Source organism: Legionella bononiensis (assembly GCF_016786215.1).
In the GTDB taxonomy this organism is placed as follows: Bacteria; Pseudomonadota; Gammaproteobacteria; order Legionellales; family Legionellaceae; genus Legionella; species Legionella bononiensis.
This window is the reverse complement of sequence record NZ_JADOBG010000007.1, coordinates 57,672-149,075: the sequence shown is the minus strand read 5'-3', so window position 1 is coordinate 149,075 and position 91,404 is coordinate 57,672. Positions and strand designations below refer to the sequence as shown.

The following is a 91,404-nucleotide window of genomic DNA, read 5'->3' as shown; positions in this document are numbered from 1 at the left end:
GTAGTTTTACCAAACTCTAAGGCGTCATCCTGAATGAAAGGAAGGATCTCCATTAAAGTGGTGTTGTACTCGTTTTCCTGCCACATTCAGGAGATCCCTCCTTTCACTTGGGATGACGGTAGTTTTACCAAACTCTAAAGCGTTATCCTGAATGAAAGGAAGGATCTCCATTAAAGTGCTGTTGTACTCGTTTTCCTGCCCCATTCAGGAGATCCCTCCTTTCACTCGGGATGACGGTAGTTTTACCAAACTCTAAAGCGTCATCCTGAATGAAAGGAAGGATCTCCATTAAAGTGCTGTTGTACTTGTTTTTCTGCCACATTCAGGAGATCCCTCGTTTTCACTGGGGATGATGGTATTTTACCAAACTCTAAGGCGTCATCCTGAATGAAATGAAGGATCTCCATTAAAGTGGCGTTGTACTCGCTTTTCTGCCCCATTCAGGAGAGCCCTCGTTTTCACTAGGGATGATGGTTATTTATATTGAATTGTTGGCTGATCTACTGGTACTTCGGGTATTGAATCGGTATTATTTCTAAAAGGAAATATGATACTGAAATTATTTCGATCAGCTTCTTGCTGTTGCTCAGATAAATCAGGTTTTTTTGCCACTTTAGTAAAGTTATCTTTTCTCTTTAACAACTCGTGAGCATAATCTAAATCTTCATCCAAATATAAATCATAGATCACCTCGTCCCGATCAAATTCCAAATTATATCGGTCATCTATGTGGCTATTACGATTGGCATGCATGTACAAACCACAAGCTGTCAGAGCAATGACGGCAGCGCCTGCGCAAGCAGCTGGTACAAGCACTGCGATTAGTGGTGATGCAAAAAGAACTGCTGGAAGGAACATACTTACACCACTAAGAGTCACTACAGTGGCAAGAGCTCCCAGACCAATTAATGGAACTTTAGTGAAACCAAACAGATTCCGATCACTGTTTGCCCACCATGCGCCTCTCTCTTTGGGTGTTGGTGACATAAAGTCCAATCCTTCCTTTTGATACAAGTTAGAACCAGCACAGTGGCGCTCATTTGTGTTACTGCGCGCATAAAAATCAGCCCAAACCGCGATTAAAGGTATGGCTATCATAAACACTGGCATCACAAATGTCGCCAATGGAACAAAAATCGCGGTTATAGTTGCTGCAACAGTAAATAAGACGCTTGCAATAACTACAGGGCCAAAAGTTGCTGCAACCCCCCACGCAATACCCTGGGCAAACTTATCATTAGTCTGGAGTAAACTCTTCTGTTGCGGTTGATGACCTAAAAGAAAATAAGGTAAGTTGGCATGAGTAGCAAAAATATCATTGACCACACCATACAGAAGGCCGCTCAAATACACTGATGAACCGACAAATAATCCGCTGGAAATTGCGACAACCCAAAGAGGGGCGCCAATCAACATGACGGTAACGAAGGCTGCAATCAATACAGCTGAAACACCAACACCAATAAAGCCACTACGAAGAAGGGTATTAAGTATATTATTATCTGGTAGTTGTTGACCCAATGTCTTAGGGTAGCGATACATCATGCGGTATAAGCCATTTTTTCTCAAAAAATCGAGTGTAGGCGCAGCTTTATCCTGATTCTCTATTTGAGCTATTAACCGATTAGTCAATTTAACTATTTCGCTCATGGTAGTGATTTTATCTTCTTGCAACTGATGTTGGGTAGCTGCAATTAATATTTGAATTTCAGGAGTAGAAGAACTTTTAGCGTCTTCAAGCATTCTTAGGATAATTAACTTCTGATCCATCGGATCGAATTGTACCGAGTTTTGGGTAGGATTAGTGTCAGCCATTTGTACTCCATAGATATAGTACAATAAATGCGGTAATCATCCGTTGTTACCTTATTAAATCCTTGCAGTACACACTTATTGAGGACGGATTGGAAAAATTGCGCAATTTTAAATCATGTTGTGGGTGGATGTCAATTCAATATTCAATCTGGGTGACAGTTCACTTGCTCTAATTCTGGATTAAGGATGATTTACTGAGATAAGCTAATGAGATCATAGTATTGTTATGATTCAGAGTTGAGTCATTAAGAGTATGGGGTACTCATTTAAAAATAAACCCAGCGACTACCTTTCGATATTCACTCAATAAAACATTGTACGTCCGACATGCTGCGCCTATTGACATCGCTTCGATACCAATTCCAAGCCGTGATAATTCGCTAATTATTGAAAGAGGAGGAAATTTACCCGTATTTTCATGGCCGATAATGATAATTTCAGGGCTGAATTTAGTCAAAATATTTAAATATTGTGCGTTAATTTCCTGAATGTTTTTTATTGTAATATCAGTAATGATTTCTTCTCGTGAAACAATTAAACTATTTTCATAAATGATGGAATTGATCTGAATCGTATTATCTCCGTATGCCTGAATAGCATGTTGTTCTGCTGCTTCTAGATTGATATTCATGGTTTTAGAAATTTCATTAGGTTATAGTGTCTACAGTATATCACAGAGGTTTAAATTATGAGTCAATTTCCACGTATCAAACGTTTGCCCCCTTATGTGTTTAATACTTTGAATCAATTAAAAACAGAGGCGCGAGCGCGTGGAGAGGACATTATCGATTTTGGCATGGGGAATCCTGATCAGCCAACTCCGCCTCATATAGTAAACAAACTGATTGAAGCTGCACAACGACCCGATACCCATAGGTACTCCATGTCTAAGGGGATACCCCGTTTAAGACGCGCTATGGCGCAATGGTATCTTCGAAATTATGATGTTCATTTAAACAGTGAAACACAAATTCTTGCCACTATAGGCTCAAAAGAAGGGTTAGCCCATTTGGCCTTGGCAATCAGTGGTCCCGGCGATACTGTATTAGTACCTGATCCTGCTTATCCTATTCATACTTATGGATTTATTATTGCTGGTGCCAATGTCAAACAAATTCCTTTAATTGATGAAACGCAGTTTCTTGAAGCGGTTGAAGATGCAATTAATCAAAGCTGGCCAAAACCAAAGGCCCTGGTAATTAATTTTCCAGCCAATCCAAGTACTCATTGTGTTGAGTATTCATTTTTTGAACGAGTGGTTGATCTGGCTAAACGAAATAATATATGGATTATTCACGATCTGGCTTATGCGGATATTGTATTTGATGGTTATAAAGCACCATCAATCCTGCAAGTCCCTGGAGCTATAGACATAGCTATTGAAACCTATTCACTGTCCAAATCATACAATATGCCAGGTTGGCGTGTTGGGTTTGCTTGCGGAAATGAGGAGCTGGTTGCCGCTTTGACTCGAATTAAATCGTACCTGGATTACGGTACGTTTACGCCAATACAAGTTGCGGCGATTACGGCGTTGGAAGGCTCGGATGATTGTGTTAAAGAAATCAGGGACCGATACGAGCAACGCAGGAACCTGCTTTGTGATGGTCTCAATGAAATCGGATGGGATGTAACCAGACCCAAGGCAACAATGTTCGTTTGGGCGCCTATTCCCCTTCATTATCTGTCTATGGGATCGTTAGAATTCAGTAAATATTTATTAAAAGAAGCCCATGTTGCTGTATCGCCAGGAATAGGTTTTGGTCAACAGGGCGATGGTTTTGTACGATTTGGATTAATAGAAAATAAAGATAGAACCCGCCAGGCTTTACGGAATCTGAAAGCGTTATTCAAGCGAGATGGTTTACTTAAGGCTGTATAAATATGGATATCATTATTAACGCAGACTGTACTTCAGTTCCCATGGACGTTAAACCCTTAACGTCCATGCAACAGGCATCACTTAATTTCTTGGCCAGTCTTGGGTATGATCCGCTAAATTTACCTTTGGCTGATCTCCTTCGAAAAACGCATCATCTTGAAGGAAACTGGGTGGTTCTGAGTCCAATTCATTGGCAGGCATCTCATAATGATGCCATGATCATTGCAGCGGGAAGTGACTTGCAGTTGAGTGAACAGGAGTCACTCTCCTGGTTTAAATTGCTATCCGATTATCTCCATGCTGATGGTCTGACTCTGTATTATCATGATGCGAATACCTGGTTGCTGAATACAGCAGATAAACCTCCTTTAAATGCAAAGCCTGTTTATTGCCTGTTCAGTCATTCTTTAATGCCTGAATTAGAGCGACTGGACTCCACAATGTATTGGCAAAAATTTTTTACAGAATGCCAAATGTTCTTTGCCTCAAAACCTAACTCAACTTTATTGAATGGTGTCTGGGCTTGGCACGGAGGTACTCTATCCGCCAAAAAATCTATACCAGTTTGTGCTGATGAAACATTCCTACCTATGGCCCAAGCCTGTTCAAATAATGTTACTCCATACAGCCCATCAATACGACTTCGGGATTTTAAGGTTATTCTTCTTAATGATATTGAACTACTTGACTCTCTGCATCAACAGGAACTGAATAAAATTCCAGCACATTGGTATTGGCTTAATTCCGCATATGTCCATAAAAATTACAATTGGTTTACTCGAATCTGGAGAAGTCTGACTCATGCTCATTAAACAGCGCCTTATACCTACGCATACCTTAAATCTACCTGATGTTCCGGATGTATTAAAACGTATCTATGCGAGTCGAGGTATTAGTGATGAATCTCAACTGGACAAACAATTACAAACGCTGCTTCCTTTTAACACACTAAAAGGTATCAATGAGGCATGTACGCGTCTGGAACAAGCCCTTAGAGAACAACAGCGAATACTTATCATCGGTGATTTTGACGCGGATGGCGCGACATCTACAGCTTTGGCAATTACAGCATTAAAGGCTATGGGGGCTCAATACGTCGAATATCTGGTTCCCAATCGGTTTGAATTTGGTTATGGCTTAACACCCGCTATAGTTGATGTGGCAAATAAATGGAAACCCCACCTGATTATTACCGTGGATAACGGGATTGCTAGTTTTGATGGAGTGGAACGGGCAAATAATCTGGGTATTGATGTATTAATTACTGATCACCATCTTCCTGCTGAATCAGTACCCAATGCTTTTGCCATAGTAAATCCTAATCAGGAAGGATGTGCATTTCCCAGCAAATCAATTGCGGGAGTTGGGGTAATATTTTATGTCATGCTCGCTTTGAGACGCCATTTAAAAAACGCGAATTGGTTTACTGAAGCGAATATTCAAGAACCTAATATGGCCTGTTTTCTGGATTTAGTCGCCTTGGGAACTGTAGCTGATGTGGTTGGGCTGGATCAAAATAATCGAATCATGGTTAACCAGGGCATGGCCAGAATACGTCAGGGACTATGCAGGGAAGGTATCAAGGCTTTAATTGAGATTTCAGGAAGAGAGTGTTCAAGGCTAAGGGAATCGGATTTGGGTTTTGCCATAGCACCACGATTGAATGCAGCCGGTAGACTGGATGATATGGCTTTAGGTATCGAGTGTTTAATTACACCCGATCCTGATCAGGCGAAAAACTTTTGCAGACAATTGGATGAATTGAATCAGGAACGCAAGCACATAGAGACTGAAATGAAAGAGCAGGCAATGCTTGCTTTAGATAAATTGTCTATTAATCCTGATAAGGATAATCATTTGCCAATTGCATTGTGCCTTTTTGATAAAACCTGGCATCAGGGAGTCATTGGTATTTTAGCCGGGCGTATGAAAGAGCGATATCATCGTCCAGTAATAGCCTTTGCCTCAGTAAGTGACGCTGAATTGAAAGGTTCTGCTCGATCAGTGCCTGATTTAAATATCAGGGATGTGCTGGCAGCTGTCGATAAAGATCATCCCGGTTTGATAACCAAATTTGGTGGGCATGCCATGGCCGCCGGTCTTAGTATCAGACCTGAGTGCCTCGACGCATTTCGTGAGGCGCTAGTAACTGAAGTGAACAAGCATCTGGACTTGTCTCAATGTGAAGGTGTGTTGTTAACTGATGGACCATTACAACCAGAAGAATTTAATTTGGAAACAGCCCAGTTAATTCAACAGGCAGGGCCATGGGGGCAACAGTTTGCCGAGCCTGTTTTTGATAATGTGTTTGAAATTCTGGATCAGCGCCTTGTTGGCAAAAATCATTTAAAAATGACGCTCGCGGTTTCAAAAGACGGGGTTCAGGTGGATGCAATTGCTTTTAATGTCGATTTGAAATCCTGGCCTAATCATCGTGTCAAATACGTACACGCAGCTTATAAACTGGATATTAATTTTTTTATGGGAAGATCCCGATTGCAATTATTAATTCAAGCCATGAATATTATTAACCAGGAATAACATTATTTGAGTTTAATTTTTGCTCAGATGTTATGTATTGAGATATAATTCTAATGTTTTTCTCACTAACTTTAATTTTATGGTGATTGACCTTGCACTCTAAATTATCTATTGCTCCCATGATAGATTGGACCTATACCCATTTTCGAGTATTGATGCGTTTACTGGCTCCTCATGCGCTGTTATATACCGAGATGCAGACAACTGGCGCAGTGGTGAATAATCCCGAAAGAGCTTTGTTTTTTTCTGCAATGGAACATCCAATAGCCCTTCAACTGGGTGGTTCTGACAAGCATGCTCTTGCTGCATGTGCCGCAGTTGCTGAGCAGAAGGGGTATGATGAAATAAACCTGAATCTTGGTTGCCCTAGTGATAAAGTTCAGGCAGGGCGTTTTGGTGCCTGTTTAATGAACGAACCCGTTCAGGTTGCTGAGTGTATTCGTGCAATAAAAAAGGCAGTTACCATTCCAGTTACAGCGAAAACCAGGATAGGCATAGACAATCAGGACAGCTATGCTTTTTTTAGTGATTTTGCTCATGGTTTAGTTGAAGCTGGGAGTGATAAATTAATCGTTCACGCTCGTAAAGCCTGGCTGAATGGATTAAATCCAAAACAAAATAGAACTATTCCACCCGTCAATTATGAGTATGTTTATCGATTAAAACGGGAAATTCCACATATTCCGGTAGTCATTAATGGGAATATTATGTCGGCAATGGAAATCAGCGATCATTTACATCATGTTGATGGTGTGATGCTAGGTCGTCTTGCTTGTGATAATCCTTATCGTATAGCCGAAATACATCATGCTTTATATCCAGATTCCTTGCCATTAAAACGTAGCCAATTATTGATTCACTATCTGGATTATCTATCTGTTGAACGAAGTAAAGGTGTTCCATTAAGTTTATTAGTTAAACCTATTTTTAATTTAGCTCATGGATTGCCCGGAGCAAGTCAATGGAAAAAAAAATTAATGCAGGTTTTGCAATCTAAAAATACTGATCTGTTTGCGGAGTTAATAGACTACTTACTTGATTTGGAACTTATAAGGGACTATGAGGCATTATGAATAGTTCATTACTCACTATCGTGTTATTGATTTTTTCGAATACCTTTATGACTTTTGCCTGGTATGGACATCTGAAATCATTTACTAACAAACCCATTATGTGGGTTGTAATGATCAGCTGGTCAATCGCTTTTTTTGAATATTTGTTACAAATACCGGCTAACAGAATTGGATATACTGAAGCTAATTTTAATCTGTCTCAGCTTAAATTGATGCAAGAGGTCATTTCCTTATCAGTTTTTGTCCCTTTTGCCATGCTTTATATGGATCAAAAAATTACATTGAATTATCTTTGGGCAGGTTTTTGTTTGCTAGGTGCTGTATATTTTATCTTTAAACCCAGCTGACTGATTCTATACACATGAAGCTTGTATGTTATGTTGGCTTTGAATAATCGAGTCACTGTATTGTTTCATTTCGATATTCAGTATCCGATTCATGCACTAGGTAGTAATTGCTGATTCAATCCTTATCGCTAGTGCTATTTGAGACCACTGGACGTATAAATTATTGTTCATCGGCTTTATGTTCATTAAATTCAAGTCATTCTGCAATTAATCATTCAAATCTCATGTATTCGTGGCATTTTATCCGGTTTTCTAGTACATTAATGAGTTTGTTATTTAGAACATCCAGAGGATTATCCAGGCCATGCTGAATACGTTGATTAAGAAAATGTTTGGAAGCCGAAATGAACGTACATTACGGCGTATGGAAAAGGCAGTATTGGCCGTTAATGCATTTGAGTCACAAATGCAGGCATTAACTGATGCGGAGTTAGCAGCCAAGACGCAACAGTTTAAGGCTCGATATAATGAAGGGGAAAGCCTGGACGAATTACTTGCTGAAGCCTTCGCTACGGTTAGAGAGGTGTCTGTTCGAACTTTAGGACTTCGTCATTTTGATGTACAGCTTATCGGTGGAATGGTACTGCATGAAGGTAATATTGCAGAAATGCGTACTGGGGAAGGTAAAACTTTGGTTGCAACCTTGCCTGCCTATTTGAATGCCATCAGCGGTCGTGGAGTGCACGTAGTTACAGTCAACGATTATCTTGCTAAGCGTGACAGTCAATGGATGAAACCCATATTTGAGTTTTTAGGTTTGACTGTGGGCGTTATTTATCCTGATATGTCGCATACGAATAAACAGGCTGCATATAAAGCAGATATTGTTTATGGTACTAACAATGAATACGGTTTTGATTATTTGCGCGATAACATGGCGTTTAGCCTTGCAGATAAAGTTCAGAGAGAATTGAATTTTGCTATTGTCGACGAAGTCGATTCGATATTAATTGATGAGGCTCGAACTCCACTCATTATCTCTGGAGCAGCAGAAGACAGCTCTGAACTGTATATTAAAATTAATAAGCTTATCCCTCAATTAAAGAAACAGGAAGAAGAGGGTGATCAGGGTGATTATACTATAGATGAAAAACAGAAACAGGCTCATCTAACTGATGCAGGTCATTTGCATATAGAAGAGCTACTTACCAAGGCAAATCTGCTGGATCCCGGTGAAAGTCTGTATCACGCCAGTAATATTATGCTGATGCATCATGTCAATGCTGCATTAAAGGCCCATGCAATGTTTCATCGTGATATTGATTATATAGTAAAAGACAATCAGGTCGTGATAGTCGATGAGCATACGGGCCGTACAATGCCTGGCAGACGTTGGTCTGAAGGCTTGCATCAGGCTGTAGAGGCAAAAGAAGGTGTGTCAATACAAAATGAAAATCAGACTCTGGCCTCGATTACATTCCAGAATTTTTTCCGTATGTACAATAAATTATCCGGTATGACTGGAACAGCCGATACTGAAGCTTATGAGTTCCAACAAATTTATAATCTTGAAGTGGTTGTAATACCAACCAACAAACCCATGATGCGTAAGGATGAAGCTGATTTGGTTTATTTAAACCAATCAGATAAATATCAGGCAATTATTGAAGACATCAGGGAATGCAGTACTCGTAAGCAACCTGTTCTGGTGGGAACTGCGTCCATTGAAGCATCAGAATATTTAAGCCAGCTTTTAAAGAAAGCCAATATTAAGCATCAGGTATTGAATGCCAAGTTTCATGAAAAGGAAGCACAGATTATCGCTGAGGCGGGTCGTCCTGGAGCAGTCACCATAGCAACCAATATGGCTGGACGCGGTACGGATATCGTTTTGGGTGGTAGCTTGTCTGCTGATTTGGCTCAATTGCCTGATACGGCAACTGATGCAGATAAAAATGCATTAAAAATTGAATGGCAAAATCGTCATGATGAAGTTCTGGCTTCTGGTGGTTTAAGAATTATAGGTTCAGAACGTCATGAGTCTCGACGTATTGACAATCAATTAAGAGGCCGTGCTGGTCGGCAGGGTGATGCTGGAAGTAGCCGATTTTATTTGTCCCTTGAAGACAATTTAATGCGTATCTTTGCATCGGAACGAGTAGCATCCATGATGCGTCGATTAGGAATGAAGCCAGGTGAGCCTATTGAGCATAGTTTGGTAACTAAAGCTATTGAAAATGCGCAACGTAAACTGGAAGGACATCATTTTGATGTCAGAAAGCAACTGCTGGATTATGATAATGTTGCAAACGATCAGCGACAAGTCATTTATACTCAACGTGCTTCAATTATGGAGATGACCGATACAGAAGAAGTTGTCGCCATGATGAGGGATGAAGTAATCAACAGTCTCGTAGACACTTATATTCCTCCTCAAAGTTTGGAAGATCAGTGGGATCCTAAAGCCTTGGCTGATGTTCTTTTGGATGAGTTTAAAATAAAAGCACCGGTTCACGAGTGGATAGACGCGGATCACAGCATCCAGCCCGAGCAAATTAAAGATAAAATTCTTGCTTTGGCAATAGAACATTATGATGAAAAGGTACGTAAAACTGGCAGACCCGTTATATCTCAATTTGAGAAATCAGTCATATTGCAAACCCTGGATAATCATTGGCGTGAACATTTAGCTTCAATGGATCAATTGCGTCAGGGCATACATTTGCGTGGATACGCACAAAAAGATCCGAAACAGGAATATAAAAAAGAAGCCTTCAGTCTCTTCACCATGATGCTGGATAATTTAAAGTATGATGTTATCAAGTTGCTTTTATCTGTCGAAATTCAAACAGAAGAAGATGCCAATGCTGTAGAAGAGCAGCGACGTGCAGAGCAGATTCGTAAAATGAATCTGCAGCATGAGAATCCAAATGGTGACGAGGAAGATGCAGATCATACGTTCAGACGTCATGAAAAGAAAATTGGCAGAAATGATCCTTGTCCTTGTGGTTCAGGTAAAAAATATAAAGCATGTCATGGCAGTTTAGCGTGAAAGTTGCAGTAGCAATAATTACTGATGAACAGCAACGCATATTAATCACCCAGCGTCCATTCCATGTTCCACATGGAGGATGTTGGGAATTTCCAGGCGGTAAACTGGAGCAAGATGAGTCTCCTGAGACGGCCTTAGTCCGAGAAATTAAGGAAGAAGTTGGTTTAACCGTACTAAACTCCCGTTATCTTGGTGAGATTAAACATCAATATTCAGATAAAACGGTTCAATTAATTCTTTTTCATGTAACTCATTATATTGGTAATCCCTGCTGCAATGAGGGGCAATTGGATATGAAATGGGTTCATAAAGATAATCTTGATCCTAAAGATTTTCCTCAAGCGAATATAGGTATCATCAATCTGATTCAACTTTCGGAATCTATTGTATGATCGATACTGTGGTATTTGATTTATTTATATAAAATCAAGCATCAGCGGAGCATGATCTGATACTTCATCATCCATCACAATGAATTGATTAATAATAATTTCAGGTGATGTTAGAATGTAATCTGCAAATTTCTCTTCTTTAGTATAAAAACGGGTTCTGGTTGAGCGAATATTATACGTTTTAATTAAATTATTCATTCCTTGTTCCAGGATATGAATACTTTCTGTATCGGGTCTTAGATTAAAGTCACCACACAATATTTTAGGGGTATTTAGGGTATCCATAAATTGGCGAATACGATGGGATTGATTTAAACGTTCAGGAGTATCTTTTTTCCCTTTTCCATTCCATAACCCATGGACGTTGACTATTGAGTAGAGCTTGTTGTTGATTTCACATTCAATCCATTGCAAATTTCTATCATGATTTAATCCAATACCCGGATAGTGTTGCTTTTGATGAATATTGATTTCACCTTCACTAATAATATCAATTGTGTTTTTAATCAATATTGCAATTCCATATACATTTTCAACTGCAGGTTTAAAAATAGCATAATGATTGGGAAGTAATCTTTGTAAATCAGAAAATATATTAAGACTGATTTCACGTTCTTTATCTGTAAGAGTACGATGTGCGTTAAAATAGACTTCCTGGAGACAAAATATGTCAGTATCCCGATTATTATGAATAAATTTCAGTAGAGGATTTCTTAGATGGCCGCCCCAAATATTTAAAGTGATTAATTTCATTTATACTTAGTTCTCTGATAGAAATTGAAGTTATTATATTTGGCAGAAGGCGATTTCCATGTCCACTGATTTATCTCTAACTTCATGTGCTGTAGTTAATTCATATAATCTAATGGTTAAACTGTGATGTCCTAACTGCAGTTTGGGCGTAATTCTCATAGATTTATCCATTTTTAATAAAATTAAATGGTTAACGGATTTGGGAGATATATTATGTTGATAAAAGCCATTATATGCGGTTATAGGAATGTATTGGGTTGCTTCACGTAGTAACGATAAATAAATTCGCACGGTGTCTTCTAAATCTTTTAAAGAATGTACCCATTGGCTAATTGTTTTTTGTCGAAGGTAAGCATCCGATTCAAACCAAAGAACCAGATGTGGTGAATTAAACTCACATTCTTTGGTATTCGGATGATGAATCTGTCTTAACGTTTTAAGAAACTCATCATCGTCTGCTGGGTTGCTAAAGCGTCCAGGTACGTGATTCAAAATATGAATCTGAGTAGCTAAATCATCAAACAGCATCATGTTATTCAATAAGTTGGGTTTTTTTAACACATGCTCAATTCGAATCAGTTCTTTGATAAAACGGCTTTTTAACTCAGGTTTTTCAACAATATCGATGATTTCGATGATATTTTTCAAAGCAAATCGATGAATTACCTCATGTGATTCATTGCACGCTTGATTAATGGTTTTAAATAAGAATTCTAAACGTAGCGCTATCCGTGATAAAAAATGCGTTGCAAGTTGAAAAGTGATTGTGTTGTTATACATATAATAAGGCCATCCTTAGCATAATCCGACCTTCTGTATTTAGTATGTTTATTAATCTAATTGAGTATTTATTCAAAATTACCTTGCAACTCTGGTATAACAGTTTACCCATTGATTTTATAATATATTCAATATACTAAAGTACTAAAGGCTGGTTTTTGTGATTAGACTAACATAAATGATCTTGAAAATAAAAGAGTTCTTATCATTGTCCTCTATACAGGATAAATAATGGAAGAAAAATACCAGATCGTAGATACTGTCTTTAAAAGCAAGCTAAGTTTTCATTAAAAGCTTATTTTAAAGATAGTATCTACTTTTAATACAAAAATTTATTAGCCTGATGGCTATGAGTTGCGAACCAACCTACTTGCTTTTTGCTTTATCAAGTAACCTCATGCATTTTGTCCATTGTTAGTTGGCTAAGTATTTTAATTATAATGTTCATGTTTTTAGATCCCCTCATCCGCCTGTCGGCACCTTCTCCCTGATGGAGAAGGCAATTCTAGTAAGATCTCAATAACGTTTGAAATGGAACATTGCGTTAAAAAAGCTTTAAGCTGCTTGCTTCTATTGGAGTGTTACCTGTTTACCCGGTTTGTACCAACCGCTCCCTTCTCCCTTTTAAGGGAGAAGGGTTGGGGATGAAGGGTACTGATCAACGAGCGTAAGTTAGGTCGAAACTCATAGCCATCAGGCTAAGGAGAAAATCAAAAGTGGTCTATATTCGACGAAGTCGTAATACAGGGGTTCGAAGTCACATCATTCCCGTATTACGGCTGCGCCTAATACGGGCTACTAACTTGGGGATTTCTGTCTGCTGTTGATAATCACGAGGAACTTTAGCAAACTGATTTTAAGTATTTGGAGTGTAATTCGATTACAGCTTCTTTTAATTGCTCATATCCAGAATCATTGATAATGACATCATCTGCAATTTTTAATCGTTCGTTTAATTCGGGTTGTGTCGATAAAATAGCCAATGCCTGCTGTTGGGTACAGTGGTCACGTTCCATGACTCTGGCAATCTGGAGTTCTAAAGGTGCGGTGACTACTAAAATCCGATTAAGATAAGGATAGTGTTTCTTATCGAGTAAGAGGGGGATTTCTACTACACAATATGGCGAAGTACACATTTTAATTTTTTGTTCCAGTTGCTGCCTGATGAGCGGATGTAACAAGTTTTCTAGCCAGAGTCTCTCTTCAGGATGAGTAAAAATGAGTTCTCTCAAGTGTCTTCTATCAAGATCATCATTTTCCAAAAGAGTCTTGGGGCCAAAGTGTTTTACTATCTCATAATACGCAACAGTGTTTTTTGCTGTTAATTCTCTGGATATTTGATCCGCACTTAAAACTTCAATTCCCAGATCAGAAAAAATCTGCGCAACCGTTGTTTTACCGCTGGCTATATTACCTGTTAATCCAATACTATACATCATGGATAGTTCAATCCTTCATTAAAGTTTCTACAGGTCACCATATTAATATAACAAGTATCAGGAAGGCTGCTGTTTTCTTTGCAATAAGCTTCAGCTGCGAGAGCAGCATCATCTCGCTGAGAATAAAAATTACTGTTCCATGGAGCAGCAGTATGATCTACAGCAGTACAGCGCCATAAGGGTTTTGTACTCATGCCCATATAGAATCCTTCACAGTTGGATTTGGAAGCTTTGCAAGTGGTAGGAAACTCACTTTCTTTTTTGCACATGGCAAAGGCGATGTTCAGCGCAACTTTTTGATAACCGTTTCTAGCGGTCCATTGTTTGTTGGCTTTATCCTGGGTGATGCATTGCCAATAACTGGAGTTTTCATTAACAGGAGCTGAAATTCCTAAACCAGGCAAACAAATCAAAACAAGCAAACAACCAATATAATAGTTCATTCTTTTTCTCCCTTTAAAAGAGTTACTAATTTGTCAATGGGCAATGCCTTTGAAAAATACCAACCCTGCAGAAATCGTACTCCATTGTTTGACAAATAATCGACTTGCTCTTCTGTCTCCACACCTTCAGCGATAATAATTAAATTTAACCCTTTAGCCATTTGTATTATGGCATCATTTAAAGATTCTGTAATGGCTTTGGTACCTATAGCCTGCACAAACAGTTTATCGATCTTTAAATAGTTAAATGGAAAATGTTGCAAATAACTGATGCTTGCATGTCCCGTGCCATAATCATCAACAGCCAGTGAATAACCGACTTTTCTTAATCTGTTCATCGTTCCAATAAATGCACTGTTATTTTTATCTAACAATTCACGTTCAGTGATCTCAAAGATGATTTGGCTGGGTAATATAGCGAATTGTCGGGCGAGTAGTTCGAACTCGGTAAAAAAGGAAGGATCTGTAAAATGAAGTGCTGAAAGATTATATGCAAGATGAAATTCGCTGTTTTCTTGCAGTATGGATTGTGTTTCTCTCAATGAAATTTCGATAATTTGGAGCGTTAAAGGTACAATGAGCCCGGTAGTTTCTGCCTCAGCAATAAAAAAATCGGGCATAATCAACTGATCTTCGCTATCACGCCATCTCACCAGGACCTCTACTCCTGTAAATGAACCCTTCTCGCAGTTATACAGTGGTTGGTACTCAGGATAAAACTCATTGTTTTTAATCGCAAGCTTAATGGCTCCCTGCAAAGAGTAGCGCTTTGTAATCGCATTTTTTAATAAGTGATATATCAGGACAGAGCTTACTAATATAATCAGAGTTACCAGTAGTTCACTATACAGGAGGTTGCTAATTAATGTTTGATGATTTTCAAAAACAACTACGACCACTCCGTCAATACTTTGTGTTTTATCAATGACATACAATTCTTTGGTATTCATTGGTGTTTGTTCATTGATGTACTGACTCAATTTCCAGCTTCTATTGTCGTCAGTGCGTTCAACTCGAATGATATTTCTTTTTTCGAAGTTATTATATAAGGCCACAGAATTCGTATCTTTATCTGATATTTTGAGTATGTTTTGCAAAATAGACGATACTACAAGTATTCCAATATGATAGTTTCCCATTTTTTGCTGGACCAGATATACCGGTTGATCAAACAGGGGCAATTTAAAAGGTCCTGATAGAGTCCGAGCATGCGTAGTTGATAAGATGATTGACTCGTTATTTGGCAATGAGGAGCAGATTAGCTGTTGACGGTTATCACTTATCGAAATGCCCGCAATATTTTCATTATTTAAAGTAATATGTTCTAAATAGGGATACAAGCCAGATTTACAATCAGTAAAGGTTTTTCCATATACTGGCAAGGTATACACTTCCTGAAACAAATCCTCTATAAATCCATCAACACGGTTACTTATCAATGTCGCTACATAGGAGATTTTTTCATAAGTCCTGTTTATACTTAAGTGCCAATTGGTGTACAGGGAAAATACAAGTGCAATAATAGTGATTAAAATCCAAAAATAATTGAACTGTTTTATAATAAGCTGTGATATTTCTTTTAATACCTTACTCATATTTTTGAGCTTTAAAATAGGCCGCCTCTATAGAGTTTAGTGTTATTTCAGCTAATTTCCCAATAGTTTCTGGTTCAGTATTTAACGGAGGCATCCAGTATAAAGTATTTCCTATGGGTCTTATTAATGCGCCAAAGTTTAATGCTTGTTGATAAACTTCATTGCCAATACGGTAATCACCCGCACTGATTAAATCGGCAGCAACTAAAGCGCCCAGTCCACGTATATTATTAAGCTTACCAGAACGTTCAGCTACCTGATGAATTTTCTGGAGCATAATATCACCTAATACCTTGGTTTTATTGATGATCTGCTCATTATGAAAGGTTTTTATTGTGGCCAGAGCGGCACATACTGCCAGAGGATTACCACTATAGGTGTGGGAATGCAGGAATGATTTACCTGAATTATAATCAGCGTAAAAAAGATCAAATATCGAGCTGTCAATCATAACACAGCTCAAGGGCAGGGTTCCTGAGGTTAATCCTTTGGATAAACAGATCAGATCGGGTTCTATTCCTGCATGATGACACGCCAACCATTCACCAGTTCGTCCCATTCCAGTCATGATCTCATCAGCGATCAGATAAATGCCCTTGGATTGAGTCCAGCTTGACAGTTTTTTTAAAAAATCAGGGCTATAACACAGCATGCCGCCCGCACCTTGAATGATTGGCTCGAGAATAACAGCACAGACATTATCACTGATGTGTTCCAGTTGATTGATCACAGCAGACCAATGATCATCACAATTACTCCATAACGGATCATTTTGAGAAGATACATAAGGAATAGTGTCTATGAAATGACAGGTCACCCCAAAAGTTTCATAAGGAGCTTTATAGAGTCTCAAATCACTGACACTCATGGTTCCCAGCGTTTCTCCATGATATCCATTTTTAAGTGCAATAAATTCATTTTTATTTTTAAATCCTTTAATTTGCGTTCCATGAATTGCCAGTTTCATCGCAATTTCTACGGCGCTTGCGCCATCACTGGCAAAAAACACATGTTGCTTACCCGTCATTTCAGTTAATAATTCAGCCAACTCTACAATCAATGGATGTGTGGTATTGGCACCTATCACATGCTCAAAATAATTCATTTGATTTTTAATAGCGGACAATACAGCAGGATGGCCATGTCCTAGGGATTTACACCACCAGCTTGATATTGCATCGATCATTGGCCCTTGGTTCGTATAGAGATAGCTCCCCTGAGCTCGTTCGATAATCACTGGTGGACAGGTTTCAAAGTCCTTCATTTGGGAACAGGGATGCCAGATGTGTTTTAAATCTCTAGAAATGAGTTTGTTTATGTTGACCATTTTTTCAAATTTAGGTTGACAAGTGTTGGCGTGACTTTATCATGTTCGTTATTATGAATTAAAGGGGGTAGTGGTGACTGAGGCTAAGAAAAACTGGACAATATCTGAGATTGCAGCAATTTATCAACAATCATTCAATGATTTGTTGCATCAGGCACATACCGTGCACAGAGCGCACCATGATTCAAATTCGTTACAATTTGCAACCTTACTCAGTATTAAAACAGGAGCATGTCCAGAAGATTGTGGGTATTGTTCTCAAAGTGGACATGTTAAAACTCATGTTGAGAAAGAAAAACTCATGTCTGTAGCTGATGTTTTAAAAAGCGCTCAGGAAGCAAAAGAAGGTGGTGCCAAACGATTTTGTATGGGAGCTGCATGGCGTTGCCCGCCTGATAAAGTCATGCCTGAACTAAAGGAAATGATTGAAGGCGTTAAAGCACTCGGATTGGAAACCTGTATGACCCTGGGTATGTTGAATCAGGAACAGGCGAAGTGCTTAAAAGAAGCAGGGCTTGATTATTATAATCATAATATTGATACATCACCTTCTTATTATGAAAAAGTAGTTACAACCCGTAAATTCAGTGATCGCCTGGATACACTAGAGCATGTTAGGGCTGCTGGAATTAATGTATGTTGTGGCGGCATTCTTGGCTTGGGAGAAACACGAGAAGATCGAATTGAGTTTTTATTCACTTTGGCCAATATGGAAACTCCTCCAGAGAGTGTACCGATTAATCGCCTGATTCCAGTTGAGGGAACTCGGCTTGCCAAGGCAGAGCCGGTTGAAGGCATCGAATTGGTTCGTACTATAGCGACTGCACGAATTTTAATGCCGGAAAGTGCCATCCGTTTAACGGCGGGAAGAACTGAAATGAGTGATGAATTACAGGCCCTATGCTACTTTGCCGGCGCCAATTCTGTCTTCATCGGCGATAAATTATTAACTGAAGAAAATCCTCAGAGAGTTAAAGATAAGGCACTGTTTAATAAACTGGGTTTAACCGAGATGGTTTAATGGCTCTAAATCATAAAATTAGAGAATATACGGAGAGCTTGAGTCAACAGGGATTATTGAGAACGCGTCGAGTAACAGATTCGGCGCATGCTGATTTGATACAGTTTGATAGCAACGATTATTTATCCTTAATTACTGATAACCGTATTGCTAAAGCCTATCAAGAAGGCTACACCAGGCATCCAACTGGCAGTGGCGGATCAATGGTACTGAGCGGATATCATCCGAATCATCAGGCAGTTGAACGTTCTTTTGCAGAGTTATTGGCTGTTGATGACTGTATTTTATTTTCTTCAGGTTATGCAGCAAATCTGGCTGTGGCTTCTTTAATGGGAAAAATTAAAGTCCATTGTCTTATAGATAAAGGGATACATGCTTCAATTTATGATGGTTTAATTTTATCTCAAGTTCAATTCACCCGATACCTTCATAATGATATGGTCGATCTTGTTCGTAAGCTAAAGAACAGAGATGATGAGAATGTCATCATGACTGAAGGCATATTCAGCATGAGCGGACAACTTGCGCCACTATCCAGCTTATCTGATCTATGTGATGGCGAGCGCTCGGTGCTTTTAGTCGATGAAGCTCATTCATTTGGTATTTTAGGTGAACAGGGCCGGGGAGCCGTTGCGCACCATGGCTTGTCTCAGAATGAAGTGCCCTTAAGAGTTATTCCATTTGGTAAATCTTTTGCATCTCAAGGCGCCTTAGTTGCTGGAAAAAAAGAATGGATTAATGCGCTATTGCAAGCAGCACGATCGCTTATCTATTCAACGGCTATAAGTCCTGCCTTTAGCTATGGCTTACTCAAAACTCTGGATGTGGTTGTGCTTGCAGATGATAGAAGACGAAGATTATCTCAATTGATTGATTATTTTAGACGGCAGATAAACAGCTCTCCTTTACACTGGAGCGATTCAAGCTCCCCAATTCAGCAACTTCAATTAGGATGCCCTCATTTAGCATTACATTATGTTCGTGAGCTTAAAAAAGCTGGAATCAGTTGTTCTCCTATACGGTCTCCAACCGTCAATATCAAACAGACAGGACTACGTATCATTCTGAATTTCAATCATCAGGAAAAGCATATCAATAAACTGTTTACAACATTAGATAATATTTATGACAATACACATCACTAGTTATGGAACTGGAATACCCTTGGTATTTTTTCATGGATGGGGTTTTGACAGTCAGGTCTGGAAACCCCTTGTCCCTTATTTTGAAGCGTCTTATCAATTGATATTGGTTGATTTGCCGGGATTTGGATTAAGTCCAATACAGGATTGGAATAGTTTTAAGTCGAACTTAGTCTCCAGACTACCACCCAAATTCATTGTGGCAGGATGGTCTTTGGGGGGATTATTTGCTACCCGGCTGGCAATAGAGGAGCAAGATCGGATAATAAAATTGGTGAATATAACCAGTTCGCCACGATTTATTTCTGACGTCGAATGGCCAGGTGTTTCGAGAGAGGTATTCGCTCATTTTTATAATAATCTTTCACAGGATATTAATAAAACACTGCAAGAATTTGTTAATCTTCAATTAAATAAGCATCAATTTCAATTTACTTCGGGTGTCCTTCCTTCTAAAAGTGGATTGGAATCAGGACTTAAAATTCTGGATGAATGGGATCTTAGACTCGGGTTAAACTCACTGAACACACCAACGTGCTTTATGTTTGGACGTTTGGATCCGATCACTCCGGTCAGGACCATGAATTCCATGCAAGCAATTTACCCGGATTTTAAATACGTTCTGTTTCCTAAAGCGGCGCATATGCCGTTTTTATCCCATACAGAGGCATTTGTTGAACAGTTTTCAGGATTTATACAATGAAACGATATTTTATTACAGGCACTGATACTGATTGTGGAAAAACATTTGTCACAGGCAAATTAGTTGAGTATTTTTCAAATGCGGTAGCTATAAAACCAATAGCCAGCGGTTGTTCCGTTGTAATGGATCAATTAATAAATTCTGATGCTCAGCACTTGATGCAAAACAGTCCTCTATCTATGGATCAAATTAATCCATGGCGATTTCCACTACCTGTCTCACCTCATCTGGCAGCACAAGATGTTGGAGTGGTTTTGGATATTCATGAGTTGTCTGATTATTGTCTGAGTTTGGAAGTAAAGGAAGCGGATATTATGTTTATAGAAGGGGCTGGTGGGCTTATGGTCCCTTTAAATCATAGTGAGACATGGATCGAGTTCCTGAAGGCCAGTGAGATTCCTGTTATTTTTGTTGTTGGTATGCAATTAGGGTGTATTAATCATGCTTTGCTTACTGGACTGGCTCTAAAGACACATCATATTGAGTGCGCAGGTTGGATAGCTAATTGCCTCGATCCGGATATGTTGCTCCTGGATGAAAATATTGAAACCCTTAAAAACCTGTTGGAGTACCCCTTATTGGCGACTCTCCCATTTGGCAGTGAATTAATTGATGTAAATTTATCCAAAATTAAGCCTTGACCCGTTGTTTCAGGCTAAAAATTTAAATTAAAGACATACTATTTCCCTCATCTTGTAAATTCAGGCATTTCTTGCTTATTCTTCAGCGCCTATCTCATTTAAAAGGTTGTCCATCTATCCGTACTTGGTTATAATACAAGGTTAAATCAGAGTTATTTGAAGTTAACGGAGCCATTTGCGATGCCAATTTATGAATATCAATGCACAAGTTGTCATCATCATTTTGATTTGATGCAAAAATACACAGATAAACCAGTCACACAGTGCCCTAAATGCTTTGAAAACACAGTAGTCAAATTAATTTCGGCTGCAGGATTTCAACTAAAAGGCACAGGTTGGTATGCAACGGATTTCAAAGATAAAGGCTCAACGCCAAAGGCCTCTTCCGAATCAAAGAAAGACGCAGCTTCTCCGACTGCTGACGCTGCAAGCAAGGATACTTCTCCAAAAACTTCTGACTCATCAAAATCAACTAAAGGTGATTCTGAGTGAAGTCTGTATCGATACGACGATATCTGCTGGCAGGTCTGGTAGTTTGGTTACCTATATTGGTAACAATTGGAGTCCTTCGTTTTATTATTGATTTGCTCGATAATACAATGGCATTAGTTCCTAAAGCATATCAGCCGGAACAATTACTGGGAATTCATATACCCGGTATAGGCGTCGTTATATCGTTGTTGTTGCTCATTGCTACAGGGATATTCGCGACCAATTTTTTTGGTCAAAGGCTAATGAGTTGGGGCGAGTCAATACTCGCAAGAATTCCATTGGTGCGATCGATTTACAATGCGGTCAAGCAGATACTCAATACCGTATTGTCTTCTAATAGTGAAGCGTTTCGTAAAGTATTACTTATTGAATACCCTCGACAGGGGGTCTGGAGTGTAGGATTCCAAACAGGATCTGGTCATTCAGAAATTAATGCAAAAACAAATGAAGACTTGGTCTCTATATTTATCCCTACAACACCTAATCCTACATCAGGTTTTTTGATGATGGTTCCAAAAAAGGATGCGATAGAACTCAATATGAGTGTAGACGAAGCGTTAAAATTTATAATATCTCTCGGCGTAATGCAGTCCAACGCAGTTGGCAGCATTGGCAAAAACACAATAAAAATATAAAGGTGGTTTTATGCGTACACACTACTGTTCAACTGTGAATGAATCATGTTTAAATCAAGAAGTCACTGTATGTGGGTGGGTACATCATAGACGTGATCATGGCGGAGTTGTGTTCCTTGATGTTCGTGATCGCTCCGGTTTGCTCCAGGTGGTTTATGAGCCTGAGAACCAGGATACATTTTCTATTGCCGAAAAATTGAGATCTGAATTTGTTGTTCGTGTTACAGGTATCGTTCGTAATCGACCCGAAGGGATGGTGAACGATAAAATGGCTACAGGAAAGGTTGAGGTAATCGGAACCAGGCTGGAGATCCTGAATCAGTCACCAACACCACCATTTTTACCCGATGATCATCAAATTGTTAATGAAGATTTACGATATAAATATCGATACATCGATTTACGCCGTACTTCAATGCAGAATAAACTTATGTTGCGACATCAGTTAACCAGTTGCATTCGTAACTATCTGAATCAACAGGATTTTCTTGATATTGAAACGCCCATGCTAACTAAAGCGACCCCTGAGGGTGCCCGTGATTATCTGGTTCCATCGCGTGTTCATCCTGGACAGTTTTATGCATTGCCTCAATCCCCTCAATTATTCAAACAGTTATTGATGATGTCCGGCTTTGATAAATATTATCAAATAGTCCGTTGTTTCCGAGATGAAGATTTACGTGCTGACCGACAGCCTGAATTTACTCAGCTTGATATTGAGATGGCATTTATCGATGAAGAAGATATTTTGAAGTTGATCGAAGGTCTATTAAAAGTGGTATTTAAAAACATTCTAAATATAGAATTACCACAGAAATTACCCAGAATGTCTTATGCTGAGGCAATGAAACGATTCGGTAGTGATAAACCTGACCTGCGTAACCCTCTGGAATTGATTGATGTAGCTGACTTAGTTAAAGATTGCGATTTTAACGTATTTTCAAACGCTGCAAATTCCAGTGATGGACGAGTTGTTGCTCTAAAACTTCCAAATGGCTGTGATCTGAGTCGTAAGGATCTGGATGGCTATGGACAATTTGTAGGCATATATGGAGCTAAAGGTCTTGCCTATATTAAAGTGAACAATCTGGATGATGGAATGGCTGGACTTCAGTCACCCATATTAAAGTTCCTCTCTGAAGAAGCCGTTGGATCTATTCTTAAAAGAGTAGGTGCTCAGACTGGTGATGTTATCTTCTTTGGCGCTGATAAGACCCATATAGTAAATGAATCAATGGGGGCTTTACGAGTGAAGCTTGGACATGATCGAAATCTGTTGAGTGCTGATTGGAAGTTATTGTGGGTAGTTGACTGGCCTATGTTTGAGATGGATCATCAGAACAATCGGTTACAATCCATGCATCATCCTTTTACTTCACCTCAGGATTTATCACCAGAAGAGCTTCGTGCGAACCCAACAAACACTTTAGCCAAAGCTTATGATATCGTAATCAATGGTTATGAGATTGGTGGGGGATCTATTCGTATTCATCAGCCCTTATTACAACAGACAGTATTTGATCTGCTGGGTATTGATGAACATGAGGCTCAAGAGAAATTTGGTTTCTTGTTAGATGCGTTGCAATATGGTGCTCCGCCACATGGTGGAATTGCTTTAGGAATTGACAGACTTGCTATGTTGCTAACTGACTCTGCTTCCATCAGGGATGTCATTGCATTTCCTAAAACGCAAACAGCATCCTGTCTTTTAACTAGTGCGCCATCTCCTACAGGTACTGCGCAATTGAATGAACTGGGAATCCGACTTGCACCTACAACTACGACAAAATAAAGAGTTTCGAAACACCACCAGCTTAAAGAGCTGGTGGTGTATGCCTTTAATTTTTTTCATGCTGTGCCTAGGTCTGAGTGGGCAAATAAGCTCTGCGCCGTCGTCAAAACCCGTTACCTTACCCGATAAACAAATAAATGCTACTCTAGTGGAGTATTTAGCTCAGGAAAAAACGCATTTAACCATATCCATAAATGATGCGAAACAACAAACGGCACCTCAGGATGAGCAGCAGTACAACACTAAAATGCAGCAGACATCTGCTTTGCTGTCCATGACCAATGCGAAAATCCAAAGCCTTGAAGGATTTCTTGAAAATCAGAACAAACAACAGATTTATCTAAATCAACGGTTAAAACATTTACAACAGTTACCCATCGCTAATGGAGAAGTCACTGTTCAGGAACGGGTTGGTAAAGTGGAAACTCTACTGACAGTAAATAAAAAAACGATAGAATTGATCAATGAGAATCTCGATTTGGCAAAACAGTTTCAAGTCGTGCTGTCTGATGAAATTAAGAAATTAAAGCTGTGGAAATCTAATTTTGAACTTGAACAAAAACTAGTACACTTCAAGACCTTGAAAACAGAGTTGAATCAGAAGCTTGGTTTATTATACCAAAATAATGTCTTTAAACAGCGAGGTATGGAACCGGAACGCAATGCTGATGAACAGATCGATCATGAAGCACGTTTATTTATTAATAACCAACATATTGCCATAATTCATCAATATCTCGATGCATTAACAGTTCAAAAAAAAGTAGTTAAAGCCAGAATATTATTATTGAATAGTTCGGATACCAAAACGCTACAGTATGTGACAGATACTTATAGAGAATCCATTAATCAATACGCAACTATAGAAAAATCGTTACAACAGATATTAGAAACGCTTAATACAGAAACGAACCTGTCAATAAAACCGGAACTGAAGAAATCACTTAATTCATTGCAACTTGATATTAAAGAGCAAATTAAGGATGCTGAAGCTCAAAAAATCCAATTGATTAAAAGTCTCGATGACTATCAAAATCAACTTAAAAAACAGATTTCAACACGCCAATCCCTTGCTGAATACAATATTAATAGCTGGCCAATAATACTGCATAAGCTGATTGATATGCCTAATTTGTTTTATAAATACCTAAAAACCTTAACATTGAAGGTTTATGATAGCTATACCTGGTTGGATTCTTTACCGCTTGCCATTTTATGGACAGCCTTGGGTTTGATTATAGGTATTTTTTATATATTAAACCGATTTTTGAAAACACTGAGAAGTGATAAAGAGCGATCTCGATTAACAGGTTATCTGTATGACGGTGCGTTAACTCTGGTACAAAGAAATGTTCCATACCTCTGTGTCTTTACTATGTTGTGGATTGTACTTTATATCACCAATATTTCGTTCTCAAATTATCAACTGTTATTTAATCTGATTACCGTCTGGTTTACATTTCGGATGCTCATTTTAATTGCACGATTAGTCTTATTAGAGCGAATATCTGATTCCTCTGGAAAGGATGTAAAACTGTATTATCGGCTCAAATGGTTATTACTGTTTGGTGGATGGACTACTGCATTGATGGTATTCAGCCACATACTTCCATTGACGTTATTGCTTCAGGATATTTTTAATCGATTATTCATGTTGTTTATCCTTGCGGTCTCTCTGGTAGCCTGGAAAAGCAAGGATGTGATTCCCTATTTGTTAAGACCTTTGATAAAAGGTAAAAAAAGATATGTTAAAAATGCAATTTCACTATTGGTTATTTTGGTTCCCATCACATTATTTACAACGGCGATAATTGGTTTATTGGGATTTGTAAATTTAGCATGGACTATGAGTCGTTACCAGGCCTACATTCTTACTGTGCTAGTGGGGTACATTCTTGCCAGAGGATTAGTATTTGATGCATTGGAACTATTATCCGAATGGATGATTTCATCACTAAAAAATGGTTGGTTATGGATAGAGGTCTTTCTCAAACCGCTTGATGGAATACTGCGAATAGTATTATTTTTAACGAGTGTATTTATTTTATTTCAGTTATTTGGCTGGCATTCAGATTCACTGGTCATTATTAGCATTGAAAAATTGGCACAGTACAGTATCGTCAATTTCACTGGAATACATATCACTGTATTTAGTGTTATTGAGTTTTTTATATTACTGGCTATTTTTGTCTGGGCTGCCAAGTGGACACGTGAGTTTTGCTATCGCTGGCTTTTTAAAAACGCTAAGGATGTTGGGATTCGAAATAGTTTATCTGTTTTTACTCAATACGCAGTAATCTTGTTAGGCAGCTTTATTACCTTGCATGTTCTGGGACTGGATTTCAGTGGTATGTCCATGATTTTGGGTGGTTTGGCTGTAGGTATGGGATTTGGATTACGTGATTTCGCCTCAAACATAGTGGGTGGGATTATGCTACTTATTGAGCGTCCTGTTAGAGAAGGCGATTTGATTACGATAGGTGAATACGAAGGTCAGGTTGCTCACATTGGTATCCGTTCAATGCGCGTGTCATCCTGGGATAATACACAAGTATTAATACCTAATGCAGAAACATTTAATAAACCCTTTACTAACTGGACTCACCAGGATGGTATTGTCAGAACAGTAATTCCAATTAAAGTGAGTAGAGCCGATGATCCGGTCATGATTCAACAACTGATTCTTGATGTTCTTGCCATAATTCCTGAAATAGTTGGTGATCCTCCAGCACAGGTATTTTTAAAGAAAATTGATACGGCATTAATTGAGTTTGAGGCACGCTATTTCATCAATGTTCAGGCACATAATCGTGTCGAAATACGTTCCAAGGTTTTGTTTGCCATTACAGCTCAGTTTAAAGCTGCAGGGATCAAGCCACCGATCGAACCGATTACTGTGGAGTTTAAAGAAGGACATGCAGATTTCTACCCCAAAAATCAATCCACCCAAGACTGAGGTAGAGTTACTCGATCGAAGTAACCGGCTTCAAGGATTAAGTTTTGCTCAGTTAAGTATGGTATTAAAATTAGCGATACCCTTTAATCCAGTTCACAGAAAAGGGTGGGTTGGTATGGCTCTTGAACTTGCTTTGGGAACTGATGCAGACAATAAATCAGAACCTGATTTCCAAGAGCTGGGTATTGAGCTTAAGACACTCCCCATATCTAAATCAGGGAAGCCGGCAGAATCAACTTTTGTCACGTCCATCCCATTGCTTATGATTAATCACCAAAACTGGAAGTCATCACAATGTTATGCCAAGCTCAAGCGAGTTTTATGGATCCCGATTGAAGGGGACAAAGACATTCCTTTTGAACAGCGACGAATAGGAAAAGGATTTTTATGGTCTCCTAGTGAGCAGGAGGAGGCTGTTTTGTCAGCAGACTGGGATTATTTGACCTTACAAATCAGTACTGGAAATCTTGAACACATTAATGCAGAAGTTGGAACTTATTTGCAAGTCCGACCAAAAGCAGCAAATGGCAAGTCTTTATGTTTTTGTTATGATGCTGAAGGCAATAAAGTAAAGACTTTACCTCGCGGATTTTATTTACGTAGCAGCTTTACCTCTCAAATCCTACTTAATTACAGTTGTTAAGAAGTACTTAATAATTTTTTGATACACCCCATGGATTGTTTTATATTTAATCTTAATGAGGAACTATTTATACAATAAAATTCTCCCTTATTACTATCTTCCCTGTCCGTAAGCATGTTTATGCAATTTATTAGCGCGCATAAAAACATCTATATCTTGGTGGGTGAATATTAATCTATCTGTAATAATTTGAGCTTCCGCATTATTTAAAAATTACACACAATATAATGGAATATGATGATTATGTACTAATGGATGGCGTTATGATTTGAGTGAAATAACAAGTACAAACGCAAGGTAAGACACCTATGGATGTAGTCTGTTAAGTTTAATTTATGCTAATCACTCCATCGCGAAAAACACTCTTCGAGGTGTTTTTTCATGTATATCAAATTTGCTATTCGTAATCAGAGGAAGCGCCAGGCTTAATAAAGCGTTAATTTAAATTTCTTATAATTATAATCAGTATGTTTTTTGGGGATTTGTTATGGGGATTGAGCTAAATTCAGACACAACCACCTCTGATAATGAACTATTTCAATTTTTATTACAAAAAGAACAGATAGAGCACCCTGGTTTTTCAGCAGAACAGCAGAACGAAAATGCAAGGGTCCATGCTCATAAATTAGCAGTATTATTTGGAAATTTAGATTCTATCAAAGGTTATTTGGACCGTTTTCAAAAGCTTCATAAAAACACTCGACAACCCGTTCATGATGCTTGTTTGTTTAACATACCTACAGGAGATAATTGGAGCCCGGAGCGTTGGCGTAGACTGATAGCTGATGCGCAACCAAGCAGTCCTCAAGACACCATTTTACGTTTAGCCCCTTTTTTTGCAAAAATAGAAGCCTATATAGCGAATAAAGAGAATAAAAGTAGAATACTAACTGTTTTAACAGAGATAATATCAAAAAATTATGAGCGAGAATTAAAAGAAGAATTCCACAACATTCAGGATTTTGACCTATTTTTTAATAAAAGATATTCAAAAAAAATCAGAAAAGAAGTCGATAAGATTTTAGAAAATGAAGCACGTAGGTTTTTAGCTCAAAACGATAGAGGAAAATTAAATGCTGAGTCCCATAAAAAAATAAAACAGTTTAAACAAGAAAACATCAAGCAAATAACGGATACAGTAACTGAACAATATAAGGGAATTGCTCAAGAAGAAATACAGAATTTATGGTCCAAAGCCCAAACGGAAGACCAATATATCGATGAGAAATTGAAGAAAAATAAACACATGATAAACAGAAAATCGGAGGATGCTTACAAAAAATTTTTATCGTTGAAAACCCCCTTGCCAGTAATAGCGCTGATTGCTAATCAAATCGTTTATGATCGAGCGTCTGAAAACCCAGAAGCCGCTGCATTATTTTTCAAATACAGTATTCCCGAAGCCAAGTTTGATGAATACTTAAGTCTTAAACCTCAGGATGATGAAAAAGCAATCCCTAATGTGACCTTATTGGGTGCTGATATTAACCCTGGCTATGCAGATTATCGCTTACAAAAACTTTCACCTTCAGATCCACAGGCAGCCATTTTAGGTAAATTGACCAGCTGTTGCCAATTTATGGGAGGTCAAGGGGAATCCTGTGCTGTTGATGGTATAACTAATCCTAATGGAGGTTTTTATACGGTAACGGATAAGAATCAGAATATTGTGGCTCAATGTTGGGCTTTCCGCGCTAAGGATGGCTCTATGGTATTGGACTCCATTGAGAGTCCCCTTGATTTTAGAAATAAACCGCAAAATTCCCAATTGTTGGCTGACTTATTCATGTCTTTCGCTAAACAGCTCTGCAAAGTACACCAAGTGCCTAGGGTATTAGTAGGAACAGGAGGGCAAACCCAAACAGTTTTTAACAATGGGCTGCTTAAAGCCATGCGTCCTGGCCAGCTTCCAGGGTATGGTAATTACCGAGATTCCGTGGAGCAATACGTATTAGCTATGCCAAATTTCCCTTTGCTTGAATGGATATATCATAAAGCAAATCCTCAATCCAAATTAGATTTTTTACCCCAAACCGCTAAAACCAAGGTACTCCTTGATGAGCAACAAATAATGAGCTGGTGCGAGTTAGCTTATAAAAATGGCAAAGAATGGGACATTAGAGACAAATATCCTGTAGATTTTGCTCTTAGTAATCAAGCAATCACACAGATATATTGCTCTATAGAACATAATGTTCAACTGTCCGAGGAATGGAAAAGCAATATGCTGTACATTGACACAGATTACATTTGGGAGCGTTGTAAAGTTCTCATTCCTCAAGTTGATGCTGCTTATACTAAAGGACATTTAGGGACGATGATGACCTGTGCAGCAAAATTGACACAATGGGATAAAGTAAAGTATTTGATTGAGCATCAGGTTGAAATTGTCGAAGCAGGTCCTCTGTTAGATCAACTTTTTCTGCACGGACAATATGAGCTAATACAGATAGTATTCTCAACGTTAATCAAACAAGGAGTAGCCTTACAAAACATCCAATTGAAACAACACCCTTCTATGATGTTTGCCTTAATAGGTTGTCCTGTTCCATTAATCACTTTTGGTTTAGAACATGGTGTAGACATTAATTCCCGACATCCTGGTACATCTAAGAAAATAACGTTATTGCATTATGCTACGCAACAAGGGGGGGTTGACCAGGTACAATTTTTTCTTGAACGATTTGATATTAACAGCGTGGACACCGATCAATCTACTCCTCTCCATTACGCAATTATGAATAGTAATTGGGATGTAGTTAAGTTTTTAATTTTAAAAGGTGCCGATGTTTTTGCCTTAAATACTAAGGGAAAAACACCCTTTTTGATGCTTATTAATGAGCATCAATGGGAATTGATTGAGCTTGTCATTGAGAACTATCCGTTAGCTACAGAGAACTTACCTTCAGAGTTTGTTGATTTTCAATTAAGAAAAACTAGGATGAGCGCTCATAACGTTGACAGCCTACCTGACGTTGAGGGCGCAGAAAAGTCGCACGAAGAAAAAGGAGAGGATACTGCATTGGTGAATGTTGTTAATCCTGTGCCTGAAGAGAACAGTGAGTGTGTTATCAATCTTTCACAACTTATCGTTGATTCTAATTTACCAAATCCAAATTCAACATCGATACCTCAAGAAGAAATAGAGGACAATACACGTGTGGTTTTTGTTGTATCGGAGAATGACAGTAATGGTGGGGGTATGGACAATCTCTCTTTAATCCATCCACCGATTGATGTTTCCGACTCACTATTAAATCAAGAGCCCCAAGAGATGGATAAAGTTGTGGACAATAGAAGCAATTTGAGGGCTTCATCTCTATCACAACCTCCTTCACTGGGCGATACCTCATCCAAGAGTTCTGGATATAATTCTGTTCCTCGCTTTTTTAAACCCGAAGAACCACCTGCTGAGAAAAATCATTATCCAATTTGGCTCATTCTATTGTTCTTAACTCCAGTTATTGGTCAGCTAGCATTTCTTTTTTATAAGATTTTTGAGAGCTTTACTTCTAATGACACTGATTGTGACAATTTGGATAGACCTATGGCTGTAGTTTAATCACAAACCTTATCTTGGGTTGTTTTATCAGCAGATTAGGATTATTTGACCTTACAAATCAGTACTGGAACTCTTGAATAGATTAATGCCGCAGTTGGAACTTATTTGCAAGTCCGACCAAAAGCAGCAAATGGTAAGTCTTTATGTTTTTGTTATGATTGCGACGGTAATAACGTGAAGACTTTACCTCTCGGATTTTATTTTCGCAGCTGATTTACCTTTCAAATCCTACTTAATTACAGTTGTTAAGAAAAACTTAATAATATTTTGATATAATCTCACAATTCGTTTGTTTGTTGTTCAAGGTGTTGAAATATTAATATGATAAAATTCTCCCTGAGTGCTGTAAATGATGTGTTTTGTAAATTAATCATTAATGATCAATTTGTAAAATATATTAAGAAAAAAGATGTACCCAATTTAACTTCAGATCTAAAACAATGGTTGTTAGATAATAAAGTGTCTGTACCCGAACTTGATTTAACATCCAATCAAACGTATGAATTAAAATTTGATTCTTTGTCCCTTGAAAACAGTTTTTATCATGTATTAACTGTTGGCATCAGTAAAAAAGCAGTGGTACTGCCAACGGATCTGCAGTGCTCACCTATAGATAAAAAATTACCCGTACTATTTTCCTATGGGAGCCTTGAACGATTCCACAGGTACTGGGAGTCTCCCAGAGATTTAGGATTTTCCCTTTATGAGCAATTATCTCAAGATCTTATTGAAATTCCCTATGTAGACGAACCTGATGAATTTTTACAATTTTTTGATCGTGTAGCCTTTCATCAGAATCATGGAACAACTCATGCTATCAGGCAAATGGAATTAGCGACTAATTTCCTCACCTGTATTCAGTTAAATGGAAATAAGAAGTATCGTTTCATTGCTCAATCGTTTTCTGCTGAAGAGAATGCCTGTTTGCAGTTAGCAGCATTTTTATTTCGGTCGGGTAGAACAAATGAATTACCATGGCATGGCGATGGAACTTATGGACCACGTTCCGCGGCCATATTCAAACAAATAGCTTTAGAGTTAGAATTTAATCCTGTATTAGTTGATCTTATGGCAAACTGTTTTGATTATCATGCAGAAATTCAAGTTAAAAACCAATTAAACCAACATAGTATTGAAGAAACCAGAGAGAAAGCCCATTTATTCACTAAGCTATTGAAGTTAAGTCATGAAAGCGATTTGGTTCGATGTTTCGATAATTATCAAGAGATAAAAAGACCTATCGAAGAAGAATTAAGCAAGTTGCTTGATCCTAGTGTTAAAGTCAGTGCCGTCTCTGATCACTTTCTAGCATATGCGGTAACTCTTTGTCATCTGACAGGAGCCACGGTTACTGGAGCAAAATCCAAAGAACTCAATACTACATGGAATAGAAGACTGGCAGTAGAATCAGCCAATTCCCCTAAATTAGTGCTTTTTAAGCTGATATGCGTGAAGCCAGAATGTAATCCTAGTTTTATGCCACCAACACAATTATGGATTGAGGATGAGCATCATACTGAATTTGATAAGAAATCAGGTTCCTTTCTTCTTAAAGCGCATGACAAAAAAGGCCAGAATATTAAGTACGCTGATGGATGGGATCGTAAAAGTATTGATATGATTCCGACGGATAAATGCATTGATATAGAGAGGGAATATCTAAACACCCATGTTAGTGTCTATCACTCAACGACCAAAGCCAGCTATGCGTTGGATCTGTTCTGTCGTAAGTTGATACAACTGAAGGGAGGTTCGAATTCTATTGTCTGGATACGTGGAATTAACTCAAAACCCTCAGCTACTGCTACTGCCTGTGATAGTATTGACCAAATAAAAAAAATTATGTCTCAAGCTAATGCGTTGGATAATAATGAATATAATTTATGGCATTTATTATCCTGCAATCCGAGTTTGTGGCAAAATGCCGATTATGCATCTGATGAATCCAGTGTAGATTATTTTTATAATAATTTATCGGTCACTCAACTTGATTTTAAGCATTTAATCAATACTATTTTAGATAGTATGGGCTTATTGAAGGGACAGGAAGCACTACGAGAGGAGTTGCTCGCCAAGTTTAATAAACTGATTACAGATGAACGTTTTGGGAAGCAAGGGGTACTCTATCAATATTTAATTCCACATCATTTAGTTGATGAGATTGCCTATATATCAAAACAAAATGGAATTGTAGACAGTGACAATCCAAGCGCTCTCGAAACCTTAGTACAATTAAAGGCCTTTGGTGGGCAAGTACCAAACCAGTATACATTACAAGTACGTTTGTTCGTTCCCAAATTATTAAATGCTAAAATTGCTGAGCAATTAGTTGTTACCAACTATCTTAATATGAAGGATCAATTGCGTGAAGAATTTGAAAAAACAGTTAATGAATTGTCAGTGATGGCTTTTAAAGGACCGACACAGGCCCTTGTTGAAAAAGCGCCAGAAACTGAACCTCAGCATAGTTACAAGTTCTTCGATACCTTTATCAAGGGCGATCGTGATTTGAGTCAATACGTGGTGAAAAAGGAGGTTGTTCCTGCTGAAGATGAAGAGGAGTGCTTTTTGTTTTCTGATTCTGGTAGCGCTTCATTTTGGACATGCAGCACGAATTAAAATTTTTTCCTGTTCGTGCGTATTATTTAGTGGATATTTTAGCGCATTTTTGATACAATGTGCTCTTTGTTTTATAGCCTTAAGCATGCGTGTTGAAGAATTTGGTGCAAATTGAATCGTGTTGAGCAAGGCCCAACCCAATACTGTCGTTAGCCCATAGGCAGAGTAAAAGGAAATGGAATGTTTACGATTAAACTAGATTTTGTAGATTCAAATATTGTTGCTTTAAATATACAAAATGAATTTCAAAAATATATAAAAACAGCAGATTTAGATGCATTGAATCATATATTGACTCGATTTCTAAAAGAAATTAATTATTCATCTGTTGAGCGTTTGGATCATTTGAAGGTTGGGATGCAGTTGAACCTTGAATTAACTGATGACCAATTTAAGGAGCTTAAAAACCTCTTAGTAATAGGTCCAGATCGTGAACATATAGAACTACCTCTTGGTTTGGAATTCTCAGTTGAGTTTAATCGTCCAATTCTCATTGCTCACAGAAAACTTACCGAATTTATAGCGTATTGGAAGTTACCCAATGCAGAATTCATCAAATATCAATTATTTCAACTCCTATCCGAAGATATTATCGAAGTTCCCTACGTGGATAAGCCTCTTGAATATGACGTTCGGTGGAATAAATTTGCATTTCGTCCAAATCATGGGACGACACACAGTATTCGTTTGGTTAAACTGCTTAATACAGCACTAAAAAGTATACGATTAATTGCAATAGAACTACCTGCAGCGAATGTTTTAAATCCAGTCCTGACGCTTACGGATGAAGAAAAGAGCTGTCTCGAGTTGGCTTTGTTTTTATATCGTTCCGGGAGAACCAATGAAATGGGTTGGTCAAGTGATCCAGATTACAGTGTGCGTTCGGCGGAAATTTTTAGAAGAATTGCTTTAAAGTTGGAATATGACACGGATTTAGTACATGCGATTGTGAGCAGTTTTGATTATAAAAGTCCAATTCCAATGGTTAATCATTTTCTTGAGCCATTAACCGAAGGCAATAGAATAAAAATCGGTGTGTTTAAGCAGTTATTTAAATTGGTGCATAATGCCGATTTAATTCGATGTTTTTCAAGTCTGGATCCTATCTCTAAACAGGTAAAATCTGTGTTTTATATTCTGCTAGGTCCTATTGATGATGCGTTATTGAATGAATTAACTCATCAAACTCTGGTACTTGCAGCAAAATATTGTAAACAAACTGGTGCTTCAGTAGTCGTGAAAGAGTTACAGGCAGAATCAATGGGGACTTATTCTGGCAACCCATATGCAATGGTTAATACTGTTGCAGATGTAAAAAAAGCGTTTATAGATCTTTGTAGCATAGATTTTGATTGGAGTACTCTCATTAGTGATAAAAATAAAACGCAGCTTGATGGTACATCAGAGCATCAAGTCAATACAGTCTGCAGTTCATCATCTGAAAATAACCAATCCCCTAGCATAGTTGTACCTAACTCCGCGATACGAGATTATTCAGGAAGTGAGAGATTTTTCAGCAAAAATAATCGCTTTTTACAAAGAAATGTGAACGATTTTATGAACCCACCCTATAGAATTAAGAATTTATAGATTTGGATTTAATTGTGTATTTAGTCCTTCATTATTCATTGCATCTTCTAACAGCGTTTTAGTATGAGTAAATAATGCATTAAATTCATCTGTTGGAGGTTGATTATTTAATGCATCAGTCTGTTCTCTTTTGGGTAATTTACCGATAATGAACTCGGTAGATGATCGATTGGGGCAATGTCCTGGACTGGATAAGGATGAATCTATTGTATCAATCGAACCTTTTAACGGATTAGAGCAAGCATAACTTATCAATCCGCTTAAGAGGAACGCAACAAACAGGCCGATTGCAAAGCCTGCTGGATTTAATGATGCGGCAACAGCACCCCCAAGTCCTGCTGCCGTAGCACCCGGAAGACCCCATGAAACGATGAAAAAAGCAAATGCAAATAGTGCAATTAGGGCTGCAGCGACAACAGCATAAATAGAATGCTCTGCTTTAATTGGTGATTTGGTATTTGATTGAGATAACCAATTTATAAAAACGTGTTTATTAGGAATAATACTCTGTCCATTCACATGAAAAAGCGCGACTGATTTGTTTTCAGGGAAAACCAGATCTTTAAACACGCTGTTTTTAATTGATTTAATTGCATTCTGAATGATAAGTTTATTCGGTAGCGGACCAAGTTGCGCATGATCATGTAGTTCGTTATGCCACTCTTTCTCAATCTCCGTCAGATTGTTACTGTACTCATTGTCGAATTGTAACATCAACATATTGATTACTTCAAAATGGATGCTGTCAAGAATCAATCGGTCTATTAGTCTTATTTGCGCGTCACGTAAATCACTTTGTGCTGAGTGCCCGAAAAAATAACGGAGTCTATTTTCATTACTGCGCCCAATAAAATCATATATTTTTTTATGATTATTTGATAAAACACCTTTTAGTTCAGCATCAGTAATTTCCTTTTTGTCATAGCGAGCTGATAAACACTCTTTTAATTTCGTCAGGGTAGATAGTTTTTCTAAAAACAAGCGTTTGTATTCTTTCTCAAGCAGTGGTTTATTGGTAAAAATACATGCCATTTTATTCACCCTTTATCATAAATCAATTAAATTATCACTATACCAACCGCCCCTAAGAACTGGCCGGTTGGTATAATTATTAATCCATTTTAGGAGACGTAAGCAGAGCAGTGACCGGTGTAGGCGCCATCTTCTTTAAATCATCCCATTTTGACCACAACAATGCTTTGTAATCAGTATTGGTCACACTTGTCATGAAATAATCAATTGCTTGTTTAAATCCAGCATATGCATTGAGATCTAACCTTCGGGTTTCAACACTTATTTTTAAGTCATGTAACCTCAATTGTTGGTCACCGCTTGGCTGGGGTGATTTTTGGAAAAAGGAAGAAGGAGAGGTTATTAATGAATAGCCGAAGGAAAAGGCACTGGATATTAAACTCGGATTTTCCTCAACCCGTTCTGCTTCTTTGGGCCAGGCCATCATATACTCAGTTGTACATAACGGGGCCATTAATTTTATCATTCTTTGGATATCCGGGTTTAAAAGGTTCTGAGTATTATCAATGCGTTCATCGTAATGTGCATTACCGTTTTTTAAACACCAGTTATACAGGTGCTTCATCTCCGTTAATTGATTATAAAAATCAGAGATACTGAAACGCTCAAGGATAAAACCGGAAACACCGAAGTAGAGGCATGCGGACAGGATAGGATTAATAAAATCAGGGATGGGTAAAAATCTAGCGACAACGAATGAAGCTCCCCAGGCTTTCATACCATTACTTAAGGCTTGGTATACATACATGTAATTTGCGCTGTTTTCAAAATCATCAATGTATTTTTTCAGTGTATTCAGTTGTTCTACATTACTTGAATCAAAAGGTTTTGAAACTAAGGTTCTTATTTCGTCGCTTCGCTTTGCGCGTTCAGTTTCAATTGCCGCCATTCCACCAGCATTCAGTTTACCCACATCTCTCTCCTTGATATAAAAAATTCATTTTATACTATAAATTAAGGAAAGATTGAATGAGAATTTATCGATGAGTTCAAAATATTTAACAAATAATCAGTGCTATTGTATGATAATCACTCCTGATCTCATTCATCTCAATTTCCATTTATGATTCCAACACTACAAATTACTATTAATCCAGAACAATTTTATAACTGGAATGCAGGGACTAGTAATGATGAGTTGGTTCTAAATTCCTTTCTACAGAGCAGTGCTTCAGAGGGTGTGTGGCACAGTAAGCAGAGTTATGAATACACCTTTAATAATACTCACTATAAATTTAATTTTACTCAGTCCTTCATTAAGCGACAGCGAAAAGAGGGTAAGTCCGGATATAAAGTATCAATATTTGATACCAGCAAAACTCCTTTAGGCAAGGGTGGGTATGCCGTAGTGTATCCTATTATTTCTACCTTTATTCGATATGATGAAGGTCAGATACATGCAAAATCTGGAAGGCCTAAACTGGTTAAAATCCAGGATCATAGTGAAATAGATAAGACGCAATCAATACATAATGAATATGAGAAACTGGTTCAGGCAGGACATTTACGCGTTAAGAAACCCATTTTTTCTGAGTATGCACATGGTAAAAAGAGTTATTTGATTATTGAGCAGGCACAAGGTTATAACCTTGAACAGATATTAAATCCCCAAAAACGCAAAAGAATTAACGATAAAATTCCCCGATTATCCATTGATAAACGTCTTGGACTAACTATAGCCATCTTGAATGCAATCAAATCACAGGTGATGGATCGCAAACTGGTACATAGAGACATAAAGCCCGGAAATATAATGATAGATCTCAATCAAGATCCTCCCAAGGTAATCTTGATTGACTATGGCTTTGCAATCGATCAGGGGCAACAAGATTTTCGAAGGCTTGGAACACGAGCCTATCGTTCACCAGAATCATTTAAGAGTAAACCGATATATACAACCAGCTCAGATATTTATTCAGCAGGCAGGGTATTAAGCTATTTATGGGGCGATGATCATCAGAACTATTACATCAGACGTTCAAAAGAATATGACTATATAAAAACCAAATCCACCAATGAACAGTTGTTTTCTCTTCCTGAAATTCAATTGTACCTGGATGAGGTCGATCAAAACAAAATTAAAGGGTGCCTTAATCGTATGCTGGCAGAACACCCGTTAGAGAGACCATCAATAGATGAGGTAATTACTCTGTTTTCAAATATTGATAGAGAACACTATAAAGATGAGGATACAACAAAATATGATATATCCTGTTTAAATGAATTTGAACACAAAACAAATCTTCAGATTATCCTCATAAAAAGGCATTTGAATATCATGAGAAATAAAGAGAAGGATTTACGTAACAGAAACTGTACTGCTGCAGCGGATGTAATGCAGCATTTGGAACAAACAATGACTCGAAATACTGAGTATCTCGAGGAGCATCTGAATCCATCCGTGCTGCTACGATATCGAAAAAAATGTCTGTCAGCTATTAACGGGGCAAAAAATACATTATCTGCACATCGAGATGTTCATTGGATATTGGCTGAAACAGCAATGGCGCTAGCTCTGCTTGGTATGGGATATCTCATTGCTTTAGGTATTAATTATTACTTAACTGGCAGATTGGGTTTTTTTTCTCAAACTAAATCAGATCAAATAACTGACTCGCTTAAAAATATTGTCTCAATTGATTTGAGTTCTGCATAAATCTGTAAGAAGCTGTATAGAATTACACATTATTTTAAAATATAAAATCAGACGATTTGGGATTATCTTATGAAACTTGCAACCATTTTTAAATTAATGCGTTTTTGGCCTCCATTTTGGGGGGCTGGAATAAGCGTTAAAAGTTTTAACAAGGACATGAGTTGCATCGAAGTTCAAATGAAAATGCGATTTTGGAATAAAAATTATGTGGGTACCCATTATGGCGGATCTTTATATTCAATGACCGATCCATTTTATATGCTGATGCTAATGAATTTATTAGGAAAAAATTATATTGTATGGGATAAATCTGCTTCTATACGTTATAAAATTCCAGCAAGAGGAACTGTTTTTGCTAAATTTGAATTAACTGAAGAACAAATTGAACGTTTTAAACAGGAAATTGAACAAACTAATAAAATTGAACCCGAGTTTATTATTGAAGTTAAAAATACTGATGGTGATGTTATTACTGTAGTTAAAAAAGTAATTCATATATCTAAAAAACAGAATAAATGGCTGAAAGAGAATCATTAGAGTGGGGGTCGAAACAGAACACGTGACATTACGATTTGATCGGTTGGATCTTAAATACAGGGATGCAGTGCCAGCACATTAGTTATTGGCATTATATGATTTAATTCAATTTAAATAAGTGTTTAATGGCATGATAATAACAGAACAAGATTCAAATAATGTTAATGAAACTGATGATCATTCAGCAAATAACAGGAATGCTGTAAACGAAGCTAATGCAGAAAATAACCCTACTAATAGTGAACTTGTGACTGGTGACACTGGTAGTACATCAACGAGTACTTCTGGCAGTAATCCTGTAGTTAAGATAACAGGCTCCTTTACTCAGGCTTATGTGATAGATACTTTGGCTTCTTATGCAACAAAAAGTGCAACATCCGCTGTCGTTATACCTCTTATGGGAATGAAGCAATTGAATCAAGCTTTGGGTGGATTATTAATAATTACACCGATTATTTCCAATCTGTTAACCTATATCCCGATGACCTGGCGAGTGAACAAAAATGGAGGTAAAAGAGAAGCGATAGCTTTGATGTCACTTACTTTGGCGGGGATGACTAGCCTGACAATTTTATTTTCCTGTACGGACATTACTACAGTTAATGGATTTGATTGGCGTTATGGGATTATGCTTGCTTCCGGCTTTTTAATAGGTCATGGAGCTGGTGTAAATCTGCTTATGATTGATACGTTAAAATGGGTACCTAAAAAGAGTTATGTCCCCAATTTACAATTGCTTTATTCGTTTTTAGTTGACTCAACTGCTGTAACCACGCCTATAGCGACTTATTTTTTAAGTCGATTTGGTTATTATGTTCCATTTTCGATTTATTCCGGGCTGATCCTTGCTGGAGGATTAATCGAGTTGATATTTGGAAATCCATCACCTTATCATCAGTTCAGAGCTAAATTTCCCCATGAGAGAGCAAAAGAATTGGCTGTTGAATCCGGTCAATTGGATGAGTTTCTTACAACGAATTATGATGATGTCTCCATAATGGATATGTTGAGAGAAAATGTGACTGTGTTATTTGACAGACGCTCCTTGCTTTTAGGATTTACGTTATTTGCTTCTTTAGGAAGCTTCTTTGTCTCGAGAACAGTTTTACCCAGGCTGTTGGCTAATGGGTTTGGATTAACCCCTGATGAAGCAATAGTTACCTCTTCTTTGGCAAATTTGATTACCATACTTGCTCGACCTGTTGCTTCGAAAATGATTTTATATCTCGATAATAAATCAGGAGGAGTTAAAATTCATATTCTCGGATGCGGAATGGCCATTATTGGTTCAACTGCATTAGCCGTAGGTAATTTACCGCGTTGGGGGTTATATACCAGCCTGGCTATTAATAATACGGGATTTGGAATTAACATGACTACCCCATTAAGTATTGCTTCTTCACCTTCATGGTCTGCTCCCAGTGATGGAACACTCAAAAAGGTTAATCCCTCTACAATGTTTGGGTTGTTCGGATCAATAGGAGCTCTTGGTGGAATCATGCTGCCCATCTTATTGGGATTGTTAGTCGATGAAAGTGGCGAGAAATGGTATAAACAGTATTTTTATTTAATTGTGGCCATGATGTTAATATCTGCCATTGGTGTTCCTATTATTAATTATCAGGTAAATCGAAAGCCAGGAGATAGCCTTTTTAAAAGTGCCGTGTCGTTTTTTGGCAGGACATTTAATGCCAGTGGAATGGAACAATATGCGGTAAGAAATGAAGAAGCAACGGATGTTGAGGCGCAGGAAAATCGAAACTCTATTTATGTCGATGCATTTATTTGACAAGAACTTGATGGCTTTATAACAGGGAATGATACAATGGATCAGAACAGATCAAATTTCAGATGGGTAATTGTTGCTCTGTTATTTATAGTTACAGTCATAAATTATATTGATCGAGCTTCTATAGCGTATGCAATAGAAGACATTACCAAAGAATTTCAGTTGACTGAGGGGCAGGTTGGATTGGTTCTTGGCGCATTTGGGGTGGGTTATGCTGTCACCACTTTTTTAGGAGGCATAGCCGCAGATCGATACGGCGCTAAACTGACTTTTATTGTCGCCATCTTTTTTTGGGGTGTCGGTTCACTATTTACAGGGCTGGCAACCGGTTTTTTAATGGTATTTATGGCTCGAGTGGTATTGGGATTGGCAGAAGGACCGAATTTTCCCGCCTTATCTCGTGCGATAAGCGACTGGCTTTCTGAGTCCGAGCGAACTCGGGCTTTATCACTGGCTTTAATCTCTGTACCCATCTCACTCGCTGTCGGTGGCCCTATAGTGTCCCAATTGATTCTTATGTTCTCCTGGAGAGGGACATATTATTTTTTAACTGTTCTTGCTCTCGTATGGATCCCGATTTGGTGGTGGTTATTTCATGATAAACCAGATGATTCACCTTATGTGAATCAAAAGGAATTGAATTATTTAAAAGAAACCGTAATTAGCGAACCGAATCCTAATAAAAATAAAATTACCTGGTATTACTTGTTTACTAATAAAACATTACTTGCTAACAACTGGGCTTTTTTTGTGTTTGGTTATTATTTATTCTTTTTTATGACCTGGTTACCCAGTTATTTAAATCAGGTATATCACCTCAATTTAAAACAAATTGGACTTTATTCTATTGCACCCTGGTTGCTTGCCGCATTAATGATGTGGGGAGTAGGGGGTTTATCAGACACTATTTTAAAAAAGACCAGGAGTTATCGTCTATCCCGTTCTTATCCGATATTTATTTCTCAATTACTCTCCGCTGTCTGTATCATTCCTGTCATCTTAATAAACGATATAGTGTACGCGATGATTTTTATTTCATTGGCGGTAGGATTTGCCATGAGTGCTAATGCGTCTTATTATGCAGTCAACATCGATCTCGTTAAAGAAAAGGCAGGTACTGCTTTAGGTATTATGGATGCAGTTTTTGCTATTGCCGGGTTTTTAGCCCCAACACTCACCGGTTTTACCATTTCATTGACCGGTCACTTTGAGGCAGCATTTTATTTATTGGCCCTTTTAGCCCTGTCATCCTCCATAGTAACTTTGGTTTTTCATAATAGAAACTAGATTGTTAAAGAGGATTTAAAGAGTTTTTAAATACATCAGGATTGTTTCGTCTTAAATTTTAAGGTTCTAGAATTACATGAAAAGCAAATTAAAACTGAATCGTGTACATCATATAGCAATAATTTGCTCCAATTATGAGGAATCTAAAAAATTTTATACCCGAGTATTAGGTTTAACGATAATTAAAGAACAATTTAGAGCTAACAGGCAATCCTATAAACTGGATCTTGCTCTAAATGGCGATTACATCATAGAGTTATTTTCATTTCCGAATCCACCAAAGCGAAGAACCAGGCCAGAAGCTACGGGATTAAGACATCTGGCCTTTGCAGTGGATAATGTAATTGAAGCGGTCGAACAATTAAAACAACAGAACATTCACGCAGAACCTATAAGGATTGACGAAATTACTATGAAAGCGTTTACCTTTATAGTTGATCCGGACAATCTACCGATAGAGCTTTATGAACAATAAGGTCAATACCTATCTGGAAAAATAGGTATTGAGTAACTTTAATGTTATAGGTTTTAAAACCTGGCTTCCGGCAGGTGATAAAGATACCGCACCATATGACTTATCGGTCGATGCCGGTACTTTATCGGTCAGATTACTTATGAAAATGTACTGTTGTTGACCCTGTTCAATGAATCCAACAAACCAACCATCTCTTAGTTTACTGGGATTTGATAAGCGTTCATTTCGTCCATGGCGTCCAGAACCTGTTTTACCATAATAGGCAGCGCCATTATCTAAGGTGCCCAAGTACATATTCTTTTTAGTATGAAGAACGGCTTCGTTACTGATTGGCAACTCATTGCCAAGCATACTGTTCAGGAACTTTAGTTGTTCAAAACCAGAGATTTTTAGACTACTACCCAACCAGGCGTGGGTTAATCCATTATTTTTTCCTGGATCACCTGTAAAATCCTGATTGCCATAATCAAACCCCGCAAGATAATGTTTTATACGAGCATAACCTATCTGTGGAGTAAGCAGCTGAGATACCCAGACAGACGAATATTTAAGCCAGGTATAGGGCGTCAGATCCTGATTCCAGTCTGGTAAATCTCGTTTAATGCCATCCCATTTAAATGTGGTGTTTTGATTAATAATACCTTGATTAAATGCCATGAGTGACAAGGGTATTTTAAAAGTAGAATCGGGTGAAATTCGCTCATTACAATAATTATCAGGATTATACTCGCTGATGATCTTCGCTTCATTAACACTGTAGAGAATAAAGCACGCATTGTATTGACTTAACAAGTTTGAATAATCTTGTTTCGTAATTGTACTGGCTGAGGAAGATAGGGCGATTATTGCTAAAAGAAAAGCTAACACTTGGTTCATTATTCAATTCGTTTATTGGAAATTAAAGGAGTTGAGATAATATTCCTATAGATAAATTTGTACAAGTAGTATGCATCTAAACAAGAAAAAAATCGTGTGTCATGGCGTTGTTCAGGCGGGTTGAATAGTCATACAGTTCATACCCATTATAAATGATATTTTATAGGGAAATATGATAAAATGCTCAATTTATGATCTAAGTGACATTATAAGGGGTTTTATGAAAGTTGCGTTTTTTATCAGCAGTGCTGGCGATACTGATTTAGCGTTAAAAACTATTAAGGCAATGGAACTAAAGAATGAGTGTAAAACGGTACTTGTTTCTTTAACAAAAACTGCTGATGAGCGTGTGAACACGTTTGAGTCTACATCGCTACTTCAAAAATATAATATTAGTGGAATTTTGAACCTTGTACCCGGACTGTATCCTGCGAGTATATCCTCAGAAGAACAACGTTCAAGCATCATTAATTTCGTTGAACAGCAGCAATTTGATTATGTTTATCTGGGTGTACCATCAGTAAACAATACAATGCCATTTCAGATAGCGGAGTTCATTAGTGATAAACCGGTGCTCATAGCTTATGAATATATGTTTAAATCAGACGCACATTGTCTATGGCAACATGTTCCATTATTGAAAGAAAAAGCCAATGTTCAATGGGCTGTACCTTTAAAAGACGCGTTAAATGATTTTGAACTGGTGGATCAAGACAAGTTACATATTACAGGTCATTTGAGTATTGATAATGCATTTTTAGCGAGCCCCGCAACATCATCCAGTATTGATTCAATACGAGAGCAACTGCAGGTTCCGAGTCAGCAATCACTAGCCTTTATAAGCAGTACGACACAGCCAGTGAGTGTTGATGAACAATTTATTGAGTGTGTATTGCAAGAGCTTCAACAAACTCCCAATATGCACGTTCGTCTCGGTCTTCATCCTGGCATACAGGATTTTGATACTTATCTTGAGAAAATCCTTTCGGTTTACCGCAAATATCCCGCTATAAGCGCTCAATTTAAAATTATATTACCTGAAAATATCGTATCTAAAATCAAGTTGCCTGAATTATCCATTAATGCCCCTGAGTATCAGGATGTTTTTTTAAGAGTCAATATCAATGGTAATGACGCAGCTTGTGCTGCGGATAGAGTCGCACAGGCTGTGCCGGGTGCTTTACTCAATCAAGCTATTCTGGAGGGAAAGCCAGCTTATTCTCATTTGGGTAAGCCTTATCTGCCCCAAAGTTATTTTTCGAGCAGCATATCAGGATTTTTTGCAGGAGTTCGTCAATCTCCCAAAATTAAATCAGATTTGGGTTTAGATGAAAGGACAGCACCTGAGCGCTTTGCCGATCTTATTTTAAAGTGAACTAATTACTGATGTTGGCATCCATTGCCATTCCAAGGCGAAGCAATCCACAACAAAACTTTATTCGATCTGTGTTCTGGATTGTTTCACTTTGTTTGAAAAGACGTACGTTTACACTGAAAGGTATGTATCTTATTTGAAACGTATGACTCGTAAATTGGTCATTCTTCAACGATATGCGCTGTGCAATGTGAATTAATATCTTCAGCAATAAAATCAATAAATGAACGTACTGCTGGTATTAAACCACGTCTGGAGGGGTAAATTACATAGAGGCTTGCCTCAGGTAAGGACCACTCAGACAATACCGGAACTAATAGACCTGTTTTAATTTCCTCTCGATAGAGTTCTTCGGGCAATAAAGTAATACCCAAATGAGATAAAGCTGCTTGTTTCAGTACTAACCAATCATTGCTTTCCAATACGGGTTGAAAATTAATGTTAATTTGACGACCATCCCTATGGGTTAATGAGTATTGAGCGATCCCCTCATTACGTGTTTTGGCAAAACAATTAAAGTTAACCAGATCTTGTGGTGATTCCGGAGAACCGTATTGATTTAGATATTCAGGGCTTGCCAGTAAAGAACTTCTACTCAATCCTAATTTCCTGACAACAAGACTGGAGTCATTGAAATTATTGGCTTGAAATCGAATGGCAACATCAAAACCCTCCTGAATCAGATCCACGGAGCGATCAGTGGCATTGAGCAATATGTGAACGTCTTTATAGCGCTCCATGAATCGGGTAATGGTTTGGGCGAACAGGGATTGAGCAAATAATGCAGGGCAGGTCACTCGAATCCGGCCACGCGGGGTACTTTGTACTTGCAAGGCAGCCTCTTGTGCATATTCAGCTTCACTAACCATGGCTTTGCAGTGTTGATAAAAAATTTGGCCAATATCCGTCAATGCAAGCTTTCTTGTCGATCGATGAAGGAGACGTACACCTAAATGCTCTTCAAGGTCGCTGATTCGTCGACTGATTTTTGATTTGGTAATTCCTATGCTTTGGCCTGCTTTTGTAAAATTACTGTGCTCCACAACCAGATAGAAAAAATACAAATCATTAAGATCCAATAACATGTAATTCTCAAATTAAGAGAGCCTATACTCCTATTATAACAGTTATTGGTGTTAATAATAGGACAATGTTTCGTAAAATAATCATCTAATCATTTATTGGTTCAAATACTATGATAATAATAGAACCAATAGATAAGGAATGATGAAATGAAATTATTAGCAATTGATTCAAGTATATTAAATAAGTCTTCAGTTTCTCGCCAACTAACCCGTAGCTTTATTAGTCAATGGCAACAGCTTTATCCAGAAACTCAAGTGACTTATCGAGATTTGCATGCTCAACCGATTAATCATTTATCGCAAACTATTCTTAGTGCCTATAATTCAGATCCCGCGCAGATTTCTCCGGTAATTAAAGAAGAGCTGGAATTATCCGGGCAATTAATATCTGAATTTTTGAATGCAGAGGTACTGGTTATAGGTGCTCCCATGTATAACTTTTCTGTACCATCACAATTAAAAACCTGGATTGATCGGGTTTTGGTTGCAGGAAAAACCTTTAAATACGTTGATGGGAAAGTGCAAGGATTAGCCTCTGGGAAACAGGTTTTTATAATTTCCAGTCGAGGTGGTTATTACAATGCAGAACCGATGTTAAGTCTTGATCATCAGGAACGCTATTTAACTACGGTGTTAAATTTTGTTGGTATTACCGATATACACTTTATCAGAGCCGAAGGGGTGAACATAGGAGAACAGATAAGAATTCAAGCGTTACAGCATGCAGAGACAAGGATTAGACAATTATTGGAATTACAGGTCGCTTAAAAGTGATTCCAATTGTTCTGCATTAAGCTCCAATCAAATAACCATCCCTAAGTGAGTTTGCTGTTACGCAGCTCTCTTAGGGGGTAATCTTGGATTTAAATGTATTATTCAGGCCTTGAGCATAATTATTGAGTCTTCTTCGTTTGTAACATAAATATTACAAATTAGTTAAAAAAAATCGCAAATGTTACTGTATTGTTAAGAACAGTTAATATTTCGTTAAGTATTGGGTGATATTATTGTGCTGAACTTAACCAAAGCGGAGAAATCATGTCAATACTTTCGAGTCTTTATTCAGGGTTACAAAATTCCTTTAGCGCAGTAACCTCAGCTATAAGCAATACCGGATCCCGAATTCTGAAGGGTGCAACTAATGCGGTGGGGGGCTTAATAGGCAGAACCTCAGCAGGAGTGATTATGGATGAACTTCTGCCAGCTACTAACAAACCAGAATCTGAACAAGTAACAGAGCCAAATGGCGTAGTTGAAACAATTCAAGACTTACTGGGCAAAGCCGGTTCTGCAGCAACTGAATTAGTTAATCAAACCAAAAAACGAGTCATAAAGGAGGTAGCAATGGCAGCATTTGATACTACGATAAATGAAATAAAGGGGCATGTTGTAGAAGGTGTAGCATCTTTAGGTGCTCAGCTGGGACAAAGTGCTGCGGAAAAGTTGGAATCAGTGATACTCGATGGATCCCAATCTTTAGACTCAACCCTGGGTACAATAGGGAAGAAATTTAGAAGTTTATTAGCAGGTTATAAAGAAAAGATTGATACTAACTTACAAAAAGACGGTTTATCTGCCTCTGAACAGTTAGGGTATAATCTTGCAAGTCTTCTTCATGATAAATTATCTGATTTAGGCGACGCATGCTTTCAAGCAAAGAAACTCTCTATAGATGCCTTTAAGCAGCAAAGCACTGATGCTATCAATAGAGCGAAACCTGCTATAGAAAAAGAGTTGGGAGCAGTGTTTGTAAACTTGTTGTTAACTCCTATTACTTCTTTCTTGCAAGGCCTAATGACTAATGTAATGAAGAGTATCTTTAGCTTCTTTAAAGAAAGTTCTAGCCCAACTATAGCTCCTGTTAAATCAGAAGCCAATATAGCGGTAGAATCAAATCCAGCGGTTGAATCAGATTCAGTGTTTGAATCAAACCCGGTGGTTGTTGATGAGGCTAATGAAGGACTACGAATGAGATAGATTAAATCTGGTCTATTTTGAAATGCCTGATTTTTTTAATTTCAGGCATTTTTTTTGATTAAACGAGTACATTACTCCATCAACTCCTATTAACAACTCCTCTTCCTGAACGTTTAATACGCGATCTATTTCTCAAGCCATATAATTGTAACTTGGAATAAAATTGTAGAAACTGTTATAGCGTGTTTTATTAAATAGGTTTCAGTTAGACTGAGATTCAATGCCGTTTTAACATGTTATGAAATCATACAAGGATGTCCAAATGATAAGATATTTTATTTCTGTCACAATAATGATTGGTCTGATGAATGCTGTATGGGCTTTACCCTGGCTGCCTCAGGGCAATAAAATCTTGAAATCACCATCACAAAATTCTTCCGCATCCCAAGATCATCAATTAAATTTTTCTGGGGTATGGATAGGGGAGTGTGATAATAATCCTGCGGTAGATATCGCAATCAAGCATGATGAAAATCAATTAAAAATATCTTATGGATTTATGGAAGAACACTATGTATTAGGAGAAGTTAAGTCTAATGCGTCTTTTAATGTCAATGCATCAGAACACAGTACGACTACCGTTCGCTGGAGTACTGATTATTCAGCATTGATTTTTATTAATACTGATTTCTTTGTGAATCCGGAAAGTGCATTAAATGTATTTTTTAGTAAAGTCTCTATGACATTAAAGGACCATCAATTATTTATTAAAGGTCAGTATTATCATACCGATGGAACTAATGATGATATGAATCAAGAGATAATTTCGTGCGTTTACCATCAAAAATAGGTGTTTCTACACAATGGATATTTTAGAGTTACATACCTTTTTTAATATTTTGTATGAGATTGGTTAGTATTTTCCTGGGCCCAATCTCCACAAAATCAGCTTCCCCATGATCAAGCAAATACTGAATGCTTTGTGACCAGTTAACTGAATGGGTTATCTGGTTTTCAAGACAATCCGGAATTTCAGTGACCGAGGTAGGTTTTGCATGAATATTTGATATCACCTGGATGCATGGGGGTAAAAAGGTAAATTGTTTAATAAACTCTGAAAATACCTGTTGCGCTGCATTCATATAGGGTGAATGAAAGGCTCCACTTACTTTTAAAGGAATGTAAGCCATTGCACCTGCAGATTCAAAACACTTTTGCGCTGACATAATATCCTGAGCTGGCCCTGAAATAACGAGTTGAGTGTAACTGTTATAATTCGCAATACTTAGAGTATTGAGTTGATTGTATTGCAACACGGACACTATTTGTTCTTCTCTTAATCCAAGGATTGCGGCCATTCCACCACCTTGTGCTGTACTCATTAATTCACCGCGTTTTTGTACCAGTTTTAAACCCGTTGCAAAATCAAAAACTTCTGCGGCATGCAACGCATTGTATTCCCCCAGACTGTGCCCAGCGACAAAATCAGGTTTATTCGGATTTTCCTGTAATTTTTTTAAATAGGACAGGGCATTAACGACAAAGAGGGCGGGTTGAGTATATTGTGTTTGGTTGAGTAATTGATTTTCGTCGTTTAGGCACAAGGCAACAATATCATATCCAAGAATGCTGTTAGCCTGTTGAACATAGGTATCGAATTCATTAAATAAGTCGCTTCCCATCCCGATTACTTGTGAGCCTTGGCCTGGGAAAATGTAAGTTGTCATAAAAAAATTATCCCTAAAAGGTTACGTATTATTAATCAACTCTTTGATTAACTTTAGAATATTTCGTCACAGTTTTCAAAAATTACTGGTGTATCTTATTATTTATAAAGTAAGAAAGCTCTTATTTGGTGAGGAGATTGTAAATTTTAAAGATCGCCATCATAGTGAACATTGCGTTAAGCTTAACAATAGACTATGTAGAATAGAGTAACAAAATTCTATGAAGTCTGTAGCCGAGAATAGTGTGTATTTTGTGAGTGAACATCATGTGGCATACATCATTGACCAAACAGTTAGACATACAATTCCCGCTTATTCAAGCACCTATGGCGGGTGGCTCTACAACCCCTGAGTTGGTTGCTGCTGTATCCAATACGGGTTGTCTGGGGTCTTTGGCTGCAGGTTATTTGTCCCCAACAGAGATTAAGAGCGATTTAAAAAGGGTGCGTCAATTGACAAACCAACCTTTTGCCGTCAATCTGTTCATTCCTGAGCCGCATCAAGCCAGTCCAGAACAAATTCTTCAGTCCTGTAGGGCTATTACCCAATCCTGCAAGGAGTTAGGTATTGAAATAGATCCGACTACTGCACCCAAGATCCAATCGTTTGACGAACAAATCAGTGTGTTAATTGAAGAAAACATTCCTGTATTTAGTTTTACCTTTGGTACTTTGGATCCTTTTTGGATAGCTCAGTTTAAAAAAAATGGGACGGTTTTAATTGGTACAGCCACAAATTTATCAGAAGCACTTCTGCTTGAGGATAGTGGTATTGATTTTATTGTTGCTCAAGGCAGTGAGGCAGGGGGGCATCGTGGAACTTTTATTGGACCGGCTGAAGATTCCCTGGCTGGTTTGTTTCGTTTGTTACCTCTACTGGTTGATCAAATCAGTACTCCCATAATTGCCGCAGGTGGAATAATGGATGGCAGAGGAATTAATGCAGCTATTTCTTTAGGCTGTTCTGGCGTTCAGATGGGAACAGCGTTCCTCACTTGTTTTGAGTCAGGAATACCACCAATTATGAAACATACCTTGCTAGCTCAACGACAGGATAATACCGTTTTAACCCGTGTATTTTCAGGAAAACTTGCAAGGGGGATACGTAATAAATTTATCGTAAACATGGAGCAATACGCATCGAGTATCCTGGATTATCCTGTTCAGAATGCTTTAACCACCAGGATGAGAATAAAAGCCCGAGAACAAAATAATATCGATTATATGTCGATCTGGGCAGGACAATCTGCTTTTTTATGTAGGAATACTTCTGTAGCTGAATTAATTAATGCATTAATTCGTGAGGCTGAAGAGTAATCTGGAAGTACCTTATTCCATAGAGTCTTTAAACGAAAGTATACTGTTTAATATAGTACATAAAGACATGGGCTGTTATTGGTCTTAGTGAGCGCATATGTGTTATAATGTTCTATTTTAATCCATTGTATTTGAAGTAGCTTTATGTCACATGAAAAAATAGATAAACGGTTAGCCTCTCATTCATTATTTAAACGATCTGCGGGCAAGAATACTGAGCCACGTAAAACTATTATCATTGAACTGTATTCAGATTCAGATTATATGCCAGAAGAATTAACTCATGAACTAAATTCCAATACTGAAATCAGCTATTCATTAAGAGCGCAAACAAAACAAAAACAACGATTTATCTATGCCCTCGATAAAAAGATTCAATCAGCTATTGTAAATACACAAAAAAGTTATGGGTATTCTTGCGAGCTCGTTTACCTCGATGATAATAACTCATTGAAAGCATTCCTGGATATCCTTAATCCTGGTGATTCGCTTTTGATTATTGCCCAAAGCTGTAATAGGGAGCATTTAATTGCCGGCCTTGATGCCGATGCTTACATCGAATGGATAACAGAGGATCTTGAGCTTGCGGACAAACATTTGGACACAATTGAACTGTTTTCTTGCAATATGGGATGTGCTGAACACTACATTGATGAGTTAAGGAACGGATTGAGCTCGGTGTGTGATCGTATCATAGCTTATAAAACACTTTGCGCAGCGGGAGAACAGGGTAAGGTATTTATAAAGGAATCAAAGAGTGAAGCAGATGGAGATTTGTTTTATGATGAATCCAATTTGGATAATGAATTGAAAGTTATTCAGCGTTTAAGTCCTTGTGGGAATGTTTCAAGGCGTTCCATGTATTAACAGTTGATTCGAAGTCAATTTATAAAATCATGTCGGGTCAATGCCCCATAGCCGCCAGGCTAAGGAGAACATCAAAAGTAGCCCGGATGCAGTATAGTGAAATCCGGGAAGCCCATGCGCAGCATGGTGCTTTTTAATCGGTGCCCGCTTCGCGGTACTTCCGGGATTACGCGCTTCGCACTTCATTCGGGCTACTATTATTACAGAAATTCCTTATGTACTGAACGAGCGGGCCTTTGAATATCAGGAGCCTACTATGTCAAATGTTACCTCAACGTTACCACGAGTTGCATGTGAGTATGGACAAACCTGTTCATGAGCTTCTTTAACTAACAGAGCAAGTTCTTCTTTGCTAAAACTCTTATCTTCAATTTTCATTTTAACCGAGATCCCAAAACCACCTTTTTTACGAGGTCCAATTGAAACAGCGCAGGTTATCGTGGTTTTTGTTGCATCTTTTTTATGTTGCTTGGCTACATAATCAAGAGCTCCTCCAAAGCAGGCTGCATAACCAGTGGCAAACAGATGTTCTGGTGTAGTAGTTCCTTGTTTACCTGGACCGCCCAGCTCTTTGGGGACTGAGAGATTGACTGCCAGTGAGCCATCACTTGTTTCACTGCGACCATTTCGTCCGCCAACAGCAGTTGCAGTAGCTGTAAATAACGGATTAATTTCGTCAGACATCTGTATTCTCCTTCTTATATAAATTAATGACCATAATGAATAACGAACTCAATCTAAAATTGGTGACTTACAGAGTATCTTAGACATGATCGTTTTCAACGCATAAATTCTAAATTAATTCAGTATGAGAATAATTTCCCAATAATTCTGATAATCAAAGATTCGCCTATATATAGATCGAGACGGATTGTTTTGCAAGTTATTCAATAGGTTTAGCATTTCGTCACAAAGTTAAAACATCCGAACTATGATAAATACATCTATTGCCAATAGATAGCTATAGTTCCAAAGTCCAGGACAATTTTATAAACGAAAATCATGATGAAGAATTGATTTATACCATGAATAGCACTGATTCTTTTTTATAGCATTATTTGCATTATGTAATGAGATCATAAAATCTGATCATTGGGTTTAAGAAATCCTTAATAGTGCCATTCATATAATTTACCTAATGTTTAATTTCTATTTTATTTCGATTAGGCGCAATTAAGTTGTAATCTTGCCTGGAGTATAAATGATGCAATGGATTATCTTAAGTTATAATGGAAATTATAACTATGTATACCGTAATAAAGAGTCGACTATGGTTCTTAAGATTCCTAAGGAGGAATTTGGTGGAACCATTCCACTCACTGATATTCCTGAGCGCGCGGTACGTATATGGAATGAATTAAATTCACATATTGCTCCTTCTGCTCATATTGTTGAAACAACTTATGGGAAGGGTTGGATATGTCCTTTTATAGATGGAGAACAAGCTTCTGATAAGGAAATAGGGGCTGCTTTAGTGGATATTTATAATCGTTCAGGAAGAATTGTTATGGATGCTCTGGCGCCCAAGAATTTTATTAAAAGACGTTCTGATGGCTTGGTTGTATGTGTTGACGTGGGTTTGGCATTACAATTAGAACAGCAACAAAAAAGTACAAATCTTCACCGTGTAACACGGCAAAATAGCGAAACCAGTCTTTCCGAGTGGGGAAAAAGAGCTTGGTTTTTTGAAAGCAAGAATAGAGAAATTGAGGATAAATTGCCTGGGAAATACCCACATACACTGTCTACTTCCAGGGCTTTAATTTTCTTAAAAACGTACAGACCTGATCTTGTTGATGTAAGTTTTTTAAAACATGATCTGGAATTAAGGGATAAATTAGCAAAAGCTTATGCTGGATCTCAATTGTATTCCTTATCTAAGGACGAGAAAAAGCGTCTTCATGAAGACGCTTTGGCCCATTTAGATCATGTTTTAATGCAACCTATTCAGTACGATCCAAATAGCACGGGTAGTGATTACCCTTCATCACAAGCAACCTCAAGTTCATCTGAACCAAGCAATTCAATTGATAAACAATGTCAGAAAGACCAGAACGACGATGACGATGACGATGAAGAAGAGGAGTCTATAGTAGATGATTTGAAAATAACCTTGATTCTGGAAGAAAATCCATCATTTCCACAACACCACGAAGATCCAATTGAAATTGTCCAACGTTTTTGTATTAATGAATTAATAAAATTTAAGGAAGAAATTCAACTTAAATTGCATATTGATCCTAATTCTCATAAATCCCAATTGTTCAAAGAAAGACTAACAACTGAAAGAGAATTAAATTATGCAGATACCTTAATTGCATGCATCTCACAGATGAATACTTTGGACGATGTAAAAGAAAAAATAACTAATCTGAAACAGGTTATTCCAAATTCTAGTCAGGAACTTAGTAATACACTTGATCAGTGTTTACAAATCACTAATTCTTTTGAAACAGAAGTTGAATCAATTTTATCTCCTTCATAACAACGATCTCTTAAGTCTGATTATTTTGATAATCAGACTTAGTGTATTTGTAGCGAGGGCGGATTCAACCAGTAAGTTTAACTGGTTTTTTGCGCAACCCATACCGTCGCATCACCACATTCTGGATCTCTAATTTTATGCGCCAGTACTTTTAATTGATTATCTGCAAGTATCTGTTTGTATTCTTCGGTTGAAAGAGATGCATGGTATAAATCGTATCCTCCATTATCACTCCAAACTTCATCCAATTCAGGTCCTGTTGTAAAGATTAATAAACCCTGTTTATCAACAAAGGAAGCCAGTAACTTTAATGTCATTCTTTGATCATCATGAGGCAAATGGAACAAGCTATGCCAAGCAATAACTGCATGGTATTGTTCATTCAAATCTAAAGTACGCATATCTGCTAAAATCCATGTGCTCTTTGGAAATCGCTGTTTGCACAATTCAATCATTTTTATACTGGCATCTATACCGGTTACCTCATAACCTTCAGTAATTAAAAATTGAGCTATGGGTTCTCCAGTGCCACAGCCTACATCTAATATTTTGCTTTTAGGCTTGAGATATTTTTGAATGAAATTTAAATAAAATTTCTCCATACTCAGATCTTTACTGCGATTCAGGTCAAACCAATCAATTATCTCATTATATACTTGATAAACTTTATCTTTATTCCTTTCCGTCATGTTAAACCCTTGCTGCAAATACTTCCTGTATTGTAATAACAGAGGAGCGTTCGTCAATAAGTCTATGATTTTTAATTGAATATATTTTTAGGGCATCCATAGGTTTTATGGTATTTTTAAATTTAACTCTATTTTTTGTATGAGCTTGTTTAATGATAGGCGTTTCATAGGACACATCATTTTCTCTTTCTATTTCCCAATCTTTTTCTTGAGAGAAAATAGTGAGCACACTGAATTATTTAAAGTTAATGCATTATACATAGTGGTTTATTTAATCACAATATTAACTAAATTGGCTTATTTTGATGCTAAAGGCACTATGAATCACGAGGTTACATAACACCTTCAAATCGATTAAAAATTGAATTTAAGTAGATGATGTCATGGACATATTTAACATGGAACGTCGTGACACTTCACCGGCTTCATTGCCATGTATTGTCAAGCATCGCTGTTCTGTTCCATCTTTGAATACAGTGACTGCAGGAGCTCTGTGCACTAAACCGATAGATTTATTAGCTTTAGTTGGATTGAATAGTTGATCTCCTTTTTTGTAACAATAATCAGCTACTGCATGACCATCCAGATCAGGAGCAAACTGTTTTGTCTTAAAATCAACTACCATCATCTTACGGTAACTGTTTTCACTTGAGTAATTTTTCATGGCTTTTTCACCATAAAAACCCCATTGAGCTAGAAATTTATCGAAAGAACGCTCCCATGAATCATGTAAACCGCGACCTAAAACAGCGTCATCAACCGGATTAATCTCTCGTCCTAATAGAAAATCGACAATCCGTTGAAACCAGGAGCCTTGATGCTGTTCACGATAGGCATTTCTGTGAGCCTTTGGAGAGATTACAACGGAATAATTTCTCTTATCCTTAGGAAGGCTGAAAAATGCTTTTCCGGTATCCAAATCCCAATTGGAACCCCAGGTTCCTAACTTTATAAAAGACAGACATAGCGTCGAAAGAATTCGGGAAAAAATATTATTTCCCAGGGCGCGATTGAAATAATCTCTTCCTACTTGTGCTGTGGAAGCAAAAGTGCGCGACGCATATAATCCACCCAAAGTCTGTTTTTGTTTTGGATCATCAGCCTTAGGCAGTTGATGGAAATGAGCGGCTACTTGGCTGGCAATACTTCCGCCTAAAGAAACACCGTGTAATACGATTTTGGAATGGGGTATTCCCTGATCCAGTAATGATTGAACTTGCGCAATACCTGAATTAACCAGATCTTGAGCTATTTCAACCTGCCCTTCACTGTTTAAAATTCCTGGGTAATTAAATTGAACTGCGGTAACCGGAACACCATCTTTGCCATAACTCAGCAGATCTTCTGCAACCTGTTGATAGTCCTGTTGAAAACTCCCGCTGTTTCCGTTGAAATAAACAATTGTAAGATGATCATGTTTATTTTCATCATTAACCAGATCATTCGAAGCAACAATCGTTTCCAGTTCAATGGTAGTGTCACGAAGGGTCATTGAAACGGGTTGTTCATTAAAACGAATCGTTCCATTATCTGATTGATATATTGGATTATACTTTTTCAACGCTTTATATTGTTTGTGTTGTATCGTATCAATTTCAATGATGCCAGGGTCTTTCTCAAGATCAAAAGTGGGTTTTTTGTAGCCGGCAGGAAAAATCAGTGGGCCTAAAGTTTTACCCAATACTGTGGATGGGATGGTTTTATAATGCTTGTTTTCACTGTTTGCCGAGTAAGCAATAATCTGACCGATTGCCCCGCCAATTAAACGAGTATCTAAAAAACAAAAACGCAGCAGCCATTTGAGTTTCGAGTCTGAGTTTTTAAAATCTTCCCAGGCAGATTTTTTGACTGTCGGTTTTGGTTTTAGCTCTGTAAATAAAGTAGCGAGGTAGGCATGCTCCTGTCTTAAGGAATGCTCTGTAATTTCTTGTTTTTCGGAGGTAACTTTTGTACGGTTTTCAGTTTCATTGTATTCGATATGTTCAACATAAAATCTGTTTTGTTCCCTGTACAGCTTAATTTCTTTATCCATGGTTTGGTCATTTTTATCTTTACTGTATCGAATTATGATGGTGTCATTGAATTGATATTGATCATATATCGCCTGAAAGTCATTAAAAGTAATTCGCATAGTTTTCCTCATTTATATTCAGGGACAGTAAATTTGCTGATTATTATACCATCATAAAGATTATAAATACAGCAGAATGTTGCATGGTTCATACATTGAGCGATCCTAGAAGTGCCGTTTATAACGAGTTTATTCGACAGAACTATTGCAATCCATAGCCTATGGAAGTGTTTTAACGAACTCCCTATTGCAGTTTTTATTGTGTTCAAATTGAGCAATTATGTGTTTATGTGTTAATATACGCCGCAATTGATTCGGAATGGTCTTATTTATATGGCAGATATTAAAGTACATGTTTTAAATTTTCATAGCATTTGGACTCATATTGAGATTGTACTTGAAAATACATCAACAAAGCCTCATACCTATTATGGGATTAATCGTTGGGAAACTCCTACCAATAATTGGAGTGTAGCCGGACCCAAAGCTTATATTGCTCAGGCGGATTCTTCCTATACCTTTGATATAGAGGCTAATCCCACCGAAATCACTAAAAAATGGCGAACTTATTGGGCAGAGACTTGGAGTGAGGCTGGTATATTAAGTAACAATTGCGCTGTGGCAGCACAATGGTTTTTAACTGAGTTTGCTGGTATTCCAAAACCAAGTTTGTCCAATCTTAGCTTAAACCTTTTAGCTTTTGGTATCATGTGGCCAAGTTTTATTCCCTGCCCTGTTACACTGTCTGGACGTGTCATGTCCAATGTCAAATTTCATATTGAAGCCAGAACTAACCCGGAAATTTCGGCTCAATACAGTTATTTATTTTTATATACGAGCATTGCTTTGGCAACGTTGGTTTTTGCCGCTTCGGTATTTGCTCTTGCTGTTGCCGCCTCAATTCTGACTGGAGGGATTGCTACTGCGGCAATAGTTGGCTGTAGCATTACGGGAATAGCAAGTTCTTATGGATTTTTTAAAGCGTATAATCTGTTATCTGCAAAAAATTCAGCAGAGGATTATTATAATTCAAAGAAACAATCAGTGGACGAAGATCAGTTATCGGAGAGCACTATAGAAAACAGCGCGTTTAATGCGTCATAAATACTTATTTGCTCGTGTACACTGTCTAAATTGATAGGTGCGCCCTGCCAGCTCATTCATAAGAATTATGAATAAGGCTCCCGGATTCCAACCGGAACCGGGAGTTGAATCGATCAGGCAAATGAACGTGATGAAGAGGCTATGTGATCTTCCTCAAGCTCTTCATCTAACGCCGCTTTGACTATAGCTGAATGGGGCATTGGAGCAAGAATGTTGGGGAATAGAGCCAGTCGTTCATTTTCTTCCAAACAGTTCTCTTCCAGATTCAGTTTAGCTGCTACCTGAAGATCAGCTGTTACACCACTTTCATGTGAATCATTAAATCCTGCCAGAATTCCTCCATGCCATAAACCTGCTATACCCTGTGCTGTATGCAATGCTTGTTGGGCTTCATAATATTCAATACCCATTTTCGGGTGACGATAATGAACTTCTTTAAGCACATTCTTGGGCATAGGCTGACCTGGTAAAACCCATTATTTCATTACAGGTACTTCTCCTGCTTCAAATTTCCAGGGTTTAGTCATAGTATTCGCAGATTGAGTACCATCGTATCGACTATGAACAACAGTATTGTAGGGTGATCTGTATGCAGGATCCTGATGAAATACTATTGTAGTATCGTAATAATATACATTATTCAGTTTTTCTTTTAATGCCTTTATCGCATCATCCTGAACATCCGTCAGAAGCTCTTTGGTAACGTAGGCAGGCGTGGTGATTATGACATCATCATAGACAATGGCTTGCCCACTGTCATCCATGACCAAGGTGTCGTCTTTTTTTAATAAATGGTATTTTGTTGCTCCATCAACAACGATGGGTACTAATTTTTTAATTCCTGAATTTAAATTAATTTGGGTATTTGTACATTGAGCTGCCATTTTTTCAATGTAAGTGCTTAATCCTTCAGGGGCATCAAACCAATCTTTTCCTGCCGCTAAATAGTTCATCGCATAATGGGCACAGAATTTTTTTATCATTTCGATTGGCACGCCCCATCCTGATGCAACCAATGGATATAGGAACTCATCAGCAAAATCTTCTCTATGGGTAAAAAAGTCTGCACATTCTTTTTTGAAGATTTCTACAAACTCTTCAAGGGTCATTACCTGATCCGAATTAAGTATTTTTTGTTTGGCGTCATTGATGAGATCATTCATATTGAGCAGGTTATACAGTTCAGTCAATATTGTATTTACTGATACACGGGTTACCGTTTGTTTTCTTTTAATTTTAAATAAACCACATACTGAAAGGCTGCAGGAAGTACGTTCGCTTTTATCTTTACCATCCGAGGTATGATATAGTGGAGGAAGAACTACATGATCCTTTTTATTTAAATCGTCAAAATCCATATTCAGTTCGAAGGGATCTAACTTGACATTTAGATGATTAAATAATTGATGTACATTAGGATATAATGAAGGAGGTCCTATGAATTCTGCACCGCCTTCAAGAATTACATTATTAAGTTTTATACTGTGAATATGACCACCAAGTCTATCAGCTTCCTCAAATACAGTTACTTTGAACTCTTTTTGACTTTCTAAAGCCCAGGCGGCTGTTAGTCCCGTCCCTGATCCGATTACAGCAATATTTCTTTTATTTAAATCCGAGCGTTTAGGCATATACAAATTCCATTTCATAAAACATGAAATAGTAAACTAAACGCTTAAAGTGAAAATGTAAATATATTCTCGTTAATTAATCATATAAATCAATATCGTAAAGAAGCTCTCAAACGCTGAGGATTTTTTAGTACTTTTAATGCCAGAGCGATAGATGGCATGATGAGATCGGCAGATAACAAAGCATCTGCAGCACCACCCTCCTCTCCTATGATTGCGATACCGAGTATCGATTCTTTTAAAATAAAACGGTCGTTTCGTCCATTACCAATAGCAACTGTCTCTTTAGGGTTGAGTTGATGCAGGTATTCACGTTTAGTAATGGCCTGATTTTCAGCGGGGGTAATGGTTAATTTGCAGTTGATATGCTCCAGTTCGGCTTTAGCCGTACCATGGCCGTCACCGGTGATAATATGCAGTTCCAAATGTTTTGATAAGCTATTAAGCGGTTCAGAAATGCCTTGAATTAATTTACCATCAACAGCCAGAGTCCCATTAAAATCAATTAATGCATATTTTAAATTTAAGTCACCAAATCCTGGAATATTAATAGTTATCATGGTTCCCTCACTTTCGTTTTAATGGGTGTTTAATAAATGAGCCAGTTCTTTAAAATCCTGTGCGATAATATCTGCGTGAGCCAGTTGATTCCTGTTAAGCGTTGTAAGTAAACCTGCAACCAGCATTCCACCCGCTTTGGCTGCTGTGACACCATGTTCCGAATCTTCTATAACCAGACAGTGTTCAGGATTTGATTGCAGAAGATGAGCGGTTAATAAATACCCTTCCGGAGAGGGTTTGCCCAAAGTTACATCTTCACAACTTACTATGGTTTTAAAATACGGAGCCAGGCGACCGTAGTGAATTTTTTCCAGAATTTTTAGTATTGAATAACGATTGGAACCGCTGCAGATACCAATTTTTTCATAGTGTTTTGCTACTCGGATTAAAAACCAATCCAGGTCCGGAATCATTGGTAATTGTTCGCTTTTCTCGATGAGCTCATTATAGACTGCGACCTTGAGCTCAATCCATCGATTGATTTGGGTTGAAGAGAACTCAACACCTTTATCATTCAGTATCCTGGGAAAGACGCTGATATCGCTTAATCCAAGGTAATTGGCCCTATATTCTTCGTAATCAAGACTAATACCTAATTGATTTAATACCTGGATTAATGCCTTAAAATGTAAGGGTTCACTGTCAAGTATCACACCGTCAAAGTCAAAGATTATCGTATTAATCACTGTCTTACCCCTGTGCATTGAATTGATTAAATACACGTATCGAATGGTTTTCCTCTAGAACATTACGAATACACCAGACTTTTTTTAAAGAGGATGGTTCATTTTATTTTAGACAAGTATTCATGAAAATGCTTTTGAATTAGAACAGATAACCAACGGTAAACAGGTATTTAACTGGCACACCTTATATAAATGACAAAGAGTTTACTATAGTTAGAGTAGTATGAATCTGATAAGAGCAGCTATGTTTGATATAAATCAATTGCTAATGGTCGTTATCTCCGGGTTATTGTTATGGATTGGAAATTACTATATTCCACTACCGGCTTTAATCAATCTTCTTTTTAACATGTTTATTTTAGTGATATTGGTACTCTATATCATGCAGTTTTTAGGCGTTGTCAAAGAGGTTCTTCCCTCTCCTAAATTATTCAAATAAAACAGAGTTTCCTGGGCTGCTGGCCTGAACCAACAAGCCCAGAGTCTAATGACTAAGCTGATTTTGAGTATAAGGCGATGGCGTTTCCTTCAGTATCCTGAATTATTGCTCTATGGCCATAAGGACCCATTTGTTCTTTAGGGCTTAATAAGCTACCGCCATTTTGTTGAGCTGCTTCTATAGTTTTATCTAGCCTGCCTTCAACGTTCAGATAGATCAGGGGACCATTAAGTGACGGTGTTCTGTCTTGCATCACAGCCAGACATCCAGAAACATTGTCCTGTACATGAGGTAAAAGCCCAAATTCAAATCCATGCTCTGAAATTTTTTGAACTGTAGGTCCAAGTAATGCGGTATAAAATCTGATAGAACGATCCAAATCAAGAACCGGTATATCAACCCAACAAATTGTATTCGAATAACTCATAAAGCACCATTTAAATTGAAAACATGGCATCATAAATTATAAAGATAATAATGAACATATCTTCTTATTGTTTATATTTTTATATTCTCGCAGTTTGATTAATAAAGTTGCTTATTGAAAAACAGATTTCAATCCTATATTGTGCATTGATGATTATTAGGTTCGGATAATCTTGAATAGTACTGAGAATAAGGGAGTATGCATGAAAGAGAGCAAGTCAAAAGTATTCAATTTAAGTGATTATAAAATACTCGATTATTTGGTGAAGCATGTGGACTTGGAAATCAACCTATCCAAAGATCCAGTGGAAACAAAAGCATCTATAACGATATCACCCAATCCTGAAGTGGAATTACATTCGAACGATTTGATTCTGGATGGGGAAAACATGAAGTTAACTTCAATTTTGCTCAATGGAAACGTACTTGACGAATCGCAATATGAGTTAACTGAGCATTCTCTAATCATCAAAAATGTGCCTCAAGGTGAGCCTTTTATCCTGACTACCACTACTCTTCTTGGGGAAAATACGGATTTATTTGGTTTATACAAAACTGAGGGAACAGTACTAGTAAAGGCTGAGACTGAAGGGTTGCGGCGCTTACTGTTTTGCAATGATCGCCCAGATAATTTGGCAACTTATAAAACCACAATAATAGCCAAAGAGCAGGATTATCCTGTTTTATTATGTAATGGAAAAGTGATTGGACGAGCTCAATTGTCTGATGGACTTCATTCAGTAACCTGGATGGATGACGTACCTAAACCCAGCTATTTATTCGCTATGGTTGCAGGTAATTTGCAACGTTCAGAAGCCCATTTTACAACCCGATCTGGTCGTGATTTGCCTATTGTATTTTATGTCCCTCCTGCGGCAACTGAGAAATGCTCCTTTGCCAAAGAAGTTCTTGCTGCTGCAATGGCCTGGGATGAAAGAACGTATAACCTGGAGTGTGATCTACACCAACATATGGTTGCAGGCGTCGATAAATACGCATCGGGGGCTTCAGAACCAACAGGATTGAATTTATTCAATACTGCCAATTTGTTTGCCAGACCAGAAAGTACAACTGATTTAGGGATTTTACGGGTTCTTGAAGTTGTAGCGCATGAATTTTTCCATTATTGGTCAGGTGATCGGGTAACCATTAGAGATTGGTTTAACTTGCCCTTTAAGGAAGGTTTAACTACGTTCAGAGCCGCCATGTTTCGTGAGGAGTTACTAGGTACTGATTTGGTAAGGCTTCTTGATGGAAAAAATCTGGACTCACGTGCGCCCAGACAAAGCACCTATACTGCAGTTAGAAGCTTATATACCGCGGCTGCTTATGAGAAAAGTGCCGATATTTTTCGTATGATGATGCTTACCATGGGTAAGGACTTATTTTATAAAGGAATGACCGAGTTTCTGAAAACTCATGATGGTAAAGCGGTGACTCTTGAGAATATGCTGGAGTCATTAACCAACACCAGTGGCGTGAATGTACACCCATTTTTATCCTGGTTTACTGAGCCTGGTATCCCTGAATTGAATGTTACGGATGAATACAATCCTGAGACAAAAACATATACTTTAAAAGTCAAAACTATTGATGGTAAGGCAAGACCCATACCCTTGATGATGGGATTACTAGATCATTCGGGTAAGGAACTTAAGGAAGATACCCTAGTAATGATCGATAAACCTGAAATGGAGTTTACATTTAACGAAGTTGAAGCTCGTCCTGTCCCCTCTTTATTACGCAGTTTTTCCGCTCCAGTCTATCTGAACTATCCATACTCACAAAACGAGTTATTAGTACTCATGCGACACGATACTAATATTTATAATCGTTGTGAAGCAGCAAAATCAGTCGTAATCCAGATGATCAAAGATTATTGTGCTGATAAGCCTTTAGATTGTACACCACAATTTTTTGACAGTTATCGCGCTGTATTAACGGATAAATCACTCAATGAATGGCTACAGGCGGAGCTTTTGACATTGCCTTCTGAAGAAGACTTGGCACTTGAATTTGCAAAACCTGATTTTGATAAAATTGCGGAAGGTCGTCAATTGATTCAGAAGGCCATCGCCCAGAAATTACAAGCTGATTTATTTAAGCGGTATAATGAATTGCAATTGCAAGGACCTTCCTCCTCACCGCAATTTACGATTTTTGATATAAAAGACGCCGGTGCTCGTCGTTTAAAAGAAGTATGTAGTTCCTATTTTCAATGTACAGACTCACTACAAACTGAAAAATATTTAGTACTGCAATTTAAAGATTCGTTAAAAATCAACATGACTCAAACTTATTCAGCGTTGAAGCTGCTGTGTGAGATGAATTCGGATAAAGTCGATGGATTATTAAAGGATTATTATCAACATTGGAAAGATGATGCAACCGCAGTGAATTATTGGTTTACCATTCAAGCATCAACTCATTCACCTAGCGTTGTTCAACGAGTAGAGGATTTAACACATCACCCTGCTTTTGATTTATCGAATCCGAATAAAGTATATGCATTGTTGCGATCATTTATTAAAAATCCGTATGGATTTCATGCGAAATCAGGACAGGGTTATCAACTCATTACCGATAAAATTCTGCTTTTGGATAAAATAAATCCCACATTGGCTGCAAGTTTGACAGAAAGTTTTGTTAATTGGGATACATTTGATGAATCACGAAAACACATGATGTTGCGAGGTTTAAATCAAATTTACACTAATGCGGTATCTGATGATGTGAGAAATGCAGCAAAAAAGGGGTTGGACAAAGTAAAGGATAAACCGCCTTTACCAATTCATTTAACATTTCTCGGCGGAACATCTACTGGAGAATCGTCTCAGACTGTTGATGAACAAGAGACAGTTCCGGGATATAATCAATAAGTTAAAGTTAATTACATAATTCTCGACCAGGTGGTGTTGATAACTCCGATTTCAACACCCTTTTTTCTTGTTTCTATCCGTTCCATATTAATTATTCGGTGACTATTTCATGAACGATGTTTGATCCCCTCATCCGCCTAACGGCACCTTCTCCCTGAGGGAGAAGGAAATTTTACTGAGATTTAGATAATTTTTTAAATGTAACATTTTGAATTTTTGCCCAATACTATTTAAGGCTAATTAAAGGGTCCTCGCTTTCGCAAAAAAGCCCATTTCATATAAATTGTAAAATATGAAGCTCAATATGTATTTTTAATACATAGAAGATTTCTCAAGGCTTGCGATTGATTTACAGAGTTCATTTCTTTATCTAGAATTGACTTATACCCATTGAGTAAGGACATCAATAAATGGATATTGCCTCGCTCAGAACATTTTATGCCGTATCTCAATTACATTCCTACACGAGAGCAGCAAAGCAACTCCATATAACCCCATCAGCCGTAAACAAGCGCATATCCAGATTGGAAATGGAAGTTGGCGCCAGTTTGTTTAGCCAAATTGGTCAGACAGCCAGACTTACTGAAGCGGGAAAATTATTATTACCTTTTGCTAACACGATCATTGTGGCATCAACTGATGCAATTAAATCAATTAAAGAAATAGGTGATAAAGCAATAGGAACCATTATTTTAGGTGTTACATTTTTTGCTGGCTTGTATCGATTACCCAAGATACTTAAAGCATTCTTGTTACAATACCCTGAGGTAAATTTTGATGTTCGGTTTCAATTTCCTGCAGATTTATATTTAGAGATTGAAAAGACCAATCTTGATTTTGGTATTTGTACTTTGATTCCTTTACTTCCTCCTCATGTACGTACCTTAGAATTATGGAAGGAAGACATGCAGGTTTTTGTTTCAACATCTCATCCGCTTGCACAGTACGGTCAATTGTCCACTGAAATTCTTGCCAAGTATCCAGCTATATTACCCGAGCCAGGGTATGCAATTCGAGATTCAGTAGAGCATTTATTTATGGAATCGAATTCCAATTTAATAGTAAAAATGGATATGAATAATTTAGAGGTAATAAAGGAGTTATTGTTGTTAGGATTAGGATGGGGTGTTTTGCCCACTGATTTTTCTTCTCCCGAGTTAATCGCTTTGAATGTCCCTGGATTCCCTGTTTGCCATACTTATTATCTGGTTTATCACAAAGGAAAAAAAATCACTATGACGGAACAAAAATTTGTCGAATTTTCCAGTCAGTTTGATTTTTCACTCCAGATTAAATCTTAAGAATCGATCAATTAATTAGCTTATCTAAAACCTTGCCTTGGCTTAAAGGAAGATCATGGTAATCCTGCATTGTTCCAAATATTCACTTTATGGTGAATATTATTCCCTGATTTTTAACCAGGTGTTAAGCGACCATGAAATATACTGAAACTGTTATAAACGTATATGAAAAATCAGACCAGGAGTATGTGATGCGCAACCCAATTAATCAGACTGAGATGAATTCTCAGTTAGAGGCTCTTAATGAGTTATTAACAAACGAAGATAAAATCAAGATTCAAAAAGTAACTATGGAGTATATAGAAAAAAGTAACAAAATAATGGCTAAAGAAGGTATAAATGAAGCGCAGATCGCTGCAGAGCAAGCTCGAGAAGAAAGTAAATTATTTAATAAAATTAAAGAAGTATTAATTGATTCCAAAAATAAAGACAAAATACTGTCCAAGTTCAATGCTGTTATGGATGCTGTTGTGGCGATAATATGTTTTGCTTTATTTTTAACTTTATTTCCAGCACTAATAGCCAGTTTTGTTGCTGTAGCTATGGTACACCCAATTTTGATGCTTCCCGCAGCCCCCTTACTTCTAGCTATTTTCACCAGTGTTGCTTCTCTTGTGGCTCAAGGGGTGCGCCAGGATAACTATCAAAGTAAAGAAGAGTATGAACAGGAACAATCTGATTTAGACACTCAAATTGATAACGGTAAACGTGCTTATACACAACTTTATAGCTTTTTTAATTCTGAAAAAGCTTCAACTGCTAAAGAACATGTTCATGAACTGGATGATGTTTACGTGCAAAATCAGGCAACGGTTCATTAATCAACTTGATAATTTAGAAGGATTTTAACCATCATTGGTTAAAATCCTTTAAATCAATATTCAATTTGTAGTGGTGCTTGTAGTCGAAGTATCTGTCTTTTGTTCCTTTACATTACCAGAACAATCACCAGCGATGGTATCTATGGATTGATCATATTCTTTATCAGTAATAGTCTCTGATTTTTTGATGAGCTCCATGAGTTTAGGTTGGGCGCACTCGCAGTATGAAGTGGTAAATTTTTTATCCTCTTCAGTTTGTTTGGGATATATTAAACTCCATCTATCCAGACAATATTCGGTGAAGTCAGCTGCTTTGGCATCTGATAAGCCAACCTCTTCTTCCAGAGAGTCCATTGCATCATGGAGTAAAGTTCGTGACAAACAAAGCTGAATGGCTTTGTTTATTGCTTCTTGATTGTCCAGAGGTTGCGCCGATGTACAAGCACAATATTTTTCGCCGAAATTTTTATAATCTACTTTATCAGTGGCTTGTTCGCCTTTAGTCATCCAGGAATTGATACAAGCAGTTTGAAAGTAACTGTTGGGTTGAGTTGTATTGTCAGAGTAGGCTGATATGGAGAACAGCCCAGCAGTAGCAGCAATCAACATTGGTTTTAATGAAAAAGCACTCATTATTGGTCACTCCATTGATTAGATTGTATTGATTTAGTACTTATGAATTCCTCATGGGTAAAGCACAGAAATTATATCATCAGTAGCATAACTCATGTCTTTTAAGTTAGCTACTGAATGAACAGTACAGCACACTAATTAACTTCCTTTATTAGGCGCTATGGATGGAAGATTCTGATCAATTTCTTCTTTAGACTTCTCGATAAACGACTGACCTTTGGATTGCCAGAATTTTGGTGAGTTACCGGTCACTGCTGAAAAGATTGCCAAAACGGCCAGACCAGGTAATATTCCTGTCAGAATGATGCCTAATACAGCAGCTGTATTTGCAATGTATCTTTGCCATTTAGGATCTTTATGTTGTTTAATGTCCTCATTAGCATCATTTAATTTGGTATAAAACTCGACAACTTTATCGCTGGGTTTTTTAATCGATTGATCATTAAGATGCTCATATAATCCGCTCACAATATCAAACTTTTTCTTCAGAATTGAGGTGGACTCTTTTTCAGGCCATACGTTTATTTTATGAATCTCTTCAATAACATTCGATAGATTTTGTTTGTTAATTACAAGGTCGGGATTAACTGTTTGTTTTATTTCAGTTGCAAGATGTATTAGATACTCCTGAGTTAAAGGAATGAGTTTGGTTTTAACCAATAATTGACATTGTAATTCAGTATCATTATTTAATAGTTCTTTTAGACGCCTGTTTTCATTCTCTGTAACACTGACATTTTTAAATGCTCTTTGAGCTTGCTCCTGAACTCTGTTTTCAAGTACGACATTCTCTACTGAAAGGTTTGAAATATTGGCTCTAAGAACTTCATTTTCTCTTTGTATAGTGGAATTATCTCGTAATAGTGAGCTTTGTACAGAATGCAACTCGATAACGCTCTCTTCCAGTGTTTTATTCTGATCCGCCAGATCTCGAAGTTGTGATTGAAGTTCTTCAATTTCTGAATTAAGTTGGTCTATTTTGATATTCGCCGGATTTACTGCCCCTAATCCAATAGCAAGCCCTTCAATTTGAGCATATAAATCATCATTATTTATGAATAATGGCTTAATGTCTTTATGAAGATCCAATCCTTCTTTTACAATGTATTGAGCAATTAATCGAATTAAATGATCTCTTTGCTCTTCAAGGTCATTTTCCCAATTGCTGTAATCCAGCTCAGCATTTAATGCTTTGAAATCAGGTAACCCTTTTCTGAATTGTTCCAGATGTTGATGCACTTTAATCGCTTCAGCCATCATATTTTCAACTTCATAGTTAATGCTGTCATCAAGGGCTTCATTCATAACCAGATTAACCCATTCAAGAGAGTTTTGAGTTGGGGCTGTCTCATGTTCTAATTCCATTCCACCAGCAAACTCCTTATATGAAAGAAGTTCTTGTTCAATAAACGATTTGAGAACTTGAGGGTTATGATTGTGTGAGCTCAATTCCTCTATTGCCTTCAGGGTCTGTTTTAACTTAATGTCGAGTTGATATTCATTAATATTTGTCCCTTCAGATTGTTCATTTAAATGGGTGCTAATCTCTTGAATTTTATTTTGTAGAACTGTAAAAAATGCATTCCCCTTCAATTTTACAGCAATACCTTTGTAATCTTCTTTTAATGATTTTTGTTTCATTGTCAACGTGGATTCAAGGCTTGTATTTAATACCTCATTGATCTTTTGCGCCAATTCGTTGCCAGGATCTTTTGCCAATTCTTTAAACGCTACAAATGCTTTTTGAACTGCATAATATAGAGCCTCTCTTTCGTTTGGATCGGTAAATTCATCCTGCAAATAAGGTCTTCTCACCTCTTCGATTAACATTCCTAATCCATCTAATAGAAGTCCAAATCCTTCTTTTGTATCAAGTGTGGCTACAAATTTATCCAATACAACAGACGCGGATATATTTTCGGGCGCAACAGGTTTATCTTTCAAATCACTCAGCGCCTTTTTGTGTCGACACAGAGTGATAAATCGATCTACGGATTGATTGATTGTTTCACTTAAAGGTAAATCGTCTTTTAGACCTAACTCCTGATTTAGATGAATGCGGGCATGTTCATAATTTAAAAAATGTCCACCGGGTACTGCTGGGACAATGGATTCAAGATAAGTATCATTATGAGCTTGGTAATGGACTATACGTTGATCCAGGACATTCCAGATGCGTTTGATAAACGCTTGTTCCTGTCCTAATGTGGGATAGGATGTTGTATTAAAATGACGGTATGCTTCTCTATTCTTAATGATGTCGTTATATAATCGGTAGTATAACAATTGAACTTGTTTATCAAAGTCAGGGGAATATTGTCCTTCTGGAAATAACTGTGCGATTAAGTGTGCAAAAGGATCATCTGGATTTTCGACTGGGCTAAGCGCGACATCGTGCCTTTTTAGAAAATCTATAATTTTGATTATTACCAGTTCCTGTACGTGATCAGTTGAACCATTCGGCTCTAGTTTCCTTTGTTGATCCGAAAGGTTTCCTGAACCAGTTCCATGATGGCCAGGCAAGCTATTGAGCGTAAATTTCGTTTCAGAAGAGGCGCACTTGGGGACAATAGGTTTAAAGCATCGTGTTCTTTCGTTTTCATAAGTATATTGTTCATATTCTGAAACAATCTTGGGAACTGTATAGAATCGTGGATCTCTCCAGGCAAGGCTTGATGCATGAGTGATAACCATAAAATTGCCACCGGGAACCGGATCGATATTTAATATGGATAATTTCGCTTTACCGATATGCTCAGCAACTTTATCAAGGTCGATTTCGGATAAAGCAGCACTGTGTTGCCCGTTCATTGCTGCTCTAGTGTATTTACATACACTGTTAGTTAATTGGGACTTGTCATAATCAGGATTTGATAGGAGAGTTTGAATACGTTCCAGTTCATGAGCTACAAGAATCGCTTCAACAGCGCCGCGGCTATGCGCTATAATGCTGATATTTTCTTCGCCACGACTCATTGCTTCAAGTATTGCTTGTACACCACGAGCAATTCTATCACCTACTTCTTGCCCCAATGTAGTTGGACCATTTATGACAGCAACATGTGTGTTCCTGAATTGTGTGACATCGTCTTGTTTTAGCTGAACACCATGAATCATAGTTGATACATAACTTAATGTTTCTGCTTTATCGTATGCATTGTCAACATGACTTGGTGAATAAGCTGTATCTGTTCCTAATAGTGTCAAAGTAAAAGTCATTGGATTCTCTGATTTTATCGTGTCCTTTTAGTATATTATATGATCATTAAGGGAGTGTTAAATGAGACAACAACAGTGTAAGAAAATTAATTAGTTCCAAAATTCGTGGTTTTTTGGACATGTGCTCTAGTATCGCTACTTATGGTTATTTATCGTGCGACAAGAAAAAGCTGTTGAACTTTATTAGGGTCTTTTGACAATTTATTTGTTCAATTACCCGCAAACGCCTACGTACCGCGGCTTGTCCTCGGTATCCAGAGATCTTATGGATGGCGCGGACAAGCCGCACCAAGTAGGCGTTATAAAGCAGTTGTCAACAGTCCCTAATTTCAACAACTTTTAGTTTGAAGAGTATAGAGAAGAGTACTATTTTATTTAACTGATATTGGCAAATAGTCTAACTTGTCTGCTACTTGATGTGAGTATTCATCGCCTTGTGATCGCGTAAAGAATAGAGGCGATTTACCCGTATAGCTGGAATACGCTGCGAGTGCAATCAGCCCGGGGATTATTCCTGTACAAATTATTCCAATACTTACCATACAATTCTTGAAAAACTGCATCCATTCTGAATCGCGATGCTGCTTTAACTGAGCATTATTATTTTTTAATGTCTGGGCGAATTGTGTAATACGGTCACTTGGTAAAGGAATAGCATCCTTATCTTCCAATTGGTTTAAAAGATTCTTAGAGATAGTGTATTTATTAGCTATCATTAGGTATTTTTGCTGGTCTGATTCATCACCAGAGAGATCGGGCAAAATATCATATGATGTTTTGGCATTAATCGATGGATTAAGTCTCTTTGCTTCATTAAGTAAGTGATCAAGATATCCTTTAGTTAAAGGTATTAACTTTGTTTCTATAAGTTGTGTGCAGGTCATTTCTTTAGGGGAAACTAATTGCTGTATTAATCGCTCCTGAGCTTTGATCTGTTTTTGATGTTCCTCTGAATTGTGTTGGATTCGCTGAGTTTGATTTTGCTGAATGTTTAAAAGCTCTTTTGCGAAACTTTGTTTAATCCGCTCTAATTCTGTAGCTAATTGACCTTGATTCACCCTGTCTTCAGAAATTTGCTGAATTAATTGAAGTTGTTCCTTTTTTAACTCCGCTACTTCACGCGCATTGGAATTTTTATTTTCCAATAACTGAGCATTAAGTTCTTCCAAAGCGGCTTTACTTTCAGTCAGTTGCTGGGTTAATTGGATTTGTGCCTCTTTTAACTGCTCTACTTCATGCGCATTGGCACTTTTATTTTCAGTCAACTCATCAGTCAAGCGTTGCAGAGCCGATTGGCTTTCGGACAGTTGTGTCGTTAACTGCTGTTGTTGCCGTTTTAGTTGTTCGGTTTCAGCACTGCGCTCTTCCTTGTTTTGGCTGTACTCTTCGTTCAGTCGTTCCAAAGCAGCTTTGCTGTCCTTCAGTTGTTGGGTTCTGTCCTTCAGTTGTTGGGTTAATTGCAGTTGTTCCGTCCTTAACTGTTCCACTTCAAGCGCATTGGAGCTTTTATTTTCAGATAATTGCTCCGTCAAGCGTTGCAGAGCCGATTGGCTTTCGGACAGTTGTATCGTTAACTGCTGTTGTTGCCGTTTTAGTTGTTCGGTTTCTATTCTATATGCTTCTTTAGTTTGATTTGATTCATTAGTCAAACGTTCCAGATGTGATTTATTTAGATTAGCTATCTCGTGTACTTGTTGATTTTGGCGATATAAGTCCTTTATATGCAGATTTTGGTCCTGTTGTGCTCTGGATAATTGCTCTATTCTCTCACTGTTTTCATTCAGATGTGATCTTAAAATTTTTATATCTTTAAATAAATCAGCAACTTCGGGATTTACACCTCCCAAAGCTATGGCTTGAGCCTTCACTTTTTGAAAAAAAACATCTTTGATGTTAGCTGGTTTATCATGCAGATCCCAATTCTTTTTGATTAAAATTTCAGCTGCAAGTTTGATTACCCTGTCTCTATGTGTGGACAAAAGTTCAATATTGATATCAATAGGCTGCGCTCCTGCTAAATGTTTGACATGATCAAAGCCATTAATTAACGTATCAATATTGTCATACAGCAGATCCAGCTCAGTCAGAGAAGAAGCATCATCTACAGTATCCAATTCAAAATAGCGGTCCAGATTGCATTCTTTTTTTAACGTGCACTCTAAAATTTGCGCTAAAGCCTTACGCTTTTCTAAATGGTCACCATCCTGTAATGCTTGAAGCTGTTCATTTAAAACAGTTTTGATGTTAATGACTGTTACGGGGGAAACTTCTTTTAATGCATTAATTACTGACCTGATTATATAAGAGCGTTCGTTTTCTTCTGTTGCTGCTAAACCTAGTTGTTCAAGGAATATGTTAAATGATTCCTTAAATTGTGTATTGGGTACTAAATAATTTTTTAGTCGAGCATTCAGTTCGTTAGATTGATCAATAAGTGAAACATAGTGTATTTGTGCTGTATTTTTTAAACTGGAGCGTAAGATTAAATCACACTCATCAATAATTTTATTGATCGGAGCATCCTGAGGTTGTCTTTTGAATTGTTGCAAGGTGGCAAAAACTTTATCAATTTCTGCTAATAAATTTGTTTTCACTTCTAAAGATAGATGATTGCGTAAATACTTCTGACTAATCGATTCTAAAAATACGGAGATTGCTTCGAAGGTTGCTTTACGATCTGCTTCAGAATCTAATAAAGCTTGCGAATGCATTGCTAAACTACTAGACATATCCGCTGCTTTGGGTTCTAGAGCTTGAACATATCCGGTGAATATACTATTAAGAACATTACCTAATTGAGTGATAAGTGCGTCGGGTTGATATTCATCACTATGCACCTTAAATTCCATGTGTTTGAGCAAATATAAAAATGCATGTTCTTTATTAATGAATTGACCACCTAAAGATGGAGATAACGAGTCTAAAGAAGTATAGTTGTGCCCATCGGCATGTATGTATCGAGCACCTGAACTGGATGCTTCACTACCCAGATACGCATATGATGTACCATTAAAATATCGGTATGCTTTATCATTAATCTGTATTTTTTTATAGATCTCCAATAACAGTTCGACTCGATCTTGTTTCCCTGCCGAAAAAAATTGATTTGCAACTTCATCCAATGCCGGATGTTCCAGAGCTACAGGAGAGGTCACTCTATCAAAGAGACCTGTACTGTTGTTGATGAAATTTAGTAATTTGACAATCGCTAATTTTTGGACCAAGGATGAATCTTTGTCATCTCCACTAACTGTAATATCATCAAACTGTTGGGTATAAAGATTTCCACTTGCGGTACCATGATGTCCTGGCAAAATTAATGGTGTCTGATCTTTGAATTTTATGGGGATAAAACAACGGGTACGTTCATCACGGAAAATTAATAATTCTGCATTGGAACATGGTGGTTTAACATAAAATCTCTCATCCCTCCAGGCGACAAATTTACCAATACCTCGCCAGCTTCCACCGGGAACAGGATCCATTAAAAACATATTGATTTTAGCAGATGATAGTCGATCAGCCAGTTTTGTCCTTACCTCAGGGGACTCCTTCACGTCAGCAAAGAGCTTCTTCACAGCCTTTGAAGTATAAGTACATGGTGAGTTAGCCATTATTTGATGAATGGTTTGAGAAGGTTTTGTGTTAAGTTCTGTTTTGATTCGTTCAATTTCATGAGCGATAAGTATAGATTCTACAGCTCCACGACTGTGAGCAGATATTTGAATGTTTTGTTTCCCTTCAGCAAGGGCTTTTAGTATGAGAAAAACCCCCTGGGCTATACGCTCGCCAACCTCGGAACCAAGAGTTGTTGGTCCATTCACAACATCTACCGATGGTGTGCTGAATGATAAGGGTTGATCTATATTAATTTCAGGATCGTTTTCTCCTAGCCTGTCAGCAACCACTCTCGCCATATAAGATAAGGATTCGCCATTGACATAGGCTCTCTGTTCTTTAGGAACTACTGTATCTTTTGTAAGTTGATGTGGGTATGTAGGTCTATGGGTATATACGGTATCTGTTCCCAGCATGAACAAGAAATAATCTCGATTTTGTGCTACTGGTTCATCTAACAAAACTTGCAGTAAGGCATGCAAATCATTATGTTTAGGCATGGTAAGCTCCACTTCTCAGGAGCCAACTCGAAAAAATTCCTTTATTAATCAGTTCTATATAGTATATGTTTAAATTAAAACACTGGAATATTCTGTACAATTTACTTATGATTTATTGTTGCAGATACTACCATTTTAACAATCCTTTTGATTTTCGAAGCGGCATTAAGTTTAAAAAAAGTACAATTGTATGCTTGTTTGCCTGAACTGTCAATAACTGGCAAGGTGTGTTGTATCGATGCATTTGCCTCCATTTAACCTACTTCATCAATAGAGTTCTCAAAACGTGTATCAGCTCTTATATGTATACTTGAATATCAATTTTAAATACTCAGCTCAATCAATTACAACCAATTTCAAGGAAGTGGTCATGTTGTATTGGGGTTGAAAAAAAATATTATGGTTGATTATGATGCAGTTTTGAAATGAGCTTATTTATCAATGAATTCACAACTCTATGCACAAGGTTATCCACAGAATTTGTGGATAACACAATTAAAATAGTAGATGTAAACTGAAGCTATAGCTCATATATAGCCTGAGTCTTCAAGAAACATAGAAATAATAAATGCAGAGTTTTATGAGAATATGCTGGATTTATCCACAGGATGTAAGAACGTGAATAAATTGAAATTGGGGATGTATAATAACAAATCTAATATTAAATTACATGCTAAATTTGAGATTTTTTAAAATTTTTATTTATTATACTATTAAAAACTGTATTTCATATTTTCAAAGAAACAAGCATTAGCTGTTAAGATTTTTTTTAAGAAGGATCGCATCTTCTACCCCGTTGTTATCTTTATAATAATCTTTTTTAATTTCAACGGTTTCAAAACCTAAAGATTCATATAGATGTATAGCAGTATAATTACTTGGCCTAACTTCCAGAACTACATGTTTCGTGTCTGTAAATTTTGACAAGGAATAAAGCACCGTTTGTAATAGTTTTCTCCCCAATCCTTTTGACTGAAGTGGTTTGGCAATACAAAAATTTAAAATATGGCAACTATTGTTACTTATTCGGGAAATAATATATCCGCCAAGAATTGGACTATCGCCATTGTTTATTTCAAGCACGCGGCAATCATAGCCAACCAAAACACAGTCTCTTAATATATCTTTACTCCATGGAGCAATATGAACATTAGTTTCAATAGAATACACATTGTCTATATCTGATTCTTTCATACGACGAATGTTAAGTATCATTCGATGCTCCCGGTATTTTGCAGCATTACATACAGATTATTTATGAGGAATAGATATATTTCAAATAAGTTAATAAAATAAAATTTCTACACATGCTAAATAACTTAATTAAAATGAGTATCAATTACCAATAATACCTCATTCATAATGTGCTGTTTTGGTGCTCTGTGTCATTACGTTACTTTTAAACTGCAAGGGTATTTTGAATCAACTCACATATATTCATTAGAGTACGTTCTTACTGGGAAAAACATTCAGTTAAGCTCTGTACGGTGTGTACAGAGCTTAACTGGATTGTTGATCTCCCTGCTTGATGAATGGACAAAATCTCGCACATTGGCCATTCATTCATCAGCTGGATTTTTTGGAGCTTTTAGTCCTTACTACACTTAACTGATAATCCCCCAATTACTTCTTTTTCTTTTTGGGTAAATAAAGATCGGTAATTGTTCCTTCAAAAGCCTCAGCTGATTGAGCAATAGTTTCAGACAACGTGGGATGAGGATGAATTGTCAATGCAATATCCTCAACATCGCAACACATTTCGATGGCTAATGCTGTTTCTGCAATGAGATCACCCGCATTGACACCTACTATGCCAGCACCTAGAATACGGTTTGTTTCAGGGCAGAACAATAGTTTGGTCATTCCTTCTTCACGTCCCATGCTTAATGCCCGGCCACTTGCAGCCCAGGGAAATGTAGCTTTTTCGTAGTTAGTACCTTTTTCTTTTGCTTCTTTTTCAGTTAAACCAACCCAGGCCAGTTCGGGATCAGTGTAAGCAACACTGGCAATGCATTTAGGTTCAAAATAATGTTTTTTACCGGCAATGACTTCAGCTGCTACTTTACCTTCTGGAATTGCTTTATGAGCCAACATCGGTTGACCAACAACATCACCAATGGCAAAAATATGAGGAACATTAGTTCTCAGTTGATTATCCACTTTAATAAATCCACGTTCATCAACGTGTACACCTGCTTTTTCAGCATTGATCGTACCACCATTAGGTTTTCGTCCAACGGAAACCAGAACTTGTTGGAAGCATAACGGTTTATCTGTTGCATGCTCCCCTTCCATAGAAACATAAATACCGTCCTTTTTGGCTTCAACAGCGGTAACTTTGGTTTTGAGCAGGAATTTTACTCCTTTTTTAATCATTCTCTTTTGTAATACATTAACCAAATCAGAATCAGCGCCAGGTATTAGCTGATCCATAAATTCAACAACGGTGACATCAACACCAAGTGAAGAATAAACAGTTGCCATTTCCAATCCAATAATACCGCCGCCTAAAACCAACAGGTTACCTTTGATATCAGCAAGCTCTAAAGCGCCGGTTGAACTGAATATACGTTTATCTTCTGGGATAAAGGGTAAATTAATTGATTCAGAACCGACTGCAATAATGGCATTTTCGAAATCAACCTCAACTGGACCATCTTGAGTCTCAACAGTAACTTGATGAGTTCCTGAGAATTTACCCACGCCGGTCAGTATTTCAACTTTACGTTGTTTGGAGAGGGCTTTTAAACCACCTGTTAATTTTGAAACAACAGAGTTTTTCCAGGCAACTAATTTTTTGTTATCCAGTTTGGGTTTTCCAAAATCAACGCCCTGCTCTGCCATTTCATGGGCTTCGTCGACTACTTTTGCAATATGTAGAAGTGCTTTTGAAGGGATACAACCCACATTGAGACACACACCGCCTAGTGAGTCAAATCGCTCAACCAGTACTACTTTTTTCCCCAGATCCGCTGCTCTAAAAGCGGCTGTATATCCGCCTGGTCCACTGCCTAAAACCACGACATCAGTTTTAATTTTGTTAGCCATCATTAATGCCTCATATTGTAAATTATAGTTAAATTATCTCATAAATTCAGAGGAGAACTCTTCTAATATCAGATAAATTATCACATATATAGCGAGTAAATCGTGCAGCTTCAGCACCATCAATTACTCTATGATCGTAAGATAAAGACAGAGGCAGCATTAATCTAGGCTTGAATTCTCCTTTATCATAAATCGGTTTAAATGAAGAACGCGATAATCCCAAAATCGCGACTTCCGGGCTATTTACTATGGGGGTAAATGAAGTACCACCAATACCTCCAAGGCTGGATATTGTAAAGCAGCCCCCAGACATATCAGCTGGCATCAGTCCTTTATCTCGCGCTTTGCTGCTTAATCGAGCCATTTCAAGAGCAATATCACTTACTGTCAGTTGATCTACATTTTTAATAACCGGTACTACTAAGCCATTAGTAGTCTCGACAGCAATTCCTATATTGCAATATTTTTTATAAATTAATTGTTCACCGGTAGCATCTAACGATGAATTAAATTGAGGGTACGCATGTAAGGCCCTGCTTACTACTTTGCAAACAAATGCTAATATGGTCAGCTTGTAACCTGGTTCTTTGATACGTTCTGATTCTGATTTTCTAAATTCTTCCAAATCAGTGATGTCTGCTTCATCAAACTGGGTAACATGCGGAATAGTTATCCAGGAACGGTGTACATTGGCACCAGTTAATCGTTTAATTTTATTCAGTGGCTTGGATTCTATGTCACCGAATTTGCTAAAGTCAATTATTGGGCTTGCTGGTACATTAAAAGTACTTGATGCCGGCTGTTCACTTAAGCGAGTCTTGATATAATTTTGTATGTCTTCTTTGGTAATGCGGGTTTTTCGTCCGCTACCTTTCACCAGGTGTAAATTAACTCCTAACTCCCTCGCCATACGTCGTACTGCAGGACCTGCTGATAGGATATCTGACAGTTCATTGGGTTCTGAAGCAGGTGTAATTTCTGGACGTGAATCTGCTGCTGGAGTCGATTGAACCTGCTGTTCTTTAGCTTGTTCAGGTGCTTTAACGGGCAGTTCTTGTTCTTCCATGGCTCCGGCCGTAGTAGACTCCATGACTAATATAGGTGTGCCCTGTGCTACTTTGTCACCTAAATTAATTTTGATTTCTTTAATTATCCCGGAATAAGGAGATGGTATATCCATAGTCGCCTTATCCCCTTCAAGCGTAATCAAAGCCTGATCTTTCTCAACTGTCATTCCTGGTTTTACCAGAATATCAATTACATCTACGTCGGTCGCACCACCTATGTCAGGAATGGTTACTTCGACGGTTCTATTAGTGTTACTGGTTATCGGTTTAGTTTCTTGAACCGTTTCATGGGATTTATTAATTTGAGGAGTCTCTGTTAACGTCTCATTTTTTGGGATGGCAGCAACCTGTTCGGTTGATGCCACAAGGATTACATCCCCTTCGGAAACTTTATCCCCAACTTTTAATGTGATCCGGCTGATAATTCCTGCTACAGGAGAAGGAATTTCCATGCTCGCTTTATCTGATTCAAGAGTAATCAGCGGAGTATCAACACTTATTTGATCTCCAACCTTAACCAAAATCTCGATAACATCAACCTGAGTTGCACCGCCAATATCAGGTATTTTAATTTCTATTTCATTTGCCATATCTATCCTCAGCATTCAGTTAAACTGTAGCAATACCTTTGTACTCAGTTAGTTTAACTAATGGGTAACTGGATCTAATTTATCTGGATTAATAGAGTAACGGTTTATCGCATCTACAACTTTAGATTTATCTATAGAACCTTCAGCAACCAAAGCATTTAATGCTGCCAGAACTATATATTTTGCATCTACTTCGAAGAAATGTCGTAAGCGTTCACGAGTATCACTTCTTCCATAACCGTCTGTTCCTAATGTAACGTACCGATTGGGTACATAAGGACGAATCTGATCAGCGTAAATGCGCATATAATCAGTTGCAGCAATTACTGGGCCTTTACGGTCTTTAAGCTGGGAAGCAACATACGACTCCTGTGCTTTAGCTTCTGGATGCATCGCATTATGCCGTTCTTTGGCTAAGCCATCACGACGAAGCTCATTAAAGCTTGTTACGCTCCAAATATCCGAAGTGATTGAGTAATCGTTTTCGAGCATTTCAGCTGCTTTAATCACTTCACGTAAAATGGTACCAGAACCCATCAATTGAACATGAGTTTTAGATTTCTTCTTGCTCTCTTTAAATACATACATTCCTCGAACTATGCCTTCTTCGACACCTTTGGGCATATCGGGTTGTAAATAGTTTTCGTTCATTACAGTGATGTAATAAAACACGTTATCACCCTTTTCATACATACGGTATAATCCGTTCTGGATGATAACGGCCAGTTCATAGGCAAATGTAGGATCATAGGAGACGCAATTAGGTATTGTCGAAGCATAAAGATGACTATGACCATCCTGATGTTGTAATCCTTCTCCAGCCAATGTAGTTCGTCCTGCTGTACCGCCAAGTAAGAAACCGCGTGCCTGGATGTCACCTGCCGCCCATGCTAAATCGCCGATACGTTGGAAACCAAACATGGAATAATAGATATAAAACGGAATCATCGTGAGTTTATTCGAGCTGTATGAAGTAGCGGCTGCAATCCATGAACAAAATGCTCCGGCTTCATTAATACCTTCTTCAAGAATCTGTCCATCGCGCGCTTCTTTGTAATACATCACCTGCTCACGATCAACTGGGGTATATAATTGACCAACAGGAGAATATATTCCTATTTGGCGGAATAAGCCTTCCATACCGAATGTTCGGCATTCATCAGGAACAATGGGCACAACTCTGGAACTTAAATCCTTATTTTTCAGTAGTATTGATAAAATACGTACAAAAGCCATTGTTGTTGATATTTCTCTGTCACCCATACCATGAGTAACCGAGGCAAATTCATCTAAAGGTGGAATTGGTAACGTTGGAACCTCTGTAGAACGGTGAGGTAGATATCCGCCTAAAGCTTCTCTTTGCTTTTTGATGTATTTGATTTCAGGGCTATCGTCATCAGGCCTGTAAAAAGGCACTTCTGCAATTTTATCGTCACTGATGGGTATACTAAAACGATCTCTAAAAGCCTTTAATTGTTCCAAAGTCATTTTCTTTTGTTGGTGAGTAATATTCAGACCTTCACCCGCAGCACCCATTCCATAGCCTTTAATGGTTTTAGCCAAAATAACTGTAGGAGTTCCTTTATGTTCAACCGCCTGTGCATAAGCAGCATAAACTTTTTGAGGATCATGGCCACCACGATTTAGACGCCAAATCTCATCATCACTCAGATTGTCAACCATTTTCTTTAATTCGGGATATTGATTAAAGAAATGTTGTCTGACATAAGAACCGTCATTTGCTTTATAAGATTGATAGTCTCCATCAAGGCATTCTTCCATCCTTTTTTGCATCCAGCCTTCCTTATCGCGGGCAAATAATGGATCCCAACGACCACCCCAGATAACCTTAATCACATTCCAGCCGGCACCTCTGAACAGTCCTTCAAGCTCCTGTATTATTTTTCCGTTACCTCGAACTGGACCATCAAGTCTTTGTAAATTACAATTTACTACAAATATAAGGTTGTCCAGCTTTTCTCTGGCAGCAATACTTAATGCGCCTACAGATTCTGGTTCATCCATTTCTCCATCGCCCAGGAATGCCCAGACTTTACGACCCTCTGCTTTAATTAATCCTCTATTTTCAAGATATTTTAAAAAGCGAGCCTGATAAATTGCTTGTAAGGGGCCAAGTCCCATTGATACAGTCGGAAATTGCCAAAAATCGTGCATAAGCCAAGGATGAGGATAAGAAGATAACCCATCAACTTCAACCTCCTGTCTGAATTTTTGAAGTTTTGACTCAGAAAGTCGTCCCTCAAGAAAAGCTCTCGCATAAATTCCTGGTGAAGAATGACCTTGAATATAGAGCAGATCGCCACCATTCTCTCCATTAGGGCCTTTAAAGAAATAGTTGAATCCTGTTTCATATAAAGTGGAAGAAGAAGCATAAGACGCAATATGCCCTCCTAGTTCAGGAGCGTATTTTCCAGCTCGTAAAACCATTGCAACAGCATTCCAGCGAAGCAATGCATTAATACGCTTACCAATACCTTCATCAGGAGGCATTTGTTTCTCTTCATGAGGTTTAATGGTATTTCTATAAGGAGTATTAATAGAACTGGTTAATTTAACTCCTTCTGCATTCGCTTTATTCAAGAGTTGTTGTAAAAGAAATGCAGCACGCTCACTACCATCATTGGCAAAAACAGATTGCAGGGCATCCAGCCATTCACGTGTTTCAATTGGATCCAAATCAAAATTAGTTTCATTTGCCATGAAAAAGTTCCCCGACTTTCAAAATTTTATGTACAGTATGGTACAGCTTGTAATCGTTTTTGTATTACACCAGTGCAACCTTGTTTGCAGGTTAAGTAGTCTGATGTACAGTTACACGTTACTTTGCGGCATTGTAGTGGATCACGGTAAGAATTCAACCCACGTGATACATATCCCCCTTCAACTTGTTTGTCATGCACATAGCTCAGGTAATCTATAGCCGTCTCATCTGATGCTATTAACGAGCATCTTGGGCAGTTATTGGAACACTGTTGCTTGCATGAATCGGAACGCTGCTCACATAATTGCATGCATTGGCTAAGTTCCTTGGACTTTCCAATGCCAGGTTGTTGTGTAGCACAACCCGAAAGTACTAGAAGTACTGTGCAAAAAAAGAAGCGTAAAAAGTAGTTCATAGTTTAGTCCTACAATAAGTTATGGTGAATTACCTCTTTAGAGCCATGCAACTAATGTAAATAACGCAATGAAAACCACCAATACGATAGCCGCATGTTCTACAAGGGCTTCAGCATTGGGGAACGGTATATCATCTGTTTCATTAATTCGAACGGCCTGTAAACCACATTCACTTAATAGCTGGTTATTGGAATCCGGGTTGTTAAGAACATATTGCATAAATGTTGCAAAACCCCGTTGAAAATTACCTACTAATAAAAAGAGTAACGCAGTAATACGTGCAGGTACCCACTCAAGGATTTCAGTGACCTGTTTTGCCTGCTGGCTTACTTCATCATAGTTTTTGCATAATGTGAATAATCTATAAATCAGAACAGCAATAGGTCCAGCTAGTATATACCAGAAAATTACAGCAAATAACTGACTGTTTACCAAGGCAAAATAATCACTGACAAATTCACTGTGGTCATTTTTTGAATCAGTTTCTGAAAGAGGATAAAAAGCATTCTGAGGACCAAGGCAATAGAAAAAAATCAGAGTACTTAAAAGTAATCCTGTAAAACCAAAAAAAAGGTTATGAAAAATCAGATAAATAATTGAAGTGATTAAAGTAATAGGCAGTATTAATGCAGCTAAATACATCCATGGGTTCTTATTATGAGACCGTTTCTCAACTGCATTGGTTATAACTAAAAAATAATCTCCAAACCATGAAAACCGTTGATAGGATAGCGAATGGATCAAAAAGCGTTCACTAAGCAAGCACAATACTACAACCAGTAATTTCATAATATTAATCCTTACGCATTTTCTCTGACAGGGCTATGGGTGTTGGGTATTTCAATACTACAAGGTACGATGAAACTATAAAAGTTAAAATAGTCGTTGCCTGTATTAAATTGGAAGCGACATCTGAAATGAGTTTAGTACTTAAAGCAATACTTGCAACAAGCAATGAAAACTCACTTCCCTGTCCAAGTCGGAAACCTACTTCTTTGGCAACTTGTTTTTTCTCGCCTGCTCTGAGCAGCAGGATATAAAATAATAATGGTTTAATAATGAGGATTAGTGCTGCAAGAATTACTGCCGGAATAACTACTTGCGCGGCATAACTGAAATTAAAGGTTGCACCAATTGTAAAGAAAAACATAACCAGGAAAAAATCCCTTAAAGGTTTCAAGCTTTCTGCAATAAATAGAGATATGGGACTTGCTGCTAAAGCTACACCGGCTACGAAAGCACCTATATCTTCTGAAAGCCCTAATTTTTGTGCCAGAACAGATAATCCGAGACACCAGCCTATCGACAGTAGAAAGACATATTCCTGTGTTCTATCGAAACGTGCGAGCAGTTTTATTAATATGTACCGTTCGAAAGCAAAAGCAAATAAACATAATGCCGGAAGTGCGATAAGGACCAGTACTAAATCATCTATCGATAACCCACCGCCCTGATGAGCCCCATTAATCAAGATTAATATGATGATCGCAATGACGTCCTGCATTAACAAGACACTTATCATTACTTCACCCGTGTGTTGATGATGCAAGATGGTTGTTGGCAGTAATTTTAAGCCAATAATAGTACTTGAGAACATCATTGATGCACCAAGAACCCATGATTCTGTAACTGTAAGTCCAAACCATCTACCTATGCCATAGGCCATACCGGCAAAGAGAACAGAGCTTACTATCGCTATCCAGGTCACTTTCTTTAACATGTGTACCAGATTTTGTGGTTGCAAATGAAGACCAAGTAAAAAAAGCAGGAACACAATTCCTATATCGCCAATTTGTTGTACGGTAGTTACATCGGATACCAGTCTTAAGCCCCAGGGACCAAAGACGGCACCTAATAATATATAAGCAACCAGTAAGGATTGCTTGGTGTACAAAACAAGAGTAGAAAAGAATGCAGCCCCAGCAAATATTAAAAATATTGTATAAAATACAGAGCCATCATGCATTGGTAGTGTGCCTCATAAGTAAATTGGATAATGATAATTAGATCTTCATGCAATTTTATCCATTAATCCATGAATTAGCTATTAATTATTCTGTTTCTGGACTTAAATTATTAATATTTAAAAAATATAGCTGCATTCAGTTTGTTTTCAAGATTCCAGTCAACAAATTAATTGTCGTGATTTAATGTTTAATATTCAATCTGAGAATTGCACCTACAGATTAATTGTTTCGGATCCGGATTGTACACCCGGATCACTGAATTACTATATTAATACCGAAAAGGAACCTGTGACCCCATTTTGGGCCAATTTTGCTTTGAGGTTATCCGACATGGCTTTATTACCAAAAGGACCTACGCGTACCACATAGTGTTGCTGATAATGCTCAATAAACACTGGTGATGGTGTAATATGAACCAATTTTTCTTTAAGTCTTTTTGCAAGTGCTTCAGATGAAAATGCGCCCGCTTGAAGATAATAATGTGCAACACCAGCAGGCCCTTTCAATGTTTCAATTTCAACATTCGCGGTGCCTTTGGGAAATACACCCAACTTCAGAGCTGCAGCATAAGACAGATCAATGACTCGATCTGCGTGAAAAGGACCTCTATCGTTTACTTTAACTACAGCAGAACGACCATTATCCAGATTTTTTACTTTGACATAAGTGGGTAATGGAAGCGTTTTATGAGCTGCAGTCATTACGTACATATTATATGGCTCTCCACTAGAGGTTCGTTGTTTGTGAAATTTGGTACCATACCACGATGCAACACCTCTTGTTTTATATCCACTCGAACTTTTCATTACCTTGTATGCCCTTCCATCAACATAATATTCGGAGGGATTTCCATATCGGCTTAAAGGTTCATTGGTAGGTACAGGTTCTTTAAAACTGAGTTTTTTTTGTTTGGAGGGAGCTCCATCCTGTTGAATGGTATATCGATTATTTTTATTTTTATATCGGTCATAAACTGAACCTTTCTGGTATTGGCGAGAATGATTTGAATTGTTCTTTCCAGAAGGTGTCGATGATGAATCGGGTGAGTTAGTAGTTTGACAACTTGAAAGTAAAACAGTTAAAACTATCAGTATTTTTCGCATGTTCTCTTAATTTATAATTATTATTTTTTTCTAATATACCTAAATTTACAGAGATTTCGTAGTTTTGTATTTAATTAATTTGGAATATTGGAAATTCACTGAAAATAATATCAATATTTTCATCATGCTATTTGGATGCCTGCAAAAGGCTGTGTTAAGATAACTGCATTTTGCAACTACATCAGGTAACAACATGACTAAAGCCACGTCTTTTTTATTGACGACCCTGTTTTTTATTACATTATTTGTTCAATCCAGCAATTCGGTTGCCGAGGACTCTTTACCCACAGATCTTGTGAAACCCTCGCCCACTATATCCAATAAACCACTAGTAACTCCTGCTGCCCCTGTTTTAAACGCGAAAGCATATATTCTAATTGATGTGAATAGTGGAAAAATTATTGCTGAAAAAAACAGTGATGAACGTTTACCTCCTGCAAGCCTGACTAAAATGATGACTTTGTATGTAGTTTCTAATGCGCTGCATCATGAACAAATTCATTTAAATGATAGTGTACGGGTGAGTCGTGATGCATGGAAAATTGGCGGTTCACGCATGTTTATTAAAGAAGGTCAACAGGTTTCAGTTGAAGAATTGTTAAAAGGTATTATTGTTGATTCAGGAAATGATGCCTGTGTCGCAATGGCCGAACACATTGGTGGTACTGAAGGTGCATTTACTGAAATAATGAATCAACAGGCTCAAAATCTGGGAATGAAGAACAGTCACTTTACTGACAGTACCGGGCTTCCTGACCCCAATTTATATACTACAGCAAAAGATTTAGCTATTTTGGGTCGAGCGCTGATCTCTGACTTTCCTCAATATTATGGATGGTATAAACAAAAATGGTTTACATATAATGGTATTCGTCAACCGAATAGAAATCGATTGTTATGGCGCGATAACCAGGTAGATGGAATAAAAACTGGTCATACTAATGAAGCTGGGTTTTGTCTTGTTTCATCAGCAAAACGTGACAACATGCGTTTACTGGCAGTTGTACTAGGTGAGCCAAACGATTCATCACGTGCTGATGATAGTGAAAAATTACTCAATTATGGATTTAGATTTTTTGAAACCCATCAACTCTATAAATCGGGTCAATCCATAACGGAGCTTCCTCTTTATAAAGGTTCAGTAGATAAAGTTACTGTTGGTTTGACTGACGATCAGTTTATTACGATACCTGCAGGTCAATACCAAAGACTTAATATTTCAACCAAAATACCTGCCTATTTGCAAGCTCCTGTTAAAAAAGGGGATAAAGTTGGGGATTTGGTAGTTCAATTTGATAATAACATCATTTCTACTCGACCTCTTTACGCACTTCAAACCATTGATACCGGCGGTTTTTACACACGTACTAAGGATTCAATTCGCTTGGCCTTCAAACGATGGTTTGGCTCTTAGGGTCATCGATATATGAATATCGCATATGTTAACGGAGAATACTGTAAATTGTCGGAAGCCAAAATTTCAATCTTTGATCGAGGTTTTCTTTTTGGGGATGCAGTCTATGAAGTATTACCCGTTTATCATGGCCAACCCTATTTTGTAGAGCGACATATAGAGCGTCTCAATTCTAATTTACAAAAAATTAAAATTGAGACGCCAGATATCGATTGGAATAAACTAATCCATAAGCTTATTTCTGCAAATGATGCTGGTGATTTACAGGTATACATTCAGGTTACTCGAGGTAATCAAGGCGCTCGTAAGCACGATATTCCATCTGAAATTAAACCTTCCGTTATTGCATTTACGCTACATACTTCCTACCCGACTCAACAGGAAAAAGAACGAGGACTAAATGCAAAATTGATAGAAGACATACGCTGGGATCGCTGTGATATTAAGACAACCTCGCTGCTCGCCAATATATTACTGAATGATGAAGCTGTATCTTCAGGTTTTAACACGTCAATTCTGGTACGGGATGGACTTGTTACTGAAGGAAGTACATCCAATGTATTTATTGTTACTAATGAGAATGTAATTAAAACTCCTAAATTAACTCATTTTTGTTTACCGGGAGTCACTCGACAAGTAGCTATTGAGTTAATAAATGACTTAAACTTGAATTTTATTGAAGATAATATTGAGGCTTCTGAATTATTTAATGCAAAAGAACTCTGGATCAGCAGTACTACCAAAGAAATTTTTCCAATCACTAGACTTAATGATTCGCTCATTAATCAAGGTCATGTTGGAGATTATTGGCGTATAATAAATGAATCATATCAACGATTAATAAATTAAATTATGACTAAAAAATCAATTATAGAATTTCCATGTGATTTCCCCATTAAAATTATCGGTGCTAATTCCGAGGTTTTTCTGGAAGAAATCAGAATGATAGTCAATCAGCACTTTCCTGATTTTAATCATGATAATTTGACTCATAAATTAAGTGAAAAGAGCAGCTATTTGGCAATCACTGTAACTGTATGTGCCCTAAACCAGGAAATGCTCGATTCATTTTATCAGGATCTTACCAAACATCCTGATGTGAAAATGGTTTTATGATGAATATTCACAGCTTAGGCATACAAGATTACGATGAAGTTTGGCATCGAATGAAAGAGTTCACTATTAACAGGGATGAACACAGTCCTGATGAACTCTGGTTGTTACAACATTTTCCTGTTTATACCCAAGGACAGGCCGGCAAACCAGAACATATTCTTAATTCCAATGCTATTAAAATTGTACAATCAGATCGTGGTGGACAGGTAACTTATCACGGTCCTGGGCAGTTAGTAGCTTATGTCATGATGGATATACGAAGACGGAACCTGGGAATAAGAACCCTGGTTTCTCAGCTGGAACAGGTTCTAATAACTACCTTGGCTCATTATTCAATATCAGGCACTACTCAATGTGGAGCGCCCGGTGTTTACGTTTCTGATAAAAAAATAGCTTCTATTGGTTTAAGAGTAAAAAACGGTTGCACATACCACGGAATTGCCTTAAACATTGATATGGACTTAACACCATTTTCAGGAATTAATCCCTGTGGTTATGCAAAAATGGAAATGACGCAAATGAGTTATTTTTATCCGGAAATTCAACTCGAAGAAGTAAGTCAGCGTTTTGAACAAAGTTTTATTAATCAATTTTGCCAATGAGATACTATGAATTTGTTTGCTGATTATGTTCATCCACTTACCAGCTGGTTGCAGGCAAATCCTCATTGGTCTTTATTTATAACGTTTATTATTGCCTTAACTGAATCATTAGCAATAATAGGAAGTATAGTCCCAGGTTCAGTTACCATGACTGCGATTGGCATACTTGCTGGTTCCGGGATTATGCGCATCGATCTTACTCTGATTGCCGCAACTTTAGGCGCAGTCTGTGGTGATAGTTTGAGTTACTTTTTAGGTTATTTTTACAGCGATCAACTTCTTGAAGTCTGGCCCTTTAAAAAATACCCTAATTTACTTAAATATGGTAAAGATTTCTTTTCAAAACATGGTGGCAAAAGTGTTTTGATTGGTCGTTTTGTTGGACCTTTGAGATCCATTATTCCTGTTATAGCTGGAATAATGCATATGAAACAATGGCGATTTTTGATTGCGAATGTATTATCCGCAATTGGATGGTCTTTTTTATATGTTATGCCAGGAGTTTTAATTGGCACAGCAGGACATGAACTATCTACTGAAGGGGCTACACGCTTATTTCTTCTAATTTTGGTTATCCTGGCTGGAGTTTGGTTCGCCAGTGTTTTTATAAAATCAGCCTTTCTCAAAATTAATTTATTTTTAAAAAAGAATTTACATGATTTTTGGCTCCATTCAAAAAATAATTCAAAATTATTCAGAGTATTTAATGCTATAACTCCTGAAGAAGAAAAAGATCATTATTCTACCGCAGGATTATTGTTGTTAACGGCGTTTTTTTTATTGTTTTTTTTAGTCTTACTCATATTAGGTATGACGACACAATGGCTCCAAGCCATTGATATTCCAATACATCTGTTCACTCAAAGTTTACATACATCCTTATTGGAGTCCGTATTTATTATTTGTGCGCAATTAACCAGTACACTCACTTTAACAGGATTATTTCTGGTTTGCTGTATATGGGCGTTCTGTCATCGCAATTATAAAATAATAGCCTATTTAAGCAGCGTCTTATTTTTTAGTGTGGTGATTATTGTTTTATTATCTTATGTCCATAACACCCCAAGACCACAGGGGTTGCTGATCACTATGTCAGGTTCTTCATTTCCGGTAACGAATCTCGTTCTCGCCACAGCATTGTATGGATTTATTTTATTTTACATCAACAACAACCATTCACTACTGACCAACACATTCAGAACCATTATATTAATATTTCTCGGATTAAGCGGTTTTGCGGTAATTTATTTAGGAGACTATTGGCTTACAGATGTAGTCGCAGCTTATCTGCTCGGTATTATCGTATGTTTAATTCATTGGATTATCTATCGAAAATCAAATTATATAGCCTCGAGAAAAGGAGAGTCTGTAGAAAAAATATTAACGGTACTGGTTACCATCATAGTTTTCACCGCCGTTTCAACCAACATGAATTATAAGATTCTCGTCCATAATCATGCTCCTTATCATAAAGAGTATACATTGACAGAGAGTGCATGGTGGAACCAATTAAATCCTGTTTTACCTTTATACAGATTAAACCGGATAGGTCACAGAATTAGTCTGTTAAATCTACAATATTACGGTAATCTGGATTTGTTGGTAGCCAGTTTGGAACAGCATGGATGGAAGTCTCATACTGAGTCCTTCTTTACAAAACTACTTTTAAGAATGAACAAATCAAATGAAACAATCAAGCTACCTTTACTAGCCCAGTTATTCGAAAACAAACGCCCGGCACTGCTGATGACTTATCAGGATAATAAATCAAAGTTGATTCTGGAGTTGACTTTATGGGAGTCAAATTACTTTATCAATAATTTTGAGCATCCTATATGGATAGGCACAGTTCATCAAAACATCCATATTAAGGAAAAGCAAAAGAACAATCACAATGCTTTAAATCAACTGATAAACCCCATTCCTTTTATACTTCCTGCATTAAATCAATTTACCCTGCGACGAATAGAAGTACCTCATGACATGATTAGACCCAGCTCCTATCCAACCACTCCCTACATACTGTTAATTAGAAATCCTAGCTCTTCGAATTGAATATGGCTTCTTGTGTAGAATTCGATTTATTCCATTTATTCTTCAGTTTTGTGAAAAAGGATAAATGATGGATGGGATTAGTTGTTTGTGCCTATTTAAATGAAGCAGAGCAGAATATGCTACTAGC

75 protein-coding genes and 1 pseudogene are annotated in these 91,404 nt (G+C 37.5%); 42 read left to right on the top strand and 34 right to left on the bottom strand.

Annotated elements, in window-relative coordinates; all coding sequences use genetic code 11:
* Nucleotides 1-142: 142 nt before the first annotated feature.
* The 3 genes from IZU94_RS04945 to IZU94_RS04935 all read right to left on the bottom strand — a co-directional run bounded on the left by IZU94_RS04945 (nt 143) and on the right by IZU94_RS04935 (nt 2,446).
* On the bottom strand, nt 143-322 hold the full coding sequence (locus IZU94_RS04945; RefSeq protein WP_203108599.1) for a hypothetical protein: 180 nt from the start codon (nt 320-322) through the stop codon (nt 143-145).
* 152 nt (nt 323-474) lie between these two features.
* On the bottom strand, nt 475-1,815 hold the full coding sequence (locus IZU94_RS04940; protein ID WP_203108597.1) for a hypothetical protein: 1,341 nt from the start codon (nt 1,813-1,815) through the stop codon (nt 475-477).
* 262 nt (nt 1,816-2,077) lie between these two features.
* Nucleotides 2,078-2,446, bottom strand: coding sequence for an Mth938-like domain-containing protein (locus tag IZU94_RS04935; protein ID WP_203108595.1), 369 nt, complete (start codon nt 2,444-2,446; stop codon nt 2,078-2,080).
* A 57-nt stretch (nt 2,447-2,503) separates the two neighbouring features.
* Between IZU94_RS04935 and alaC the strand changes: the two genes are divergently transcribed.
* The 7 genes from alaC to mutT all read left to right on the top strand — a co-directional run bounded on the left by alaC (nt 2,504) and on the right by mutT (nt 11,042).
* The gene (gene alaC, locus IZU94_RS04930) at nt 2,504-3,697 is read left to right on the top strand and encodes an alanine transaminase (RefSeq protein WP_203108593.1); all 1,194 of its coding nucleotides are present in this window, start codon (nt 2,504-2,506) and stop codon (nt 3,695-3,697) included.
* 2 nt (nt 3,698-3,699) lie between these two features.
* The gene (locus IZU94_RS04925) at nt 3,700-4,509 is read left to right on the top strand and encodes a hypothetical protein (protein ID WP_203108592.1); all 810 of its coding nucleotides are present in this window, start codon (nt 3,700-3,702) and stop codon (nt 4,507-4,509) included.
* Nucleotides 4,499-6,238: a single-stranded-DNA-specific exonuclease RecJ gene (gene recJ / locus IZU94_RS04920; protein WP_203108590.1), complete on the top strand. Its 1,740-nt coding sequence runs from the start codon at nt 4,499-4,501 to the stop codon at nt 6,236-6,238. The genes IZU94_RS04925 and recJ overlap by 11 nt, the downstream gene beginning before the upstream one ends.
* Nucleotides 6,239-6,357: 119 nt before the next feature.
* Complete coding sequence (gene dusA, locus IZU94_RS04915; RefSeq protein ID WP_203108609.1) at nt 6,358-7,311, top strand: tRNA dihydrouridine(20/20a) synthase DusA; 954 nt, start codon at nt 6,358-6,360, stop codon at nt 7,309-7,311.
* Nucleotides 7,308-7,658 carry a DMT family protein gene (locus IZU94_RS04910; RefSeq protein ID WP_203108588.1) on the top strand — a complete coding sequence of 117 codons (351 nt, stop codon included), beginning with the start codon at nt 7,308-7,310 and terminating at the stop codon, nt 7,656-7,658. The genes dusA and IZU94_RS04910 overlap by 4 nt, the downstream gene beginning before the upstream one ends.
* A gap of 304 nt (nt 7,659-7,962) precedes the next feature.
* Entirely contained in the window at nt 7,963-10,650 is a 2,688-nt protein-coding gene (gene secA / locus IZU94_RS04905; RefSeq protein WP_203108586.1) for a preprotein translocase subunit SecA, read from the top strand.
* The gene (gene mutT, locus IZU94_RS04900; protein ID WP_203108584.1) at nt 10,647-11,042 is read left to right on the top strand and encodes an 8-oxo-dGTP diphosphatase MutT; all 396 of its coding nucleotides are present in this window, start codon (nt 10,647-10,649) and stop codon (nt 11,040-11,042) included. The genes secA and mutT overlap by 4 nt, the downstream gene beginning before the upstream one ends.
* 24 nt (nt 11,043-11,066) lie before the next feature.
* Here mutT and IZU94_RS04895 read toward each other — a convergent pair whose 3' ends face one another.
* The 6 genes from IZU94_RS04895 to bioA all read right to left on the bottom strand — a co-directional run bounded on the left by IZU94_RS04895 (nt 11,067) and on the right by bioA (nt 17,379).
* Entirely contained in the window at nt 11,067-11,795 is a 729-nt protein-coding gene (locus tag IZU94_RS04895) for an endonuclease/exonuclease/phosphatase family protein (protein WP_203108582.1), read from the bottom strand.
* 33 nt (nt 11,796-11,828) lie between these two features.
* Nucleotides 11,829-12,575: a cell division protein ZapD gene (gene zapD / locus IZU94_RS04890; RefSeq protein WP_203108580.1), complete on the bottom strand. Its 747-nt coding sequence runs from the start codon at nt 12,573-12,575 to the stop codon at nt 11,829-11,831.
* A gap of 842 nt (nt 12,576-13,417) precedes the next feature.
* Complete coding sequence (gene coaE / locus IZU94_RS04885) at nt 13,418-14,014, bottom strand: dephospho-CoA kinase (RefSeq protein WP_203108578.1); 597 nt, start codon at nt 14,012-14,014, stop codon at nt 13,418-13,420.
* A complete protein-coding gene (locus IZU94_RS04880) occupies nt 14,011-14,457 on the bottom strand; it encodes a hypothetical protein (protein ID WP_203108576.1) in 447 nt (148 codons plus the stop codon). Before IZU94_RS04880 ends, coaE begins: the two co-directional genes overlap by 4 nt.
* Entirely contained in the window at nt 14,454-16,052 is a 1,599-nt protein-coding gene (locus tag IZU94_RS04875; RefSeq protein ID WP_203108574.1) for an EAL domain-containing protein, read from the bottom strand. The genes IZU94_RS04880 and IZU94_RS04875 overlap by 4 nt, the downstream gene beginning before the upstream one ends.
* Entirely contained in the window at nt 16,045-17,379 is a 1,335-nt protein-coding gene (bioA, locus tag IZU94_RS04870; protein ID WP_203108572.1) for an adenosylmethionine--8-amino-7-oxononanoate transaminase, read from the bottom strand. Before bioA ends, IZU94_RS04875 begins: the two co-directional genes overlap by 8 nt.
* 73 nt (nt 17,380-17,452) lie before the next feature.
* On the opposite strand from bioA, the gene bioB reads away from it, so the two are divergent.
* The 13 genes and pseudogenes from bioB (at nt 17,453) to IZU94_RS04810 (ending at nt 35,175) form a co-directional block, all read left to right on the top strand.
* The gene (bioB, locus tag IZU94_RS04865) at nt 17,453-18,400 is read left to right on the top strand and encodes a biotin synthase BioB (RefSeq protein WP_203108570.1); all 948 of its coding nucleotides are present in this window, start codon (nt 17,453-17,455) and stop codon (nt 18,398-18,400) included.
* Nucleotides 18,400-19,545, top strand: a complete 1,146-nt coding sequence (locus IZU94_RS04860; protein WP_203108568.1) for an aminotransferase class I/II-fold pyridoxal phosphate-dependent enzyme — start codon at nt 18,400-18,402, stop codon at nt 19,543-19,545. The genes bioB and IZU94_RS04860 overlap by 1 nt, the downstream gene beginning before the upstream one ends.
* Nucleotides 19,526-20,245 (top strand): alpha/beta fold hydrolase, encoded by a 720-nt coding sequence (locus IZU94_RS04855; RefSeq protein ID WP_203108566.1) that lies wholly within the window; start codon nt 19,526-19,528, stop codon nt 20,243-20,245. Before IZU94_RS04860 ends, IZU94_RS04855 begins: the two co-directional genes overlap by 20 nt.
* Nucleotides 20,242-20,886: a dethiobiotin synthase gene (bioD, locus tag IZU94_RS04850; RefSeq protein ID WP_203108564.1), complete on the top strand. Its 645-nt coding sequence runs from the start codon at nt 20,242-20,244 to the stop codon at nt 20,884-20,886. Before IZU94_RS04855 ends, bioD begins: the two co-directional genes overlap by 4 nt.
* A 180-nt stretch (nt 20,887-21,066) precedes the next feature.
* Nucleotides 21,067-21,378, top strand: a complete 312-nt coding sequence (locus IZU94_RS04845) for an FmdB family zinc ribbon protein (RefSeq protein ID WP_203108561.1) — start codon at nt 21,067-21,069, stop codon at nt 21,376-21,378.
* Entirely contained in the window at nt 21,375-22,013 is a 639-nt protein-coding gene (locus tag IZU94_RS04840; RefSeq protein WP_203108559.1) for a DUF502 domain-containing protein, read from the top strand. Before IZU94_RS04845 ends, IZU94_RS04840 begins: the two co-directional genes overlap by 4 nt.
* A gap of 10 nt (nt 22,014-22,023) precedes the next feature.
* Nucleotides 22,024-23,805, top strand: coding sequence for an aspartate--tRNA ligase (gene aspS / locus IZU94_RS04835; protein WP_203108558.1), 1,782 nt, complete (start codon nt 22,024-22,026; stop codon nt 23,803-23,805).
* The gene (locus tag IZU94_RS04830) at nt 23,762-26,761 is read left to right on the top strand and encodes a mechanosensitive ion channel domain-containing protein (protein ID WP_203108556.1); all 3,000 of its coding nucleotides are present in this window, start codon (nt 23,762-23,764) and stop codon (nt 26,759-26,761) included. Before aspS ends, IZU94_RS04830 begins: the two co-directional genes overlap by 44 nt.
* Nucleotides 26,721-27,404, top strand: coding sequence for a DNA mismatch repair endonuclease MutH (mutH, locus tag IZU94_RS04825; protein ID WP_203108554.1), 684 nt, complete (start codon nt 26,721-26,723; stop codon nt 27,402-27,404). Before IZU94_RS04830 ends, mutH begins: the two co-directional genes overlap by 41 nt.
* Before the next feature lie 487 nt (nt 27,405-27,891).
* Nucleotides 27,892-30,966, top strand: a complete 3,075-nt coding sequence (locus tag IZU94_RS04820; protein ID WP_203108552.1) for an ankyrin repeat domain-containing protein — start codon at nt 27,892-27,894, stop codon at nt 30,964-30,966.
* Between the two features lie 39 nt (nt 30,967-31,005).
* A pseudogene (locus IZU94_RS18515) lies at nt 31,006-31,179 on the top strand (DNA mismatch repair endonuclease MutH); the annotation flags it as partial.
* A gap of 108 nt (nt 31,180-31,287) precedes the next feature.
* Nucleotides 31,288-33,585: a SidE phosphodiesterase domain-containing protein gene (locus tag IZU94_RS04815; protein WP_203108550.1), complete on the top strand. Its 2,298-nt coding sequence runs from the start codon at nt 31,288-31,290 to the stop codon at nt 33,583-33,585.
* 180 nt (nt 33,586-33,765) lie between these two features.
* Entirely contained in the window at nt 33,766-35,175 is a 1,410-nt protein-coding gene (locus IZU94_RS04810) for a SidE phosphodiesterase domain-containing protein (protein WP_203108548.1), read from the top strand.
* Here the strand turns inward: IZU94_RS04810 and IZU94_RS04805 are convergent.
* Entirely contained in the window at nt 35,170-36,207 is a 1,038-nt protein-coding gene (locus IZU94_RS04805) for a hypothetical protein (RefSeq protein WP_203108546.1), read from the bottom strand. The genes IZU94_RS04810 and IZU94_RS04805 overlap by 6 nt on opposite strands.
* A 79-nt stretch (nt 36,208-36,286) precedes the next feature.
* Entirely contained in the window at nt 36,287-37,120 is an 834-nt protein-coding gene (locus tag IZU94_RS04800; RefSeq protein ID WP_203108544.1) for a hypothetical protein, read from the bottom strand.
* Between the two features lie 150 nt (nt 37,121-37,270).
* Between IZU94_RS04800 and legK1 the strand changes: the two genes are divergently transcribed.
* From legK1 to gloA2, 5 genes are all read left to right on the top strand, one after another.
* Nucleotides 37,271-38,863 carry a Dot/Icm T4SS effector kinase LegK1 gene (gene legK1, locus IZU94_RS04795; RefSeq protein WP_203108542.1) on the top strand — a complete coding sequence of 531 codons (1,593 nt, stop codon included), beginning with the start codon at nt 37,271-37,273 and terminating at the stop codon, nt 38,861-38,863.
* Nucleotides 38,864-38,932: 69 nt separating this feature from the next.
* Nucleotides 38,933-39,400, top strand: coding sequence for a DUF4442 domain-containing protein (locus IZU94_RS04790; RefSeq protein ID WP_203108540.1), 468 nt, complete (start codon nt 38,933-38,935; stop codon nt 39,398-39,400).
* A 130-nt stretch (nt 39,401-39,530) separates the two neighbouring features.
* Complete coding sequence (locus IZU94_RS04785) at nt 39,531-41,189, top strand: MFS transporter (protein ID WP_203108538.1); 1,659 nt, start codon at nt 39,531-39,533, stop codon at nt 41,187-41,189.
* Between the two features lie 36 nt (nt 41,190-41,225).
* Nucleotides 41,226-42,476 (top strand): MFS transporter, encoded by a 1,251-nt coding sequence (locus tag IZU94_RS04780; protein WP_203108536.1) that lies wholly within the window; start codon nt 41,226-41,228, stop codon nt 42,474-42,476.
* A gap of 76 nt (nt 42,477-42,552) precedes the next feature.
* On the top strand, nt 42,553-42,951 hold the full coding sequence (gene gloA2 / locus IZU94_RS04775) for an SMU1112c/YaeR family gloxylase I-like metalloprotein (RefSeq protein ID WP_203108534.1): 399 nt from the start codon (nt 42,553-42,555) through the stop codon (nt 42,949-42,951).
* Nucleotides 42,952-42,960: 9 nt separating this feature from the next.
* On the opposite strand, the gene IZU94_RS04770 is transcribed toward gloA2, so the two are convergent.
* Nucleotides 42,961-43,827, bottom strand: a complete 867-nt coding sequence (locus IZU94_RS04770; RefSeq protein ID WP_203108532.1) for a penicillin-binding transpeptidase domain-containing protein — start codon at nt 43,825-43,827, stop codon at nt 42,961-42,963.
* Nucleotides 43,828-44,047: 220 nt separating this feature from the next.
* On the opposite strand from IZU94_RS04770, the gene IZU94_RS04765 reads away from it, so the two are divergent.
* Nucleotides 44,048-45,202 (top strand): hypothetical protein, encoded by a 1,155-nt coding sequence (locus tag IZU94_RS04765; protein ID WP_203108530.1) that lies wholly within the window; start codon nt 44,048-44,050, stop codon nt 45,200-45,202.
* A 161-nt stretch (nt 45,203-45,363) separates the two neighbouring features.
* Here the strand turns inward: IZU94_RS04765 and IZU94_RS04760 are convergent, their stop codons facing one another.
* Complete coding sequence (locus IZU94_RS04760; protein ID WP_203108528.1) at nt 45,364-46,287, bottom strand: LysR substrate-binding domain-containing protein; 924 nt, start codon at nt 46,285-46,287, stop codon at nt 45,364-45,366.
* A 147-nt stretch (nt 46,288-46,434) separates the two neighbouring features.
* Here IZU94_RS04760 and IZU94_RS04755 point away from each other — a divergent pair, with 147 nt between their 5' ends.
* From IZU94_RS04755 to IZU94_RS04745, 3 genes are all read left to right on the top strand, one after another.
* Entirely contained in the window at nt 46,435-47,055 is a 621-nt protein-coding gene (locus IZU94_RS04755) for an FMN-dependent NADH-azoreductase (protein ID WP_203108526.1), read from the top strand.
* A gap of 270 nt (nt 47,056-47,325) precedes the next feature.
* Entirely contained in the window at nt 47,326-48,264 is a 939-nt protein-coding gene (locus IZU94_RS04750; protein ID WP_203108524.1) for a hypothetical protein, read from the top strand.
* Nucleotides 48,265-48,526: 262 nt separating this feature from the next.
* Nucleotides 48,527-49,054 (top strand): hypothetical protein, encoded by a 528-nt coding sequence (locus IZU94_RS04745; RefSeq protein WP_203108522.1) that lies wholly within the window; start codon nt 48,527-48,529, stop codon nt 49,052-49,054.
* Nucleotides 49,055-49,082: 28 nt separating this feature from the next.
* On the opposite strand, the gene fabD is transcribed toward IZU94_RS04745, so the two are convergent.
* Complete coding sequence (fabD, locus tag IZU94_RS04740; protein WP_203108520.1) at nt 49,083-49,931, bottom strand: ACP S-malonyltransferase; 849 nt, start codon at nt 49,929-49,931, stop codon at nt 49,083-49,085.
* Between the two features lie 266 nt (nt 49,932-50,197).
* Here fabD and IZU94_RS04735 point away from each other — a divergent pair, with 266 nt between their 5' ends.
* Both IZU94_RS04735 and IZU94_RS04730 read left to right on the top strand, forming a co-directional pair.
* Nucleotides 50,198-51,247: an NAD(P)H-dependent flavin oxidoreductase gene (locus tag IZU94_RS04735; RefSeq protein WP_203108518.1), complete on the top strand. Its 1,050-nt coding sequence runs from the start codon at nt 50,198-50,200 to the stop codon at nt 51,245-51,247.
* A 144-nt stretch (nt 51,248-51,391) separates the two neighbouring features.
* A complete protein-coding gene (locus IZU94_RS04730; RefSeq protein WP_203108516.1) occupies nt 51,392-52,114 on the top strand; it encodes a hypothetical protein in 723 nt (240 codons plus the stop codon).
* Between the two features lie 243 nt (nt 52,115-52,357).
* Here IZU94_RS04730 and IZU94_RS04725 read toward each other — a convergent pair whose 3' ends face one another.
* Nucleotides 52,358-52,798: an organic hydroperoxide resistance protein gene (locus IZU94_RS04725; RefSeq protein WP_203108514.1), complete on the bottom strand. Its 441-nt coding sequence runs from the start codon at nt 52,796-52,798 to the stop codon at nt 52,358-52,360.
* 517 nt (nt 52,799-53,315) lie between these two features.
* Here IZU94_RS04725 and IZU94_RS04720 point away from each other — a divergent pair.
* Nucleotides 53,316-54,599, top strand: coding sequence for a hypothetical protein (locus IZU94_RS04720; RefSeq protein ID WP_203108512.1), 1,284 nt, complete (start codon nt 53,316-53,318; stop codon nt 54,597-54,599).
* A gap of 77 nt (nt 54,600-54,676) precedes the next feature.
* Here IZU94_RS04720 and IZU94_RS04715 read toward each other — a convergent pair whose 3' ends face one another.
* The 3 genes from IZU94_RS04715 to IZU94_RS04705 form a co-directional block, all read right to left on the bottom strand.
* The gene (locus IZU94_RS04715; protein WP_203108511.1) at nt 54,677-55,288 is read right to left on the bottom strand and encodes a class I SAM-dependent methyltransferase; all 612 of its coding nucleotides are present in this window, start codon (nt 55,286-55,288) and stop codon (nt 54,677-54,679) included.
* Nucleotide 55,289: 1 nt separating this feature from the next.
* Nucleotides 55,290-55,517 carry a hypothetical protein gene (locus IZU94_RS04710; protein ID WP_203108509.1) on the bottom strand — a complete coding sequence of 76 codons (228 nt, stop codon included), beginning with the start codon at nt 55,515-55,517 and terminating at the stop codon, nt 55,290-55,292.
* A gap of 138 nt (nt 55,518-55,655) precedes the next feature.
* Nucleotides 55,656-57,419, bottom strand: coding sequence for an alpha/beta hydrolase family protein (locus IZU94_RS04705; protein ID WP_203108508.1), 1,764 nt, complete (start codon nt 57,417-57,419; stop codon nt 55,656-55,658).
* Nucleotides 57,420-57,692: 273 nt separating this feature from the next.
* Here IZU94_RS04705 and IZU94_RS04700 point away from each other — a divergent pair, with 273 nt between their 5' ends.
* Nucleotides 57,693-58,463 (top strand): hypothetical protein, encoded by a 771-nt coding sequence (locus tag IZU94_RS04700; RefSeq protein ID WP_203108506.1) that lies wholly within the window; start codon nt 57,693-57,695, stop codon nt 58,461-58,463.
* 113 nt (nt 58,464-58,576) lie between these two features.
* On the opposite strand, the gene IZU94_RS18145 is transcribed toward IZU94_RS04700, so the two are convergent.
* From IZU94_RS18145 to IZU94_RS04685, 4 genes are all read right to left on the bottom strand, one after another.
* Nucleotides 58,577-58,918 (bottom strand): hypothetical protein, encoded by a 342-nt coding sequence (locus IZU94_RS18145; protein ID WP_238400683.1) that lies wholly within the window; start codon nt 58,916-58,918, stop codon nt 58,577-58,579.
* Nucleotides 58,919-58,939: 21 nt separating this feature from the next.
* Nucleotides 58,940-60,094 carry an FAD-dependent oxidoreductase gene (locus IZU94_RS04695; protein WP_238400682.1) on the bottom strand — a complete coding sequence of 385 codons (1,155 nt, stop codon included), beginning with the start codon at nt 60,092-60,094 and terminating at the stop codon, nt 58,940-58,942.
* 89 nt (nt 60,095-60,183) lie between these two features.
* On the bottom strand, nt 60,184-60,654 hold the full coding sequence (locus IZU94_RS04690; RefSeq protein WP_203108504.1) for an HAD family hydrolase: 471 nt from the start codon (nt 60,652-60,654) through the stop codon (nt 60,184-60,186).
* A gap of 18 nt (nt 60,655-60,672) precedes the next feature.
* Nucleotides 60,673-61,341 carry an HAD family hydrolase gene (locus tag IZU94_RS04685; RefSeq protein ID WP_203108502.1) on the bottom strand — a complete coding sequence of 223 codons (669 nt, stop codon included), beginning with the start codon at nt 61,339-61,341 and terminating at the stop codon, nt 60,673-60,675.
* 223 nt (nt 61,342-61,564) lie between these two features.
* Here IZU94_RS04685 and IZU94_RS04680 point away from each other — a divergent pair, with 223 nt between their 5' ends.
* Nucleotides 61,565-61,780 carry a Thivi_2564 family membrane protein gene (locus IZU94_RS04680; protein WP_203108500.1) on the top strand — a complete coding sequence of 72 codons (216 nt, stop codon included), beginning with the start codon at nt 61,565-61,567 and terminating at the stop codon, nt 61,778-61,780.
* A gap of 52 nt (nt 61,781-61,832) precedes the next feature.
* On the opposite strand, the gene IZU94_RS04675 is transcribed toward IZU94_RS04680, so the two are convergent.
* On the bottom strand, nt 61,833-62,207 hold the full coding sequence (locus IZU94_RS04675) for a VOC family protein (RefSeq protein ID WP_203108498.1): 375 nt from the start codon (nt 62,205-62,207) through the stop codon (nt 61,833-61,835).
* Between the two features lie 202 nt (nt 62,208-62,409).
* Between IZU94_RS04675 and pepN the strand changes: the two genes are divergently transcribed.
* The 3 genes from pepN to IZU94_RS04660 all read left to right on the top strand — a co-directional run bounded on the left by pepN (nt 62,410) and on the right by IZU94_RS04660 (nt 67,207).
* Nucleotides 62,410-65,085, top strand: a complete 2,676-nt coding sequence (gene pepN, locus IZU94_RS04670; RefSeq protein ID WP_203108496.1) for an aminopeptidase N — start codon at nt 62,410-62,412, stop codon at nt 65,083-65,085.
* A gap of 410 nt (nt 65,086-65,495) precedes the next feature.
* Complete coding sequence (locus tag IZU94_RS04665; protein ID WP_203108494.1) at nt 65,496-66,386, top strand: LysR family transcriptional regulator; 891 nt, start codon at nt 65,496-65,498, stop codon at nt 66,384-66,386.
* A 134-nt stretch (nt 66,387-66,520) separates the two neighbouring features.
* A complete protein-coding gene (locus tag IZU94_RS04660) occupies nt 66,521-67,207 on the top strand; it encodes a hypothetical protein (protein WP_238400681.1) in 687 nt (228 codons plus the stop codon).
* A gap of 60 nt (nt 67,208-67,267) precedes the next feature.
* On the opposite strand, the gene IZU94_RS04655 is transcribed toward IZU94_RS04660, so the two are convergent.
* The 11 genes from IZU94_RS04655 to IZU94_RS04605 form a co-directional block, all read right to left on the bottom strand.
* Complete coding sequence (locus IZU94_RS04655; RefSeq protein WP_203108489.1) at nt 67,268-67,840, bottom strand: hypothetical protein; 573 nt, start codon at nt 67,838-67,840, stop codon at nt 67,268-67,270.
* 138 nt (nt 67,841-67,978) lie between these two features.
* On the bottom strand, nt 67,979-71,059 hold the full coding sequence (locus IZU94_RS04650; RefSeq protein ID WP_203108487.1) for a hypothetical protein: 3,081 nt from the start codon (nt 71,057-71,059) through the stop codon (nt 67,979-67,981).
* Between the two features lie 371 nt (nt 71,060-71,430).
* Complete coding sequence (locus IZU94_RS04645; protein ID WP_203108485.1) at nt 71,431-75,177, bottom strand: coiled-coil domain-containing protein; 3,747 nt, start codon at nt 75,175-75,177, stop codon at nt 71,431-71,433.
* Between the two features lie 750 nt (nt 75,178-75,927).
* Entirely contained in the window at nt 75,928-76,392 is a 465-nt protein-coding gene (rimI, locus tag IZU94_RS04640) for a ribosomal protein S18-alanine N-acetyltransferase (protein ID WP_203108483.1), read from the bottom strand.
* A gap of 408 nt (nt 76,393-76,800) precedes the next feature.
* On the bottom strand, nt 76,801-78,225 hold the full coding sequence (lpdA, locus tag IZU94_RS04635; protein ID WP_203108607.1) for a dihydrolipoyl dehydrogenase: 1,425 nt from the start codon (nt 78,223-78,225) through the stop codon (nt 76,801-76,803).
* Between the two features lie 46 nt (nt 78,226-78,271).
* Nucleotides 78,272-79,882: a dihydrolipoyllysine-residue acetyltransferase gene (aceF, locus tag IZU94_RS04630; protein ID WP_203108481.1), complete on the bottom strand. Its 1,611-nt coding sequence runs from the start codon at nt 79,880-79,882 to the stop codon at nt 78,272-78,274.
* A gap of 57 nt (nt 79,883-79,939) precedes the next feature.
* Nucleotides 79,940-82,603 (bottom strand): pyruvate dehydrogenase (acetyl-transferring), homodimeric type, encoded by a 2,664-nt coding sequence (aceE, locus tag IZU94_RS04625; protein WP_203108479.1) that lies wholly within the window; start codon nt 82,601-82,603, stop codon nt 79,940-79,942.
* Between the two features lie 26 nt (nt 82,604-82,629).
* Entirely contained in the window at nt 82,630-83,019 is a 390-nt protein-coding gene (locus IZU94_RS04620) for an acyltransferase (RefSeq protein ID WP_203108477.1), read from the bottom strand.
* A 37-nt stretch (nt 83,020-83,056) separates the two neighbouring features.
* Nucleotides 83,057-83,809, bottom strand: coding sequence for a regulatory signaling modulator protein AmpE (gene ampE / locus IZU94_RS04615; RefSeq protein WP_203108475.1), 753 nt, complete (start codon nt 83,807-83,809; stop codon nt 83,057-83,059).
* Between the two features lie 4 nt (nt 83,810-83,813).
* Complete coding sequence (locus IZU94_RS04610) at nt 83,814-84,986, bottom strand: cation:proton antiporter (protein ID WP_203108473.1); 1,173 nt, start codon at nt 84,984-84,986, stop codon at nt 83,814-83,816.
* A gap of 264 nt (nt 84,987-85,250) precedes the next feature.
* A complete protein-coding gene (locus IZU94_RS04605; RefSeq protein WP_203108471.1) occupies nt 85,251-86,090 on the bottom strand; it encodes a septal ring lytic transglycosylase RlpA family protein in 840 nt (279 codons plus the stop codon).
* Nucleotides 86,091-86,283: 193 nt separating this feature from the next.
* Between IZU94_RS04605 and IZU94_RS04600 the strand changes: the two genes are divergently transcribed.
* Genes IZU94_RS04600 through IZU94_RS04580 form a run of 5 tightly spaced genes read left to right on the top strand, consistent with a single transcriptional unit; the run spans nt 86,284 to nt 91,277 of the window.
* Nucleotides 86,284-87,504 carry a D-alanyl-D-alanine carboxypeptidase family protein gene (locus IZU94_RS04600; protein ID WP_203108469.1) on the top strand — a complete coding sequence of 407 codons (1,221 nt, stop codon included), beginning with the start codon at nt 86,284-86,286 and terminating at the stop codon, nt 87,502-87,504.
* A 12-nt stretch (nt 87,505-87,516) separates the two neighbouring features.
* Nucleotides 87,517-88,353: a D-amino acid aminotransferase gene (locus IZU94_RS04595; protein WP_203108467.1), complete on the top strand. Its 837-nt coding sequence runs from the start codon at nt 87,517-87,519 to the stop codon at nt 88,351-88,353.
* A gap of 3 nt (nt 88,354-88,356) precedes the next feature.
* Complete coding sequence (locus tag IZU94_RS04590; RefSeq protein ID WP_203108465.1) at nt 88,357-88,620, top strand: HP0495 family protein; 264 nt, start codon at nt 88,357-88,359, stop codon at nt 88,618-88,620.
* Nucleotides 88,620-89,222, top strand: a complete 603-nt coding sequence (gene lipB, locus IZU94_RS04585; protein WP_203108605.1) for a lipoyl(octanoyl) transferase LipB — start codon at nt 88,620-88,622, stop codon at nt 89,220-89,222. The genes IZU94_RS04590 and lipB overlap by 1 nt, the downstream gene beginning before the upstream one ends.
* A 6-nt stretch (nt 89,223-89,228) precedes the next feature.
* On the top strand, nt 89,229-91,277 hold the full coding sequence (locus IZU94_RS04580) for a VTT domain-containing protein (protein WP_203108463.1): 2,049 nt from the start codon (nt 89,229-89,231) through the stop codon (nt 91,275-91,277).
* Nucleotides 91,278-91,404: the final 127 nt, after the last annotated feature.

Excerpts from the sequence above, each read along its gene's own strand:
- IZU94_RS04945 (WP_203108599.1), bottom strand. The coding sequence starts at position 322 with ATGTGGCAGAAAAACAAGTACAACAGCACTTTAATGGAGATCCTTCCT.
- IZU94_RS04940 (WP_203108597.1), bottom strand. The coding sequence starts at position 1,815 with ATGGCTGACACTAATCCTACCCAAAACTCGGTACAATTCGATCCGATG.
- IZU94_RS04935 (WP_203108595.1), bottom strand. The coding sequence starts at position 2,446 with ATGAATATCAATCTAGAAGCAGCAGAACAACATGCTATTCAGGCATAC.
- alaC (WP_203108593.1), top strand. The coding sequence starts at position 2,504 with ATGAGTCAATTTCCACGTATCAAACGTTTGCCCCCTTATGTGTTTAAT.
- IZU94_RS04925 (WP_203108592.1), top strand. The coding sequence starts at position 3,700 with ATGGATATCATTATTAACGCAGACTGTACTTCAGTTCCCATGGACGTT.
- recJ (WP_203108590.1), top strand. The coding sequence starts at position 4,499 with ATGCTCATTAAACAGCGCCTTATACCTACGCATACCTTAAATCTACCT.
- dusA (WP_203108609.1), top strand. The coding sequence starts at position 6,358 with ATGATAGATTGGACCTATACCCATTTTCGAGTATTGATGCGTTTACTG.
- IZU94_RS04910 (WP_203108588.1), top strand. The coding sequence starts at position 7,308 with ATGAATAGTTCATTACTCACTATCGTGTTATTGATTTTTTCGAATACC.
- secA (WP_203108586.1), top strand. The coding sequence starts at position 7,963 with ATGCTGAATACGTTGATTAAGAAAATGTTTGGAAGCCGAAATGAACGT.
- IZU94_RS04895 (WP_203108582.1), bottom strand. The coding sequence starts at position 11,795 with ATGAAATTAATCACTTTAAATATTTGGGGCGGCCATCTAAGAAATCCT.
- zapD (WP_203108580.1), bottom strand. The coding sequence starts at position 12,575 with ATGTATAACAACACAATCACTTTTCAACTTGCAACGCATTTTTTATCA.
- coaE (WP_203108578.1), bottom strand. The coding sequence starts at position 14,014 with ATGATGTATAGTATTGGATTAACAGGTAATATAGCCAGCGGTAAAACA.
- IZU94_RS04880 (WP_203108576.1), bottom strand. The coding sequence starts at position 14,457 with ATGAACTATTATATTGGTTGTTTGCTTGTTTTGATTTGTTTGCCTGGT.
- IZU94_RS04875 (WP_203108574.1), bottom strand. The coding sequence starts at position 16,052 with ATGAGTAAGGTATTAAAAGAAATATCACAGCTTATTATAAAACAGTTC.
- bioA (WP_203108572.1), bottom strand. The coding sequence starts at position 17,379 with ATGGTCAACATAAACAAACTCATTTCTAGAGATTTAAAACACATCTGG.
- IZU94_RS04860 (WP_203108568.1), top strand. The coding sequence starts at position 18,400 with ATGGCTCTAAATCATAAAATTAGAGAATATACGGAGAGCTTGAGTCAA.
- IZU94_RS04855 (WP_203108566.1), top strand. The coding sequence starts at position 19,526 with ATGACAATACACATCACTAGTTATGGAACTGGAATACCCTTGGTATTT.
- bioD (WP_203108564.1), top strand. The coding sequence starts at position 20,242 with ATGAAACGATATTTTATTACAGGCACTGATACTGATTGTGGAAAAACA.
- IZU94_RS04845 (WP_203108561.1), top strand. The coding sequence starts at position 21,067 with ATGCCAATTTATGAATATCAATGCACAAGTTGTCATCATCATTTTGAT.
- aspS (WP_203108558.1), top strand. The coding sequence starts at position 22,024 with ATGCGTACACACTACTGTTCAACTGTGAATGAATCATGTTTAAATCAA.
- IZU94_RS04830 (WP_203108556.1), top strand. The coding sequence starts at position 23,762 with ATGAACTGGGAATCCGACTTGCACCTACAACTACGACAAAATAAAGAG.
- mutH (WP_203108554.1), top strand. The coding sequence starts at position 26,721 with ATGCAGATTTCTACCCCAAAAATCAATCCACCCAAGACTGAGGTAGAG.
- IZU94_RS04820 (WP_203108552.1), top strand. The coding sequence starts at position 27,892 with ATGGGGATTGAGCTAAATTCAGACACAACCACCTCTGATAATGAACTA.
- IZU94_RS04815 (WP_203108550.1), top strand. The coding sequence starts at position 31,288 with ATGATAAAATTCTCCCTGAGTGCTGTAAATGATGTGTTTTGTAAATTA.
- IZU94_RS04810 (WP_203108548.1), top strand. The coding sequence starts at position 33,766 with ATGTTTACGATTAAACTAGATTTTGTAGATTCAAATATTGTTGCTTTA.
- IZU94_RS04805 (WP_203108546.1), bottom strand. The coding sequence starts at position 36,207 with ATGGCATGTATTTTTACCAATAAACCACTGCTTGAGAAAGAATACAAA.
- legK1 (WP_203108542.1), top strand. The coding sequence starts at position 37,271 with ATGATTCCAACACTACAAATTACTATTAATCCAGAACAATTTTATAAC.
- IZU94_RS04790 (WP_203108540.1), top strand. The coding sequence starts at position 38,933 with ATGAAACTTGCAACCATTTTTAAATTAATGCGTTTTTGGCCTCCATTT.
- IZU94_RS04785 (WP_203108538.1), top strand. The coding sequence starts at position 39,531 with ATGATAATAACAGAACAAGATTCAAATAATGTTAATGAAACTGATGAT.
- IZU94_RS04780 (WP_203108536.1), top strand. The coding sequence starts at position 41,226 with ATGGATCAGAACAGATCAAATTTCAGATGGGTAATTGTTGCTCTGTTA.
- gloA2 (WP_203108534.1), top strand. The coding sequence starts at position 42,553 with ATGAAAAGCAAATTAAAACTGAATCGTGTACATCATATAGCAATAATT.
- IZU94_RS04770 (WP_203108532.1), bottom strand. The coding sequence starts at position 43,827 with ATGAACCAAGTGTTAGCTTTTCTTTTAGCAATAATCGCCCTATCTTCC.
- IZU94_RS04765 (WP_203108530.1), top strand. The coding sequence starts at position 44,048 with ATGAAAGTTGCGTTTTTTATCAGCAGTGCTGGCGATACTGATTTAGCG.
- IZU94_RS04760 (WP_203108528.1), bottom strand. The coding sequence starts at position 46,287 with ATGTTATTGGATCTTAATGATTTGTATTTTTTCTATCTGGTTGTGGAG.
- IZU94_RS04755 (WP_203108526.1), top strand. The coding sequence starts at position 46,435 with ATGAAATTATTAGCAATTGATTCAAGTATATTAAATAAGTCTTCAGTT.
- IZU94_RS04750 (WP_203108524.1), top strand. The coding sequence starts at position 47,326 with ATGTCAATACTTTCGAGTCTTTATTCAGGGTTACAAAATTCCTTTAGC.
- IZU94_RS04745 (WP_203108522.1), top strand. The coding sequence starts at position 48,527 with ATGATAAGATATTTTATTTCTGTCACAATAATGATTGGTCTGATGAAT.
- fabD (WP_203108520.1), bottom strand. The coding sequence starts at position 49,931 with ATGACAACTTACATTTTCCCAGGCCAAGGCTCACAAGTAATCGGGATG.
- IZU94_RS04735 (WP_203108518.1), top strand. The coding sequence starts at position 50,198 with ATGTGGCATACATCATTGACCAAACAGTTAGACATACAATTCCCGCTT.
- IZU94_RS04730 (WP_203108516.1), top strand. The coding sequence starts at position 51,392 with ATGTCACATGAAAAAATAGATAAACGGTTAGCCTCTCATTCATTATTT.
- IZU94_RS04725 (WP_203108514.1), bottom strand. The coding sequence starts at position 52,798 with ATGTCTGACGAAATTAATCCGTTATTTACAGCTACTGCAACTGCTGTT.
- IZU94_RS04720 (WP_203108512.1), top strand. The coding sequence starts at position 53,316 with ATGATGCAATGGATTATCTTAAGTTATAATGGAAATTATAACTATGTA.
- IZU94_RS04715 (WP_203108511.1), bottom strand. The coding sequence starts at position 55,288 with ATGACGGAAAGGAATAAAGATAAAGTTTATCAAGTATATAATGAGATA.
- IZU94_RS04705 (WP_203108508.1), bottom strand. The coding sequence starts at position 57,419 with ATGCGAATTACTTTTAATGACTTTCAGGCGATATATGATCAATATCAA.
- IZU94_RS04700 (WP_203108506.1), top strand. The coding sequence starts at position 57,693 with ATGGCAGATATTAAAGTACATGTTTTAAATTTTCATAGCATTTGGACT.
- IZU94_RS18145 (WP_238400683.1), bottom strand. The coding sequence starts at position 58,918 with ATGCCCAAGAATGTGCTTAAAGAAGTTCATTATCGTCACCCGAAAATG.
- IZU94_RS04695 (WP_238400682.1), bottom strand. The coding sequence starts at position 60,094 with ATGCCTAAACGCTCGGATTTAAATAAAAGAAATATTGCTGTAATCGGA.
- IZU94_RS04690 (WP_203108504.1), bottom strand. The coding sequence starts at position 60,654 with ATGATAACTATTAATATTCCAGGATTTGGTGACTTAAATTTAAAATAT.
- IZU94_RS04680 (WP_203108500.1), top strand. The coding sequence starts at position 61,565 with ATGAATCTGATAAGAGCAGCTATGTTTGATATAAATCAATTGCTAATG.
- IZU94_RS04675 (WP_203108498.1), bottom strand. The coding sequence starts at position 62,207 with ATGAGTTATTCGAATACAATTTGTTGGGTTGATATACCGGTTCTTGAT.
- pepN (WP_203108496.1), top strand. The coding sequence starts at position 62,410 with ATGAAAGAGAGCAAGTCAAAAGTATTCAATTTAAGTGATTATAAAATA.
- IZU94_RS04665 (WP_203108494.1), top strand. The coding sequence starts at position 65,496 with ATGGATATTGCCTCGCTCAGAACATTTTATGCCGTATCTCAATTACAT.
- IZU94_RS04660 (WP_238400681.1), top strand. The coding sequence starts at position 66,521 with ATGAAATATACTGAAACTGTTATAAACGTATATGAAAAATCAGACCAG.
- IZU94_RS04655 (WP_203108489.1), bottom strand. The coding sequence starts at position 67,840 with ATGAGTGCTTTTTCATTAAAACCAATGTTGATTGCTGCTACTGCTGGG.
- IZU94_RS04650 (WP_203108487.1), bottom strand. The coding sequence starts at position 71,059 with ATGACTTTTACTTTGACACTATTAGGAACAGATACAGCTTATTCACCA.
- IZU94_RS04645 (WP_203108485.1), bottom strand. The coding sequence starts at position 75,177 with ATGCCTAAACATAATGATTTGCATGCCTTACTGCAAGTTTTGTTAGAT.
- rimI (WP_203108483.1), bottom strand. The coding sequence starts at position 76,392 with ATGATACTTAACATTCGTCGTATGAAAGAATCAGATATAGACAATGTG.
- lpdA (WP_203108607.1), bottom strand. The coding sequence starts at position 78,225 with ATGGCTAACAAAATTAAAACTGATGTCGTGGTTTTAGGCAGTGGACCA.
- aceF (WP_203108481.1), bottom strand. The coding sequence starts at position 79,882 with ATGGCAAATGAAATAGAAATTAAAATACCTGATATTGGCGGTGCAACT.
- aceE (WP_203108479.1), bottom strand. The coding sequence starts at position 82,603 with ATGGCAAATGAAACTAATTTTGATTTGGATCCAATTGAAACACGTGAA.
- IZU94_RS04620 (WP_203108477.1), bottom strand. The coding sequence starts at position 83,019 with ATGAACTACTTTTTACGCTTCTTTTTTTGCACAGTACTTCTAGTACTT.
- ampE (WP_203108475.1), bottom strand. The coding sequence starts at position 83,809 with ATGAAATTACTGGTTGTAGTATTGTGCTTGCTTAGTGAACGCTTTTTG.
- IZU94_RS04610 (WP_203108473.1), bottom strand. The coding sequence starts at position 84,986 with ATGCATGATGGCTCTGTATTTTATACAATATTTTTAATATTTGCTGGG.
- IZU94_RS04605 (WP_203108471.1), bottom strand. The coding sequence starts at position 86,090 with ATGCGAAAAATACTGATAGTTTTAACTGTTTTACTTTCAAGTTGTCAA.
- IZU94_RS04600 (WP_203108469.1), top strand. The coding sequence starts at position 86,284 with ATGACTAAAGCCACGTCTTTTTTATTGACGACCCTGTTTTTTATTACA.
- IZU94_RS04595 (WP_203108467.1), top strand. The coding sequence starts at position 87,517 with ATGAATATCGCATATGTTAACGGAGAATACTGTAAATTGTCGGAAGCC.
- IZU94_RS04590 (WP_203108465.1), top strand. The coding sequence starts at position 88,357 with ATGACTAAAAAATCAATTATAGAATTTCCATGTGATTTCCCCATTAAA.
- lipB (WP_203108605.1), top strand. The coding sequence starts at position 88,620 with ATGAATATTCACAGCTTAGGCATACAAGATTACGATGAAGTTTGGCAT.
- IZU94_RS04580 (WP_203108463.1), top strand. The coding sequence starts at position 89,229 with ATGAATTTGTTTGCTGATTATGTTCATCCACTTACCAGCTGGTTGCAG.